The organism is Achromobacter sp. ACM04 (assembly GCF_014851465.1).
Lineage (GTDB): Bacteria > Pseudomonadota > Gammaproteobacteria > Burkholderiales > Burkholderiaceae_B > Achromobacter > Achromobacter aegrifaciens.
The window spans coordinates 1012290-1127632 of sequence record NZ_JACUZS010000001.1; the positions used below are offsets into that span (position 1 = coordinate 1012290).

Sequence of the window (115343 nt, forward strand, 5' to 3'; positions counted from 1 at the left end):
GGATCTGGCCCGGGTACGCAAGGAATCCGCGGTGGCCGAGTACGAACAGTCCATCCAGACCGCCTTCCGCGAGGTCATGGATGGCTTGGCCGCGACCGACACCTTGCGCAGGCAGGAAGATGCGTTGCGTGCGCAAACCGACAGCAGCCAGGTCGCGCTGCGCCTGTCCGAGGCGCGCTACCGCGGCGGCGTGGACAATTATCTGCGCTACCTGGATGCGCAGCGCAGCGACTTCGCCAACCAGATCGCGCTGATAGAAGTACGTACCGAGCGCCAGATCGCCTTGGCCTCGTTGTTTCGCGCGATGGGCGGGGGCTGGCGCGGTGATGCGGTAGCGCAAGAGTAGGGCGGCCGTTTTGCGGTAGCGGGTCCGATGGCCGCTATGAAGCCGGAGCTAGCGTCCTGCTAAAGCAGCGAGTCGACGCGGGGAGGTGAGGGAAGGGCATCACGCGCTCTGGTCCGAAGCCTCGGCCGAGCGCTTGGGTGCCCGCGCCCTGGACAGCTGCACGTTCATGCGCGGCATGGAAGGTTCCAGTCCGGCCTGGTCCAGCCGGCGCCGCAGGCGCAGGTTGAAGGCGCGTTGGACTTCCCATTGCCGCAGCGGCGCGGTCTTGAAGCGGAAACGCAGGACGGCCTGGCCGCTGTCGAAGCTCTCGACGCCTTGCTGTTCTATCGGAGACCATAGAAAGGGATAGATCGCCGGATCGGTGCGCAGCTCCATGGCTACCTCGCGGACCAGCGCCACGGCGTCGTCGATCGGCATGGTGGCCGGCACCGGCCAGCGGAACATGGCGTAGCCGAACTCGCGCGAGTAATTCTTGATGGTCTTGATCTCGCTGAATGGAATCGTGTGCACCACTCCATCCAGGTCCCGCAGGCGCACGGTGCGTATGGTCAAGCCCTCGACAAACCCGAGGTGATTGCCCACGTCCACGTAGTCGTCGATGGAAAGGGAGTTCTCGATGATGATGAACAAGCCTGTAATCAGGTCGGCCACCAGCGATTGCGCGCCGAAGCCGATGGCGAGGCCGATGACGCCGGCGCCGGCCAGCAGCGGCGTGACGTTCATGCCCATGTTGGCCAGCGCGACGATCACGGCAATCACGAAAATGGTGGCGAGCAGGACGTTGCGGATCAGCGGCAGCATGGTCAGCGCGCGGACGTTGGCGCGGTTTTTGCCGCTGGTGCCCAGGGCGTGCTGCAGCGCGGTGTCCGTAAGTATCCATATCAGCCAGGCCACCAGCAAGGTGCCGACGAAGCTCGCCACTTTGGGGCCGATCGCCGATCCGCCGCTCTCCATGAGCCGGATCAGCGACAGGCCCAGCACGCGCAGGCCGATTTCCAGGAACACCAGCAGATTGGCGACCCAGAGCAAGGTGTAGCCGAAGTATCTGAGCTGTCCCAGGTAGGCCGTGCGCCGATTGGCGGCGCGGCTGGAACTCAGGTAGGAGCGGCGGATAATGCCGCTGACGGTCATGCCCGCGATTGCCACCAGCGCGCAGAGCAGGGCGCGGCGTATCACCTGATCGCTGTCGTCGGCGGTGAAGAGGGTGGTGAACAGCGAGATCCCAACCAGGATGAGGAATGGGATGAACCACAGCGGCCCGATCAGCCGCAACAGCTTGTGCAGCCCGTGGCGTTTCACGCGGCGCTCTCTGGGCTGGTTGCGGATCAGGTGCGTGACGGGGCGGCGGAAACGCAGGATGAACAGGGCGCTCAGCGTCGCGGCGGCCACATTGGCCAGCAGGCCGGCGAATTGCGCTATGCCCAGTCCGAACACGCTGGTCACCTCGGGATCGTGCAGCGCGTCGCCCAGCGCGGCCAGGCTGCCTATCAGCCAGAGCGGCAAGGCGGCGCGCCGGTGCAGGATGTCCAGGGCCCGGCTGCGGTGCGGACCGTCCAGCAGGGTCATGGCAATCAGGCAGAGCGAAGAAAACAGCGCGCCGACGAGCAGCACGTAGGCCAGCACCAGGGCCCCGAGCCGGCCCATGGAGTCCGGCGTCAAGACGGAAAGGGAAAGCATGATCACGAAGGCGATAGCCCAAGGCGCCAACTGCCGTGCCGCCAGCCAGAGCAGCTGGCGGGTTTTCGGACGGCCGGGAGCCTTGTCCGCCGGCACCCGACGGCGCTCGAGGCGCCGGCCTATCCAGCGCAGCGCCAGGGCCAGGCCTGCCCAGATCGCCAGGACGATCAGGAAATCGGCTATCAGCGTGGGCCACTCGCGCCATGTGGGCAAGCCGGTGGCGAGTTCGGCGCGCGCCTGCCGGTACAGCATGCCCCAGCGGGTCAAGGCGCCTTCGGGGCCGTCCAGGCGTCTTTCCAGGCTTTCGGCGGTGTCGCGGATGAGGGCGAGAATGCCGTCTTTGTCATTCTCCGCGCCTGGCTTGGTGGCGTCGCGCAGTTGCTTCAGCTGACCCAGGAGGTCTGCGCGCTGTTTGTCGTTTTCCAGCGTCTGGATGACCTGGTCCAGCGACAGGTTCAGCTGTGCGCGGTCGACGGGTTTGCTGGCAGTCGATCCGGTCAGGCTGGGTAGCGCTGCCGATGAGGCCGGGGGGAAACCCAGGATCAACAAGAGAAGTATCAGCGGCAGGTACAGGCGGAAATGGCGCAGGATTGAAACTCGCAAGATCGCCTCTCTGATGATGATACGGATACGTTTTAGAGGAGTCCCGGGCGGGACGCAAGGTTTAGTCTGTCGGTCGGAAGCGGCGTGATCAGCGTCTATGGGCGACGACCTCGCTTGAGCCATCTGATATGCACATTCTTGGTAGTTCGGGATTGGTGTTGCGTTCGACTCCACTCTGGAGATCATCGGGGTCTCCAAATCTGCGTTGCGGTCCCCGCTGTGCTTCTTGTGTTGCGCATGAGATGGCGGCTAACGCAACACTGATTGATTGCAAACTCACAGCTCACCTCGTGGGTGTTGCGTCGAAATGAGCAGCGAGTTCAAGCTCGGACCATGGATGGCCAAATGACCTTCGCTGGGAAGCCGGCCAGTACCGCGTCACAGCAATGCTGCGGCGCTGTTCACAGGGAGCAGGTCAATGCCATGCTGGAGCAGGCGCGGGCTTGCGGCGCGGACGCGGACCCTTGCGGCGTGTTGCACGACGCGCCGGCTTCGTTGCAGTAGGCGCCCGCCCAACGACAAAGACCCGCCCGAGCCGGCGGGCATGGGGGCGAACACCGGGCTTGGGCCGGTATTCGTCTGGATATAATGGGAACAATTCCCATTCCCAGTATATCCCCATGCCCGCTACCCCTAGCGCCAGTCCCGACGCCGGCATCGCGACGTTGTACCGCGACCATCATTCCTGGCTGCACGGCTGGCTGCGGCTGAAGCTGGGCGATGCGCATCGCGCGGCGGATCTGGCGCAGGACACGTTTGTGCGCCTGCTGTCGGCAAACTCCCCCTCTGACACCGTGCTGCGCGAGCCGCGGGCCTACCTGCGCACCATCGCGAACCGCTTGCTGGTGGACCATTGGCGGCGGTTGGAGATCGAGCGCAGTTATCTGGCGGTGTTGCAGACTTATCCGCAGAGCCATTGGCCCTCGGAAGAGTCGCGGCTGTTGATTCTGGAGTCGCTGGAGCAGGTGGCGCAGATGCTGGGCCGGTTGAAGCCGGAGGTGCGCGAGGTGTTTCTGTTGGCGCAGATGGAGGGGCATACGTGCCCGCAGATTGCGCGGCAGGTGGGGAGGTCGGTGGCGACGGTGGAGCGTTATCTGGCGCAGGCGTTGCAGCACTGCTATCGGCTGGTCTATGGGGTTTGATCGGGCGGGCGTGTCGCCAGGCGCGCCAGGCGCGCCAGGCGCGCGTCCGGAGGACGGCGCGGAGGGCGCGGTGGATCGGGCGATGCTGGACGAAGCGATCCGCTGGCGCATCAAGCTGCAATACAACACGGCGGACGCGTCGGCGTGGCAGGCGTTCGATGCCTGGCTGCGGGCGCAGCCCGCGCATGCGTTGGTGTGGGAGCGTTTGCAGGCGCTGGGCGCGCGTTTGCAGGGGCCAGCGGTGGAGATGCCGGGCGAGGCGGCGGCGCGGATTCTGCGGCAGACAGAGGCGGCACAGGCACGGAGGTCGCGCCGCAAGGCCTTGATGTCGCTGGGTGCGCTGGCGGCGGGCGGTTGGGTGGCGTGGCGGGCGGGGGATGTGCCGGCGGTTCGGCAGGCGTTGGCCGACGTGTCTACGTCGCGGGGCGAGCGGCGCCGCGTCACGCTGCCGGATGGCGGGACGCTGGTGCTGAATACGGAGACGGCGGTCGATATCGACTATGGCGGGCCGGTGCGGCGCATTCGTTTGCTGGCGGGCGAGGTGTATGTGATCTCGGGGCATGATCCGCTGTCGCGGCCGCTGTTCGTGGAGACGCGCGACGGGCGGGCGCAGGCGCTAGGCACGCGGTATCGGGTGCGGCAGTGGGACGACGGTAGCGAGGTGGCGGTGGATGAAGGCGCGGTGGCGTTGCTGCCGCGCGATGGCGCGGGCGAGGCGGCGGGCGCGACGCTGCGGGCCCGGGAGTCTGCGCGGATGACGCCGCAAGGTGTGCGGGCGCTGGTGCCGGTGGAGGGGCGCATGATGGATGGCGGGGCCTGGGTCGAGGGGGCCTTGTCGGTGCGCGATATGCCGCTGGACGCCTTCTTGCAGGAGCTGTCGCGCTATCACGGGGCGATCGAGTGTGACCCGGCGGTGGCGCGGTTGCCGGTGTCGGGAGTGTTCCAGTTGGACGATACGCGCAAGGTGCTGGCGCTGCTGCGTCAGATTCTGCCGGTGGAGCCGCAGGCGGGACGCTTGTGGTGGGGCGGGCGGGTGACGCGGGTTCGGGCACGCGCACGGGCGCCGGAACGGGCGCGGGGCTGAACAAACAAAAAAATCTGAGGGGATGGGCGAATTCGTTCGTCATACCGGTTGTAGCAGTGCGCACTGCCCAGCACCGACCGACCCTCATTGGAGTATCCCTTTCGTGAAGACCCATCGTCTCCGGGCCGCGACGCCGTCGTCCGGCGCGCGGGCTTGCTTGCGCGCTTGCCCCCATCCCTTCTTTACCGTGCTGCTGCCGTTGGCGGCGGCCTTGGCCGCCTTGTCGGCGCCGTCGCTCTCCTACGCCCAGGCCGCGCCGGCCACGGCGGCGCAGTCCGAATCGGCCCGCGTGTACGCGATTGCGCCGGGACCGTTGAATGACGCGCTGGCCGCGTTTGCGCGGCAGGCGGGGATTTCGTTGGGGTATTCCTCGTCGCAGTTGACCGGGGCGCACAGCGCGGGCCTGAGTGGCCAGTATGGCGTGGCGGATGGCTTGCGCGCGCTGTTGACGGGCACGGGGTATCGCGCGGTGAATGTGGACGGCGGTATCCGTGTGGAAGCCGAGGCGCCGTCCGCCACCAGCACGCTGGCGCCGGTGCTGGTGACGGGCGCCTATCATGCGCAGACCGAGGGCACGCAGTCTTACGGGTCCAGCATGGCGACCATCGGCAAGACCGAGCAGGCGCTGAAGGACATTCCGCAGTCGGTCACGGTGGTGACGCGCAAGCGGTTGGATGACCAGAACCTGTCGACCATCAGCGAGGTCTTGGAGAACACCACGGGCGTGACAATCAGCGAGGTGGCCGACGGCGGGCGCAATTTCTATTCTCGCGGGTTCAAGATCACAAATATCCAATACGACGGCGTGCCGCTGTCGCGCAGTTTCTATGCGGTGGGCAATAGCTTCACCGGTAGCACGGCGTATCTGGACCGGGTGGAGGTGTTCCGCGGCGCGCAGGGCCTGTTCGAAGGCGCGGGGCAGCCGGGCGGCTCGGTGAACCTGGTGCGCAAGCGCCCTACCGCCGAGACGCAGGTGTTGATGGAGGCGCGCGCGGGCTCGTGGGACCACGTGGGAGGTATGCTGGATGCGGGCGGGGCCTTGAACGCGGATGGCAGCCTGCGGGCGCGGGCGGTGCTGGATCTGGATTCCAAGGGTTCGTTCATCGACGTGGTGAAGGAGCGCAACACCAATCTGTACTTCGCGCTGGATTACGACCTGTCGCCCAGCACGACGGTGGGCGCGGGCGTGCTGGTGTCGCGCCTGCGGTCCACGCCGTTCTTCGGCGGCTTGCCGCGATATAGCGACGGCAGTTCGCTGGGGCTGAAGCGGTCTACCTTTCTGGGCGCGGACTGGAACCAGTGGGACCGGGATGAGACGCAGGTGTTTGCAGACCTGACACATCGCTTCAACAGCGATTGGCGCGTGAACGTGGCGGCCACCTACGTGAAGGAGACGAGCCTGACCTCGGCGCTGGACGCGACGGGCGCGGTGGACCCGGTGACCTTGATGGGGCCGATGCGCAATGCGTGGAATTACGACAAGTCGGCGGAGCACATTGGTTTTGATGCGAATGTGAACGGCCGCTTCACGGTGCTGGGCATGGCGCAGGACCTGACGGTGGGTGTGAGCATGTCGCGGCTGACGTCGAAGGACCGCATCGAGTACGCGTCCAACTATCTGCCGCTGGATGTGTTCCACCCTAATCCGCATGTGCCCAAGCCAGAAAGCTTTCCGGACTCTCAGCGCACGTCGCGCTATGAACCGCATGTGCAGAAAGGCGTCTATGCGCAGCTGCGCAGCAGCCTGACGGAAGACCTGACGCTGGTGTCGGGCGGGCGCTTCAGCTGGTTTGAAAGCCGCTATACCACGCAGGCCGCCACGTGGGACGATGTCAGTACCGCCAAGGCCAGCGCGGAGTTCACGCCCATGGTGGGGCTGGTCTACGCGCTGACGCCGCAGTGGTCGGCCTACGCCAGCTATGCGGATATCTTCGAGCCGCAAACGGCCACTACGCTGGACGGCAGCATTTTGAAGCCCATCGTCGGCGCGAACTACGAAGTGGGCGTGAAGGGCGAGCTGATGGACGGCAAGCTGAACACGTCGTTCGCTCTGTACCGCATCGACCAGAAAAACCGCGCTGTGCAGGACTACGAGGCCGGGCCGGCGTGCAACGGCGGGTATTGTTCGCGCGCGGCGGGCAAGGTGCGCAGCCAGGGCTTCGAGACGGAGATGAGCGGCGAGCTGATGCGGGGCCTGCAAGTGGCGGCGGGCTATACATTCAACAGCAATAAATACCTGAGCGATCCGGACCGCGAGGGCCAGACTTTCAGCGAGGAAACGCCGCGGCACCTGTTGCGTCTGTGGAGCGAATACCGCTTGCCCGGCCAGTTGAACCGCCTGAGCGTGGGCGCGGGCGTGAATTGGCAGAGCGCGCTGACCAACAGCATCTCGAAGGTGCGCCGGCCGTCGTACAGCGTGTGGAACGCGCGGGTCGCGTATGACGTGACGTCGAATTGGACGGCTGCGTTGAACGTGAACAATCTGTTCGACAAGGTGTATTACGAGTATCCGGGCTATGTCGAGAACCGCAACAACTACGGCGCGCCGCGCAACATGATGCTGACGTTGCGCGGGCGGTTCTGATGCTTGCGCGGGCGGGGGGGCGACGCGATATCATGCCCTAGCCTTTCCCCGCCGGTCAGCAAAGCATGCGCCGGATAGCCGATCACGACGGACATCAGGTAATGCAGCGTGCCATCAGCAGCGCAATGTCGGCTGCGATGGACTTTGATACCTACTTGCTGGGTCGTTGATGAGCGACCGCGACAGCGACGGTGCCGTCTGGCAGCCGATACTTCCCATCGCGCAACCATGTCACAGGCTCGCCCGATGGTAATGAACAGATGTATTGCGGCTCTGGTGGGGCCGCATCGCTGCGTTTGATGACCAGGCGACGTTGTACGAGGCAGGTCGATCGATCTGGCAGCTTGACGATGACGTCCGCTAATCGAGCGCTTGAGGCCATAGAGTCTCCCTCCAAGATCGGCGCGCCTGCGTCGGGATTTGAATTGCCTGCAGACGCGTTCTCCCGTGGCGTGTTCATCTTTAGCACCGGCATTTGGAGGAGGAGCATCCGTCGTACAGGGTATGGCTCCGGCGATGAATCGGGCGCACGCGCGCGCAGGCCGCAGGGAGAGAGACAAGGAAAAAAGCGCCCAGGGAGGGGGGCAGTGCCGGCATCCTCCCAACGTGAACGGTCGGACGGATAGCGTGAAATATATTGAGATTTATTTGCAATAGTGTGTCAATTGTTCCGGTTGACGCGCCTATCACTTGCGCGCTTGCCGCGAAGCCGCCAGTCGCCAGTCGCCAGGACCTCGTCGGGCGGACGCCCGAAAACACCGTCTTCCTAGGGTTTGCCCCGCGCGCAAGCCAGGCTTTGGCGTGGAAACATCGCGGCGGCGCTGCGCGAGGCTTGCGGATCTCCACCAGACGCTACATCGTGTAGCGCAGCGTCAGGATAGCGCTGCGCGGCGCGCCATAGAGGTTGTAGAAAATGTCGTAGCCCGGCGTGCGCAGGTACTCCCGGTCGAAAAGATTGTTGATCGAAAGCGCGGCGTCCCATTGCTTGTTGATCTGGTAGCCCAGGCGCGCGGAGACAACCGCGTAGCCGCCCTGGCGCATGGATGAGGTGTAGACATCGCTTTGCGCCTGCAAGCCCATGCCGACGCGCCAGCCGTTCAGCGCGCCGTTGAAATCGCGGGGTTGGAACCGGTATTGCGTCCAGAGTTTGAAAAGGTGCTTGGGCAGAACATCGGCAGCGAAGCGCTGGCCCACGTTGTCGGCGTCGGCGTCACGCAGGAATTTTGCGTTGGTGAAGGTATAGCCGGCGGCTATGTCCCAGCCCGGCAAGGGGCTGCCGCTGATTTCCGCTTCCCAACCCTGGCTTTGCACCAGGCCGGCCGCGCGCGAGCACGAACCGGTGGGCGTGCCGCCGCAACCGATGTGGTCCGGATCGGTAATGGCGCGGTTCTGGTCGCGAATCCGGAACATCGCCAGCGATGCATTCAAGCGGCCATCGAAGAACTCGCCCTTGACGCCGGCTTCGGTTTGCCAACCCTTGCGCGGCTTGAGCGTTTGCCCCGTGTAGTCCTGCTCGCTTTGGGGCACGAAGATGTCCGTATAACTGGCGTAGACCGAGACCTGTTGATTCAGGTCCAGCACAATGCCGCCGAACGGCGTGAATTCGTCCTTCGTATTGGCCGCGCTGTATTCCCAGTCTCCGGTCTGTGGCGACACCGGGCGGCTTTTCTGGCGGTAGTCCGTCCAGCGGCCCCCCAGGATCAGGCTCAGCGGCTCGGCCAGCTTGAATCGCCCCGAGGCGTAGATGCCAGATTGCGTGGTGATGGTGTTGTTGCGATTGATTACCGGCAGCGCGTATTCCTGATCGAAGTCGTGATCGGTCAGCGGTGCGACGTTCTCGATGTAGCTGAAGCGGCTTCCGGTCGTTTCGTCAGAGCGCGCGTAGTTGTAGCCCAGCGTGAGCGTGTGCTCCTGTCCAAACAGGGAGACGGGCCCCGACACGTGGACGTCGCCCTGATCCCACTTGAAGTCGTTCGCGATGCGTCCGACCGACATGCCGGCGGCCAGGCCGGTGTCGATATCGATACGGCTGCCGGTAAACGCCGAATAGCCGCGATAGCGCGTGTCGCGATGCAGATAGGCCGCCTTGAATTCCCAGCCATTGCTCCATCGATGTGTCAGGTCGGTCCCGACGTCATAGGTCGACATGTCCGACATTTTCGACGGGCCGACATACGCGTCGCGATCTGGCACGCTGCCATCCGAGTAAAGGGGCAGGCCGTTGAAGTTGCGGAAGCGGCGATCGTTGTAGGTAGCGGTCACGCCGATCGTTGTGCGCGGCGCGAGGTCGTATTCCAGCACACCGTAAAAGGTGCGCGGTTCCGAACGTCCCCAGTCATAGAATTTGTTTTCGTCCTTGTAGGCGCCGACGAGGCGGCCGCGCAGCGTGCCCGATTCATTGAGCGGACCCCCGCCGTCGGCCTCCAGACGGTACTGGTCCCAGGAGCCGCCGGAGACGGAGGCGGAAAAATGGCTCTCGGCGCGCGGACGCTTGCGCACGTAGTTGATGGCTCCGCCAGGTTCTCCCGTCCCGGTCAGCAGGCCGGTGGGGCCTCGCAGGATCTCGATGCGGTCGTAGATGGCGAGATCCATGTTGGTGCTGGCTGCCTGCTGAGGCAGACCGTCGTATTGCGCGCTGGTGCCGAACCCGCGCGCATTGAATTTCTCGGTGTCTTCATAGTCGGAGGCCGTCAGGCCCGTTACATAGCCCATGGCGTCGGCGATCGTGGTCAGGCCCTGGTCGTCCATTTGCTGCCGGGTCATCACCGACACCGACTGAGGTATTTCACGCAGGGTCTGGGCGCCCTTGGTGATCGTGACCGCGCGCGCGGCATAGGAGCCCGTTTCTTCGGTGGTGGCGTTGCGCCACGCGTCGCCGTCCACGCGCACGGATTCCAGCGTAACGGCGCTGGCGCGCGGTTCGGGCTCGATGACGTAGCCGGCGGGGGTCTGCCTGGCGCTGTAGCCGGTGCCGCGCAGCAGGATGTCGAAGCCGCCGGCAACGGTGTGGCTGCCCTGCAGCCCCTGGGTCGTCAGGCCTTGCAGATTGCGCGTGTCGACCACGATGTCCGCGCCGGACAACTGCGCATAACGGTTCAGCGCCGGGGCCAGCGGACCGGCCGGGACGTCGTATTGGGTGACGGCCATGCCTGTTGCGGCCTGGGCCCGCGCAGCATGCGGATGCAGGGCGACGAGCGCCAGGGCGACGGCCAGCGGCAGGTGGCGGAGCAGGTAGGGCTGGCGGGAAGAAACGGGGTGCGCGGTGATGCGGGGCAGGGCCATATCGGGAATTCCTGTTCGTGATGTCTTTTGGTTTGACGAACGAGAATTCGGAAGTGGAACCTGCTGTCCAAAAAAATTCGCGTGCCTGAGGGTCCGGAACCGCCCGGTTCAGTCTCCCGGCGCCACGTCCACGCGCAGGAAATAGGGAGTGAAGCTGCGCACGCGCAGCGTCGGCAAATTGGCTGTCAGCAGCTGCATGGCGCGATCTGTGTCATCGAGAGGCAGCACCGCCGAAATGCGGATGCTGGCTAGCGCCTGGGCGTCGTACTGAATCAGGCCGCTGCGATGGCGCGCCAGGGTGTCGAGCACCTCGGCGAGCGGACGATCGTGTATGAACAGCCGGTGCTGCTTCCAGCCATCTTCGATCTGGCCGGTGTCGATCTCCGTTACTGGATCCAGGCCGTTTGGACGGATCCGCACGGCCTGGCCGGCTTCAACCACGGTGGCGTCGCGCGATCCGCCGCGGCGTTGCGCGTCGGTCTGGACCGATACGCGCGATTCCAGCACGCTCAATCGCGTTGCGCCGTCCTCGCGGCTGACGACGAACTTCGTGCCCAGGGCGCGCATGGTTCCGTCCCGGGTTTCGACCAGGAAGGGGCGCGTGGCATCTTTGGCGACCTCGACCAGAATCTCGCCCTGGATCAGTTCCAAAGCCCGGAGCCGGGAGTCGTAGCGGAGATTGACGGCAGTGCCGCTGTTGATGCTGATGCGAGTGCCATCGTCCAATACCTGCGTCCTCCATTGGCCGGTGGCGGTCCGCAGGTCGGCCATCAGCCAGGAGGGGGGATAGGCTTGCAACGTCAGCCATGCGGGCGCGGCCAGGACGCAGCCCAGCAGGGCGGCGGCGGCGTATTTCTTGATGCGGCTGCGCTTGCCGCGCGCATTGAGGGCGGCGGCCAGGGCGGCGCTGCCCGGTTCACCCACGCCGCCGACGCGGATCGCGTCTACTTGGCCCAATAGGCCCTCCATGCGTTCCGCGGCCGTGGCATGGAGCGGGTCTGCCGCCTTCCAGGCTTCAAAGGCCTGCCTGGCCGCGCGCCGTTGCGCGGCGTCGTCGCAGGAAAGCTGGACGATCCATTGCGCGGCCTGTGCGGCAACCGAGGCGGGCGAGGGCGCAGCCACGGTTCAGGCAAGCCGTTGATGGCAATGCAACAGCACCTGGACCAGGTACTTCTGCACCATCTTGGTCGAGACCTTCAGTTGCCCGGCGACGTAGGCGTGCGTGTGGCCTTCAAGGTAGTGCAGCAGGAAGGCTGCGCGGGCCTTGGCGGATACGCCTTCCAGCGCTTGGCAGATCTGCTCCAACGCCTGCATGGCGATAAGCAATTGCTCGGGCGAGGGATGCTGAGCCAGTTCCGGAGCCAGCCGTTCGAGCTCGGCCAGGTAAGTTCGTTCGAGCAGCTCGCGGCGCGCCCGGTCGATGAGCAGGCGTTTGGCGGTGGTGGTCAGGTAGGCACGCGGCTCTTGCAGCCCCAGCGGCTGGCCCAGCAGTGCGTCGCGCGAGGCCAGCAAGCGCTCAAACGTGTCGTGAGCGAGATCTGCCGCGTGATGGGTGCAACCCATGCGTCTGCGTAGCCAGCCAAAAAGCCAGGAATGATGATCGCGGTACAGCAAATGAAATTGCTGCTGTACGCCCGAATCAGTGCCCACCACGCTTCCTCGTGCTTTGATGTAAATGAGAATGGTTTTCAACTTTAATACAAAAGCACGGCATCACGCAAGGGCGTAGGGATTGCGGGCGGGGCGAACGCGCGCTCCGTTGGGCGACAGCGCGCTGGCGAGGGGGCCGGACGCGCCGTCCGATGCGGCCTACCAGCGATAGCTGACCGTGCCGTACACCTGACGTTCCTGGCCCAGTAGCACGCGGTGGTGCTGCCGCAGCTGGCTACGTAGCGGCGGTCTTCCCCGCCTCTGCAAGCAATTTCCGCTTTCGACCCGCAGTGGCCACTCGTAGTCTGTCCGCGAACGACTGCTCCGCAGCGGTTGCTGCCGGTGGATTTGCAAGGTTGTGGGGTCGGACTTCGCCATGTTGCGGTCATTCCGACATATGCATCCGGCGAAATCATCTTGAGTAGGTGTGGGCTCAGCATCCTATTGATGCGTGACGGCTGAACGCCCACCATGTTCCCAGAAAATGCCATTGCACAGCGGGCCGTGATGCCGGACTAACGTTCATCTTTTTAAGTCGTGGCGTCATCGATCTCAAGTGCACATCTCTGCCGTTGCCACCGTCCAACCGAGACCTGGCACCTAACCCCAAGGCATGGCCGGTTCGTTCCGCGTCCAGCTTCAGCAGCCGGGCCGCCGCCGCGGTGGCGCCGAACAGCCTATGGGTGGCGGTGTAGGCCCAGCCACGGACCACGGGCGAGACCCGCGTCGCCACGCCCAGCCGGCAGGCCAGGTCCAGGCCGCCGTCACGGCCACGGCCAGGTCCTCGCCGTTGACGCCGCCGATGCGGTCCGCCATCGCCAGCGCGGCCGGCACCACCGATACGCCCGCATGCAGGACCGCGAGGTCGTGCGTGTCGTCGAAGTATGGCGCCGACCGCCGCGGCGCAGCCGGGCGCGGTGGCGCCGGCGATCGCCACGCCGACCGTGTCGAGCAGGTTCCTGCGGGTCGCTTCGACGGCGGATGCCGGCAGGTCCTGGAACGCCAGGCCGGCGACGTGCCGGGCGATGATCTGCGATGAGTCCAGTGGGGCTACCACCAGCTAGTTGTTGCGGTCATAAAGCACCAGACGTCCGGGATCCCGCAACAGCGCCAAACATACCAGGTATGCGCATAATGTGTATTATGTAAAGTAATAGATCTAGCGAGATTGGCCTTCCACGTTCAATCGCAAGTAAATGGGCGTACGCTTGTCCTCCAAGCCATTCCCGCCGTCTACACGTCCACATGTCGATCCGCTCAGCATCCCCCGCGCTGGCCGCGGCGCTCCTGTTCGGCGCGAGCACGCCATTCGCCAAAACCTTGGTCGAAGGCGTCGCACCGTTGCTGCTGGCTGGACTTCTCTATCTGGGCAGCGGGCTGGGTCTCGGCATCCTGCTGGCGCTACGTCACATCGGCCGTGGCCACAGCCCGGGGGATGCGCCTGGCTTGCGCATTCCGCGCGCAGACCTGCCCTGGCTGGCGGGTGCGATTGCGACAGGCGGCGTGCTCGGCCCGGCGCTGCTGATGCTCGGGCTGACCCAGACGAGCGGCGCCTCGGCCTCGCTTTTGCTGAATATCGAAGGGGTGCTCACGGCCATTATCGCGTGGTGCGTGTTCAAGGAAAACGCCGACCGCCAGATCGTGCTCGGCATGGTCGCGATCGTGCTCGGCGGCGTACTGCTGTCTTGGGAGCCGGGCGGCACGGCGCCGTCACCCGGGGCGCTGCTCATAGTTGGGGCCTGTCTCTGCTGGGCCATAGACAACAACCTGACGCGTCGGGTCGCCACCAATGACGCCATGCTGATCGCCGGTCTGAAAGGCTTGTCTGCCGGAGCGGTCAGTACGATCCTGGCGCTGCTTGGTGGCGCCGAACTTCCGCCCGTCACCATGGTGGGGGCCAGTCTTGTCGTGGGATTTCTGGGGTACGGCCTGAGCCTGACGCTATTCGTCCTGGCGCTAAGAACGCTGGGAACCGCCAGGACTGGGGCCTATTTTTCAGTGGCGCCGCTAGTCGGGGTGATCATTTCCTTCATCTTGTGGCCCGAGAATCCGGGCCTTCTATTCTGGCCGGCGGCCGCCCTGATGGCGCTGGGCGTGTGGTTGCACCTGCGCGAACGGCATGCGCACGAACATACCCACGAAGCCATGGAACATAGCCACCGTCACGTGCACGACGAGCACCACCAGCACGCGCATCCCTTTGCCTGGGATGGCGCGGAGCCGCATACGCATCCGCACCGCCATGAAGCGCTGACGCACACGCATCCCCACTATCCGGATATTCATCACCGGCATCGTCATGGGCCAGGGCATGGAATCCGAGCGCGGAAGGCATAGGTTTTCGCCACCGCCCTCCTCGCCTGCGTGCCTTGGCGTCCAAGGCGGATCCCGTCTTGGATTCAACGCGGCCCCAACACCTCGGCCAATTGCGCGCCCTGGGGCATGCCCCTGAATTTCTTGACCGAGCCGTCGCTCTCCCGCACCACGATGCCGGGCGTGCCTCGGAACCCGCTCGACAGCATCAGCATGTGGTTGTCTTCGAGGGTCTGGAGTACAGCGTCGGGAATGCTGTCGGTAGGCTTGATGCCGCCCTGATCAAACTTGTGTTCGTTTTCGATCAGTGCGGCCGTTGGGTCGGGAGCGCCAAGGATAGCCGCGGCCTTTGCCGGACTGTCTGCCCGGATCACGCCCACGAGCAGATGGCGAAGCTGCACCTTTCCGGCGTCCACCCAGGGGCGCGCTGCTTCCCAGAACTGGTGGCAGTAGGGACAGTTTGCATCGGAGAAAGTGTAGATAATGCGGGGCGCGTCGGGTTTGCCGTCCTGTACCCAGGTCGCGGATTCCAGTTGACTCCACGTCTTTTCGCCCAGCGGCTTTTCAACCAGGTCCCGCAGTTTCATTCGGTCGATGGGCTTGCCATTGGCGTCCAGGCGCGTGCCCACGATGGCGTTGCCATCGCTGGTGAGGTAGACGGCGATGGGGCGGTCTTCTGCCGTGCCGGCGAAAGCGCGCAGGCCGCCTTCCACATCGAACTCTCCCACGATGGTGAGGCCTTGCGCTTCCAGTGCCTGGATGGCCGGCGGTCGGGCTCCGGTCTGGGCCTGGCTGTAGCCGGCTGCCAGCACGAGCGGGATGGCTGCGATGGATGAAATACGCATACGCAATGCAAACATGGTCATTCCTTACTTGGGTAAATCTTGGATGCCGTCTCGGGGCATATCGAAACGCCGCGACATCTTGTCCTTGAGGGCTGCCATGGTGATCTCGCCCAGATGCGTATCCACCAGGCGTCCCTGCGCGTCATAGAACAAGGTCGTGGGCAGGCCGCGCGAATTCACCGCCCGCATGGACGCGGACGCGGGGTCGAGCAAGACGTTGCGCAATGCCAGGCCTTCGCTCTGGATGAAGTCATGCGCCTGTTGCGCGCCCTCCCCCTGATTGACCAGGACGATGCTGACGCCCGGGAACTCGGACTGCGCCTGTTCCAGGGCGGGCATCTCACGGCGGCAAGGCGGGCACCAGCTCGCCCAGAGGTTGACGACTAGCGGTTTGCCCTCGTATGACCTCAGCGCGATGGGGTTCCCATCCAGCGTTTGCAACTGCAAGTCCGGCAGACGCGGCGGCTCGAGCAGCAGCGGCAGCAGCGCGCCGCCTGCGAACCAGGCCACGACCCCGGCCAATATGCCCGCGTATATGGGACGGCGCGGCGCCGGCATGGTACGGGTCCGCCACCAGACGAAGGCCAGCGTGGCTGGCACCCCAACCCACCAGTAGTATCCGCCATCGCCGATTGCGATCAGCGCCATGGGAGCTGCGAAGTAGTCTTCCCACCAGAAGGCGATGTATCCCAGGCGCGCCGCCACAATGCCCCAAAACACGCCGTCGAGCAGCACGGCGCCGGCAAGCCGATGAGAAGCGTCCGGCAGGCGTTTGGCCAGCGCGCGCGTCACCAGCCAGGAAAACAGTACAGCCGCGAAGACGCCCATGCTTTGAATGGAGAAGGGACCGATGCCTATCATGGCGTTCCCGCCTTGTTCAGTCGCCCCAGGAAATCGGCGGCGCTGACCTCGCCCACCACGCGGAGGTCTCGGCGCTCCGTGCCGTCGGGTCCCACCAGGATGAGCGTGGGCGGCCCCATGACGCCCCAACGTTTGAGCAGGGCCTGATCCGTTGCGTCGTTGCGTGTCACGTCCGGCCGCAGCACCTGCATGCGCGCCAGCCGCTGCGCCACAGCGGGGTCGCCGAACACATTGCGTTCGATCACGTGGCAACTGATGCACCAGTCGGCGTAGAAGTCGATCAAGGTCCATTGGCCGCGCGCGGCCGCGTCCGCCAGGCGCCTGTCCACGTCCTCGACCGACTTGGCCTCGACGTAGGCTGGCTTGTTGGCGATGGCTGGCACGGCGGCCGACGAGGCAGCGCGCAGGTGCGCCAGCGGTTGCGACAGTGAATCACCGCCCGACGCGGCGCCCACCAGCATGAGAATGGACCACAGGCCTGCGATGGCTCCCAGTGTGCGCAAGGCCCACATCAGGCGCAGCTTTTGCGCGACCGCTTGCGCCCAGGCCAACAGGCCGATGGCGATGGACAGTATCCAGGCCCCCCAGAGCACCAGGCTCAGGGTGGCCGGCAGGAAGCGGTCGAGCATCATCACCGCCATCCCGACCATCACGTAGCCGAACGCTATGCGCACGCGATCCATCCACGCTCCCGGCTTGGGCAGTACGCGGGCGCCGAATATGGCGATCACCAGCAGCGGCAGGCCCATGCCCAGGCCCAGGGCAAACAATGCCAGGCCGCCATACAGCGCGCTGCCGGTCTGGCTGATGTAGAGCAGCGCTCCCGCCAAGGGCGCGGTCATGCATGGCCCGACCAGCAATGCCGACAAGAAGCCCAGCGCCGCAGCGCCGACCACGTTTCCGCCCGCGCGCCCCTGGTTGGCGGATCCGACCCGGTTCAACAAGGCGGACGGCAGGCGCAGTTCGAACATTCCGAACAAGGAACTGGCGAGAATCAGGAACAAGGCCGCGAACGCTCCCAGCAGCCAGGGGGATTGCAGGGTCGCCTGGAGATTCGCGCCTGCCAAGCCGGCTGCCACGCCCACGGCGGCATAGGTGGCGGCCATTGCCAGCACATAGGACAGGGACGTGACAAAAGCGCGCCGCGGACTGGCCTGAGCGCCCACGACCATGCTGGAGATGATGGGGATCATCGGCAAGGTGCAAGGCGTGAAAGCCAGGAGCAGGCCGAAGCCGAAGAACAGCAATGTGCCTGCGATCGGCCCCAGCGTCGCCAGGCGTTGGGCAGCAGCCTGGTCCTCGGCGACGTTGGCTGCGCCGCCGGCGCCCGCCTCCGGCTGACTGGTGGTGGCAGGAGGCTCGGCAGCGCTACCTGCCCCCGCCGCCGTCGCGGGCAAGTTCAATGCCATGGTCTGCGGAGGGTAGCAGATGCCCCCTTCCGCACAGCCTTGCCAATGCAGTGTCAACGGACCTGTGACGGAGGCGGGAAAGCGCAGTCGCAGCGCATCTCCAAGATAGATTTCCGTATCGCCAAAGAACTCGTCATTCTTGGGCGTACCAGGGGGAAGATCCAGGCGGACTTCCTCGCCCTGCCCCGAAACCAGCTTCAATGAGTGGCGATAGACATAGTAGTTCTCGGCAATGTGTCCTTGCGCCGCCAGTTCCGTCCCCTGCTGCTGAACCTGCGCCAGTTTGAATACATCGACAGGATCCAGAAATTCAGCCTCCTCCTGCCAGGAAAACAGGCCTGCACTCCCCCATGCACTGCCGATGGCGAAAAAAAACAGAAACACAACGGCCAGTACTCGTCGATATACAAACAACCTCATTCCTCCGGGGCAATAGTCGGCCTTCCCCAACCGCCCTCATGTTGAGGCGCAGGGGAGCTTATCCAGCCATGATGGAGGAGATCGATTAACCGAAACTAAAGAAGGGAAAGCAGGCGCGGAACGAACGGAAATCAAGGCGCCGGCCATTCTTGGCTGAAAAGTTCTGGCCTAACATATGGGCCCTGGGTTGCAACGAATCGGGATTCAAATGCGGGTATTGCTGGTAGAAGACGATGAACTGATCGGCAAAGGAATCGTGGCTGGCTTGCGCGCGCATGGCATCACGGTGCATCACGTTTGCACTGCCGTTGACGCTGAAGCCGCCCAAACGGAAAACTCCTTCAATGCCTTGGTGCTCGACCTGGGACTTCCGGACCGTGACGGAATGGAATTGCTCTCTGCCGTGCGTAGCATTGAACCGTGTTTGCCCGTGCTGATACTGTCCGCCCGGGATGCCATCGACCACAGGATCGCGGGCCTGCAACAAGGCGCCGACGACTACATGACCAAACCGTTTGACTTGCGCGAACTGGCAGCGCGATTGCATGCGCTGGTCAGGCGCACACAGGGGCGCGCAGCCCAGATCATTGTGGCGGGACCTTTGCGTCTGGAGCCCGAAAGCGGCCTGGCTTGGTTGGGAGGCCAAGCCATTTCGCTATCGCGTCGCGAGGTGGATCTGCTGGCGCATCTGGCCGCGGCCAATGCGAGGTGGATCCCTCCTGATCTACTCAATGAACGCCTGTACGGGCTGGGCGAGGAAGTGAGCAGCAACGCGCTCAACGTTCATATCCACAACCTGCGCCGCAAGCTTGGCGCTGACGTGATTGAAACGTCGCGTGGATTGGGATTCCGGCTGGGTTGGAGGCTCGACGCATGAGTTTGCGTCTTCGTGCAGTCCTGATTGCAGGACTTTCTCTCATGGTCTTATGGGCGGCGGCGGCGGCCTGGATGATGCTGGGCGTGCGCGCCGACCTTGCCCGCACGCTTGATGGTCGCCTGGCCATGTCGGCTCGCATGGTCTCGGGCTTGCTTGCCGGGTCTGTCATAGATCCCAACGCCAAGACTACGGATTTCACGCAAGCCATCCGCGTCAACGGCAGCGAAGGAATCGCTTGCGAGATTCGCGCGCTGCGCGGCGAGGTCCTGGCGCGCACCAGCGGCAGTCCGGCCTCGGATTTCGACAGCCTGCCCGCCGGTTACAGCACGCGCATGGTCGCCGGACACGAGTGGCGGATTTATGTGCTTCGCGATGACAGTTATCAAATAACGACAGCGGATCGCGTCGAGCAAAGGAACACGCTGATCAATGAACTGCTGTTTGCGGCTGGCGTGCCCTTCCTGATCGCGCTTCTTGGCGGGCTGGCTGCCCTGTGGATCGGTATCGGGCAAGGCCTTGCGCCGCTGCAAGCCTTGCGCATGCAGTTGCGGGCCAAGCAAACGGACGATACCACCCCTATCGCTGTCGCAAAGCCGCCCACCGAGCTTCGTCCTGTGCTGGATGCCATGAACGGATTGTTGGGACGCTTATCCCTGGCACTCTCCAGCCAGCGGGCGTTTACCGACGCCGCGGCGCACGAGTTGCGGACACCGCTGACCGTGATCGACACCCACCTGCAAGTGGCCAGGTTGACCGAAGGGGAAGAAGCCGAATCGTCACTCTGCAGTGCCGAGGAAGGCGTGAAGCGCCTGCGGGGTACGCTCGACCAGATGATGATTCTGGCGCGTGCCGAAGCATCGCCCAATTCGGAGAACGGGTGTACGCCCATCCAGGAGGTCATCGCCAGCGTCATCGATGCGACAACTGTCGAAGCGCGGCTGCGCCTGGCGGTATCCGTCGACGGCGCTGATGCTTGCTGCTCCATTCCGCGCGAGATGCTGGAGGCTGCCATCCGCAACCTGGTGGACAATGCGATTCGCTACTCCCCCTATGACATGCCTGTCGAAGTCGTTGCCCGCTTCGATTCTCCAACCCGACAATGCCGCATCGTCGTGGCGGACCGGGGGCCGGGGCTCAGTGCGGATCAAGCAGCCAAGATTGGCCAACGCTTCTGGCGCGGGGACCAAGGCCGAAGCCGCAACGACGGCGCGGGTCTTGGCATCTCGATCGTACATGCCATTGCCAAGCGGTTCGGGGGAGCATTGCATCTCAAGCCCCGGGAAGGTGGCGGTTTGGTCGCGGAACTTGAGTTTCCGTGCTGTCCGTAATTGGAGCGTGTTATGAACTTTGGAGCCACCGTGACCGAACCGACCGCCATTGAAGTTTCAGCCGAAGCCGCATCTCATAAGGGCGAATTTTTCCTGATCGACGCCAGCTTCTTGGGAAACGGCAGGATTCCCGGCATCGAAATCGCCAACGAAGAGAAGCTGATCGATCCGGGGATGAATGTCGTCTCGCGTCCTAATGGAATGCCAGATCAGTATCCGGAGCGTCCCCATCTGGTTCATGTACCGGAGAAAGGCGGAATGCCACGCGATCTGGAGGTGCTTGCTGGCATATGGATTGTGTCGGAGCCCTTGAAGCAACTGTTTGAGCAGTTGGACGCCGAGGCGTTTGCATTTGTGGCGTGCGACTTCAGCCTGGCTGACGGCAGCCCCGCCCCTCAGTATTACCTAGGCAATGTGCTGCGCAGACTCGACGCCCTGGATGAAGCCTCTTCCCGCGTGAGGATCAAGTTCGACCGCAACTATCAGACCGGCGAGGACGAGAAACTTTATAGCCTCGTCGGCCGAGCCAGCCTGGTGTTCAAACAGGATGTGGTGGGAGATGCCCATATCTTCCGCCAGGATCGCATGGGAGCGCCTCCCATCTGCGACCGCGCGATGTTTGATGCATTGAGTGCGGCCAACTTCTCCGGCGTACGGCTGCGCGATGTAGCCGATATCTAGAGGCACGTTTACTTAGGCCCGCGGCGGGCCTGCATGCATAAATAGTTCAATAATTGTTGTATCATTGATCAATGAATGAAGATCAAGCCGTTACTGCCCTGAATGCCCTGGCCCATGCCCAACGCCTGCGCGTGTTTCGTGCGCTTGTCGTCGCGGGGCCCGACGGCCTTACACCCAGTGTCATGGCGGAGGGGCTTGGCGTTGCCCGCAACGCGTTGTCTTTCCACTTGAAGGAGCTTGCGCACGCAGCCCTGGTCAGCGTCGAGCAGCAAGGCCGGAATCTGATCTACCGCGCGGATTTCTCCCAGATGAATGGCTTGCTCGGATACCTTACCGAGCATTGCTGCGCGGGCGCGGCTGGTGAGGGAGCCGAGACCGGCGCCAGCGCGGCATGCAGCCCGCCATCCCGCCTCCTCCAGCGGCATTGATACATGCTCGACGCTCCCGTACGCGTCGTTGGCTCCCTGGGCACGGCTCAGACGCTCGCCTGGGCGTCTTCCTATTACCTGCCGGCGATGCTGGCGGATCCGATGGCCCGCGACCTGGGGGTGTCGGCGCCGGCGGTGTATGCGGCGTTTTCCGCTGCGATGGTGGCTTCGGCCGTGGTCGGTCCCTGGGCGGGACTAGCGATCGACCGCCATGGCGGGCGGGTCGTATTGGCCGGCACGAGCCTGCTGTTTGCGCTGGGGCTGGGCTTGCTGGGCGCCGCCCAGGGCCTCTGGACGATGGTCGCCGCCTGGCTGGTTATCGGCGTGGCGATGGGGGCCGGACTCTACGAGGCAGCCTTCTCCAGCCTGGTGCGGCTGTATGGCCATCACGCCCGCGGCGCCATCACGGGGATCACGCTGATTGCCGGTTTTGCGAGCACGGTGGGATGGCCGCTTTCGGCCTGGATGGAAACCCAATTCGGTTGGCGCGGCGCGTGCCTGGGGTGGGCAGGATTGCACCTGCTGGTCGGCCTGCCGTTGAACGCATGGTTTCCGAAAGCGCCGGGCGCGGGACGAACGCAAGAGCCTGCGGACAATGCGCAGGATGTCCCCTCCTCTGCCCCCCAGCCGCGGCAGCAGAGGTATGCCACTGCCCTCCTCGCCTTCGTGTTTGCGGCGACATGGTTCATCAGCACCGCGATGGCCACGCATTTGCCGCGCATGCTGGAAGCCACGGGCGCCACGCTCGCAGCCGCCGTGGCCGTGGGTGCGCTCATCGGTCCGGCGCAGGTGGCGGGCCGCCTGCTGGAATTCGGTTTCTTGCGGCGGGTTCATCCCTTGTTGTCCGCGCGCCTGGCTGCGCTGGCGCATCCGGCGGGCGTTGCCCTGCTGCTGGGCGGCGGTCCGGTAATGGCGCCGGTGTTCGCCGTCCTGCATGGGGCGGGCAACGGCATCCTGACCATTGCCAAGGGGACCTTGCCGCTGGTGCTGTTCGGCCCCCAGGGCTATGGCGCGCGCCAGGGCTGGCTGATGATGCCGGCGCGGGTGGCGCAGGCGCTAGCGCCATTTCTTTTCGGGGTGGCGCTGGACCGCTGGGGGGTCAACGCGCTGTGGCTGTCCGGGGGCATAGGGCTTGGCGCCTTTGCCGCGCTATTGCTGCTGCGTGCGCGGGCGTCGGCCGATTGAAATCTGAGTGTCGTATGTATAGAGGTATTGCATGAAGTTGATCCAGAAAACCGTTGAGACCCGCATCGGCGCGGAGGTGGTCCGTGTCTGAAACCCTGGCCGATTTGCCCAACATTGATTCGTCGTTGTTCCATCGACCCGGCGAGGCCGGGCTGTTTCCTGCCGTGCGGGCCGCGCACGCGCCGCGGTTCCTGCTGCTGTACGGTTCGTTGCGCGAACGCTCCTATAGCCGCCTGGTGGCCGAGGAAGCCGCGCGCCTGTTGCAGGCGCTGGGCGGCGAGACCCGGCTGTTCAATCCTTCGGGACTGCCGCTGGTCGATGACGCCAGCGATGACCATCCCAAGGTGCGCGAGCTGCATGAGCTGGTCCAATGGGCCGAAGGCATGGTCTGGAGTTCGCCCGAGCGTCACGGCGCAATGACGGGATTGATGAAGACGCAGATCGACTGGATTCCGCTGTCGGTGGGCGCGGTGCGCCCGACCCAGGGCAAGACGCTGGCGGTGATGCAGGTGTCGGGCGGATCGCAGTCCTTCAACGCCGTGAACCAGATGCGGGTGCTGGGGCGCTGGATGCGCATGTTGACCATTCCCAATCAATCGTCGGTGGCCAAGGCCTACCAGGAATTCGACGAGGCGGGACGCATGAAGCCATCGCCCTACTACGATCGCGTGGTCGACGTCGTCGAGGAACTGATGAAGTTCACCCTGCTTACGCGGGATGCCTCGCCCTATTTGGTGGACCGCTATAGCGAGCGCAAGGAGGCGGCCGCCGATCTGTCGCGCCGGATGAAGCAGGCGTCCATCTAGGGGGATTCAAGTCGGGCGCGGGCCTGGGCTTTTAATCCGCGCCTGCGCCACCACAGCCAGATCCCGCTGATGCCCAACGCGCCCAAGCCCAGGCCCAGCAGCGCGACCATGGCTACTCCCGCAATTCCGCCCAGTTCTCCCGTATGCAGCGGATACAGCACGGAGTTGATCCGCGCGCCGGGATCGAGTTCGTTCCAGCGCTGTGCCGCCAATACGTGGCCGTCGCGCGGGTCGAGCCAGACGGTGGATCTGCCGTTTGGATGCGGATCGTCGGGCACGCGCATGCGTATGGCCAAAGGCCGGTCGCTGCGCGGCGTGTACAGCAGGTACCCGATCGCGCCGTCCGGAAATGCCGCTTGTGCGGTTGCGGCCAATTCGTCCAGGGAGCGCGGCGGGATGGCGCCCGCTGGCTGCGCCGGCAGCTTGGGCGCCACGACCGGGGGCTGGCCGCTGGCCAGCGTGATCCAGCCGCCTATCGGACGCCATGCCAGATAGGCGCCGCTGGCCATGCACACCGCCAGCAGCAGCGCGAGGATGGCGCCGCCGTTGCGGTGCACGTCGAACAAGGCGCGCAGCGCGCCCTTGTTGAACACCATGCGCAAGGACGGCGGCCATTTGCGCGGCCACCATGCGATCAGGCCTGACACCGTCAGGACCAGATAGGCCAGCGCGGTCCAGGCCAGCACGGCCTTGCCGGTGCGATCCAGCATCAGGGCGCTGTGCAGCTTGTAGACGATGGCGACCAGGCCCTCGTCTTCTCCCCTTCTGCCCTGCTCCCGGCCGCTGGCCGGATCGAGATAGACCGTGCCGTCCCAGGCGTCGGGCGCCCTCACCCTGACCTGCATGGTTTCGCCGGATTCGCGCGGCGGGCGGAAGGTGTAGGAGGCTTGCGGGCCGAACTCGGCGGCCAGGTTGCGGCGCATGGATTCGAACGATGCGGGCTGGCCGCCGCCTGCGTTGCCGGCCCGGAAGAGCTCCGGATGCAGCAGCTTGTCCAGCGGCCGCGCGGCCACGAGGAAGGCGCCGGACAGCCCGGACAGGATCAGGATCCCGCCCAGGCCCAGCGCCACCCAGCGATGGCAGAACAGCCAGATGCGCCTGGGCATCAGTAGGCCAGGCGCGCCTGCAGGTAGACCATGCGCGGCGCGCCCACCATGCGGCCGCCGTTGGTGTCGACGTTGCGGGTGTAGTAGCGCCGGTCAAACAGGTTGTTCACGCCCACCGCCAGCTCGCTGCCCTTCCATTGGGGCAATTTGTAGCTGAGCTGCGTGTTCCAGACGCTGAAACCCGGCACGCGGCCGTTGGTCGCGGCGGCGTTCTCCTCTTCGGTGTTGGCGGTGTCCGAGTACTGGCCGCTCTGTGCCGTCGTGTAGAGGTTGAAAGTCCAGTTGTTGCGCATGTAGCGTCCGCCCAGCGTGCCGGTCTGGCGCGAGTAGAACGGCACGTCCCGGCCTTCGAATTCGCCGGATTTCTGGATGGCGCGCACGTAGGTGTAGTTGGCGTAGAGATTCAGGCCGGCGAGCGGGCCGGACTTGTCGAAGTCGTAGTCGATGGCGAATTCGACGCCGTTGTGGGTGGTGGCGCCCAGGTTGCGGAACACGGCCGGATTGGTGCCGGGTATCGACAGGATCTGGTTGTCGAACTTCAGGTTGAAGACCGTGAACTCGGTGTGGGTCTGTTCGCCCGAGTAGCGCAGGCCGGCTTCCAGGGTCTTGGCGACTTCCGGGCTGAGCGGATTGGAGGCCGACATCGAGTTCAGCTGCGTGTACTGCACCGCGCCGAACGAGGTGTTGTAGTTGGTATAGAGCGTCAACGCATCGTCGACCAGATAGGCGATGTTCAGCGAAGGCAGGCCGCGGCTGTTGCGCAGGTCGAACGGCGTGTCGTTGGCGGTGCCGCTGGGCTGGCGGTTGGTGCGGATGTGTTCATAGCGCACGCCGGGCGTGACGCGCCATTTGCCGTAGGCGATGCGGTCGTCCAGATAGATGGAGTGCGCTTCGGTCTTGTTGTCGAAGACCTGTGCCGCGCCGATGCGTTGGCCCGTGGCCAGGGATTCCGAATAGCGCCGGTCCTGGCCGGTTTCGTGGATGTAGCGGTAGCCGATGGTCACGTCGTGCGTGGTCGGCCCCCATTCCAGGCGCTGCGTGTAACGCGGCTCTATGCCCAGTACCTGGTTGTTGCGCGGCTGATAATCGTTGCGGCCCGTCGCGGTATTGATGAGCGAACTCTGGCGCGAGCTGTCGTAGTGATAGACCCGGGCCTCGAATTCCTGGGTGTCCGAGATCGAATTGAGGTATCCGATGTCGACCTGATCGCGCTGCCCTTTCCAGTAATCGGTGGGATGGGTGTTCTGGAATGGATCGTCGCGGTACTGCGCCACCGTCAGGCCGCCCGGCGTCATCGATTTGACGTCGTAATGGGCGAACTTGCCGTAGATTTCCGACGTCGGGGTCAGCTCGAAGCGCCATTTCAGCGCCACGTCGTTGTAGCGGTCATGGCTGGCATCGCGCCATTGTTCGCCGTCCATGCCGGAGTACATCAGCGCCACGCCCAGCCCGTTTTCGAACTGCGTGCCCAGGAAGCCGGTGTATTGGGTATTGGTGCCGCCCTGGCTGAAGATGTTGTAGCGGGCGGAGGCCTCGGCGGTGAGTCCGCTGCCAGTCGGAATCGAGCGGGTCTTGAAGTTGATTACGCCGCCCACGTTCTGCGGGCCATAGCGCACCGCTCCGCCGCCGCGCACCACGTCGATGGCTTCGATGTTGCCCAGGCTGGTCGGCGACATCACCAGGTTCGGCTGGCCATAAGGGGCCATGGCCATGGGGATGCCGTCCAGCAGCATGGTGGTGCGAAATGAATTGCGCGGGTTCAGGCCGCGGATGCCGACGTGCAGGCCGACCGAGCTGCCGCTGGCGCTGGTGCTGCCGCTGATCTGCACGCCGGGCACGCGCCGCAGCACGTCGGCCACGCTGGTGGCGCCGCTGTTCTGGATCTCGTCGCGCTTGACCAGCGTGCGGGCGCCGCCAAAGGTCTGCACGCTGTTTTCCAGGCCGGTGCCCAGCCAGTCGCCGCTGACCTGGATCGATTCCAGCGTGTTGGCGTTGCCGGCAGGCACGGCCTTGGCCGCAGGGGCTGGCGCGCGCACCACGTATCCCTGGCCGCCCTGCTCCTCCGCGGCGAGGCCGGTGCCGGCCAGCAGCCTGGCCAGCCCCGATTCCACGCCATAGCTGCCGTCCAGGCCCTGCGTCCTCAGTCCGCGCGTGTCCTCGGGCCGGAAGGAAACGGTGATGCCGCCCGCCTTGGCGAAGGCGGAAAGCGCCTGGTCCAGGGGACCTGCCGGAATGCGATAGTCGTGCGTCGCGGCCGGGGCCGAGCTTTGGGCCGCGGCGGGCGGCGCGGCGGCGAAGGCGGCGGCCAGGCTCAGTGTCAATCCGGCCAAGCGCAGGACGCGGGGTTGGGTTTTGTCTACGACTGCCACTTGGTCACATCCCTACAGGTCATCAATGCGCGGTATGCCGGATGAACGCGGGGAAAAGGGACAAGGGCGTAGCGGCAAAGTTGTAAGCAAGTGAAACCAGGCGGCTTTCAGCGCGTCAGGGTGACCCAGTAGGCGGTACGCGTGACGACGCGCAGATCCAGGGTCTTGGCCACGACGGCAAGTAGCGCGTCGGTGTCTTGCAGGCGGAATACGCCAGATACCCGCAGGCCGCCCACCGCCGGGTCGCAGCGCAATACGCCGCGCCGGTAGCGCGAGACCTCGGCCAGCAAGGCGTCCAGGCGCATGTTGTCGGCTTCGAGGACGCCGCGCGTCCATCCGGGCGCGTCTGACCTGGCCGGTGCGTTCGGCAGAAAGGCATTGGCGGTGAAGCGCACCGACTCGCCGGCATTGAAGATCCGCTCCGGACTGCCATTCCCGAGGGTGACGGCGACGCGATGTTCCAGCACGGTCAGCTCGGTCTGGACGTCGCCATCGTCCAGTTGCCGGACGACAAAACGGGTGCCCAAGGCGCGCAAGCGGCCCTGGGGAGTCTCCACGATAAAGGGCCGCGCCCTGCCCGCCGGGTCGGCGGCCGTGCGCACATAGATTTCGCCGCCGCGCAGGTGCAGCAGGCGCATTTCGTCGGAGTAGCCCACCTCCATGGCCGTATCGGTATTCAGATGGACCTGGCTGCCGTCGGCCAGCCGCAGGTCCTGGTTTTCGCCCACCGCCGTGCGATAGGCGCCTGCCGGCTCCGCATACAGGCGGTAGGTCAGCAAGGCGGCGGGCGCGGCAACCCCCAGGACCGCCAGCGTACGCAGCACGGCGCGCCGGCTGACCTGCGACGGGCGCGTCAAGAGCGGCACGCCCACCGAGGCCGGCACCGTGTCGAACTGCTGCATCAGGCGCTGGGCGCGTTGCCAGGCAAGCTCGCGTTCGGGATGGCCATGGCGCCAGCGTTCGAAGGCGGCGTGATCCGCCGGTCCGGCCTCGCCGGAATGCAGGCGCACGAGCCAGCGGGCGGCTTCCCGTATGACGGAGGCGTCTAGCGGTTTGGATTCGGCGGCGGCCATGGGTCAGGAATCCAGCATGGTCAGGCAGATTTCGAAGCCCTGGGCCATGTAGCGCTTCACCGTGCGGTCGCTCAAGCCGGTGCGGGCGGCGATTTCGACGTAGGTGAGCCCTTCCAGTTGCGACAGGACGAACACCTCGCGCGCCTGGGGCGCCAGATTGCCGAGCATGCGGTCCAACTGTTGCAGCGCTTGCTGCACGCCCAGCAGCATCTCGGGCGAGGCTTCCAATTCGGGCGGCAGCGCGGCCAAGGCCTCGAGCCAGGCGCGTTCCAGCGAGCGGCGGCGCCAGTGATCGTTGAGCAGCCCCCGCGCGATGGTGGTCAGATAGGCCCTGGGCTGGCGCAGCGTGCGGACTTCCTCGGGATGGCGCAGCACGCGCAGAAAGGTGTCGTGCGCGAAGTCCGCGGCCTCATCGCCATGGCCGAGGCGATGCCGCCACCATTGGCAGAGCCAGTCGTAGTGGTTTTCGCAGAGTAGCTGGAGCGGCTGTAGGGGCTTGGACATGCTCGAACGCCCCCGATAGGCAGCGCGATGACACGGAATGGCGGCCTGGCCGGATTCAGCCCGGCGGCCAGCGGGGCTAAATGATACCAAGAACCGTTCGCAGTATCGAATCGCGCGGAGCCCTGTGGGGCGTTCAGAACGGCACCATCACCTTCAACGTGCCGCGATGGCTTTGTATGTGGGACGAAAAATCCCCGTCGTACTGCAACCGGAAGTCCAGGCCGCCAGCGTTGGACACCTGCAGGCCCGCGCCGATGCGGCCGATGACGTCGTCCATGGGCACCGAGGTCTCGAAGGCGCCCGAGCCTGCCGGCGCGCCCTGCAAGCGCGACTTGACCGTGTACTCGTCCTTGGACAGGAACGACACGCCGCCATACATGTATGGGCGCATGGTTGCGCCGTTCTTCAGCGCCACCTTGCCGCCCAGTTCCAGCGTCGGCGACAGGGCCATGACGAATTCGTTGCTGCTTTCCACGTCCAGATGCAAGGCGTCGCGGGATTCGCTGTAGCCGGGCATGTGGGTGTAGGACGCGTCCACGTCCACATAGGGTTTCAGGTAAACGTGTTCCCCGGCGTAGGTGCGCGCGATGCGCAGGCGCAAGGCCGCGCCGTAGACGTCCAGATCCGAGTCGGCCGTGCTTTGCATGCCGGGGATGCGGATGCTGCGGTTGATGTCGTACTGGCCGTAGCCGCCGCCCAGGGCCGCAGACAGGGTCCAGGGTCCGGTTTCGCGCTTGACCACCACGCCGGCATAACCGCTGTCGCCCTTGCCGCTGACCCGTCCGTCGTCGCCGCTCAGATGGCTGTTTTGGTAGGCAACGGACCCGCCCAGGAACCAGCCCGGACTGACCTGGCGCTGGCCGCCGAACTGGTAGGTGACGCCATCGAACGAAAATCCGGAGACCCCGCCGTCGCCGTCCTGGTTGGTATTGATGCCGGACACCTGGCCCCACAGGCAATCCTGCTCGCCGGTCAGCGCGTCGCCGCCCTGGAATGCCGGGCACGACATCATGGCGCCGGTAAAGCGCGCCATGCTGGCCTGCATCTGCGCGGCAGGCGCCACGGTGACGCCGGCCGACAGGTCGGACAGCCGGTTCGAATAGGTGTCGGCGCTTTCGCGGGAGGCCATGTCCAGCGCCGCGAACAAGGACGCCATGGCGGCGTTGCCACCCAGGTTCCAGGCGCCCTGCAGATGATTCGCAACCGAGCGCTGATTGGCGGCCAATTGCATGGACGGCGCGGCGAAGTCGGCCTGCGTTGCGCGCACGCGCACGTTCTTGCCGTCCAGCCTGGCGTCGTAGTCGATCACCGGGCTGTCCTTGGCAACGGGGCTGCCTTGCACATCGCCTTGCAGCGTCGCCACGGTGACTTCGTGATCGGGCAGCAAGGTGATGGGCTGGACATTGACCTGGCCGTTCAGGCGGGTATCGCCCTGCACCACCATGCTCGGCGATTTGAGGTTGGCGAAGTCCACGTCCGCCTGCAGCAGGCCGCCGGCCTGCAGGTTGAAATTCCCCGTAACCGTGAGCGTGTCGAAGGCGCCGGACCTGCCTATGGCGACCAGCCCCGCGTTGTCGATGTTGGCCTGATAAAGCGTGGCGTCGCTCAGGGTGCCGCTGGCGGCGTTCCAGGCGTTGCAGGCGATGCCGCCCGCGCCGCCGCCGCATTCGATGTTGCCCAGCACGGTCCCCGCATTGTTGACGGACAGGCTGGCGCCGGGGGCGCTGGCCAGGAAGCTCACGGTCTTGGCCTGCTGCAGGGCGGCGCCGTCATAGCGTACGGCGCTGCCGCCTGCGCCGGCGATGATCATGCCCGCCGAGCCCACGGTCAGCGTGTTCTGCTTGTCGCCCACGATCCAGACGCCATATGCGCCCGCGCCGGTGCCGCCGCTGACCGAACCGTCGACGGTGACCGCGACCTGGCCCGAACCTTGCGGACCGGCGCTTTGCGCAAAGATGCCGGTGGCGCCGGCGCCGGTGGCGGCGATGCTGCCGCTCTGCGTCAGCGTGACGTTCCCGCCGGATCCCGTGCTGCCCGCGCCTGCCGTGCTGCCGGCGAAGCCGCCGGCGGCATTGCCGCCCAGCCCGCCCCCGCCGCCGATGGATTGGGCGATCACGCCGAAGGCGTAGGCCCCCTGGGTCGTGATGTTGCTGGCGACATTGAGGTTAACCGCGCCGCCGTTGCCGTTGCCACCCGTCTGGCCGCTGCCTGGGGTCCAGCCGCCCGAGTCCAGCTGCAAGCCCTTGCTGGTGTCGCCCGCGATGCCTCCGCCGCCGCCGATGGACTGGGCGATCAGGCCATGGGAGCCCGCGCCGCTGGTGCTGATGTGGCTGCCGGCATTCAAGGTCAGGGTCACGGCGCCGCCGTCGCCGGCCGCGCCGCCGCGCCCGCCCAGCGACACGCCAGACAGGTTGCTGGCGTCGCCCGCGCCGCCCAGCCCGCCGCCGCCGCCGATCGATTGGGCCAGCACGCCATAGGCGCGCGCGCCTTGCGTGGTGGCGGCGATGCCGGTGGCGACGTCGATGGCGCCGCCCGAGCCGGACAAGCCGCCGTTGCCGCCCACTGCGACGCTCATGGAATGGCTGTCCTGCTGCAGCTTGGAGCTGCTGTTGCCCGCGCCGGCCGTGCCGCCGCCTCCGCCGATAGATTGCATCGCCAGCGCCGGGGAGTCGTCGCCCGCGGTCTGGACATTCAGCCAGCTTCCGCCGCCAGAGGTCAGGATGTTGCCGCCGTTGCCGGCCACGCCGCCTGTGCCGCCAAACGAGGCGCCGACGGTGATGGTGCCTTGGGCCTGGTCCGAGCCATCGCCGCCCTGCCCGCCGCCCCCGCCGATCGATTGCAGCAGCACGCCGTAGGCGTTGTAGCCGGTGGTGGCGATGCTGTTGCCATGGTCGTCGTCGAAGAGGAAGCTCAGGACACCGCCATTGCCGCCGGCGCCGCCGCTGCCGCCCACGCCGATGATCGCGTTGGCCTTGATCTTGCTGCCCGAGGCGCTGGACGATCCGCCCACGCCGCCGCCTCCGCCTATGGACTGGGCCACCAGGCCGTCGGCCCAGTCGCCGGCGGTGGCGATCTTGCCCGCGTAGTTCACGGTGACGTTGCCGCCATGGCCGCCCGTGCCGCCGGTGCCGCCCACGTCCACGCCGAATTGATAAGTGCTGTTTTCGTCGTCGAGCCGTTCCTTGTTGTCGCTGTGATTGCCGATGCGGTCCAGGATGGGATAGGACGAGGCGTCGGCGCCCAGCGATCCGCCCAGCCCGCCGCCGCCGCCGATCGATTGCAGCAGCACGCCATCGGCGTCGCCGCCTTCGGTGCGGATGGCGCCTTGCAATGTCGCATTGATGCTGCCGCCAGTGGCGCCGGAACCGCCGGTCGCGCCCAGGCCCACCTGCAGACGGGCTGACGGACGCTCTTCGGCGCTGCCAGCCACATTCAGCGTGCCGCCCTGCGAGGCCCCGCCGCCGCCGCCGATGGACTGCGCCACGATGCCGCGCGAACCCGAGCCCAGCGTGCGGATGGCGAAGTTGGGATTCAGCGTCACGTCCACATTGCCGCCGGTGCCGCCCGAGCCGCCGGTACCGCCCAGGGCCAGGGTCAGCTTGACGTTAGTGGGCCCGCCGTGGGTGTAGGCGTTGCTGCTGCCGACCCCGCCGTTGCCGCCGCCTCCGCCTATGGATTGCGCCAGCACGCCATTGGCGTAGTCGCCATAGGTCACGATGGTGGATGCCGAGGGGACGCGCACGCCAGGCGGGGTCAGCAACGACGGCGGCATGCCGACATAGGCGCCGTTGGCATCGCCCAGGCTCACGCCCACCGCGCCGCCGTTGCCGCCTGCCGAACCGGAACCGCCCAGCGTCATGCCGGCCGACAGCGAGATCGTGGTCGCATCGCCCAGCACGGTGGATAGCACGGACGAATCGCCGCCATTGCCGCCGCCGCCGCCGATGGACTGGGCCATCACGGCGTGGGAGCCGTCGCCCAAGGTGGCGACCGTGGAACCGTTGCTGAGGTTGACCTGGGTGACGCACGCGCCATCCCCCGGCGGGCAGGCGCTGCCGCCCGCCCCGCCGCTGCCGCCCACCGCGGCTTCGAAATTGAACGCCAGGGACGCGCCCTCGCCGGTGGGTACCGCAACCACCAGGTCGCTGGCGCTGGAGCTGCCGCCATTGCCGCCGCCCCCGCCTATGGTCTGCGCCAGGATGCCGAAGGAATCGTTGGGCGCGTAGGTCGAGGGATCGATGTTCGGGCTGGCGTAATCCATGCCCGTGGCGACGTGGGAGCCGCTCAGGTTCACGATGGAGGAATAGCCAGTGCCGCCCGAGCCGCCGCTGCCGCCCAGCACCACCGCTGCGTTGAAGCCGACCGTGACGTCGTAATAGCTGGCGTCGCCGCCGTTGCCGCCGCCTCCGCCTATGGACTGGGCCAGGATGCCGGCCGAGTGGGCGCCGCCAGTGCTGATGTTGAGGTTGCTGTAGCCCACCTTGACCTCGGCGGCATTGCCGCCGGCGCCGCCGCTACCGCCCAATTGCAGCGCCGCGAAGGATGCCACGCTGGCGTTCTTGACGCTGCCGCCCGTGCCGCCGCCGCCGCCGATGCTTTGCGCGATGATGCCGGGTGCGTAGTTGCCGTGGGTGGTGAGGTTCGCGGTCGAGTACGTCAATGTGCCGTCGCAGCCGCCCTGGTTGCTCATGCAGACTGTGCCGCCGTTGCCGCCGCCGCTGGCGCTGCCGCCGATCGCCACCGATACGCCCACCGATGCGGTGAAGGTATCGCCGCCGTTGCCGCCGCCGCCGCCCACGGACTGGGCCAGCACGCCCGCGCCGAATTGGCCCGCGGTCTGGATCGAGCCCAGGTCCTGGATGATGACGTTGCCGCCCGCACCGCCCCCGGCGCCGCCGCCGCCCACGCCCAGCACGCCGATGCTGTCGCCGCCGCTGCCGCCGCCGCCGCCGATGGACTGGGCGACCATGCCGATGGCGGCGTTGCCAGCCGTTGTGATGGAGCCGGTATTGCCGATCACCACCGTGCTGCCCGACGAGCCGGTGGCCCCGGCCGAGCTGCCGCCTACGCTGAGCAGGCCAGTGGCGCTGCCCGAGGCCCCGCCGCCGCCGCCGATGGATTGGCCTATCATGCCGTGCGAGTTGTAGCCCGAGGTGGCGATGGACCCGCTGTTGCTCAGGGTGACCTGGCCGGCCGCCCCGCCGCCCGCGCCGTCCCCGCCCAAGGAAACCAGTTCGGCGGTGTCCGCGCCGCCCGCCCCGCCGCTGCCGGCAATGGACTGGGCCAGCACGCCGTAGGCATGGTCACCGCCGGTCGTGACCGTGCCGGCGGTCGTGACATTGACCGCGCCAGCGTTGCCGCCATTGCCGCCGTTGCCGCCCTGGCCGCCCAACACCGACACGAAGTCGCTGCCCGTGCCGCCGCCGCCGCCGACCGACTGCGCCACGATGCCGGTGGAAAAATTGCCCGTCGTGCTGATAGCGCTGCCGCTGGCGGTGGAAATGTTGACGGCGCTGGCGTTGCCGCCAAACCCGCCGCCCCCGCCCTGCCCGGCCAGCTTGGTGCTGTCGGTGCCGTCGCCGCCCTGCCCGCCCAGGCTTTGACCCGCCAGGCCGGGCAGGTTGTCGCCGCGGGTCGCGACGCTGCCGCCCTGATAGAGATTGATCGCCACGGCGCCGCCCGCGCCGCCATTGCCGCCGGAATGGTCCTTGTCCGGGCCTTTGCCGCCCTTGCCGCCGATGGCGCGGGCGGCGACGCCGGCGCCCTGCACGGTCGCGCCGGCCGCCGAACCGGCCACGTCCAGCAGCACGGAGCCATTCACGTCCACCGTCACCTTCTGGGTCCAGGTGTCGGAGTTGCCGCCGCCATTGCCGCCGTTATCGCTGTTGTCAGTCGACGCGGTGCCGTCGCCGCCTATGCTTTGCGCGTAGATGCCAAAGACCGTGGCGCTGTCGAAGACCTGCCAGTAGCTGTTGGCCTGGCCCTGGTGCGTCACTTGCACGGTGCCGCCGGTGCCGGCATTACCGTTGTTGTAGCCGCCCATGCCGCCCACGGAATTCGCGTAGATGGCAGCTCCGTTGGCATAGGTGCGCAGCCGCGTGGCGCTGCTGCCCAGGTTGATGACGCCGGTGTTGCTGACCGTGACCGTGCTGGCGTTGCCGCCATTGCCGCCCACCTGGTCGCCGTATTCCAGCGTCGGATCGTTCTGGTCGCCGCCGGCCCCGCCCAGGGCCCGCGCGTTGATGCCGTACAGGCCTTGGCGCGGCGTGGGCAGGGAACCGGACATCGTCAGGTTGCCGGAATTGGTCACGGTCACGTTCTGGCCCAGTCCGCCGTGTCCGCCGTTCGAGTCGTTGTTGTCGTTGGCGGGGTCGCCGATGCCGCCGGACGAGACTGCCATGATCAGGCTGTTGAAATTGCTGAGCGCCGTGCCGTTGAGCGCGATGTCGCCCGTGCTGGATACGGTAATGTGGCCGCCGTCTCCTGCCGTGCCTTCGTCCACGCCGTCGCCGCCGCGCGATATGGCCGTGACCACGCCCACCGGGTTCAGCCGGGTCTGGTTCTCGTCGGCGTTGTAGTTGCCCGAGGACGTGACCGACACGTCCGGTCCGTTCTGGCCGTTCTTTTCGTTGTCATGGTCTACGCCGCTGTCGCCCTCGCAGATGGCCTGAGCGCTTGGGTAGTTGCCGGACGGCACGTTCAGGGTGGGGCCGCCTGCGCATGCATAGCCGGCCTGTGCGCCGCCCGCTACGCTCCAGGCACAGGCGCCCAGCGCTGACGCGATGGCCAGCCGCAACGTGTTCTGCCGCAGCAGGGGAAAAGGCAGACTGGGGCTGTGCGCCGGGCGTGATGTGGGCTTCATGGATGAGCGGATTCTTGTGACCCGAGCGCGGTTTACCCGGGTCGGCGGGCGCGCGCTCAGTAGTAACTGGCAAAGTTTCGCCACTAGAATCCGCAGGCAGCGCACCTCGCGCAACTTTTTTTCGACGAATCAGTGCTTTTTTTCGACGAAATCCGCAAAGAAAACCACACTGTTACCGCTTGCGCGGCCACAAATGTAAGTAAAAATTGAATGCGGCGTAGAGCCTTCGGCCGGCCGTGTCAGGGGCGCGCTGGCGTCCGCCTGGCGCCGTCCGAAGATGCCAGCAGCATCTGCCCTTTGGGTGTCAGGACAACCACCGGTTCGACATCCGCGCGGCGCGGAACGTCCACCAGCCCGTTGGCGGTCGCGTCTTCCCAGGCGGACAGGCGCGGACACGAACTGCGCCAGGCGTCCATGGTCTGCGCATAGGTGCGCGGCCGTTCGGCGATCCAGGCCAGGAATTGCAGCAGGTTGCCGAGCTGGGACGTGCCGGCCTGCAACATGGAACTATCGTCATCTGTCTTCATCGCCATGCACTCCCAACCTGGATGTAAAAGGCGTTCTGGTCCTTGCTGTGGGCGATGTCTATCCCCACCGCCAATCCCAGCTTGGCGGCTATCAGATACCGGAAGCCTGTGCCGATGCTGACGACATTGGTGGAATCGGCAAAGGATTTCCAGTTTCCGTAGGCCTTGCCCACGCCGCTGAACCCCAGTATGGACCAGCGCGGGGTGGCGTCCCAGCGCAATTCTGTTTCGAAGGTCAGCGCGTCGCGGTCCTGGTAGCGGCCCCGCGCCACGCCGCGCAGGTCGACGTAAGGCTGGGCGTAGAACGGCACCGTGCCGCGCGTGAACTGGCCGTCGCCCCGCAGGCCCAGGGTCCAGCGCGGGGCCAGCGGCAGCCAGGTGTAGCCGCGCGTGCGGTAGCTTTCGAAGGCCTGGTCGCTGCCCAGCCAGCTGCGCGAAAACTGGGCCTCCAACTCGGCATAGCTGCCCCTGTTGGGATAGAACATATTGTCGCGCGTGTCATAGTCCACCACCACGCCGGCCTTGCCGATGCGGCCCGCCAATTCGGCCTTGGACAGTTCGCCAGCCTGGCTGCCGGTGAACCGGGTGTTCGAGCGGAAATAGGTATAGCGCGGACCGACGTACCAGGGCGTGTCGCCCACCCGGGCCAGGACCTGCTGCATCAGGAAGGTGCCCTTCACCTCGTAGCTGCGTCCGTGGCTGGAGGCGCCGTAGTACTCCAGGTTTGCGCGTCCCTGGGCCAGCGCGCCCAGGTAGCGGTAGCGGTCGGCGTCCCAGCTGCGGAAATGGAACAGCGCGCCGCCGCGCGTGCCGTTTTCGGTGGCCATGGCGCCAATGCCGGTGACATTGGGCGGCGCCTTGCTTTTGCCTTCCGGCTGGCCCTGGGAGGCGGCCTCACCCGCCGGTTCGGAGAAGTACAGCAGCATCACGCCGCCGCCATAGCCCACTGCGGGCTCGGTGATGATCACGGGTACCGGCAGCGCGCCGTTCTGGCGCAACAGGAAATCGCCCATGTCCAGGCCGCCGCCGTTCGCGTCCGCGTCGGCGTCCGCTTGCGCCAACGCCGCGCCCATGAAAGCCGGGCCCGTGCACAGCAGGATCAGGATTTGCCTGGCCAGTCGCGGCCAGGTGACCGGATGGCCCCGGGGTGCCGCGCCGCCCGTGGCGGGCACGGCACCCCTGGAGGCGCTGTCTCGGGCGTGTCTGCATTCCTGGCGCACGGAGTCCTTCCCCGTTGTAGTGCCGCAGTCCGGCGATGTCGGGCGGCTCGCAAGAATGAGACTGGAGCCGCGCGTTCAGTCGTGCACCGCCGATGATGACACGGCGCCGGATCTTGCGCACTACTTCCGCCACCGCTGCCTAGACCGCGAGCCTGCGCATCGTCAGCGCGACGACCGCCGTGGCGACAAGCTGCATGCCGGCCACGACGTACAGGCCTGCGGCCACGCCGCCCGTCCATTCCTTGAGCCAGCCCATCATGAACGGCGTGGCGAAGCCGGCCAGGTTGCCGACCGAATTGATGAAGGCGATGCCGCCCGCCGCGGCGGTGCCGGTCAGGAATGCCGCCGGGATGGCCCAGAAGACGGGGAACGCCCCCAGCACGCCGATGGCGGCGATGCTCAAGGCGCCCATCGCCAGCACGGGGCTGCCGATGTAGGCGCCGGTCAAGGACAGGCCGACCGCGCCGACCAGGGTGGCGCCGGCGCAATGCAAGCGGCGTTCGCGGGTGGAGTCGGAATGGGCGCCGTTGATCACCATCGCGGCCGTGCCCAGGATGAACGGGATGGCCGACAACAGGCCTATGTTCAGCGCGCCTTGCACGCCCAGCTCGCGCACGATGGAAGGCATCCAGAACGCCAGCGTCGCATTGCCGCCGACGATGCAGAAGTACGCCGCGGTGCACAGCCACAAGGCAGGCAGGCGCAGGGCCTGGGCGAAGCTGGCGTGTTTGCCGGGGTCCAGGCGTTCACTGTCCAGCTCGGCGGTCAGCGCGGCCTTTTCCGCCGCGCTGAGCCAGCGCGCCTGCTGGGGGCGGTCCGGCAGATAGGCCAGCACCACCAGTCCGGCGATCACCGAAGGAATGCCTTCCAGCACGAACAGCCATTGCCAGTTGCGCAGCGGCGCCACCCCGTCCATGCCGCTCATGATGAGTCCGGCTATCGGCCCGCCGACGATGCCGGCGATGCCGAACGACGTCATGAACCAGCCATTGATGCGCCCTCGCCTGCCTGCCGGTATCCAGTACGTCAAATAAAGCATGACGCCGGGGAAGAAGCCCGCTTCGAAGGCGCCCAGCAGAAAGCGCAGGACATAGAAGGAGGTGGGCGTGGTCACGAACGCCATCGCCATCGAGGTCAGGCCCCACAGGATCGTGATGCGGGCCAGCGTCTTGCGCGCGCCAATGCGTTGCAGCAGCAGGTTGCTGGGCACTTCGAAGATGAAGTAGCCGATGAAGAAGATGCCCGCCCCCAGGCCGTACACCGCTTCGCTGAAGCGCAGGTCCTGCAGCATCTGCAGCTTGGCGAAGCCCACGTTGACGCGGTCGATCCACGCCAGCAGGAACAGGAAGATCAGGAAGGGAATGAGGCGCCAGGCGACCTTGCGGTGCATCTGGCCAGGATCGGCGGCCGGCGCGGCGTCGTGTGCCGGCGCGGACAGGGGTTGCGGTGAAACAGCATCCATAGCGGGTTCCTCGGTGGAGCGGATCAGGGGAGCGCCCTAGCCCGCCGATACCGGGGCAAGGTTACGCGAGCAGATGTTTTTGTCTGCTATAAATATATTTTGCCATTATGAAAAAATACAATAATCAGGATTAACCCGCGGTGGCCGCCGCGGGGCGAGGTCCGCCGCCGCGTCTTCAGGCCAACAGGTTCTTGGGCAGCGCGGCGATGAAGGACGCGAAGCTGGTGGCGCCCTGCCCGGGGCTCATGTGCTGCGTCATGACCGCGGCCGCGCGCGCCGGGTCCTGCGCCTGGATGGCTTCGAGCAGTTGGCCATGCTGTTCCCATGACGAGGCCAGGCGGCCGAAAGCGGAAAAGGCGTGCAGCCGGTAGGCGCCGGTGCGCGACCGCATGCGCAGGATCTCCTGGCGCAGATAGGGATTGCGGGCGCCCAGGTACAGGGCATCGTGGAAGCGCCGGTTGTGTTCCTGCCAGGCGTCGGTGTCCTCGCGCCGCACCACGGCCGCGGCGCGTTCATGGATGGCCGCCAGCTCGTCGCGTTCGGCGGGCGTCATGCGTTCGCAGGCCAGGCGCGCGCCTATGCCTTCCAGCTCCGCCAGCAGCTCCCACATCGCCAGCAACTGGGCCACGTCCATCTTCGCCACCACCATGCCGCCACGCGGCAGGCTGGCCACCAGCCCTTGCGCCTGCAACTGCAGCAGCGCCTCGCGCACCGGTGTGCGGGAGACGTCGTAGGTCTGCATCAGCATCTGTTCATCGACCGGATCTCCCGGCAGCAGGCTGCCATCGCGGATGGACTCTTCGACTGACAGGCGGATGCGCTCAGCGGCTTTCATGGCGGACTCCGGTGTAGGGGGTAAGAAAATTCACGCTAGGCATAGTATTTTCTTGACTTCTATAAATATATTTATGAGACTAGACTTTTATTTTAACGAGCAAAACGCGGCAGGAGGTAATGAGCATGGAAGACTCGCCCAAGCAGGAATGGCAGGCCTGGGTCGCCCTGGCCTGCAAGACGCATGGCCTGGCGGTACCAGTGGAGACGCAAGCGGCGGTCGCACGCACGCTTTTGCGCCTTGCCGCCGTGCAGGCCGAGATCGACGGCTGCGGGGACGACGATGCCTGATTCTCTGCTGCATCTTTCCGTGGCCGACATGCGTCGAAACTACGCCCAGGCCGCGCCCGGCGCACGCGTGGCATTGGTCTCGACCCAGGCTGCGGCGTTCCAGCGCCGGGCGGCCGACCTGCACTGCGCCACGCGCACCTATCAACCCTCTGCGCTGACCGTGCGTCCGGGCGGCCTGCTTGAAGGCGTGGCCTTGGCGCACAAGGATGCCTTCCAGACCGGCATGCACGCCCCGGGGCGCGGGCGGCCGTTGCGCGACGAAGCCCCAGGGCCGATGGCCACGGCGCTGCGCCGCTTGCAGGAACACGGCGCGTTGAACCTGGGCGCGCTGGCGATGGCCGAGCATGCCTGCGGTGCGACGGCCGAGAACCCCCACGGCGCGCCGCTGGCCAATCCGCTGGACGCCGCCGCCGCGGTGGGCGGATCGTCCAGCGGCTGCGCGGTCGCCGTGGCGGCAGGCCTGGTCCCCGCGACGCTGGGCACCGATACGGCCGGCTCTGTGCGCATGCCGGCCGCGACCTGCGGCCTGGTGGGACTCAAGCCGACTCCGGGGGCGATCCCGGCGGACGGCGTGGCGGCCTTGGCGCCTACCTTGGACACGGTGGGCGTGATGGGCCGCAGCGCGCTGGATGCGGCCTGCGTCTACGCCGCGTTGCTGCCAACGCCGCCAACCGCGTCCGCGTTGCCCGCGGACATGGCGCTGATCGAACGGGAACTATCCAGGCCGCGGCGTTGGAGGCTGGCCTCGACGCTGGCGACTGCCGGAGCGCGCGCCGACGTGGCAGAGACGATGGCGCGATTCGAACGCGGCCTGCCCGATCCGCAACGCATCGGCTTGCGCCCCGCGCCCGACCTGGACCGCTTGAACCGTCTGGCGCAGATCGTGCTTCATGCCGAAGCCGCCGCCACGCTCGCGGGCAGCGTGCGCCGTGATTTGGCCTCGCTGGCGCCGGCCACCCAGGCCATCGCGCTGCCGGGCTGGGCCATGCCGGCGGTCTGGTATCGCCATGCCTTGTCGCAGATCGCGCCACTGCGCGCGGCCTTCCTTGCCTCCTGTCTGGCCGACGCCGATCTATTGCTGACGCCCTGCCTGCCGCAAGGCGTGCCGGACCGCGCCGCGGTCACGACCAGCAGCCCCGATTTCGATCCCCGCGCGCTCGGCGCGCTGCACCGCCATCACGCCTACCTCAACTACCTGGGGCTGCCGGCGCTGGTCCTGCCCGTCGGCATCGATGCGCAAGGCCGCCCTGTCTGCGTGCAAGCGGTCGGCGCGCCCGGCAGCGAAGCCCTGCTGCTGGCCTTCGCGCATCAGTACGCACTGCCCTTTTCCGCCATTCTGCAACGCTAATCCACGGACTCATCATGGCCAGAATCAATGCCTCCCCCACCCTGGCGCGCTTTCGCGTGCTGGACCTCTCGCGCGTGCGCGCAGGCCCGACCTGCGTGCGCATCCTGGCCGACTTCGGCGCGGACGTGATCCGCATCGAACCGCCGGCCGGGATCGATCCCAATGAAGCCATGTTCGCCGCGGACCGTACTGGCGGCGACTTCCAGAACCTGAACCGCAACAAGCGGTCGATGACGCTGAACCTGAAGAAGCCCGAAGGCCTGGCCGTCTTCAAGCAGTTGGTGGCCACGGCCGACGTGGTGGTGGAAAACTGGCGGCCCGACGTCAAGGCGCGCCTTGGGGTGGACTACGACGCCCTGCGCGCCATCAATCCCCGCATCATCCTGGCCAGCATCTCCGGCTTTGGCCAGGACGGTCCCTATGCGGACCGGCCGGGCTTTGACCAGATCATCCAGGGCATGGGCGGGCTCATGTCGGTCACGGGCTTTGCCGGCGGCGGTCCGCTGCGCGCGGGACTCGCGGTCGCAGATTGCGGCACCGGCATCTATGCCGCGGTCGGCGTCCTGCTGGCCCTGCTGGAGCGCGAACACTCCGGCGTGGGCCAATGGGTCCACAGTTCCCTGCTGCACACGCAGATCGCGCTGATGGACTTCCAGGCTGCGCGCTATCTGAACGACGGCGACACGCCGGTGCAGGCAGGCAATGACCATCCGACCAGCAGCCCGATGGGGCTGTTCGAGGCCAGCGACGGCGCATTCAACCTGGGCGCGTCCGGCGAAGGCAACTGGCGCCGCCTGTGCGAGTGCCTGGATGCGCCGCAATGGCTGGAAGACCCGCGCTACGCGTCCGAGAAGTTGCGCGTGGCGAACCGCGGTGCGCTCAATGAATCCCTGGCGCAGCGCTTTAGCCAACAGAGCGTCGCGCACTGGGTCGGCCTGCTGAACCGCGCCGGGGTGCCTGCAGGCCCGGTCTACAGCATTCCGCAGGTATTCGAGGACGAACAGGTGCGCCACCTGGGCGTGGCGCAGCCGGTTGCCGACGATGCGGGACACCAGTATCGGCTGATCTCGCAGCCCGTGGCCTTGACGCGCACGCCCGCCCAGATCAGACGGCCCGCGCCAGGCTGGGGCGAGCACACCCGCGAAATGCTCGCGGAGATGGGCTATGCCGCGGACGACATCGAGCGCCTGTATGAAGAGGGCGTGGTATGAGCGGCGGCCAGATCCAGGTGGATTTCCAGGACGGCATTGCAACCCTGACGGTCTGCCATCCCGAACGGCGCAACGCAATGACGCTGGACATGTGGCTGCAGTTGGCCGCAGCGCTGCGTGAACTCGACGGCGCCGCAGTCCGGGTGCTGGCGCTGACCGGCGCCGGTACCCGGGCCTTCGTGTCCGGGGCCGACATCAGCGAGTTCGACCAGGCCCGCGACGGCGCGGCCGCGGTCGCCCGGTACAACCAGGCGGTGGCGGATGCGCAGCAATTGCTGGCGGACTTCGCCGCGCCCACCGTCGCGCTGATACAAGGCGCCTGCATGGGCGGCGGCATCGGCCTGGCGCTGGCCTGCGACCTGCGCTATGCCAGCGCCAGCGCCCGCTTCCGCATGCCGGCCGCAAGATTGGGGCTGGGCTACTCCTATGCCGACATGCGCAGGCTGGCGGGCGTGGTGGGCGCGGCGTCCGCCTTCGACCTGTTCTATACCGCCCGCATCCTTGACGCCGAGCAGGCCGAACGCCGCGGCCTGGTCCACGAACGGTACGCCGACGACGATTTCGTCCGCCAGTCGCAGGCCCGGGTGCGCGCCATCGCCGCCAATGCGCCCCTCTCCCTGCGCGCGGCAAAGGCGGCCATACTGGCGACCATGAATCCGCCCGCGCCCGCGCAGCTCGATGCGATCGACGCCCTGGTGGCCCGGTGCTTCGCCAGCGAGGACTACGCCGAAGGCCGGCGGGCATTCGCCGAAAAACGCGACCCGGTCTTCCTTGGCCGCTGAGCCGTCTTTGAACCATGAGCAAGATGCCATGAACAATCCACGCATTCCTTTCATGCTTTCCAGCCAGCGCCCGCCCCTGGCGGCGCTGGACGGCCGGGCCATCCTGGTGCACCTGGTCGTCAATGTGGAGCACTGGCCGTTCGATCAGCCCATGCCCCGCACCCTGCTGACCGCGCCGCACGGGCGCGAGACGGTGCCGGACGTGCCCAACTACAGCTGGGCCGAATATGGCCTGCGCTGCGGGCTGCCGCGGATCATCGACGCCATCCGCGGCCGCGGCCTGCCTGCCTCGGCCAGCCTGAACGCCTCCGTCATCGATGCCTACCCCGAGGCGGCCCAGGCGCTGCTGGAGGCCGGCTGGGAATTCATCGGCCACGGCATCCACCAGCGCGCTTTGTCGCAAGAGGACGGCGACGGCCAGGCCCGCACCATCGCCGCGGCGCTGGACCGGATCGAGCGCTTCAGCGGCCGCCGGCCGCGCGGCTGGCTCTCGCCGGGCCTGCGCGAAACGCTGGACACGCCGGATCTCCTGGCCCAGGCCGGCATCGACTACCTGTTCGACTGGTGCCTGGACGATCTGCCCAACTGGATGCGGACCGCCGGCAGGCCCTTGCTGGCCTTGCCGTACGCGCTGGAACTGAACGACTCGGTCATCCACGCCGTGGAAAAGCATGCCACCGGGGAATTCAGCCGGCGCCTGGAGCGGACGCTGGACCTGTATGCCGACGAGGCCCGGACCGCGGGCCGTCCGCGCGTCCTCACGCTGGGACTGCATCCCCATCTGATGGGCGTGCCGCACCGCTACGCCGACCTGCTCACCATGCTGGACCTGCTGCAAAAGCACCCGATGACCGCCTTCGTCACCGGCGCCGCGATGTATGACTGGTACGCCGCCCAGGTTCCCGTCCAGCCCGACGGAGCCGCCGCATGAACGCCATCGATACCCTGGTCGCGCATTTGCTGCGCACCCGTTACGAGGACCTGCCGCCTGCGGCGGTGGAAGCGGCCAAGACCTTCATCCTGGATGCGGTTGGCGTCGGGCTATCCGGCTCGCGCCATCCCCGCATGCCCTCGCTGCGCCAGGCGGCCCAGGCCCTGGGCCAGGGCGCGGAAGCGACCGTCTGGGGCAGCGGCGAGCGGCTGCCGCTGGCCAGCGCGGTCATGCTGAACGCATATCAAGTGTTCAACCAGGAGTTCGACGCGATCCACGACCGGGCCGTGGTGCACGCGTTTGCCTGCATCGTGCCGGCGGCGCTGGGCTATGCCGAACGCGAAGGCGGCGTCGATGGTCCCCGATTGATCACCGCGGTCGCCGCCGGATTGGACTTCGCCATCTATGTCGCGCTGGCCCAGCGCGCGCCCATGCGTTTTTTCCGGCCGGCCATGTGCGGCGGCCTGGGCGCCACGGCCACGCTGTGCAAGCTTGGCGGGTTGGATGAGAGCGCCACGCGCGATGCGCTGGGGCTGGCGTACAGCCATCTCTCCGGCACCATGCAGGCGCATATCGAAGGCTCGCCCGCGGTGGGCCTGCAGGTCGGCCTGAACGCCAGGGCGGCGGTTACGGCCTTCGAGCTGGCGCGCGCGGGCTTTCCCGGTCCGCGCGACATCCTGGAAGGCCCTTATGGCTACTTCGCGCTGTATGACGCCGGCCAGGCCGACTGGGACGCGGTTCGCGCGGACGTGGGCCGGGTGTTCCAGATCACCCGCATGAGCCACAAGCCCTACCCGACCGGCCGGGCCACCCATAGCGGCATCGGCGCCGTGCTGGACCTCATGCGGGCCCATTCGTTGCAGCCCGGGGACGTGGACCGGATCACGGTCCGCGCGTCGTCGCTGATTGTGCGCCTGGTGGGACGGCCGGCCCATCCGGGCATGGATTCCGCCACGGCCCGGCTTTGCATGGGCTATGCCATCGCTACTGCCCTGCTGCGCGGCCGGGTCGGCATACCCGACTTCGATCCCGACGCGCTGGCCGAGGCCAGGACTTTCGAACTGGCTGCCCGTGTCCAGGTGCTGGATGACGGCAATCCGGACCCCAACGCCATGAGCCCCCAGCGCGTGGAATTGCGGCTGAAGGACGGCCGCGAATTCGCGGTCGACATGCCGGCCTTTCCCGGCAGTCCGGAACGCCCCTTGGGCGTGGCGGAACAGGACGCCAAGTTCGAAGCCTGCTGCGCGTCCGTGCAGCCGCCGCTGCCCGCCGGCCAGACATGGGAGCTGGCGCGACGGCTGCGCGGACTGGAGGCCGAACAGGACCTGCGCGGCATCATTCGTCTGCTGACAACCGGGCGTTAGTCCTGACGGCGTGTTCCGGACTGGGCGCGTCAGTACTTGAAGCTCACGCGCGCCCAGACCGTGCGGCCCGGCTCATTGACTGCGGTGTTGGCGGCATAGCCGAAACCCGCATTCCCCGCCAGGTTCAAGTGTTCGCTGTAGGTTTTGTTGAACAGATTGTCCACGCCCAGCGACAGGCGGACCTGCTTGTTGACCGCATAGCCGCCGTTGACGGAGAAAACGCCGAAGCCAGCGCTCGGGCCGAAGTCCTTGCCGACTACGTTGCCCTCATTCAAGGCGTAGCGTTTTTGCGCGGCCACGATGCGCCACAGCGCCCCGGCCGACCAGGTGCCGTCATCGTAGGCGGCGCTGAGCCTGGCCTCCAGCGGCGGCATTTGCGGCAGCGCCCTGCCGTCGCTGCGGTTCTCGCCCCAGGCATACGCGAGCGTCGCGCCCAGTTTCCACGCGGACGCGGGCTTGTATGAGACGCCGAGTTCGCCGCCTGCAATGCGTGCGTCGACATTGCTGGCCTGCGACGCCGGACCCATCATGCCGCCCGAGGTGTAGCTGAACAGGATGAAGTCATTGATGTAACCGGCGTAGCCTGAGAACCAGGCGTCCAGCGCTTCGGTTTTGTACTGGGCGCCGAAATCCAGCTGGGTGGTTTTCTCGGGCTTCACGCCCTGGAAGGCGTTGACGGACCCGGCAGGCCCCTGGTCCGGAGAGAACAGCTCCCAGTAATCGGGGAAGCGCTCGACGTGGCCCAGGCCCACATAGACCGTGGCCGGCAGCGAGGCCAGATCCTGCTCATAGCGCAGGAAGCCGCTGGGCAGCGTGTCCTTGCGGCGCTCATCCGCTGTGGGATTGGGCATGGGCATCATCATCGAGCCCGTGTCCTGGCGGAAGTCCTTGGCCGAAGCCCTGTCGACCCGTGCGCCGCCGATGACACGGCTGTCCGGCGCGACGCGCCAGGTCAGTTCGCCGAACAGTCCGGTGTTGGAAAAGTCGGCGTCCTTGACCCAGCTCTGGCTGCTGTACGGCACGGTATCGGTGCCGCTGCGGGAGCGATGGCGGCTCTGCTGGAAATCCAGGCCGGTGACCAGACTGATATCCGGCGTCAGTTCCCAGGTGCCGGCGTAGCGGCCGCCCCAGGTCGCGCGGTCCACGTCGGCCGCCATGGCCATGGGCATGGCGCTCATGGGGTCCGGCGCGCGCAGCGTGTAGTTATCCATCACGTGGTCGGCGTAGTTGTAGTACAGCTGCGCCTCGACCTTGCTCAGCACGGGTCCCAGGTTGCGCTTCTCGAAGCGCAGGCCGAAGCTCTCGCGCTTGAACTGGGAGCCGTCCATGCCGCGGCCGGCATAGCGCGCTTCGCCATCGCCCGTGCCCGCGGTCAGTTCGTACAGCGTGTCGGCGTCGGGCGTGAAACCCAGGGTCAGGTCGGCGTTCCACTTGTCCCAGCGCGAAGGCACGGTGTTGCCGTCGCCGTCCTTGTAGTCCTGGGAGTGGGAATGGTTGGCGGTGATGCGCGTGTAGACCTTGTCGTTGCCCACGGTCAGGTCGGCGGCCTGGTCGTTGCGGCCGAACGAGCCGCCCGTCAGGCTGCCGTCGAATCGCACGCCGGCTGCGGTGAAACGGGGCGTGTCGCGGTCGAACTTGACCGTCCCGGCCGACGCGCCGGGCCCCCACAGCACGGTCTGCGGTCCCTTGATGACCGTGAGCTGGTCGAAGTTCTCGGGCGAGATATAGGAACTGGGCGCGTCCATGCGCGCAGGGCAGGCGCCCGGCATGGAGGTGCCGTTGGTCAGCAGATTCAGGCGCGAGCCGAACATGCCGCGCAGCACGGGATCGCCGTTGGTGCCGCCGTTGCGAATGGCCGAGAAGCCGGGAATCGTCTTCAGATAGTCGGTCCCGTCGCTGGCCGGCAGCGGCTGGCGCGGAATCTTGGGATCCGTGGTGAAGGTCAAGGGCGCGCTGGGTTCCACGCCCGTGATGACCACGGGATCGGTGGTGTAGACGTCGGGCGTGTCGGCGGCTTGGGGCCAGGCGGGAAATGAGGCGGCCACTGCGGCGGCCAGGCAACTCGCGCGCAGGAATTCTTGGTTTGTGGTCATGTCTGGTGTCTGTCGATCGGGAACGTGCGGTGGCAGGCGCGGACGGGCAGCGCGGCCGCCTCCCTTTAAGAAAGGCGTGGCAGGAGCGCGCTGTCTGCGCATGGGCGTGACGAAGTGGGGGCCCTCCCCGCGCGGCGCAAAAGGACCTTGGCCTGCTGCGTGCGGACGACGCTGGCGCAACCGCTCAGGCCCGCGGGTTGGCGGGCTGCGCGGATGGCGTGTCGTGGAAGTCTGGGGAGAGGGTCAGGCGGATGGCGGCGGCGCGCGCGACCGTTGCGGCAGCCGGGTCAAGGCGCTTGCAACGTGGGGTTCGGCGGCGGGGGGATGGACCGCGGGAGCTGCGGCTGGCAGGAGCCAGGCCAGCAGCACGATTTCGGGCGGCAGCGCGTCGCTCAGCATGGCGCAGCCTGCGCTGCAGCAGTGCGGCAAGGCGCCGCTGTGCTGCTGCGCGCCCTGCTTTTGCCCATCGGCATCCAGCGTCACCACGCGTGGGCCGCTGGCCGTGCAGACGATGGTGGTGACACCGGGCTTGCCCGTTCCGATGCCCGAGGCCGCCAGCGCCGAAGACGCGATCAGCGCCTGGAAGACGAACAGGGCCATCGCGACCAGCGCGACCCAACGTCTACGGGCATAGGCAGATGCATGCATTCGGCGGTTCCTTATCGGCGCAGATGCTATCACGCAAGGCAGAGCAGATCCCGCGCACGGATGGCAACGCGCAGCCAATTCGGATTGCCGTCTGATGTAGATCAGACAATGCCGCCGCTTCGTGCGCGTCGCCGCCAAGCTTGGCGCAGGCAGGTGATCGGGCTACCCTGTAGCCGGCAGCCCGTAGTGGCGACTTGGCTTTTCAACCATAGAAAGTAGAGGATGCGGATGTCCCGTTGGACTTTTTACACAGCCCCTGGCACCTGTGCGCTGGCGACGCATATCGCGCTTCATGAAGCAGGCGCCGACTTCGACCTGGTCAAGCTGGACATGGGCGCTGCGCAGCAACAGAGCCCCGAGTACCTGCGCGTCAACCCCAAGGGCCGCGTGCCGGCGCTGGCGACCGAGCACGGCGTGCTGACCGAGACGCCCGCCCTGCTCGCCTTCGTGGCGCAAAGCTTTCCGGCCGCGCAGCTGGCGCCGGTCGACGATCCTTTCGCCTTCGCGCGCATGCAGGAGCTGGCCAGCTATCTGGCGTCCACCGCGCACGTGGCGCACGCGCACAAGCGCCGCGGCGCGCGCTGGGCCGACGATCCGGCCGCGCATGCCGCCATGCAGGCCAAGGTACCGCAGACCATGACCGCCTGCGCCGCCTACCTGGAATCGCAGATCGCCGGCCCCTGGGCGGCGGGCGAGCGCTACAGCGTGGTCGACGGTTATCTCTACACCATCGGCAGCTGGTTGGAGGGCGACGGCGTCGACCTCGCGCAGTTCCCCAAGCTTGCGGCCTATCTGGCCCGGGTTGCGGCAAGACCGGCCGTGCAGCGCGCACTGGCCGAAGCGCAGGCTTCCTGACGGCAGCGGGCTGGCCGGCGCGCGGCGCCCGGCCAGCAATGCCGCCGATCGTATCGGCTTGATTGGCATCAAAACTGGAACGCTGCAGTCAGTTCCGGCGGACTAGCGCGGTATTGCATCCTTTCCTATCCTTCTTCCGTGCCGTTGCTGTCAGCGCGTTTTAAGCTGACGGGCTGACGGAATGCGCGTCCCGGCTCCTCCGGACGCCGAACATACCGAGAATCGAATGAAGCACACCTACGCAGCATTTCTGGCCGCCTCGCTGCTGGCCTTGGGCAGCCTGCCGGCGCACGCCGCGCCCGTGGATTACCAGATCGACCCGGAACACACGGAAGTCGTGGTGACCTGGGACCACCTGGGTTTCTCCAAGCCCACCGCGCATGCCGGGGCCGTGACGGGCGTGATCCGCTACGACGCCGCGCAGCCCGCAAAGTCGGCCGTCGACCTGCGCGTGCCGGTGGCGCGCCTGACGTCGCACGTACCCAAGCTGGACGAAATGCTGCAAGGCGCCGAGTTCTTCCAGGCGGCCAAGTACCCGGACATCCAGTTCAAGAGCACCTCGGTCACCGACCACGGCAACGGCAATCTCAGCATCAGTGGCGTCCTGCGCATCAAGAACATCGAAAAACCGGTGGTGCTGCAGGCGCGCCAGAACAAGCAAGGCATCCATCCCATGGCGCAGCGTCCGGCCATCGGCTTTGACGCCATGACGGTGGTCAAGCGCAGCGATTTCGGCGTGGACGCGTTTGCGCCCGGCGTGAGCGACGAAGTGCAACTGCGCATCACGGTCGAGGCCGTGGCTGACGCCGCACGTTGATTTTCCGGGCGCTGCGATCGCCGCACGCGCAAGGCCCTGGCTCCTAAGACAGGAACCCGATCCAGCGCCCCGCCACCAGGCAAGCCAGCCATAAAAACAGCGAAGCGCCTGCGCGCACGCGCATGGCGCCCGTCGCACTGCCCTGATCCCGCACCGTCTGCCAGGCCAGGCTGCGCCGTGCAAGCACGGCATTGATCGCACCCGCGGCCAGCAGACCCATCTTGATCCCGAACGCGGGATTCGCCAGGTACTCCAGCGGCTGGACGCTGAAAAGCATGGCGCCCGTCAACGCCGCCAGCGCCAGGCCCGCTGCCGCAGTCCGCGCCAACGCCGGCGCCAGCACAGCCAGCGGTCCGGGCTTGAGCCACCCCAGGAGGCGCAGGTCCAGCGGAACGATGGAGCCTATGAGCAGGCCGATGGCGCCGATATGGGCGGCGTTCACCAGCAGATACAGCGTGCTCCACCGCCGCAGCCAGATCGACGGCGGCAGGGTCTGAAGCTGTTCCAGCGCAAGACGCAGCAGCTCAGGCATGGCCCCGGCCGGTCAGGGCTTTTTGATGCGGCTGGGATAGATGTCGTAGGTCTTGCCGCCTACCTTGATCTGGACGGCTTTCATGCGCTTGGCGTCCGACTCGCGGTCGCGGTTGCCGACGGCGACGATGGCATCGCCCGGTTTGGCCGAACCTTCGACGAATCCGGCGTCCTTGGTCTGGGTGGGATTGCCCAGCTCCACGCGCCAGACGCCGTCGTCGGCGCGTACGTCCAGCCAGGGATGCGGGGGCGCGATCTGCACTTGCTGGACCGTGCCTTGCAACGTCATCTGTTCGGATTCGGCCCACGACCAGCCGTGGTGGGCCATCGCGGCGGGCGCCAGGCCCATCAGTCCGGAAAGCGCCAGCGCTGCCGTGGCCACGCGTATGGATAGCTTCATGTCGCTGCTCCTGAATTGCGGTTTGGCTCCCCTTCCTTTGCGGCGGCCGCTCGTGTGGCGCGCGTCCGGCGCAATCAGCATAGCGCGGGAGGCGTTGCATATCGAGCTTGATTCAATGATGAGAAATTACTTTAAATAAAGAACCTTAAGTATGAAATTAAATTCATATTAATCAATGAATTAGAAAACTATTCTAAGAACTTGGATGATGCTGAATCTATGCTGAATTCGAGAAATAATCGTTTCTCACGGGAAAACCCGGAGAAACTTTCCCGCACGGAATACGGTCGCAAATTGTTCAGGTGATTGTCAGGCACCGTCCCCAAATGGCGCCGTCTCCACGCGCCCGCCGCGCCCAACCGAGAGCATCCGATGACACAGCCCACCCTGCGTTCGCCCGCGAATCCGGCCCTGTTGCTCCAGCCGCGCGCGCCGGCCGGCTTGTCGGTGATGGATGCCACCATGGTGCTGGTGGGCGTGGTGATCGGGATCGGCATTTTCGGCTTTCCGCCGCTGGTGGCGCAGCACGCGAGTTCCGAGGCGATGTACATCGCCTTGTGGTGCGCGGGCGGCCTGGTGATGCTGGTCGGCGCGCTTTGCTACGGCGAGCTGGGCTCGGCCTATCCCGGCGCGGGCGGCGAGTACCTGTATCTGACGCGGGCTTGGGGGCGGCAGGTGGGACTGATGTTCGCCTGGGCGCGCTGCTCCGTCATCCAGACGGGCGCCATCGCCGTGGTCGCCTATATCTATGGCGATTACGCGCAACGGCTCGCGCCCCTTGGTCCGTACGGCCCCGCCCTGCACGCGGCGATATCGGTGGTGGCGCTGACCGCCTTGAACGTGGCGGGCACGCGCTATTCCAAGCGGTTGCAATGGGTGTTCACTGCGCTGACGGTGGCGGCCTTGGCGGCGGTGCTGATCGCCAGCCTGGCCGCCGCGGGAGACAGCCCGCTGCGCAGCGCTGCCGAACCGGGGCCTTTGACCGGCAATACCGCGGGTCTGCTGGGCATGGGCATGGTGTTCGTGCTGCTGACTTATGGCGGCTGGAACGAAGCCGCCTATCTCAGCGGCGAGCTGCGCGACCCGGGCCGCAACATGAGCCGGGTGCTGCTGATCGGCACGCTGCTGGTGACGGGCGCGTACGTGCTGACCAACCTGGCGCTGCTGGAGATCTTCGGCCTGCAGGGGCTGCGCGATACGCCGGCGCTGGGGGCGGATGTGATGCAGCTGGCGGCCGGCCCCTACGCTGCAGCCCTGCTCAGCCTGACGATCTGCGCCACGGCGCTCAGCACCATCAACGGCACCATCATCACCGGCGCGCGGGTGTATTGCGCCCTGGGCCGCGACGTGCCGCGGCTGCGCGCGCTGGCGGCGTGGAACGCGCAAGGCGAGACGCCCGCATCCGCACTGCTGGTCCAGGGCGCGATCACGCTTGCGCTGATCGCGCTGGGCGCCTTCAGCCAGAACAGCGTGCAGACCCTGGTGGCCTATACCGCACCGGTGTTCTGGATCTTCATGCTGCTGGTTGCGGCCTCGGTGTGGCGCCTGCGGCGCATCGATCCGGATCGGCCGCGCCCGTTCCGCGTGCCGCTCTATCCCTTGCCCCCGCTGCTGCTGGCGCTGACCTGCGCCGGCCTGGTGGTTTCCAGCGCCATGTACGCCGGCGCCGGCGCGCTGATCGGGCTGGCGGTGCTGGCGGCGGGCCTGCCGCTGCTGCGCCTGCTGGGGCCCGCGCCGCCGCGGGCCTGACCAAGGTTTCCCCGGGGCGGCGATCCCGTCCGCATGCCTTACCTGCAAGGAGTCCACATCATGCACATCGCGATTCAGTCCTTCAGATCCGCCGCCCGTAGCGCCATGCTGCCCCTGCGCGGCGCTGTGCTCGCGTCGGCGGCCGCGCTGGCCCTGGCATGCGTCCCGCTGCCGTCGCTGGCCGCCGCCGCGCAGCCCTCGGAACAGAAAGAGTACGTGCCGGACGTGGGCCAGGACGGCAAGGACGTCATCTGGGTGCCTACGCCGCAGGCCCTGGTCGATACCATGCTGGACATGGCCAAGGTCACGCCCAAGGACAAATTGATGGACCTGGGCTCGGGCGACGGGCGCACCGTCATCACCGCGGCCCAGCGCGGCCTGACGGCCCAGGGCATCGAGTACAACCCGGACCTGGTCGAACTGTCGCGCCGCAACGCGCAGCGCGCCGGCGTTGCCGACCGCGCCACCTTCGTGACGGCGGACCTGTTCGCCACCGATCTGTCGCAGGCGGACGTGATCACCATGTTCCTGCTGTCGACCATCAACGAAAAACTGCGGCCCAAGCTGCTGGAATTGGCGCCCGGCACCCGCATCGTGTCGAACTCCTTCCGCATGGGCGATTGGGAGCCGGACGCCGAGGAAACCATCCGGCAGGACTGCAGCACCTACTGCACGGCGCTCTTGTGGATCGTGCCCGCCAAGGTGGCGGGCAACTGGGAGGTGGACGGCCAGCCCCTGCAGCTGGAGCAGCGCTACCAGCGCCTGTCGGGCAAGCTGGGCGGCGCGCCGATTTCGGAGGCGCGGCTGAATGGCGCCGAGATCTCCTTTGTCGCCAACGGCGTGCGCTATACCGGGACGGTGAATGGCAAGCAGATGAGCGGCAGCGCCGCCGGCCGGGGGAACTGGTCGGCCAAGCGGGTGTAGGGCCGCGACGCGGACGGGTTATGCCGCGTGGCGCCAGGCCGTCAAGGATGCTTCCACATGCCCGATTTCCTGCGCCGTCATCCCGGCCATGGCGTAGTAGCGCTGGCGTTGCTCCACCACCTCGCGCACGTGCTCAAGGATGCCGCGAGCGACGGCTTCAGACCGCAGGCCGAAGCGCCGGTATTCGCTCAGGCAGTTCTGGAATGAGCTTTCCCGGCCGGCTGCGCCGATGTGCAGGTAGTGCCTGGCGGAGCCTTCCTGCGTAACCACGTCGAACAGGGGCGACAGCCGGTAGGTCTGCGCGCCCTCGTCCTTCAGGAAGCCGACGTTCTTCAAGTGGTCGTCGGTGTTGTGGACGGCGACGTTCAGGATCATGCGCGCGTACAGTTCCTTCAAGTCCCGCACCGGGTTGGACGAAATCCGGCGCGTGACGTCCGCCAGCCGCGCGTAGGAATACGTGGCCTTGCCGCGCGCCTCGTCGAGTTCGCGTTTGCCGATCTGCGCCGAGGGGCTGATCAGGGAGGCGCCGCTGAGGAAATGGCGGCGCGCGACGATGGGAGTCGCGCCCTGCCCGGCCGGCAGCAGCTCGCGGTCGAAGCGGTGCGTCAGCAGCACCGCGCCCAGATGCGTTTCAGCCAGGCGGATCTCGGGCACCGTCAAGCCGATGGCGCGCGCCATCTGCAGATTGGCGTATTCGACGCGCTGGCGGTCGTAGGAATCCCCCCTGCGCGGAAACTTGGCGATCCACATTTCGCCGCGCTCGTCGCGCACGATGGTCTTGGGACGCGCGCCGCCGATGTCCCAGGAGCTGCCCAGGATGTCGCGGTACAGGCCCTTGGGCTTGACGCCCTGATCGATATCGGTGAGCAGGTCCGCAAGCGATTCCACCTGGCTGAGTTCCGGCAGGCGATAGGTCTTGCGCATGTTCGGCGTAAGCCGGCGGGCGCTGAAGAACAACGCCCCCACGCCCATCCCGCGTCCCTTGAGCAGGACTTCGTCCTCGGTCACGCGGGCGCCGGCGTTGTCCACGCGCATGACGTTGCGGCCCCATGCGTCGGGGGCGGCGTCAAAGATCGCGCCCAGCGTTTCGTAGCGGCTTTCGGTGCGGAAGGTGGTGCGCGCGTCCACCAGCGGCAGGTTCAGCGGATCCAGCGCAAAGGCGCGCGGATCGTTCACATAGGACTGCACATAGGTGAACTCGGCGTAGAAGCGGCTTTCATCCGAATCGTCCAGCGTCAGCAGGCCGGCGAGCACGGCCTCGCCGCGGATGTCGACGTAGACATACAGCTCGCTTTCCACCGATTTGTGCTTTCTTGCTTTCACGATTTGCGTGGCGCTACAGCTGGGTAGGATCGGCGCGGTGCGTGTTGGGCGTCTTGCCGCTGCCCCGGCTGGGCCGGCGCACCGCGTCCAGGCGTTTGCCTACGCCGTCCAGGTCGGGATCGCCCAGGGCGTAGACCTGGTCCGCATAGCCGTACTGCAGCAAGGCTTCAATGGCCAGCGCCAGGGACACGCCGCCGTCGCCGCGTTCCAGGCGCGTGATGGTGGCGCGCGACACGCCCATGCGGGCGGCCAGCGTGGATTCGGTTTCGGCGCGGCGCAGCCGGGCGGTGCGGATGTTGGCGCCAAGGCGCGCAAGCGCACTGGCGGCATCGAAGCTGGGTTCGATCTTCTTTTTCATGAGTCAATAATAGTGCTTTGTTTGTTGGTTTGCACTATTAATGAGGCATATTAAGAATTAAGTATGCTCTATTAATGAGGCATTAGTGTGGTTTATGACTCATTAAATGAGCAAAACAGGTCAAACTACAACCGCCTGCTCCAGCCGCAATCCGCCACGCGCCGTGTCCAGCGTGACCTGTGCGCCCAGCGGCAAGGTCAGGTTCGGATCGCCATGGCCGCTGGGCCATCCGGCCAGCACCGGAATGCCGCGCGAGCGGAACTGGTCGAGTATCAGCGGATACAGCAGCCCCTGCGCCTGGGCATCGTCGCCCGGCACGCCGAGGATGCGGGTGAAGTTGCCAACCAGCACGCCTTTGAGGCCGTCGAACTTGCCAGCGGCGGCCAGCTGGCTCAACAAGCGGTCGATGCGGGGCAAGGCTTCGTTGACGTCCTCGATGAAAAGAATTCCGCCGCTGGTGTCGATTTCGCTATCGGACCCGATCAGTGCGCCGATCAGCGCCAGATTGCCCCCGATCAGCCGCCCGGTCGCCGTGCCCCGTATCAGTTCCGTGGCGGTGGCATAGGGCGGCGGCGTGATCCACGCCCCCTGCCCCACCTGGCCGCTGACCATGGACAGCAAATGCGATTCGGTGGGTTCACGCTTGCCGGCCAGCAGGTCCTGCGCCAGCATCGGCCCGTGGAACGTGACGAAGCCGGCGCGGCGCTGCATGGCCAGGTGCAGCGCCGTGATGTCGCTATAACCGATGAACGGCTTGGGGTGGCGGCGCAGCAGATCGAAGTCCAGCTGATCCAGCAGGCGCCACGAACCGAAGCCGCCCTGCAGGCACCAGACGGCGCCGATATCCGGCGCGGCGAAGGCCGCATGCAGGTCGGCCAAGCGGTCGGCGTCCGAACCCGCCAGATAGTCATAGGGGGCGTCCAGCCGCGAACGCGAGGCCGGCATGACCTGCGGCACGTAGCCACGCGCCAGCAACCATTCGGCCGCGTCATCCGCGGCATCCAGCGCGGCGGACGCGGGCGCCACGATGGCGACGCGCGCACCGGGCTTGAGCGCGGGCACCGGCGTTGCTGCGCCGCTGGCAACCGGGGGCGCCGCGGAACCGGGCTTGGCCGATTGCGGCGCGCGGCGCGGCGGCTTGGGCGCCGCGCAGCCGGCCAAGGCCGCGGACAGGCACAGGGCCCCGGTGTTGATCAGAAAACTCCTGCGTCCGGTATTTCGCTGCGGTCGCTGGCCTTGCGGCGCTTGTTCCATGGTCATCCCTGCTGCCGTCAGAAACGTTCGTAGTCCAGGCGGTAGCGCCACTGGCCGAGGGCCAGGCCCGCCATCGGCAGGCGGCCGATGCGGATGCGGCGCAGGGCCTGCAGGCGCAATCCCGCCGCGTCGCACACGTATTCGATGAAGCCGGGCGCAGGCGTCTTCAGGGCGAAGCGCAGATGGGTTTCGTTCTGCCAGCTGACCTTCATGGGCGTGGCGGCGCGGCCGTCATAAGCCATGCCGCGCTGCAGGCGCGCCAGGTCGGCGGCGCTGAGCTGGCCGGACACCTGGGCCACGTACTCCTGCTCCACGTAGCGCCCTTCTTCCACCAGCTTGCGCGCGATCGGGTATTCCTGCGTGTAGACGACCAGGCCGCTGGCTGCGCGTTCCAGCGGCGTGACCAGCTTCAGGCCGTTGAGCATGCGCTTCAGGTAGCGCTGCCCGGAACGGTCGCCGCGCATCAGGTTTTCGGGCAGGATCAGGTCGCGCGCAGAGCCGGGCTCGTCATTGGCGTAGAGGCCGGCGGGCTTGTGCAGCAGGATGGTCACGGGACGCGCGTCTTCCAGGCGCGCGCCTGGCAGCAGGCCCACGGACTGGCCGGGCGCCACCCGATAGCCCGGCTCCTCGATCTGCTTGCCATCCACGGCGACCCAGCCGCCTTCTATGTAGCGTTCTGCGTCGCCGCGCGAGCAGGACAGTTCGGTGGCCAAGCGCTTGGCCAGGCGTACGCTTTCGCTCATCGCACCACCGCCTTGTGCTGGGAAGTCGCGGGGCCGGGCGTGGAGTCAGGCCATGAATCGAGCCGCAGTTCGGACCGTGATTCGGACCGCAGTTTGGACCGGAAAGAATAGCCGCCTTGCAGCGGCGCCAGTGGGTGCATCGTCATGAGGTATTGCCGGGGTGTTGCCAGAAAAGCGGGCCTTGCGCCCGCGACGTGAGGCAGATGTTACGCCCTTCCCCGGCAGGCTGCCGGCCGCGGCCTGGCTGGCAGCCAATGCGGGCGGCGTTCAGACCGGCGGGAATTCGGCGTGTCCCGCGGGCGTTGCCGCCGGTTGCGTTTCCGCGTCCAGCGCGGCGGGCGGCGGCACTTCGTCGATCCAGGCCTTGAGCAGCGTATGGGTCACCGCCAGGATCACCGGGCCGATGAACAGGCCCACGATGCCGAAGGCAAACAGGCCGCCCAGCACGCCCACCAGGATCAGCAGCAAGGACAGGTTGACCCCGCGCTTGATGAGCAGCGGCCGCAGCAGGTTGTCCAGCATCGCCACCAGCACCGACCAGACCAGCAGCACCGCGGCCGCCAGCTTCATGTCGTTCTGGAACAGCCAGACCACGCCGGCCAGCATGGGCAGGAAAGGCCCCAGCTGCGCCAGGCACAGCATCACCATCAGCGCGGTAAGGATGCCGGCAGCCGGCACGCCCGCGATCCACAAGCCGATCCCGCCCAGCCCGGACTGCACCACGGCGGTCACGACGATGCCCAGGGCCACGGCGCGTATCGCCTGCCCGGCAAGCTTGACGGCCGCCAGGCCGCGCTGGCCCGCCAGCCGGTTGAAGAAGCGCCGCACGAAATCGACCGCCACTTCGCCCTTGGTGTAGAGGATGCCGGCCACGACCACGGTGATCAGCATGTGCATCATGAAGGCGCCGACGATGGCGGCATGCCCGAGCAGCCAGGCCGCGGCGCTGGTCAGGTACGGTTCCAGTTTGGCCAGCAGGCCGCCGGCGCCGGCGTCCGACAGGGTCTGCCATTCCTGCGCAATCTTGGGGCCGACCAACGGAATGCCGTGGACCCAGGCGGGCGGCGCCAGCAGCGCGTAGTCGGGCAGGCTCTTGACCGCCGCCATGATCGAGCTGCTGTGCAAGGCCAGCGTCGAGATCACCTCGTAAAGCGGCAGCACGATGACGAACAGCAGGATGACCAGCATCGTCAGGGTGCCCATCCAGCGCCGCCCGCCGCAATAGCGCTGGATCGCCAGCATGACCGGCCACGTCGCCACGACGATCGTGGTTGCCCAGACCAGGCCGGGCAGGAACGGGCGCAGGATGTAGAGGCTGCCTGCCATCAGGCCGGCCAGGATCACGATGACGAGGATGATGCGGGCGAGATCGACCGTCTGGCGTGGAAGAGGATTCAACCGCTGCTCCTGACAGGGCCGGCAGCCCTGGTTTGTGGCGCATCGATGCCGGTTGGGCATATGCCCGGTTGGTACACCTGAATGCGTCTTTGGCGAATTTATCCGAAAATCCGGCGCGTATATATACCGGCCGCCCGCAAGCGGCGCCGCCTGCGGCTAACGCGGGGCGCCCGCGCCGTCGCCCGCGCCCTGCGCGCGGATCAGCGTGTAGGCGATGTAGTACTTGTAGATGTTGCTCACGTACTGCACCGTTTCACGCCCGATGCGCTCGGCTGCCACCCGTTCCACATTGTCGAACCAGACGTTCGGGTCCAGTCCGCGGGCGGCGGCGTCCTTGCGCAATTGGTTGATCCGGCCGGGGCCGGCGTTGTAGGCCGCGAAGGCGAACAGCCCCTTGTTCAGGTCCGTCATGGGCTCTTTCGCGTAGTACTGGTCGATCATGAAACGGATGTATTTGACGCCGCCATGGATGTTGTATTCCTCGCGCCGGATGTCACCTACTTTCAGTTCCTTGCCGGTGGCCGGCATGATCTGCATGACGCCTATCGCCCCGACCGAGCTTTTGGCGCCCTGGTCCAGCCGGGACTCCTGGTAGCCCTGCGCCATCATCAGCAGCCAGTCTATGTTGTATTGGTCCCCGTACTTGCGGAAGAAGTCAGCGAGGCGGTGGAATTTTTCGATTTCCTCCGGATCGGTGGCGGCCTTTACCCACTTCACGGATTTCAGGTACTTGGTCAGCTGCTGGTTGCCGAAAGAGGTGCCGACGCGGTTCTTCTCCATGAAGGGGTTGAGCGCCGCCGCGAGCTTGGGCGAGTTCTTGCGGAAGGCGAAGGCAATATCGCTGCCGCTGTCGACCTCCAGATTTTCGTAGACCCGGATCTGCGGGAAGATCTGTTTCCAGAAATTCGCCAGGTAGCGGTCGGCGACCGTGTACTTGACCAGGTCCGCGCTGGCCATCTCCAGGATGTCGTCGGTCTCGAAAGTGCCCGGCGCGTCACGGATGATGGCGGGCTTCAGGCCCCTGGCCGCCAGATCCGCGTTCAGCTTCTTGATGCTGCCGTAGTAGCTGCTGACGGGGCTGATGAAGAGCTCCTGCCCGGAAAGGTCGTCCAGCGACTTGAGCTCGGGCGCGCCTGGCGCGGCCACGACCAGCTCCCGCACGCCCGACGCCAGCGGCGTGGAAAAGTCCACCAGCTTCTGGCGTTCTTCAGTGACCGTCAGATTGGCGGCGATGATGTCGCCCTTGCCCGCCAGCAGATCGGGAATCAGGCGTTCGCGCGAGGTCGGCAGGAACACCACGTACACGCGGATGTTCTTGGTCTTGAGCTGCCGGTTCAGGTCGTTCTCGAACTCGGTCATCATGTCCGCGATGATGCCGCGCTGCGTGCCGCCTTTGTCCAGGAAGTACAGGGTCTTGTTGTAGGGCACCAGCACCCGGACTTGCCGGCGCTTGACCATGCCGTCGAAGTCCCCGGTCCAGGGCTTCATGTTGTAGGCCAGCGCCAGCGGGTCGCCTTTGGCCTTCGCCGTCTGGGCGTACCCGGGCGATGGAGGCAACCACAGCAACAGCGCGCAAAGCATCGAGGCAATCACGCGAAATGACATAGTTCCTCCGGCAGGCCCGGTTACTGCGGCAAGTCAGGTATGCCGCGCGGCAAGGCGCGTTGCGCGCCGGGCCGTGGCTACAACAATATCGGGCGGCCGGGGTTCATGCAACGGATTCTTTCCGCTGCGGCGTGCAATGCGGACGGCATCCAACGGACCGCTAGGGCTGCGCGGGTTTCGGCGGCGCATGACCGGCGTCCTGCCGCTGGGCCTGCGCCATCAGATGCCGGGTCAGCTCGCCCAGTTGTTCATCCTTCCCTTTCAACTGCGCGAGGCAGTCGGATGAGCGTTGCTCGGCGGCCGCCAGCCGGGATTCCAGCGTCCTTTCGCGATCGCGCGCCGCCGCCAAGGCCGTATCGGCCGCGGCCTGATCGGCTTGCTGGCGCACTTGCATAGCCTGGACTTCGGTGCGCAGGGCTTGCGCCTCTTGTTCCGCCTGGCGGCGCTGATGCTGTTCCTGTTCCAGCCCCTTGCGCGCCTGCGCCGCCTGCTGTTGGCTGGCTGCCTGCGCGTCGTCCAGCCGCGCCTGCAAGCGCTTGACCGTGCCGCGTTCGCTGTCCAGCTCATTGAGCCAGCGGCGTTCGTGGGCGGTATGACGGGTTTCCAGCGTATCGAGCGCTTGCGCATGCTGGGCGCGGATCTTCTCGTTCTCCGCCAGCGCCGCCTGCGTGGCGCTGCGGGCGTCTTCCAGCTGCAGCTGGTTGCGCCTGAGCAGTTCGTCGCGTTGGCGCAGCTGCTGTTCGGCCGACTGCAGCCGGTCTTCGGCGGCCGCCAATTGGGAGGTCGCCACCCTGAGGGCTTCCTGCAGATCCTGTTCGCGGTGCGCTAGCTGGGCTTCGCGTTGCTGCAGCTGTTCGGCGTCCGAGGCCAATTGCTCCCCTTCCCGCGCCAGTTCTTCCCAGCGCCCGCGATAGGCCTGTTCCTGTTGGGCGCGGGCCTCGGACAAGGCGGCTTCCCAGAAGTGCGAGGCGGCCTGCGCCACGGGATCCGGGACGGCAGCCGGCGCTGCAAATGCGCCCGGGTCCTTGATGCGCGCGCCCAAGGCCCGGAACCAGGTTTCCAGATAGGGGCTGACGGTATTCGGCGAGCCCCGGCCGATCTTCTGTCGCACCCGTTCGATAGTGGGCCGCGCGCCCTCCAGCAGCAAGGCGTCGGCGGCGGTCCAGACGTCAGTTTCGGTAATTCCGGTGGCCATGCGCTTGCTCCGTGCCGAATTCGGCATTGCGGGATAATTACCCACGATAATGGAACCTTATCGAGAGTAATTTGATATTTATGTTAGATATCATACAGCATACATAATAATATGTATGAAATGCGATTTTCCCACCCTCTTCAACCATGACACAGCTGAAAACGCAGGCGCCGCTGCCCGTTCTGGACCCGCTCACCCTGGACGCCCAGGCCGATGCCGCCGCCAGCGCGCTGTTGCGCGAAGGCAGTTCGGCCAACACGGTTGCCAGCTACCGCGCCGCCATCCGCTACTGGAGCGCCTGGTTCGAGCTGCGCTATGCGCGCCCCTTTGTCCTGCCCTTGCCGGAAGCCGCCGTGATCCAGTTCGTGGTCGACCATGCCCAGCGCTCCACCGAGCAAGGCCTGAAATGGGAATTGCCGCTGGCGTTGGATCAGGAACTGGTCCGGCTCAAAGCCAAAGGCAGGCTGGGCGCGCCCAGCCTCAACACGCTGCTGCAGCGCATTTCCGTGCTGTCCAAGGCGCACGAACTTCAAGGCCACCCCAACCCCTGCCGCGCGGCCGCGGTGCGCGAGCTGCTTGCCAGGACGCGGCGCGCCTATGCCCGGCGCGGCGTGGCGCCGGCCAAGAAGGTGGCACTGACGCGCGAACCGCTGGAGGCCATGCTGGCCACCTGTGACGATTCCCTGCGTGGCATGCGTGACCGCGCCCTGCTGCTGTTCGCCTGGGCCAGCGGCGGGCGCAGGCGCTCCGAAGTCGTTCATGCCACGATGGAAAACACGCGGCGCACGGCCGAGGGGTTTCTGTACGCGCTGGCGTATTCCAAGACCAACCAGGCGGGCGCCGTGCGCGCCAATGACCAGAAGCCCATCGTCGGCGTGGCTGCCCAGGCGCTTGACGCCTGGCTGCGCGCCAGCGGCATCACGCAAGGTCCGCTGTTCCGGCGCGTGCGGCGCGGCGACGTGCTGGGCGAGCCGCTGGCCGCGGCCGCGGTACGGGACATCGTGCAGGAACGCTGCAAGCTGGCCGGCCTGGAAGGCGAGTTTTCGGCGCACAGCCTGCGCTCGGGATTCGTGACCGAGGCGGGACGGCGCAACGTGCCGCTGGGCGACACCATGGCCATGACCGGACATGCCAGCGTGGCCACCGTCATGGGCTACTTCCGCGCCGGGGCGGCGGCCGAATCGCCCGCGGCCCGGCTGCTGGACGAGCCGGACGCCCCGCGCGGGTAAAATCCCGCGCACTCGCCGCAACCCGAATCCTGCCCGACACGATCTTCATGCGAATCAACCTACGCGGGCTGGTGCTTGCGCTTACCGTATGCAGCGCCCTCGCCGCTACCGCCAACGCCCTGTACGCCAGTTACCGGGTGCAGCGTGAACAGCTCATCGCCAATACGCTGGAATCCAACCGGGTGTACGCCGCCAAGCTGGCGGAGAGCGCGGGCACCTTCCTGGACTCGGCCCTGCAGCAACTGGAGTACAGCGCCCGCCATGTCGCCTGGCGCTTCGATGCGCCGGAAGTCTTGAACGCGGAAGTCGCGCGCCTGCGGGAGCAGACGGACAGCTTCAACACGGTCGCCATCATCCGCGCCGACGGCGTCATGGTGGCGGCCAGCCAGGCCATCCGCAGCTTCCAGGGAACGCGGGTCGACAACGCCGCCAGCCGCATGGCGCTGCAGACGCGCAAGCCCCTGATCAGCAAGCCCTATGTGTCCGTTGCCGGCAACCTGCTGATCAACGTCTCGTATCCCATTCATTCCGAGGGCGGCATCTACCTGGGCTACGTGTCAGGCACGATCTACCTGCGCAACGAAGGCGCGCTGCACAACCTGCTGGGCAAGCATCCCTATCAGGACGGGTCTTATCTGTACGTGGTGGATAACGAGGGGCGGCTGATCTATCACGCCGAGAACGACCGCGTCGGCGAGGACGTCACCAGCAATCCCGCCGTGGCGGCGGTGATGCGCGGGGAGGATGGCGCGCAGCGCCTGATCAACACGCGCGGGGTGGACATGCTGGCCGGCTATGCCCACGTCTCGCGCAGCGGCTGGGGAGTAATCGCGCAGCGCCCCGCGTTGGCCACGCTGGAACCCTTGCACGATCTCATCTGGGCGCTGATCCGCTACGCGGCGCCCTTCGCCCTGCTGTTCCTGTTGGCGATCTGGTGGTGCGCGCGCAAGATTTCGCAGCCGCTGTCGCAACTGGCCACCAATGTCGAGCACCATGACATGGCGGTGGCCATGCAGCGGGTGCGCTCGGTGAAAGCCTGGTACTTCGAGGCGCAGCGCCTCAAGCGCGCGGTGATCCGCAGCTACTCCAGCCTGCAGGACAAGATCGGCAAGCTCAACCAGGCCAGCATTACCGATCCGCTGACCGGGCTGCGCAACCGTCGCGGCACGCGTCAGGCGGTGGATGCGCTGCAGGCGGCCGACACCCCCTTTGCGGTGATCGCGCTGGACATCGACCATTTCAAGCGAGTCAATGACACCTACGGCCACACGGTGGGCGACGAGGCGATACAGGGAATGGCGCAGTTGATGCGCGACTGTTCGCGCCCGACAGACATACTCTGCCGCAATGGCGGCGAGGAATTCCTGATCCTGCTGCCCGGCGCGGGCCCCAGGGAAGCAACGGGCATGGCGGAGCGCCTGCGCAAGACCACGGAGATGCGCCGTGCGAGCGGCTCTCCGGAAATCACGGTGTCAGCCGGCGTGGCGCACTGGACGGCCGGTAGCGCGGACGTGGATCTGGTCTTCCAGGCCGCGGATGCCGCGCTGTACGCGGCCAAGCAGCAGGGGCGAAATCGCGTGGTGACGCACGCGGGCTGACGCCCCTGCCCGCCCGGCGGCTATTTCAGGATTGTGGCAACGCCGCGTCAGGCGTCCTGGTCTTCGGCGGCATCGGCGTCCGCGGCAACGGTCTTGATGTCCGCTTCCTTATTGGTCTCGGGCGCCTTCCAGTCCAGGGGAGGAATCTCGAATTGCCACTTCTTGCCAACGAGTTGATGAGACATGAACGTTCTCCTGTTCAGGACGCATGGCTTTCCCCCGCGCAAAGCGCAATGCATGAGATTCGTGCGTGCCATGGATGCTGTTTCCAATGGATGCCATCGGAGCGCGGGGGGCATGCGCGCAGGCAACGCAAACGAAAATGGCGGCCGCGGCCGCCAGCGACTTACAAATCTTCTGGCACTTGGTTTTGTTATGATTTTGCCGAAAGATGTTGAATTTTAGCATTAAATTGCCTGAAATAGCAAGCGATTCTGGCGTGGACCACAAAGGCCGGCGCCCTGCCCCTGACGCGTCGACGCCCGCAATGGCCAATGACGCAAATGCCCCCGCAACATGACGCGATCGCCACTCCCGCTGCCGGACGGGCCTCCATACACTGGATGCGCCCATTGTCCGGAGACTGATCGTGACCCACGCTCCCATCGAGGGCGGCTGCGATTGCGGCGCGGTCCGCTACCGCCTCGCCAGCCCGCCCATGTTCGTGCATTGCTGCCATTGCACCGTGTGCCAACGGCACGCCGGCACCGCCTTTGCGATGAACGCGGTGATCGAATCCGACCGCGTGCACCAGTTGCGGGGCGAGCTGCGCCGCCATCCCGCAGACAAGGACGCCAATGATGGCGAGACAGTCGTGGTCGTGCGCTGCGCGGCCTGCCTGGGCCTGTTGTGGAGCCATCACCCGGGGTTCGGCGAAACGGTGGCGCTGATCTATGCGGGCACGCTGGACCGCGCCGCCGACTTCCCGCCAGGCGCGCATTGCTTCGTGCGCTCCAAGCACCCGTGGGTGGGCATACCGGACGACGTGCCGGCGGCCGAAGCGTTCTACGACATGGACGCCTGCTGGCCCCAGGCCGCCAGGCAGCGCCTTGACGCCGCGCTGGCCGGCAGCCCGCGCAAGCCCTGGACGCCCAAGGGCTGAATACCCCGCCGCAACAACGCGCGGCGCAACGCCGCAACACCCGTCTGAGCGCCGCGCATCGACCCTGCCCGCAATCCTCGCGCGCTTAGGGATTTCCCCCGTTTTTGCGGAAAAAAAGCCTGTTTGGCGCATATCCCGTGTCCCTGAAAGGTGAACGGAAGTTTGAATTCCTAGACTTCCGCGTTCATTCAAAAGTCAGCTTTTGTTCAGAACGTAGTCAGGCAAAAGCACAACAACGGGAGGACTACAGATGCAATCCAAACGCAGCGCCGCGCGGCGCGAAGTCTGGGCCGCCGGCACGATGATCGTGCTGGGCCTGGGCGCCATCGCGCAGGCATCCACCTACAACATCGGCAGCCTGGCGCGCATGGGGCCAGGGATGTTCCCGGCGATCCTGGGCGTGCTGCTGGTGCTGTTGGGCCTGATCATCGCGCGCATGGCCGCGGCGCCCGCGGCAGCCGATGACGACGCCGAGGACGAGCCTCCGCCCGACTGGCGCGGCTGGGGCTGCATCATCGGCGGACTCATGGCCTTCATCCTGGTGGGCAAATACGGCGGCCTGGTGCCCGCGACCTTCGCGCTGGTCTTCATTTCCGCGATGGGCGACCGCCAGCACACGCCGCGCAGCGCGGCGCTGCTGGCCGCTGGCGTGACCGTGCTGGGCGTGGCCGTTTTCTCCTGGGCGCTGCAACTGCAGTTTCCGCTGTTCCGCTGGGGCTGATCGATGGAAATCTTCAACAACCTGATGCACGGGTTCTCCGTCGCCTTCGCGCTGGACAACCTCATGTGGGCCGTGTTCGGCGTGTTCATGGGCAACCTTATCGGCGTGCTGCCGGGCATGGGCGTGCTGGCCGCGATCTCCATCCTGCTGCCGCTGACCTACACCATGACGCCCACGGCGGCGCTGGTGATGCTGTCAGGCATCTACTACGGTTCGCAGTACGGCGGCGGCATTACCTCCATCATGCTGAACCTGCCTGGCACCGCATCACACGCGGTGGCCTGCCTGGACGGCAATCCGCTGGCGCGCAACGGCAAGGCTGGCTCGGCGCTGTTCATGCTGATGTTCTCGTCGTTCTGCGGCGCGTCGGTCGGCATCCTGGCGATGATTCTGTTCTCGCCCATGCTGGTTGACGTGGCCTTCAAGTTCGGCCCCGCCGAGTACTTCTCCATGATGATGCTGGGCCTGCTGGCCGGCGCCACCTTGGCCAAGGGGTCGGCGATCAAGGGCGTGGCGATGGTGGTGGTGGGCCTGCTGCTGGGCGTGGTGGGCACCGACGTCAACACCGGCACGATGCGTTTTCACTTCGGCATCCTGGAACTGTCCGACGGCCTGCAGATCGTGGCGCTGGCCATGGGTCTCTTCGGCGTGGCGGACTTCCTGAAGAACATCAACCGCATCGGCGGCGATGCCAAGGTGACCACCGCCAAGATCAGCATGAAGTCGATGCGGCCCGAAGCCGGCGACATCAAGCAGTCGCGCGGCGCGCTGGTGCGCGGCACGGCCATCGGCGCGGCCTTCGGCATCCTGCCCGGCACCGGCCCTACCATCGCCTCGTTCATTTCGTATGCGACGGAAAAGAAGGTGGCGCGCGAGCCGCGCCGCTTCGGCCGCGGCGCCATCGAGGGCATCGCCGGACCGGAAGCGGCCACCAGCGCCTCGACCCAGACCAGCTTCATTCCCACCATGAGCCTGGGCATCCCTGGCGATCCGGTGATGGCGTTGATGCTGGGCGCGCTGATCATCCACGGCATCCAGCCGGGACCGCAGATGATGGTGGAGCACGCCGACATGTTCTGGGGGCTGATCGCCAGCTTCTGGGTCGGCAACGTGCTGTTGCTGCTGTTGAACCTGCCGCTTATCGGCATGTGGGTGCGGCTGCTGACGGTGCCGTTCCGCTACCTGTTCCCGGCGGCGCTGTTCTTTGTTTGCGTGGGCGTCTACAGCACCAACAACAATCTGTTCGACGTGGCCATGGTGACCTTGTTCGGCGCGGCGGGCTACGCGCTGATCCGCATGCGCTTCGAACCCGCGCCGCTGTTGCTGGGCTTCGTGCTTGGCCCCATGGTGGAAGAGAACTTCCGCCGCGCCCTGCTGCTGTCGCGCGGCGACCTGACGATCTTCGTCTCGCGGCCCATCAGCCTGGGCTTCGTGGTGGCGTGCGTGGGGTTGATTGCGCTGCTGGTGGTGTCGGCCATGCGCCAACGCAAGCAGCGTGTGGGCCTGGCGCAAGCGGAGTCTTCCGCCTGACGACTGCCGCTGCGTGGCGACGGGCCGGCTCCTGCGGGGCCGGTCCGTATGCGCTTCAGGCGTCGGGCGCGGCCAGCGGGCCGGCGGTGTGGCCGTCGATATGGCCCAGCGTGCGCCCGGGATCCAGACGATCGCGCACGCGCTGCTTCAGTTCCTTGGCCGAGGGGAAGCCGCCATCGCTCTTGCGGTCCCAGATCAGGTCGCCGTTGTAGGTGACCTGGAAGATCCCGCCGGTGCCGGGCTGCAGCACGACCTCGCCCAGATCGATGGAAAAGGTGGACAAGAGTTCCTGGGCCATCCAGCCGGCGCGCAGCAGCCACTGGCACTGCGTGCAGTAATGGATGACGATGCGGGGGCGCAGGGCGGGTGTGTTCATAGCTGGAAGATTCTACGCCGGTTCATGGATAATATCGGGTTTTCCCGGGTCTGCGATGGACCCCGAGCCTGCCATGAAGTCTGCATTATCCCCCCGCGGCCAACGCTGGCTGATCGGCCTCCTGATGGGGCTGGTCACGCTCACGCCCATGGGCATCGACATCTATCTGCCCTCCCTGCCCGTCATGGCGCAGGATTACGGCCAGCCTGTCACCGCGCTGCAAGCCAGCATCACCCTCTTCATCTTCGCCGTCGGCGTGGGCCAGATTCTGATCGGCCCGCTGGCCGACCGCTATGGCCGGCGGCCAGTTGCGCTGGGCGGCGCGCTGGCGTATCTGCTGGGCTCGGCGCTGGGCGCCGCGGCCACGTCGCTGGACGTGTTCTATGCCGCGCGCGTGATCCAGGGGCTGGGCGCGTGCTCGGCCTCGCTGGTGGCCTTTGCCGCGGTGCGCGACTGCTTCAGTCCCGCGGTGGGCGCGCGCGTCTACAGCTATTTGAACGGCGCCTTGTGCACCGTGCCCGCGCTGGCGCCCATGGTGGGCGGCGCGCTGGCCGTGCATGCGGGCTGGCGCAGCACCTTCGTCTTCATGGTGCTGTTCGCCCTGACGCTGGCCGGCTTTCTGGCGATCCGCTTCGAGGAAACGCGCGCCGCGCCTCCCAGACCGCAAGGCCCGCTCTACAGCCTGCGCCGCTATGCGCCGATCGCGGCCAGCGGACGGTTTCTGTATTTCGCGGCGTTCGGCATGGCCGGCATGGCGATGATCCTGGTGTTCGTATCCGCCGCGCCCGTGGTGCTGGTGCAGCAGCTGGGCTATTCCGAACTGGGCTTCTCCGCCTGGTTCGGCGGCAACGCGGCGATCAACATCGGCGCCTTCTTCCTGGCTCCCGCCTTCATCGCGCGCTATGGCCGCCACACCATGGTGCGCGTGGGCATGGCCGCCCTGCTCGCGGCCGCCGCCATGCACCTGGCCGCTTGGCTGTGGCTGCCCTTGTCGGCCTGGATCTTCATGTTGCCGGTGGCGGTGTTGACCGTGGGCTTTTCGCTCGCGCTGGGATCCGGGCTGAGCCTGGCGCTGGAGCCCTTCGCCGAGCGCGCCGGCACCGCGGCCGCGGTGTATGGCTTGTTCCAGATGAGCGGATCGGCCGTCATCGCCACCCTTTTGCTGGACAGCGGCATGGCGCCCCAAGCGGCGATGGCGCTGATCGGCGCGGTCATCGTCGGGCCGCTGCTGTGCCTGTCGCCGGGCATGGCGCGGCGCCTGGCTGCGGGCTGACGCCGAGCCGCGTAAGCCTCTACTATCCAGGGATAGCTCACCCTGGAGACGACATGAATAACGAACAAGCGGCGCAAGAGCCGATCCTGGCGCGCCACGCCGAAGGCGGCGTGGTGACGCTGCGCCTGAACCGCCCGGGCCAGTTCAACGCGCTGTCCGAAGGCATGCTGGCCGCGCTGCAGGCGGAGATCGACGCTTTGTCGCTCGATGCCGGCGTGCGCTGCGTGGTGCTTGAATCCAGCGGCCGGGCGTTCTGCGCCGGCCACGACCTGCGCGAAATGCGCAGCCAGCCCTCGCTGGATTATTACCGCGACCTTTTCAGGAAATGCAGCGCCGTGATGCAAGGTTTGCAGGCATTGCCGGTGCCGGTGATCGCCAAGGTGCACGGCATCGCCACCGCGGCGGGCTGCCAACTGGTGGCCAGCTGCGACCTGGCCGTGGCGGCCGACACGGCGAAGTTCGCGGTGTCGGGCATCAACGTCGGCCTGTTCTGCTCCACGCCCGCTGTCGCCCTCAGTCGTAACGTATCGGCCAAGCGCGCCTTCGAAATGCTGGTGACGGCGCGCTTCATCGATGCCGGCCAGGCCAGGGATTGGGGCCTCATCAACGACGCCGTGCCCGAGGCGCAACTGGATCAGCGCGTGCGCGCACTGGTGGATGACATCCTGGCCAAGAGCCCCACGGCCATCCGCTACGGCAAGCGCATGTTCTACAAGCAGCGACAAATGGCGCTGGCGGATGCCTACGACTATGCGGGCGACGTGATGGCGCGCAACATGATGGAAGCCGACGCCTGCGAAGGCATAGACGCCTTCCTGCAAAAACGTCCGCCGCGCTGGCAGTCCTGATTCGACGCTGCGGGGCCGCGCCGCCCGCGGCTCCGCTAGGCCAAGGCCCAGCCGCCGGCCGCGGCCAGCAGCACCACCCAGACGGGCGACCAGCGCGCATAGACCAGCAGGCCGAACAGCAGCAAGGCCAGGCCGAAATCCACCCGATCGCGGATGGCGCTGGTCCAGACCGGGTCGTACAGGGCCGACAGCAGGATGCCCACGACGCTCGCGTTCACGCCCGCGATCAGGTTGCGCACGCCGGGCCGCCGCCGCAGGCTTTCCCAGAACGGCAGCGCCGCCGCCACCAGCAAGGCGCCCGGCAGGAAGATCGCCGCCAGCAACACCAGTCCGCCGGCCCAGCCCGACAAGGGCCCCGACGACATCGCGCCCAGGAAGGCGGCAAAGGCGAACAGCGGCCCCGGCATGGCCTGCGCCGCGCCATAGCCTGCCAGGAAATCGGCGTTGGAAACCATGCCTCCCGCCACCGAGGCGGATTCCAGCAAGGGCAGCACCACGTGGCCGCCGCCGAACACCAGCGCGCCCGCGCGGTAGAAGCCTGAGAGCTGCTGCGCCAGCGGCATGCCGCTGATCGCCGCCCAGGCCGGCAAGACCGCCAGCAGCAGCACGAACAGCGCCAGGGCCATGTATCCCGCGCGGCGCGACACATTCAACGGCGGCACCGCCAGCGCAGGTCGCGGCGGCACCTGCAGCGCGGCCAGGCCGGCGATGGCGCCCAGCAGGATCGCGCTCAATTGCCCCAGGGTCGTCGGCATGAGGATGGTGATGAGCGCCGCCGCCACCGCCAGTCCCGCCCGTTCGCGGTCAGGACAGAGCGAGCGGCCCATGCCCCAGACCGCTTGCGCAATGATGGCCACCGCCGCGATCTTCAGTCCATGGATGGCGCCCGACGCGGACAGCCAGCCGAACTGCGCCAGCCCCAGCGCGAAGAGGATCAGCGCCACGGCCGTGGGCAGCGTGAACGCCACCCAGGCCGCCAGCATGCCGGCCCATCCGGCGCGTTTCAGGCCTATCGCCATGCCGACCTGGCTGCTGGCCGGCCCCGGCAGGAACTGGCACAGCGCCACCAGGTCGGAATACGCATAGTCGTCCAGCCAGCGCCTGCGCTCCACGAATTCCGTGCGGAAATACGCCAGGTGCGCCACCGGCCCGCCGAAGGACGTCAGCCCGAGGCGCAGGAATACCAGGAAGACTTCCAGACAGGACCCCCGGCCGGGCTGCTCGCGCGTGGCAGTGGCGGGCTTGCTGGCGACGTGTTCGTCTTGGTGGGGAGGCAGCGGCGGCATGGGATTCGGCTTCATCGGCAGGCGGGGCATGAGGGTCCTGCCCCCGCCCCATGCTTATAGCCGGGCGCCGCGGCGGATTCAACCGCCTGAACGGGCCGGGCCATATGGCGGGTTTACCTCGCCCGCGTAGCCGCTACAAACAACTTTACAAATACCCTACAAATATCGGCGGACTGCCCGGCGGCATGCCCCTAGCATCGCGAGTCCTCATCCGGCCGTATCCCCCATGTTCAAGTTCGCGATCCGCATCTTCGTCGTCGCCGCCATCGGTTATGTCGCGGGGTCGCAGCTGGTGGAACGCAGCTTGATGTATCTGCTGGATTCGGTCAGCGCGGATCTGTCGTACCAGGCTGTCCGGGGACAGATGCATGTGCTGCGCACGGAACTCGACAGCATTGCGCCGGCCGCTCGCGCCGAGCGCCTGCGCGACGACATCCAGCCGCTTTACGGCCTGGGCCTGGGTCTGCTGGCCGATGCCGACGTCACGCCCAGCACAGAGGAACAGCGGCAATTGGCCACGCTGGGCATCATCATGCGCGACGATTACAACGTCTATCTCGCGCCCTTGGCGGGCCAGCCCCGGCAGTGGCTGGAAGTCCGCCTGCCGCGCGCGCCGGTGCTGGAGCGATGGGTCACCGTTGGCGTCTGGACTGCGTTGAGCCTGATCGTGGGCATCATCCTGCTGCTGCTGTGGGCCCTGCCCCTGTGGCGCGACCTGGACCGGCTGCGCAACGCCACGCTGCGCATGGGCCAGGGAGACCTGGGCGCGCGGGTGCGGCTGTCGCGCCTGGCCGGCATGCGGCACGTGGGCGAAAGCTTCAACCAGATGGCCGAACGCATTTCGGCGCTGGTCGAAAACCAGCGCAGCCTGACCAACGCGGTCTCCCACGAATTGCGCACGCCGCTGGCGCGACTGTCCTTCGAGGTCGCCATGCTGGGCCAGGACCAGCACCTGCCCAAGCGGCACCAGATACTGCGCGACATGCAGGCCGACATCTGCGAACTGGAAACGCTGGTGGCCGAATTGCTGGTCTATGCGCGGCTGGAACGCCCCACCGACGACACCGTCCGGCTGGAAACCGTGGACACCTGCGACTGGCTGGGCGAAGCGCTGGCGCAGGTGGCGCACCAGGCCGAGGCGCGTGCGATCCAGTGCCATGTGCATCGCGACTACCCGCCGCGCGTGCGGCTGCATCCGCGCTACATGAGCCGGGCCTTGCTGAACCTGGTGCAGAACGCGGTGCGCTACGCCAGCCGCCACGTGGAGGTCAAGCTCACCCAGTGCCCGTCGGGCGGCTTCGAGCTGATCGTGGACGACGACGGCGGCGGCATCGCGCCCGCCGACCGGACACGCGTGTTCGAACCCTTCATCCGCCTGGACGAAAGCCGGGACCGCGGCACCGGCGGCGCCGGCCTGGGCCTGGCCATCGTCTGGCGAGTGGCCGCCAGCCACGGCGGCGGTATCGAAATCCACGACAGCCCCCTGGGCGGCGCACGCTTCGTGTTGCGCTGGCCGGCCTGAGCATGGCCCAGGCGAAAACTCCATTTATGGCACTACCTTCCTGGTCCAAGCCGCGGCATCCTGTCGGCACGAGATTCCGCTCGGCAACACGCATCGAAAAGGTAGGAACATGACCCAGCGTTTGAATTATTTCCAGGTATCCGAGGAACAGTCCAGGAAGTACCTGGAATTCAGCATGTCGCTGAAGAAGACCCCCATCGTGCAGGAGGTCGGCGAACTGGTGGATATCCGCGCGTCGCAAATCAACGGCTGCGGCTTTTGCCTGGACATGCACGTCAAGCAGGCCCGCATCGCCGGCGAGCGCGAACTGCGCCTGCATCACATCGCCATCTGGCGCGAGTCCACGCTGTTCTCGCCGCGCGAGCGCGCCGCGCTGGCCTGGACCGAGGCGGTCACCACCCTGTCGGCGCAGGGCGTATCGGATGCGGTCTATGAGGACGTGCGCGAGCAGCTGTCCGAAAAGGAAATTTCCGACCTGACCCTGCTGGTGGTCGGGATCAACGGCTGGAACCGGCTGAACGTGGCATTGCGCACCGTGCCGGGTTCGGCCGACGCGGCCTACGGCCTGGACAAGGCCGGGCTGAACTAGGACTGCATCAGCTGCAGTATGCGCAGACCCAGTTCACGGGCCTGCGCCTGCGTGGCGATATTGGTGAAGCTGAGCAGCAGCGCCGATTGCCCCTGCGGGGCGGCGTGCCAGCGCGACAATACGCCCGCATACATGCCCTGCTCTTCCATCCGCCCGGCCAACGCCACGTCGCTCTGGCCGTCTTCCAGGCGCGCCACCAGATGCATGCCGCCGGGCTGCGGCTCGATCCGCAGGCGCTGCCCCAGCGCATCATTCAGGCCCGCCACGGTCGCGGCGCGCCGTTCCGCGTACAGCTTGCGCATGCGCTGGATGTGGCGGCCGAAATGGCCTTCGGCCATGAAGGCGCTCAATATGGCCTGGGTCAGGCCAGGCGCAGCGCCCGCCTGCAAGCGCGCGGACTGCGCGAAGCGTCCAGCCTGCGCCTCGGGCACCACCAGATAGGCCAGCCGCAGGCCGGGGAACAACACCTTGCTGAAGGTGCCCGCATACAACACCCGCCCCTGCGTATCCAGGCTCTTCAAGGCCGGCAGCGGACGGCCGACGTAGCGGTATTCGCCGTCGTAATCGTCTTCCACGATCCAGGCCCCGCAGCGTTCGGCCCAGTCCAGCAAGGCCTGCCGGCGCGGCAATGACAAGGACATGCTCAAGGGGCTTTGATGGGCAGGCGTCACCACCGCGCCGCGCGCCCGCCCCGCCCGCTCGATGCCGGCGCCGACCATGATGCCGTCCTGGTCCACCGGCACGGGCACGGGCTTCAAGCGCGCCTGCTCCAGCAGCGCGCGGGTTGGCGGATAGCCTGGATCTTCCATCCAGACCTGGTCGCCGGCTTCGAACAGCGTCTGCAGGATCAGCGCCATCGTGCTGTTGTAGCCGGCGGTGATGAACACCTGCGAGGGCTGGCAATGGATGCCGCGCGCCACCTGCAGATAGGCGGCGGTCGCGCTGCGCAGGGCTGGCAGGCCGCCGCTGGGCGGATAGGCCAGGTCCCCGGCCTGCAGGCCGCGCAGCTGCCGCGCGCCCAGGCGGGCCCAGAGCTTGCGGGGAAATTCATCCAGCGCCGGCAAGCCCATCTGGAACGGCCGCAGGCCCGAGGGTTCGCGCCAGCCCGGGCCGTCGCCGGGCGTCTCGGCAGGAATGGCCACGGCGGGGGGCGGCGCGTGCTGGGGCTGCAGGTCGGGCGCCACCACCGTACCGGCCTGGCCGCACGCCTGGATATAGCCTTCCGATGCCAGCAGTGAATACGCGACCTCCACCGTGCCGCGCGCCACGCCCATCTCCTTGGCCAGCGCCCGCGCCGATGGAATGCGGTCGCCTGGCTTGAGCGTGCCCTGCGCGATGGCGCCGCGAAAGCGCTCGTAGACCTGGCGGTACAGAGGCTCGGCGCCGTCCGGCGGCACGGGCGGGTCCTGGGGCTGCGGGCTGATCATGGCATAGTCCAGAATTCAATTTATGGCCCTTCTAATTATGGCATGCGGCTCCTAACATGACTGCACTTGAACCCTGACACCGCCAGTGCATCCATGACCGACGCCACTATGCAACACCTCGAAAGCCCGCAGGACCTAAGGGCCTGCCTGCCGCTCATGCGCGAGCTCAGGCCCCATCTGAAAAACGAAGCCGATTTCGTCGAACGCGTGAGCCGCATGCGCGCCGACGGCTACCGGCTGCTGGCCGCCATGGACCATGGCCAAGCCGTCGCGCTGGCCGGCTACCGCGTGCAGGAAAACCTGATCTACGGCCGCTTTCTGTACGTGGACGACCTGGTGGTGGCGGACGGCCGCCGCGGCGAACGCTGGGGCGCCCGGCTCCTGCAAGCCCTGGACGCCGCCGCGCGCGGCCACGGCTGCGCTCGCCTGGTGCTCGACACCGGCCTGGGCAACGCCCTGGCCCAACGCTTCTACTTCCGCGCCGGTCTGTTGACCAGCGCCATCCGATTCAGCAAATCCCTGGAAACCTCCGCCTCATGAATATCCTGCGCATCATCTGCAGCCCGCGTGGCCGCGCCTCCGAAAGCTATCGCCTGTCGCAAGCCATCGTCGACCAACTCACCGCCGCCGCGCCCGACGCGGCCGTGGTCGACGTCGACGCGACCGCCCTGCCCCTGGTCGACTCCGACTACGCCGCCACGCTGAGTGCGCGCCAGGACCCCACGGACGGACGCGAGAATCGGGGCGCGCTGGGCCGCTCAACCGAACTGATCCAGTCCCTGCAGGCCGCGACCCACGTCGTCATCGCGACTCCGATGCACAACTTCACCGTGCCGGCATCGTTGAAAACCTGGATCGACCACGTGGTGCGGGTGCGCAGCACCTTCCAGATCACGGCGCGCGGCAAGGAAGGCAGCCTGGAGGACCGTCCGGTATACGTGGCGATCTCGTCCGGCGGCGACTTCGGCTGCGACGGGCAAAGCCAGCCGGACTTTCTCACGCCTTATCTTAGGCACGTGCTGGGCACGATGGGCCTGAAGAACGTGACGTTCTTTTCGGTGCAGGGCACGGCGCGGGGCGCGGACGCGTTGCAGGCGGCCCGCGCGCAGGCGCAATCGGAGATCGTCGCGCATCCGTTCGCGGCGGGTCTGCATCCGGAATTCGCGGCAGCTTGATCGCGCCGGGGCTGGTGCCCGCGCATCATGGCGCGCGCACCAAGCCGCCTCATGCTTAGGAATAGCGCCGGCGCCGAGCCCGCTTACGCAAGAAGTATTAGGCAATCGGGCTGCGTTGACACCCCCAAATAGCCGGCACTACGCTCTTGGCCAGAACCCTCTCGCCTGACCAGACTACGCCGTACTTCCTCATTCGGGCATGGGTGCAGGAGGCGTGCAATGACACTGACCAGTCCTGGTATTTTCCTGGCGGCCGCGCTTGCGCTGTGGGTCCTCGCCGCGCCGCGCGCCGAGGCGGCCTGCAGCGACAAGAAGATCGTGGCGATGGCCAACGACGGCCGCACGGTCAACGCCATTGCCAAAGCCTGCAGCATGCCGACGGCCAAGGTCCGGGGCGTGATCGAGCGCGCCGATGCGAACGACGAAGCGCCGCCGCCCGCGCCCAAGGCCAAGGCCGAACGCGCCGCTGTGCCGGAGCTGCCCAAGAAACTGCCGTCCGGCGCCGGCCTTGCCTCATGCGATTGCCAGGGCATGGTGCCCTATGGCGAACGGGCGCCGGACCTGCGCTGCCAGAGCGGCATGTCGATGGCGACGCCCTGCGCGGGCTATTGCTCGCCCCACGGGGTCGCGCCATGGCGGCGCATATGTAGTTAGCCCTACTGCCTGGCGCTGGGCATGAACCAGCGGTAGTAGGCGTTGCCGCCATCATCGCGCGCCAGCTTGTTCATTTCCCTGCCCCAGGTCTCACGATCCCCCACATAGGCCGCCAGCGACGCCCGGTAGAACGTGTCGAGCCGCGCCCGCTCCAGTTCCATGTCGGCGCGCAGCGCGTCGGACGCGCCGGTCAGCGGCGGTTCGCTGCGCAGGGCCAGCAGCGCGGGCAGGACGCGCGCCACTTCGCGCGGGCGGACCCAGGTTGCGTACTCGATGCCCGGGCGGTCGTCGGTTACGGCCGGGGTATCGCCGGCAAAGCGCGCCAGGCCTTCCCGGTCCGTGACCCAGGTGGACAACAAGGCGGCGGCGGATGGCACGCCCACAGCCTGCAACGCGGCGGCGGTATCGGGCTGGCCGTAGCGCGCCTGGATGCGGGCCGCGTCCAGCGTCAGCGGCTGCATGGAACCCAGCAGCAGCATTTCATGCAGTTCGCTGGTCCAGAGCTGGGCATGTGGAAACACCTCGATGAAGCTGGCGATGAGCGCGCGGGTGTCGTCTTCGTTCTGCGTGGGCAGCGGCAGCCATTGCGCCACGATGCCTTGCGGCGCCAGCCGGCTTGCGGCCAGTTGGTAGAAGTCGCGGGAATACAGATTCACCACGCCCGCGGCGGAAGGCGGCGGCGGCTCCAGCGTGATCAGGTCCCAGCGTTCGGCGCTGGCCTGCAGCTCGCGGCGTCCGTCGCGCAGCCGCTTGTCCAGGCCAGGATCGGTGGCGGCCTGGAACGTACCCTGGAAGTGCGGCGCGGCGCGCAGCACGGCTGGCAGCAGCTCGGCGACCGCCCGCTTTTCCAGCCCGCGGTATTGCGACAAGGCGCCCGCCGTGATGCCGGTGCCATAGCCCACGACCAGCGCGGACTTGGGTTCGCCCGCATGCACGATCAAGGGCAGCAGCGCCTGCAGCCGCATGTAGCGCAGCGAAGGCATGGCGTCGCCCGAATTCGATACGCCCTGGATGTAGAGGCGGTGGAAGCGGTTGCCGTTGCCGGCGCGCTCGACCACGGCCACGGTGCCGCCATGGCTTTCCTCGTAGAACACCAGGCCCGCGTCGCTCGCCCCAGGCAGTAGCCGCGCAAACTGGTCTGCCGGCAGCGTGGCGATCAGCGCCAGCGTGGCGAGGCCCGCGATGCCGGTGGCCCACCCGGTGGCGGCGCGGCCGTCCGCACGCCCGCGCCAGGCGGCAACGGCGCCCACCGCCGCGGCGATGGCCGCCAGCACGCTCAGCGTGCGTACCAGCCCCAGGGCGGGCAACAGCAGGAATCCCGTCAACAAGGTGCCCGCGATGCCGCCCAGCGTGTTGCAGGCGAGCACGGCCCCGGCTTCCCGCCCCACCTGCCGGTCGCCCACCGCGATACGCAGCACGGCGGGAAACGCCGCGCCCAGCAGCAGCGTGGGCGCCAGCACCAGGCTGGCCGCCGCTACCGCGAAGCGCGCGCACATGCCGGCAAAGCCGCTGCCCGTCCATTGGTAGACCGCCGCTTCCGCCTGCGTCTGGGCCACGATCAGCCATTTGCCCAGCAAGGCCACCTCCAGCACCGCGATCAGGCCTGCGCCAGCGATCAGGAAGCCGAACACCGGCCAGGGATTGCGCACGCGATGGGCCCAGCGCGCATAGAGCGCCGCGCCGATGGCCAGCCCGGCCAGATAGGTGGCCAGCACGATGGCGAAGGCGAAGGCGCGTGTGCTCATGAAGGGCACGATCATCTGCGACCAGATCACTTCGTAGCCCAGCGCCACCGCGCCAGCCACCGCGTACAGCGCCACGGCCAGGCGCGCCTCGCCCGACAAGGGCGCCGCAGCGGCCTGCGGATTGTCGGCGGGCGCCGCGCTGTCGCCTGCCCTGCGGGCCAGCATCCAGGCGCCCAGCGCCGCCAGCACGTTGAGCGAGGCCGCGGCCAGCGCCGCACCTTGCACGCCGAAGCGCGGAATCAGGAAGAACGCGGGCAGCAATGCGCCCAGGATCGCGCCGCAGGTATTCGCGGCATACATCGCCCCGCCAGAGCGGCTCACGTCCGCGCCCTGCTGCCGGCTCACGGCGCGCAGCAGCACCGGCAAGGTGCCGCCCATCAAGAATGCGGGGACGGCCAGCAGCAGCCCTACCGCCAGCCAGGCCGCCAGGCTGCTATGGACCTCGACCGCGACAAAGGCGGCGGCGCTGCGCGCCAGCAGCCACGTCACCGCGATGCAGGACAGCGCCACGCCCGCTTCCAGCATGGCGTAGAAGCTTACCGGGCGCCGCAACTGGTCCGCCTTGCGGCCCAGCAGCCAGCCGCCCAGCGCCAGGCCCAGGAAGAATGCGCTGACAGCGCCGGCGATGGCGCTGACCTCCACGCCCACAACCAGCGACAACTGCTTGATCCACAGCACCTGGAACACCAGGGCCGCCGTTCCGGACAGGAACAGCAGCGCGGCCGGCCGGACCGCCGTCAGGGCGCGCCCTTGCGCCGCCTTGTCGTCCACATCATGTCCCTGCATCGCTGCCTCGCTTGCCCCCATGCCCATCATGCTGCTCCTGCTGCGTTGCCGGGCGGCGCGACAGGCGCCGCCCGGTACTGTCCCGGCTTGCGCCGGAACCGGCTACTTCGACTTCTGTTTCTCCATATCTTCGAAGTGTTTCTCCATAGCCTTGTTCACCCGCTCCTGCACCTGGTCCACACTGAAGCTGGCCGGCCGCTGGCTGGGCGGATAGGTAATGAAGGTCTCCAGGAACGCTGACGCCTTCATGGTGGCGATGGCCGTCAGGTAGGAGTTTTTGGCCAGCCAGTCGTTGTACTGATCCGAGGTGATGTCGGCACGCTCATACGGATCCATGCGCAGGTTGAAGATTTTCGGCACGCGCAGGCAGACGAAGGGATCCTGCCAGACGTTGAAGTTCCCCGGCGCGCGCTGTTCGCAAAACACGGCCTTCCAATCGCCCCAACGCATGCCTACCAGCAGGCCGTCGTCGTTGAAGTAGAAGAACTCGTCGCGCGCACTCTTGTCCTGCTTGCCAGTCAAATAGCCCAGCTGGTTGTAGCCGTCCAGATGCACTTTGAACTTGGTGCCGCCGGCCTGCGGCGCCCAGCCGTCCAGCAGCCGTTCCTTCACGTTGGCGTCGCCGGTGGCGGCCAGCAGAGTCGGGAACCAGTCCATGCCGGATACCATGCCGCGCTTGACTTCCCCGGCGGGAATCTTGCCAGGCCAACGGACCATGGCTGGCACGCGGAACGCGCCTTCCCAGTTGGAGTCCTTTTCGCTGCGGAATGGCGTAGTGGCGGCATCCGGCCAGGTGAAGGCGTTGGGTCCGTTGTCGGTGGTGTAGACGACGATGGTGTTGTCGGCGATGCCCATGTCGTCCAGCTTCTTCAAAAGCTTGCCCACGTCCTGGTCATGCTCCCACATGCCATCGGCGTAGTCATTGCCGGGCATGCCGCTCTTGCCCTTGTGTTCGGGCCGGATATGCGTATAGATGTGCATGCGCGTGGTGTTCATCCACACGAAGAACGGCTTGTCTTCCTTGCCGTGCTTGTCGATGTACTCGATAGCGGCGCCAACGGTTTCGTCGTCGATGGTCTCCATGCGCTTGGTGGTCAAGGCGCCCGTGTCCTGTACCTTGCCGTCGGCCGTGGCCTTGATCACGCCGCGCGGAGAAAAGTTCTTCACGTAGGGATCGTTGGGGTCCTTGGGCCAGTACGGGCGTTCGGGCTCTTCTTCGGCATTCAAGTGATACAGGTTGCCAAAGAACTCGTCGAAGCCATGGCGCGTCGGCAAGTATTCGTCGCGGTCGCCAAGATGGTTCTTACCAAACTGCGCGGTGTTGTAGCCCTGCGACTTCAAGGCCTCGGCTATGGTGATGTCGCCCTTCTGCAACCCGACCGTCGCGCCGGGTGCGCCGACCTTGGACAAGCCGGTACGCAGTGGCGATTGACCCGTGATGAAGGACGAGCGGCCTGCCGTGCAGCTGTTCTCGGCGTAGTAATCGGTGAACATCGCGCCTTCCTTGGCGATGCGGTCGATATTGGGCGTCTGATAGCCGACCACGCCGTGCGCATAGGCGCTGATATTCGCCTGCCCGATGTCGTCGCCGAAGATCACCAGGATGTTCGGCTTCTTGCCCGATGGCGCCGCCTGGCCCTGATTGGCCGCAGGCGCCTGGGTCTGCGCCTGCGCGCTTGCCAGTGCCATGAGGCCTGTTGCGGCGAAGAGCGCCGCGCTCAACAGTTTTCTTGCGTTCATCGCTTTCTCCTGACCCTCGCGGGCGGTTCCCAGTCACGTAAACGAATCACTGTGTTTCAAATGCGTATACCCTTCTCCACTCCTTTGCCATGTCTACGATTACCCAACCCTTTTGCTGCGCTTCATCCAGCGCGCGGTCCAGCCTGCCGATCTTGGAATCCCGGTCATAGGCCCATTCGCGCCGGGCGTCGGTGTGATGCACCAGGCCCGCGAAGCGCTTGCCGCTGCCGGCCGCCGTCCACTGCAGCATCTGCAGGTCGCCGTCCGAATTGCCGAAGGCGAATATGGGCTGGCGGCCGATGAACTTGTTGATGGCCACGGGCTTGCCCGGGCCGTCGTCGTTGAAGTCGAGCTTGGGCGTGCGCATCAGCACGGGCTTGCCGTCCTGCATCTGGAACTCGGTGACGAAGGTGGTGCCTATCACCTGTTCGGGCGGAATGCCGTAGACGTCCTGCGCCCAGGCCCGCATGAATTCCACTTCGCCGCCCGACACGATGTAAGTCTTGAAGCCGTTGCCGCGCAGATAGTCCAGCAGCTCCAGCATCGGCGCATAGATCATGCTGGTGTACGGCTGCTTGAAGCGCGGATGGCGGGCGGTCTTGATCCATTGCCGGACCTCCGCGCCGAAGGCCTGCGTCGTCATGTTGGTATGGGTGGCGCCCACGATCTTCAGCAGTCCTTCGGTGCCCGAGGCGGCAAGCGCCTGGCGGTCGCCTTCGATCGCGGCCTTGTAGGGTTGCTCGGTCGACCATTCGGGATGCTGCGGCGCCATGGCCTTGACCCGGTCCAGCGCGAAGATCAGCTGGAAGTACAGAGGTTGCTCGCTCCATAGCGTGCCGTCGTTGTCGAACACCGCGATGCGGTCGGCCGGCGCCACATAGTCCGGGCTGCCCTCCGTCGTGACGGCTTGCACGAATCCAAGAATGGCCTGGCGCGAAGGCCCCTCATTCCAGGAAGGCAGCGGCGTCTGCGCGCGCGCCAGCCCGGCCAGGAACAACAGGAGCAGCAGCGCGAACCAGCGGCGGGCAAGCAAAGGCGTCGTCATGGGAGATCTCCTGGAATTTCGGCGGGCGGCATGCCCGCAAGTCCGCGCGATGTTGCGGCTGGACGGGGATTCAGCGTAGGCAGGTCTTGCGCGCCGCCCTCTCGTACCGGTGCGCGCAAGGCACGGCGCCAACGCGGAAACATCCCGCGCAATCCGCGCCAGCCGCGCGCCGCGTCCGGCTCCCGGCCATAGCAGGCTCGCAGCGCATCGTCGGCGGATTGGCGTAGCGCCGGGTCCAGGCCGGCCGTCCCCTGCGCGATCGTGGCTGCGCCGCAAGCTCGGCGCAGCCATGCGTATAGCGCGTCCATGCGCGGCTGGGGCTGCGCCAGCGAGCGTCGCAAGGTCATTGCCGCATAGGGTTCGGAGGCATGCCATTGTTCGCGCCGCGCCCGCAGTCCGGCCCGCAGGCGGGCCAATGTCCGCCGCAACCAGGGCGCTCCCAGCCACCAGGCCACCGCCGCCAGCGCCACGCCCGCGGCCAGCGCCAGCCATCCTCCCGGGATGCGCACCTGCACTTGCCGGCCCATGTCGCGCAGGTCCTGTTCGACCGAGAATGGCGCCTGGTAGGCGGCGCCCGCCCTCGCCTCGAAGCGTTGCGCGGGCAGGGTTACGCGCTCTTCCTTGTTGGCCGCGACGTTCCACCAGCGGATTTCCACCGCCGGCAGTTCATGGGCGCCGCCGCTTTCGATCACATAGTCCAGGCGGTCGATGCGCTGTCCGCCGAGGAAACCGCCGCGGCTGTCGGACATCTGCGTCAATTCGGGTTCGGACGGGTACAGCTTGAGGCCCTGCACGGCGGCCGCGGCAGGCGGCGGGATCAGCATGGCCTGGGCGCCCTGGGCCTGCACGGTGATGACGCGGCTGACGTGGTCGCCGACGGCGGGAGGCTCGGCCGAATAGCGGATCTGCTGGGTCGCCTGGACCGAGTTTGCCGCCAGGACATGACCGGCTGCCCCGCCTGGCGGTCCGGCGGCGCGCGCCTCGAACGGGCGCGTCTGCGCAACCAGGGGCGCAGTCGCCTGTCCCACCTGCGCGCTGACCCGGATGGCCGGCACGCGCAGGTCGCCCGCCGCCTCGGGACTGACCAGATAGGCGTAGCGCAATCCGCTGTAGGCCACGCCGCCGATGGTGGCGCGGATGATGGTGGCCTGCCCTGACGGCCCCGACACCAGCGCGCCAGGGATGTCCAGGGCTGGCATCTGCGGGGGCTGGGTGAACCAGGTCGACGTCAACACGTCCACCTGCAGGATGGCGGTGGCGCCAGCCATCAGGTCGCCCGATGCCGCCATGCGCGCCTCGGCGTGCAGCTGCGGCCCGCCATCCGCCTGCTGGGCTCGCGCCACGCCGACGCACAGGCCCAGTTGCAGCAACAGCAGCAGGCCCAGGCAACGCAGCAGCGCGGCATGGCGGTGCATCATGGCTGCCTCCCCTGCGCCGGCGCGGCCTTGCGTGCGTCTTCGATCGCGAATTTCTGCTTCAGAAAGCCGGCCGGCGACAGGCTCAGGTTGCGCAGCCAGACCTCGTCGGACGCGGCTTGCGGCGCCTGCGTGCGGATCATCTTGCCCGCGCCCTTGTCGCTGTCCACGCGGGTCTCGTCCGGTTTCTCCGAGTCGTCGTCCTGTTGCTCGCTTTCGGCGGCGGCGATCAATCTGGCGACCAGTTCGCGGTTTTCGCGCGCCTCGGGAAAATCCGGCCGCAGGCGCAGCGCCTGGTCGTACGCCGCCAGCGCGGCGTCGTAGCTGCGCAGACGGACCTGGGTATTGCCCAGATAGAAGTCGCCTTCGGGCGTGTCCAGTTTGGCGAATGCGGCCAGCGCCGCCTGATAGTCGCCGGCGTCATAGGCGGCGCGACCCTTCCAGTAAGGATCGGCATACAAGGCGGCAGCCTCGGCATAGCGCTTGTGTTCATAGGCCCAGCGGCCCTGCTGGTCGGGCGTGAAAAAGGCGTCGGCCAGCGCGCCTGCTTCCGCGCGCGGGGTATGCAGCGTAGCCGTGGCGGCGAGCAGCAGGCAGGCCGTCCAGTTGATGTTCCAGCCGCGCCGCAGCGCCAGCAATGCCAGCAGCGCCAGCGGCCAGCACAGCCAATAGCCGGCGTCCTTCCAGTGCAGCGGCTTGTCCGCGTCCTGTACCTCCTGGAAGTGCCGTTCGGCATGCAGCGTCACCCAGTCCAGGTCGTCGTCGTTCAGGGTCAGGCTGCCCAGCGGCGCGCGGGCGGCTTGCGCCAGCTGTTTCAGCGCATCCTCGTCGAAACTGCCCAGCAAGGGCCGGCCCTGCGCGTCGAGGCGCGGCTGGCCGCGGGCGTCGCGCACCACGCCGCCATCGCGCGTGCCCGCCGCCCACACCAGGATCTGGAAGGAATTGGCCCGCGCCAGGCGCTCGACTTCGGCCAGCTGGCCGGTGTCCGCGCCGTCCGTCACCAGCAGCAGGGTGCCGCCCGCCTCGCCCGCTTGCAGCAGGCTCGCGGCCAGCGAGATCGCGCCCGCTGCATCCTTGCCGGGCGCGGCGATGAGCCCGGTGGACAGGGCCTGCACGAACATGTCGGGCAAGGCGGGGTCGTCGGTCGGCGGCAACACCAGATGCGCCGAACCGGCATAGGCGATCAGGCCCGTCTTCGCGCCTGCGCGCCGTTTCAGCAGATCGCGCAGCTTGCGCTTGGCGGCTTCCAACCGGCTGGGCGGAAGATCCGCCGCGTCCATCGAGGGCGACAGGTCGACCGCCGCGATCAGGGGCGCCAGATTGTCCAGGAAGGCTGGGCGGTCCTGCTGCCACGTCGGCCCGGAAGCGGCGATGCCGCCCAGCGCCAGCAAGGCGGCCAGCAGTTGCGCGGGCCGCGGCCCGCGGCTGCCCTGCGTGCGCACCGTCAGGTGTGGCAGCAGTGCCGGCGCGATGTTGCTGCGCCAGCCGAGCCGGCCGTCCTCGTCGCGCCGCCGCCAAAGCACAAAGGCCGCGGCCGCGACCGCCAGCAGCCACCAGGGGCGCAGGAAATGGAAGGCGCTCAGGTCGATTTCCATCCGCCCTCCTCCATGCGCGCATCCCCTTGCGGCCGGGCGTCGCGCCGCCGGCCGCGCAGCGCCGCGGCCAAGTGCCAGCCAGCCAGCAGCAACAGCGCAAGGCCCAGCGGCACCCAGAAGAAATCCTGCTTGGGCTGGTGGCGCAATTCGCGCACTTCGTGCGGCGTGATGCGATCCAGTTCGGCATAGACCTGCCGCAAGGACGCCTGGTCCTGCGCCGGGAAAAAGCGGCCCCCGGTCTTGGCTGCGATCGCGCGCAAGGCGTCGAAATCGACCTTCTCCTCGCCCCGCGCCTGCGGATCGCCTATGCCCACGGTATGCACGACGATATGGCGCGCGGCCGCCATGGCCGCGGCGCGGTCCGGCGGCACGGCGCTGCCGGTATCGTTGCCGTCCGTCAGCAGGATCAGGACCTGGTCGTGTTCGCCGGCATGCTCGAACTGCTTGATCGCCACGCCGATGGCATCGCCGATGGCGGTATTGGGCCCGGCCATGCGCGTGCTTACCTGGCCGAGCAGCAGCTTGAGCGTGGCATGGTCCTGGGTCAGCGGCGCCTGGGGATAGGCGGCGGTGCCGAACACGATCAGTCCAAGCCGGTCGTCCTTGCGGCGGTCGATGAAATCGGCCACCACGGCCTTGACGCCGCTCAAGCGGTCCTCGCGGCGGCCGTCCGGCGCCACGAAGTCCTCGGTCTCCATGGATTGCGAGATATCGATGGCCAGCAGCAGGTCGCGCACCGGCTGGCGATGCTCCAGCGGCGGCTCGACCCGTTCGGGCCGCGCCAGCGCCAGGACCAGCAGCAGCCACACCAGCGCGTTCAAGGCCAGTTGCCAGCGGTCGCCGCGCACGCCGGGGCGCTGCGGCGTCTGGCCGGTGCTGCGCGCCACCGATTCGAAGAATGGAATGCGTACGGCGCTACGCCGCTGCACATACGGCGGCAGATAGCGGTACGCCAGCCAGCCCAGCGGCAGCAGCGCCAGCAGCCAGGGATATTCAAGCCGCCACATGGTGACGCTCCATCCATTGCCGGCTGGCGGCGAACAAGGTCCGCACGCGGGCGGGGTCGATGGCCCGCAAGGTCTCGGGCGGCGCATACGCCAGCGCGCGCAGCAGCACGGCTGCGTCGGGCGGAAACACGGCCACGCCGGCATCCATGAAGGCGACCCACTCCGCGCCTTGCAGCGCGCCGACCCGGTCGCGGTCCGCTGCCGCCACCGACGACAGGCCGACGCGCTTGAGCAGATCCGGCAAGGCGCGTGCGGCCAGGGGATCCGCCTGTGTTTCGCGCCGCAGCGCTTCCAGCATGCGCAGCCCTGCGCGGCGGTAGCCATTGCGTCGGTGGCGGCGCGCCATCCGCCACGCGGCCCATGTGGCCAGCGCCAGCACCACGGCCAGCACGACCAGCCAGCCCCAGGTCTGCGGCCAGTAGCTGACCGGCTCGGGCAGCGGCAACTGACGCAGCTGTTCGATGGAAGGAGCGGCGTCGGCGTTCATGTCCGGCCCCTGGCTTGCGCACGGCTGGCCTGGCGGCCGAGCTCGCGGCGCAACTGCGCCACGGTGTCGTCCGCCGTATCGATGGACAAGAGCGGCACATGGCTGCGGCGCAGCAGCTCGGCCACGTCGTGCAGGCGTCCTGAAAAGAAGTCCGACAGCGGCTCGCGTACCTGCTTGCGATCCGCGGCGACTTCGACCTGCAGCTCGCCCTGCGTCACCACCAGCCGGCCGCTCAGGGGAATGCGCAACGCCAGCGGGTCATACACCAGCGTTGCGACCACATCGTTATGCGCGGCCAGCGTGCGCAAGAGGCGCAAGGTAGCGTCATCGGCGCCGGCAAAATCGCTGATCAGGCAGACCAGGCAATCGTGCGGCGCGTGCGCCAGCGCCCCTTGCAGCGCTTCGTTGAGCCGTCCGGACGCGTCCACATCGGGTTGGTCCGCGCCCATGGACTGGCTGCGCCCCGCAATGGCGGCGAACAGGGCCTGGATGCGTTCGCGGCTGCGCAGCGGACGCACGTTGTCGATGCCCGCATCGCTGAACACCAGGCCGCCCACGCGGTCCCCCGCCAGATAGGCCATCCAGGCCGACAGCGCCGCGATGCGCGCGGCCACGACAGACTTGAAGCTGCGCACCGAACCGAAATACATGCCCATGCGCTGATCCACCACCACCAGCGCCGGACGGTCGCGCTCCTCGCTGTAGGTGCGCACATAGGGCTTGCCCAACCGCTGCGAGGCGCGCCAGTCCAGCTGGCGCAGATCGTCTCCGGGCAGATAGCGGCGCAGCTCCTCGAAGTCCAGGCCGCGCCCGCGCAGGCGCGAGCCATGCTGGCCGGCCAGAATGCTGCGCACCGGCTGGCGGCTGAAGAACCCCAGGCCGCGCGCGGCAGGTTCCAGCGCCATCAGGTCCTTGATGTGGACCTGGACTTCCGGGGAAGGAGCGGCGGAAGGCATGGCGGGCTCAGACCGGCACGGCGACCGTGTCCAGCAGCTTGTCTATCACCTGGTCCGCCGAGACGCCGTCGGCGACCGCGTCATACGACAGGTGCAGGCGATGCCGCAGCACCGGCCGGGCCACGCTGCGCACATCATCGGGCGAGACATAGTCCTGCCCCGCCAGCCAGGCGTGGGCGCGCGCCACCTTGTCCAACGCGATCGCGCCGCGCGGGCTGGCGCCGACCTGGATCCAGCGCGCCAGGTCGGCGTCATGCCCGCCCGGGTGGCGGGTGGCGTTGACCAGGTCCACCAGGTACTGGTCCAGCGCTTCGGACACGTGCACCCGGTCGACCTCGGCGCGGCAGGCGAACAGGTCCTCCTGGCTCAGCGGCGCGCCGGCGGGTTCCGCGTCCTGGCGCGACTCGCCGCGCAGCATGGCCAGCATCTGCCTTTCGCTGGCGGGGTCGGGGTAGTCCAGCACGATCTTCATGATGAAGCGGTCCATCTGCGCTTCGGGCAAGGGATAGGTGCCCTCCTGCTCTATCGGGTTCTGGGTGGCCAGCACCATGAACAGCCGCGGCATGCGGTGGGTCGTGCCTGCCACGGTGATCTGGCGTTCCTCCATGGCTTCCAGCAACGCGGCCTGCACCTTGGCGGGCGCGCGGTTGATCTCGTCGGCCAGGATCAGGTTGCCGAACAGCGGCCCCTGCTGGAACTGGATGCGGCTGGCGCCCTGCGCGTCCTGCTGCAGCACCTCTGCGCCCGTGATGTCCGAAGGCAGCAGGTCGGGCGTGAACTGGATGCGGCTCATTGCCGCGGCCAGATGCTGCGCCAGCGTCTTGACGGTGCGCGTCTTGGCCAGCCCCGGCAGGCTTTCCAGCAGCAGGTGGCCGTCGGCCAACAGGCCCAGCAGCACCTCGCGGATGACGGCGGCCTGCCCCAGCACCGCGCGCGCCATGGCGCGCTCCAGTTCCAGAATGCTGTCGCGCTTGCTCATCGGCATTTCCTCTCCTGCGTGATGCCGGCTAGCGGCTGGCGATGCCGTTCCTGGCGGTCTGGGCCAGTTTCCATTGCGCGGGCGTCATGACGGTGCGGAATCCCAGGTGCGACATGCCGTTCATCGGATCCGTGCCGCGCCGGGCGCTGGTGCGGTAGCTGATGCAATAGGTGTCGCTGCACAGGAACGAGCCGCCGCGCGTCACGCGCTTGGGCGCGGCCGGCGGCACGATGCCGTCGTCGGGGTCGTAGCTGTCGGCCGGCCCCGCCGGATCCGCGGGCGGCTGGCGGTACTGCGCCTGGATCTTGAAGGCGTCGGCGCGGTACCAGTCGGCGGTCCATTGCCAGACGTTGCCGGCCATGTCGTACAGCCCATAGCCATTGGGCGAGAAGCTGCCCACCGGCATGGTGCCGACCTGTACCTTTTCATCCTTCACCACCGGAAACGGCTGCTGTTGCTGCGTGTCCCAGATATTGGCCATGGCCTTGCCCTGCGGCAGCAACTCCTCGCCCCAGGCATAGGTGGCCTGCTCCAGCCCGCCGCGCGCGGCCATTTCCCATTCGGATTCCGTCGGCAGGCGCTTGCCCGCCCATTTGGCATAGGCCATGGCGTCCTGGTACGACACCTGCACCACCGGGTGGTCGTCCTTGCCGGCGATGGAGCTGCCCGGTCCTTGCGGATGGCGCCAGTTCGCGCCGGGCACATAGCGCCACCAGCGCGAATAGTCGCGCAGCGAGACCTCGCTTTCGGTGCCGACGAACACCATGGCGCCGGGCACCAGCAGGCTGTCGTCCGGGCGCGGCGTGCCAGGCGGCAACTGCACCTTCAAGTCTTCCCACCGCGGCTTCTGCTCGGCCGTCGTGACGTAGCCGGTGGCCTCGACGAAGCGGCGGAACTGCGCGTTGGTCACGTCGTTCACGTCCATCCAGAAGCCGCTGACGGATACCTTGTGCGCCGGCATTTCATTGGGCTGGGCCAGTTTGTGGCTGCTGCCCATCAGGAACTCGCGCCCGGGTACCCAGGCCATGCCCGCCGGGCCGCTCTTGCCGTCGCCCAGCACCACCTTCACCGCTTCGGGCGGCCCGTCCTTGCCCATGACCACATAGGCGGTGCTGGCGCCCGCGCCCAGCACCACGCCGGCCAGCAGCAATGCGCTGGCGTAGCGTGTCTTTCCTGTTGTCTGCTTTGCCATTTCAATCACCCGAAAGCTGATGGTTCAGGCGTGGCGGTGCCGCGCCCGGGGCTGGCAGCCCCTTGAAATCGTGCTGACGTTCAGAACACCAGCGTCGCGGTCGCCATGACCGTATCGTTGCTGTCCAGACGCTTCGTGCTGCTGATCGTGGGTACCCAGCGCAGGCTGAGGGACAAGGAGCGCTTGTCCGCCAGCTTCGTGTCATAGGTCAGGATCGGGCCCAGCGCCCAGTCGCGCCCCTTGAAGCCGTTGAGCCGGTCGGCGGTCGGTCCCGAATCGCTGCCCAGTTGCTGGATGGTGCCCAGGATCAAGCCCGCGCTCACCCCGTTGCTGAAGATCTTGCGGCCCATCACGTCCATGCTGAACAGCGGCGCGTTGCGATAGTCCGTGGCGTTGTTGCGGGTGTAGAACTGGACGCCGGCCACGGTGTCCAGTTGAAAACCGGATTCCGGAAATATCTTGGTGTAGGCCACCTGAGGAATGAAGGTCCAGTTGTTCAGGCTGGGGTTGGCCATGTCGTCGGCGTTGTACTTGCCGGTGGGCGCCCAGATGTTCAGGCTGAGCGCCATGTGCGACGTTTCGGAAAAGTGATAGCCCGCGATGATGGGCGAGAAGTACAGGTCGAACAGGTTCGAGGCGGTATCGCTTTGGTCTATGCTGCGCCCGCCTGGTCCCGTCACGGTGGAATTCACCTTGGTCCAGACGTAGGGCAAGGTGAAGCTGGACGCGAAGTTCCAGCGCCCCGGCCCGGTGTCCCAGGTCTTGAGGACCGTGGCCAGGGTGAACGCGACTTTCGCGTCCAGGCCCAGCGAGGTACGGCCTCCTACCGGCACTTCGCGGCTGCCGCCCACGGTGCCGTCCAGGTAGATCTGCGACAGGTTGACGGCCCAGATAGGCTCGGGAGACACGATGCCGGCGTTGGGCTGCACGTTGGTGCCGGTGATCTGGCGGCCCAGCGCCCCTTCAGTGGCCCAGGCGGCAGACGGCAGGACCAATCCGGCCAGAACCGCCAACAACCCTGCAACTGCCGCAATCGCGCTCCGCATCCCTACACTCCGAAAGACCAGAAAAACGCTGACGGGATCAATTCCCGAAGGTGATGTTCAATCCGGCGAACAGCGTGAACTGAGGCAGGCCCTCCCCCTTGTGCGCAACCGTCCATTGCGGTTCCGCGAACACGTTGAAGATGTTCTTCCCGACGCGCCAGGCCTTGCCCGCGCCCAGCCCCAAGGGAATGTAGTAGTCGTTCTTCTGCAGGTCGAAGGTCCAGGTTGCGGTGGACCTCAAATACCAGCCTTGCGGCAGATTGCGTATCAGGAACGGCTGGAAGGTGGCGGTGTGCACCGTGTCGCGCGCATTCTGGCCGGCGAATGAATGCTGCCATTGCACCAGCGCGCCCAGCAGCCCTTCCTTGCTGGCATGCACCGCCACGCCGGCCAGCCCGGCGGACCATTTGCCCGCTCCCAGCTCGCTGCTGGTCGCGCTGGGCATGGTCAGCATCGGCCCCACGCCCAGGTCCACCGCGCCCTGCTGCAACAGGAAAATGTCGAACACATTGATGTCGCCCAGGCCGGTCTTGTAGCTGCCGTCGGCCTCGGGGCGCGTACTGACTGGGGCCGTGATGCGAAATATCTGCGGCACGCCGACAAGCTCGCCGGGCGCGACAGGGATCGTCGGCCGGATCAGGAAGTCGTTGGTGTGGGCGTTGCTGCCGAACAACTTCGGCGTGTAGTAATTCTGGAAATTCAACGACGCCGCCAGGTTCAGCGGGTTGTTGCTTTTGTTGGCGTCATCCGCCGACTGGGACTGGGCATGCGCAGGCTGCGCAAAGCACAGCGGCGCAGCCACCATCAGCCACGCCGCGATTCCTCTTCCACCGATTTCCTTGAATGCAGACTGCGTACTGCCCATGCGATGTACCCCGGAAAGAGATAACAAAATGCAAAGACGCGCCGTACGGAAATGCTGATTTCGGCAAACCGCGCCGAGATCCAAAGTCGTGAAATCTGTCGCAATCTTCGCACAGAGTTTTACTTTCACCAATACTGGCCATAGCCTGTGATCTATTGCTTTCAAGGCGAAAAACGGATAAGGCGCAACACACAGGCAAAAAAATGGGGATGCCCTTCAGGCATCCCCATCGTGGTGCAGGTGCCGGTCGCGCGATGTCAGCCGGCTTGCGGCGCCTCCGCGCGCATCAGGCTGGCGCGCACCTGGTCGATGCGCAGGCCGTCGCGGCGGGTGACCTCGAAGCGCCAATCGCGCCACTCGATCGCGTCCCCGGCGTCAGGGATCCGGCCGCCGGCGCGCAACAGGCAGCCGGCCAGCGTGGCGTCCGGGTACTCCTCGGCCAGGTCCGGCGCGTCCAGCAGGCGCGCGGCTTCCGCGACGGCCAGGCGGCCTTCCAGCAGCCAGGTTCCGTCCGCCAGTTGCAAGGCTTCGGGCTGGTCTTCCTGATGCTCGGGCAGGTCGCCCGCAACGGCGGTCAGCACGTCCATGGGCGTGATCAGGCCCTCGCACACGCCGTGCTCGTCGACCACGATCAGCATGTGCTCGCGCGAACCGCGCAGCTCGTCCAGCACCTTCAGCACCGGCATGGTTTCCATCACGTAGCGCGGCTCGCGCGCCAGCTCCACCAGGTCGATCGGGCCAGGGTTCTGCAGCAGCGGCAGCAGGTCCTTGAAGTGCAGCACGCCCAGCACATTGGACGGATCGCCCGCGCACAGCGGCAGGCGGGAGTGGCCGCTGCCGAACTTTCGCACGATGGCCTCCGGCGTATCGGCCACGTCCAGCCAGACCATGTCGCCGCGCGCCACCATGATGGAGCGCACGTCCCGCCCGCCGATGGACAGCACACGTTCGATCATGGTGCTTTCCTCGGGCGCGAAAGCCGGTTCGCCGTCCGCGCCGTCGACCAGCGCGGCCACCTCGTCGGCCTGGCCGGCGGACTGCCCGGCGCGGCCGGCGCGCAGCAGGCGCAACACGGCCTGCGCGGTGCGCTGGCGGCGGCCCAGGGCGTGCGTGCCTTTCACGCGATTGCGGCGCGCCAGCTGATTGCACAGCTCGATCAGGATCGAGAAGCCGATCGCGGCATACAGATAGCCCTTGGGCACGTGGAAGCCCAGGCCTTCGGCCACCAGGCTGAAGCCGATCATCAGCAAGAGGCCCAGGCACAGGATCACCACGGTCGGGTGGCGGCCCACGAAAGCCATCAGCGGGCGGCTGGCCAGCATCATCACGGCCATGGCCACGATCACCGCGATCATCATGATGCTGAGGTCCTGCACCATGCCCACGGCGGTAATCACCGAGTCCAGCGAGAACACCGCATCCAGCACCACGATCTGCAGGATCACCTGCCAGAACACGGCATGCTGCGGCTTCTGGCCTTGCTCGTGGCTGGCGCTGCCTTCCACGCGTTCATGCAGCTCCATGGTGCCCTTGAAGAGCAGGAACAGGCCGCCCAGTATCAGGATCAGGTCGCGTCCGGAGATCTCAGCGCCCAGCAGCGTGAACATGGGTTCGGTCAGCGTGACCACCCATGCGATGCTCGCCAACAGGCCCAGGCGCATCACCATCGCCAGCGTCAGGCCGATCAGCCGTGCGCGGTTGCGCTGTTCGGGCGGCAGCTTGTCGGCCAGGATGGCGATGAACACCAGGTTGTCGATACCCAGCACAATTTCAAGCACGACCAGGGTCGCCAGGCCCAGCCAGGCGGTGGGGTCGGACATCCAATCGAAAATCATCGAGATTCCATGCAAATCGGGACCGTGCGCCACGCGGCGCCGGACAGGATCAAGGGGAATGCGCCGCGGATGCGGACACGAGACTCAGTGCGGGCGCGAACGGCCCCAGGGACGGCCGGCGGAGCGCGGCCGCCCAGGCGCGGCGTGGCCGCGGCGGCGAACATGGAATCGGCTTGCGGGCTGCGCGCCCGGGCCGTGGCGGGAAGATGGGGCACCGGGCGCCGGCTTGCTTGCGGCGCCCTGCTAGAGGGTGGGTCTTCAGTCATAGATGGCGGACGGCTCAGGCTGCCGGGGCAGCAAACGGATAGAGCGCCCGCCTTGCTCTCTTTCTTACGGGAAACTGAATACTACATGAATCCGGTCTCTCCCGCATCCGAGGATCCCCAGGCAATGCCATGCTGCGGACTCGCTTCTTTGCGGCATTTTTACTGGTGTTTACCCTAGGTCGACGATATACTGCGGGCACCTTCAACTCACCAGAGATCAATGTGGACAACGACGGATGTAGTCGGAACACGACTGCAAGCGCCGCTTGACGCAGGATCCGCGGAAATAGTCCGCGCCGGTCCTGCCTGAAAGCCAGGACCCGGCTCTTCGGTCCCCGACGCGGGACCGCCAGCCCTCTCCCCTACTGCTTGCCGACGCGATGCGTTGCGCCTTGTTGCGCGCGCCTGCGCATCGGCCACGCGGCGCATGCATGTGGACCTTCCACCGTACTCCCCGCTAAGGAGACGATCATGCGTATCAAGCAATTCCAGCCCTTCCCGGACCGGACCGGCGCGGCCGCGCCCATGGCGGCAGCGCCCAAGACGGCCTCTTCCACTTACCAATTCACCATCGTGAGCCTGGGCGACACGCTCAACGCGCTGCGCAAGCAGCTCTATTTCGAACTGCGCGACCTGGACCTGCGCGTGCAGGCGGTGCGGATCTCGCGCGCCGAATCGGGTCAGTTGGCGTCCACCGTCGTCACGCTGCAATGCCCGCCGCATCTGCGCAATCTGCTGGGCGCGGTCGCCTTGCGGCTGGGCCAGAGCCCGGACGTGCGCCGGGTGCACTGGGAGTGCGAGTCCGGCGCGGCCATCGCCGTGCTGCCCGCCTGACGCCAACGCGGCAGGGAGGCTGTCATGAAAGATCCGTACAAAACCCTGATGATTGCGCGCGTCGTCCTGCTGGCGCTGATCTGGCTGGCCGGACTGCTGTTGGTCCTGGCGTCGGTCTGGCGCCTGCCCTGAGCCCGTCCGCGCCCATCCATAACATGCTGTAGAAGAAGAGAGAGAAGAAGATGAAGAACTTCGAAAACATCCAATTCATCACGCTGGCCAATACCCTGGTCAGCTTGTTGACCGCGTTCGTGCTGGGCTCCGTGGTGGGCTTTGAGCGCCAGTTCCGCCAGCGCACGGCCGGCCTGCGCACCAACGTGCTGGTGGCGGTGGGCGCCGCCATCTTCGTGGACCTGGCGTTTCGCGTGGGCGGCGCCGATGGCGGCTCGCGCGTCATTTCCTACGTGGTCTCGGGCGTGGGGTTCCTGGGCGCCGGCGCCATCATGCGCGAAGGCGGCAGCATCCGCGGCCTGAACACCGCCGCCACGCTGTGGGGCTCCGCCGCCATCGGCGCCTGCGCGGGGGCATCGTTGATCCTGGAAGCGGTCGCCGCCACAGCCTTCGTGCTGGCGGCGAACACCTTGCTGCGCCCGGTCGTCAGCTACGTCAACCGCCAGCCGGTCGACTCGCAGACCACGGAAGTCACGACCGTGATACATGTAATTGCGAACGTGGAGCAGCGGCAGGCGGCCATGACAGTGCTGGAGGACGTGCTCGAAACCGAACAGCTGCCCCTGTCCGAACTGAAGATAGACCAGTTCGGCGAGAACGAAGTCGAAATCGAGGCGGCATTGAGCGAAGCCTCGGTCGACGAGCTGGACCTGGACCGCGTGACCGCCAGCATCGCGGCCTCGCCCGCCGTGCGCACCGCCTTCTGGGCCGCCCGCACGGTATAGCGTTGCGCGGCTCAGGCCGCCTGACGCAATGCCGCCGAGGCTGGATCCCAGCGCCGACCCGGCACGGCGGCAAGCAGCGCCTGCGTGTAGGGATGCGCGGGCTGGCCGAAGACCTGGGCGCAGGCCCCCGCTTCCACCACCCGTCCATTCTGCATCACCGCGATATCGTCGCAGATTTGCGCGGCTACGCGCAGATCGTGCGTGATGAAGAGGACGGACAGGCCCAATTGCTCGCGCAGCCGCGCCAGCAGCGCCAGCACCTGCGCCTGCACCGACACGTCCAGCGCCGATACGGGCTCGTCCGCAATCAGCACGCGCGGCCGCATGGCCAGCGCGCGCGCCAGTCCGATGCGCTGACGCTGCCCGCCCGAGAACTCATGCGGATAGCGCCGCACGGCGTCCGGCGACAAGCCCACCAGTTCAAACAGTTCCTGTGCGCGCGCCAGCGCTTCCCGCCTGGGCGTGCCGTGCACGATCGGGCCGCGCGCCACGATTTCGCCGACGCGCTGGCGCGGATTCAATGAACCATAGGGATCCTGGAACACCATCTGCACCCGCCGCGCATGCTCGCGCCGTGCTGCGCCGCCATGGAGCGCCAGGGGCGCGCCGGCCAGCGTGATGCGGCCTGCGTCCGGCGGCGCCAGGCCCAGCAAGGCGCGCGCCAGCGTGGATTTGCCCGACCCGCTTTCGCCCACGATGCCCAGCGTACCGCCCTCCTTCAGTGCCAGCGTCACGTCGTCCAGCGCCCGCGTTTCGCGCCCCGGGCGGCCGAACCAGCCGCGCTTGCGGTAGGTCTTGGAGACGGCTTGCGCGCTCAGGATGATGGGCGCATCGCCCCGCAGTTCCGGCCGGACCGCGGCCGGCGCCAGCGGCGGCACCGCTGCGATCAAGGCGCGCGTGTAGGGATGCCGCGGATGCTCCAGCACCTGCCGCGCCGCGCCGCTTTCCACCAGCACGCCGCGCTGCATCACCGCGACGCGGTCGGCAATCTCGGCGACCACGCCGAAGTCGTGCGTAATGAACAGCACGGCCGTGCCCTTGCGGCGCTGCAAGTCGTGGATCAGATGCAGGATCTGCGCCTGCGTGGTGACGTCCAGCGCGGTGGTCGGTTCATCGGCGATCAGCAAGGCGGGTTCCAGGGCCAGCGCCATGGCGATCATGGCGCGTTGGCGCTGGCCGCCTGACAATTCATGCGGATAGGCGCCCAGCGCCCGTTGCGGGTCCGGCAGCCGCACGGACTCCAGCAGGTCCAGCGTGCGGCGCCGGATCTCGGCGCGTCCCAGGCGGGTATGGGTGCGGAACACTTCCGCGATCTGGTCGCCGATGGTGCGCAGCGGATTGAGCGCCGTCATCGGTTCCTGGAAGATCATGCCGATGCGCTGGCCGCGCAGCCGGCGCAAGGCCTCGGGCCCCAGCCGCAGCAGATCCTGCCCTTCCCACAGCACCTGGCCGGCGCTGGCGCGCACGTCCTGGGGCAGCAGCCCCAGGACCGCGCCGGCCGTCAGCGATTTGCCGGAGCCGCTTTCACCCACCACACAGACGATTTCGCCCGCGCTGATGTTCAGCGACAAGTCCTGCAGCGCATGCGGCCGGTCGGCGCCGGGCGGCAGGTCCACGGTCAGGTTCTGGATGCGCAGCAGTTCGGTCATGGGTCGTCCACCAGGAAGAAGCTTCGGATCGTAGGCCTGGCCTGCACGGATGAGAACTGCGCATTTCGCATTTGCTCATTCGGTTTGTGACGCAACAAGCCTGGCGGCACCCCGGCGGTTACGCCTCTTTACGTTTTGGGAACGCGGATTGCTCCGCTGTGCGGATCGACCCATCCGGAGCATCCATGCCCTCCTCCCGCTACATCGATGCCACCACGCTGACCGTGTTGACCGTGAACACGCACAAGGGCTTCACCAGCTTCAACCGCCGCTTCATGCTGCACGAACTGCGCGAGGCGCTGAGGATGGCGAGCCCCGACATCGTTTTCCTGCAGGAAGTGCTGGGAGAACACCAGGGGCACGCGGAACGGCACCAGGGCTGGCCCGCCTTGTCCCAGTACGAATTCCTGGCTGACTCGCTGTGGACGGATTTTGCCTACGGCCGCAACGCGGTCTACCCGGCGGGACATCATGGCAATGCGCTGCTGTCGAGGTATCCCATTGAACAGCACGAGAACCATGACGTGACGGTGCATGGACACGAAGGCCGCGGACTATTGCACTGCGTGCTGCGGGTGCCCTCGCTGGACATGCCCGTCCATGCCATATGCGTGCACCTGGGCCTGCTGGAAGGCCACCGGGGCAAGCAGCTGCGTCGCCTGTGCGAGCTGGTGGCGCAAGGCGTGCCCGCTGGCGAACCGCTGCTGATCGCGGGCGACTTCAACGACTGGCGCCTGCGCGCCGACGCGCTGATGCGGGATTGCGGCACACGCGAGGTCTTCACGTCGCGCCTGGGCCGCCCCGCCCGCACGTTTCCGGCGCGCTGGCCCCTGTTGCGGCTGGACCGCATCTACGTGCGCAACGTCCGGGATTGGCAACCAGTGCCGCTGGCCTCGCGGGTCTGGTCGCGCCTGTCCGACCATGTGCCGATCTGCGCGGAGATCTCGCTATGAACCTGCGCTGGCGCGAGAACAACCGCTACACGCTGCTGGAGAATGGCACGGGCTACTTTCCGGCCGTGCTCGATGCGATCGCCGCGGCGCGCGGCGAAGTGCTGGTGGAAACCTTCATCCTGTTCGACGACGCCGTGGGGCAGGAATTCCAGCGCGCCCTGATCGCCGCGGCCCGCCGCGGCGTCAGCGTGGACCTGACGGTGGACGGCTATGGCTCGGACGAGCTGGACGGCGCCTTCGTCGGCGCCATGACCGAAAGCGGCATCCGCGTCCACGTATTCGATCCCCGCCCGCGCTTTCTCGGCGTGCGCACCAATGTGTTCAGGCGCATGCACCGCAAGATCGTGGCGGTGGATCGCCAGATGGCCTTTGTCGGCGGCATCAATTTTTCCGCTGATCACCTGCCGGACTACGGGCCCCAAGCCAAGCAGGACTATGCGGTGCTGGTGGAGGGACCGCTGGCCGCGGACATCGCGGACTACGCGCGCGAGGCGCTCGCGGTGGATGCGTGGACCCGCAAGCGGCGGCGGCCGGCGCGTCTGGATCCCATGCCGGAGGGCGACGGCGGCGGCCGTCTGGTGGTGCGCGACAACATCGAGCACCAGACGGACATCGAACGTTATTACCGTGCCGGCGTGCGCGCCGCGCGCGAAGACGTGCTGATCGCCAACGCCTACTTTTTCCCTGGTTATCAGTTGCTGCACGATCTGGCCAACGCCGCTCGCCGCGGCGTGCGCGTACGGTTGCTGCTGCAAGGCGAACCCGACGTGCTGGTCGCGCGGCTGGCGGCGTCCATGCTGTATGACTATCTGATCGATGCAGGCGTCGAGATCTATGAGTACTGCAAGCGTCCGCTGCACGGCAAGGTGGCCTGCGTGGACCGCGACTGGAGCACCATCGGATCCAGCAACCTGGACCCGCTCAGCCTGGCGCTGAACCTGGAGGCCAACGTGGTGGCGCGCGACGCCGGTTTGAACGCCGCGCTGCGCCGCAGCCTGGACCGGCTCATCGAACAGGATTGCCGGCGCATCGAGCTGCCCGAGGGATCCAGGCGGCGCTTGCGGCGGCTGTGGATCGGCGTGGTGGTATTCCATTTCCTGCGGCGCTTTCCCGCCTGGGCCGGCAGCCTGCCCGCGCACAAGCCCCGCCTGAAGTCGCTGCCCATGGCGGCGCAAGAGGAGTCGGCATGAGAGTGTTCCGCTCCACGCTGACGCGCGCCTGGCGCCACCGCTGGCCGCGAGTCAAGCGTGCCTTGCCTGTGATCGTATTGGCGTTGGTGGCGGCGCTGCTGTACTACTTTGGCCGTTCGATCGACTGGGCCCAGGTCTGGGTCGCCATGCGCAGGATACCGCCGGGGACGATAGCCATCGCCGCTGCGCTGGTCGTGGCGGGCTACCTGGCGTATGGCGCCCTGGACCTGCTGGGCAAGCGCTACACCCGCCATACCCTGCCCTGGGCCAAGGCCCTGGGGGTGGCCATGATGAGCTACGCCCTGAACCTGAGCCTGGGCGTCCTGCTCGGAGGCCTGGGCGCGCGCCTCAGGCTGTACGCCCGGCTGGGCTGCCGCAAGTCGGTGGCGACCCGGGTGGCCCTGTTTTCCGCGGTCTCCAACTGGGTAGGTTACGCGTGGGTTGCTGGCGCGCTGTTCGTCGCGGGCGCCGTGCCCGTGCCGCAGGGGTGGGCCATCGGTTCGAATCTGCTACGCGTGCTGGGTGCGGCGCTGTTGTTGCTGGCGGCCGGCTACGTGGCAGTATGTGCGCGGGCCACGCGGCGGTCCTGGACCTTGATGGGACAACACGCCGTGTTGCCCCGCGCCGGCATGGCGGCGGCGCAGAGCGCGGTTGCGGCATTGTCGTGGGTGATCATGGGCGCCATCATCCACCTGCTGCTGCAGGGCAAGGCCAGTTATCCCGCGGTGCTCGGCATCCTGCTGTGCGCCAGCTTCGCGGCCTTGATCATCCGCGTGCCGGGCGGGCTGGGCACGACAGAAGCCATCTTCGTGGCCACGCTCGCGCCAGGAATCCCGGCCCCCGAGGTGCTGGGCGCGGTATTGGCCTACCGCGCGCTATATGCGTTCGCGCCTTTGTTCCTGGCGCTGGCAGCCTTTGGCGTGATGGAGGTGAAGCTCAGGCGCCGGCGCGCGCACGCGGGGGGCCACGCTCAGCCCGCCGCGGACGGCGGCCGCGGCAACAACACGGGCCAGTCGTTCAAGGTTTAGGCGTGAGCAGGTCCGACAAGGCATTGCCCAATTCCTTCACCGCGCCGGTGACGCCTTCGGCCGCGCCCTCGGCGCCCACCCCGATCGCATGGCTGAAGCCCTGAGCCACCTGGGCGGCAAAGCCGCGCGTGACGGAAAACTTGGGATTGTCCAGGTCGCCCGCCAGGGCAAAGTCGAAGCGCAGCGTGCCGCTCTGGTCCTTCAGCGCCGCTAGCACCGCCTTGCGCGGCAAGGAAAACAGGTCGCCGTTGCCGCCAAAGCGCAAGCCGCGCAGGGCCACGGTACCCGTGGCCTGCAGTTGCCGCTTGGCGATGGCGGTACGCATGTCCAGGTCCATGGCGCCCGCAGCCAAGGACGTGGCGCCGTTGTCCGCAAGGTACGGCGCGGCATGCTGGATGTCCATGTTGCGCACCGCCACCTTGATGTCGGCATCCGTGCTGCCCAGCACCAGCCAACCTTGCGCCCGTACCGTGGCCGCGCCGTTGCGGTTGCCTTCGACATTGCCGGAGAATTCCATCTCGCTGCGCGCGCCGTCGCCGGGGAGGGTCAGCGGACGCAGGCTCGCCTGGACGCCAGAAAACGGGATCCGATGCGCGGGCCGGGAGACCGCCGCGTCCTCGAAATCCAGCCGGCCGTCGCGCAGGATCAGTTGCGCGATGCGGATCGGAGTATTGCGCCGGGATTGGCCGTCATTGCCTGCGCCGGCCCGCAAGGAAGACTGCAGGGCGGGCGCGATGTCCATGTCGCCATTCGCCCTGCGCACCACGGTGAAGTCGAAGCCTTCGATGATGACGGTCTTGAAGACGGTCTCGTGCCGCAGAAAGGCAGACCACTCCGGCTCCAGGATCACGTGCCGCGCGCGGGCGCCGGCCTGCCCCGTGCCGCCCGATATCGTCACGTCCTTCAGGATCACCTGCCGGTAGCCGATATCCACCTGTCCCACCTCGCCGCGCGGCCCCAGCATGTTGGCGATGCGCTGCTCGGCGATGCGCAGGGCGGCGAACGCCAGCACGACGGCCACGGCCGCGATCAGGGTTACGACCGCGAAGGCTTTCCCCCATAGCGATCTGCGGCGTGGCGCGGCTGGGTCGAGGTTCATCGTGGATTCCGGTGTTGCGGCGCAATCCGAGCATGGTCCTGGAAACGCCCCGCCCCATCAATGGGCAAAAAGGATTAGGCGCTCAGCGGCGCTTATGGTCGGACATGAGGCACACCCCCGCCAGTACGCCGATCAGCGCCGCGCCCGCCAGGCTCTTCCAGGCGTTTTCGTGGACGTACTCGTCGGCGGCATGGGAGGCATGCCTGGCGCGGTCCCAGGCCGCCCGTTCCCAGCCCTTGGCGTGTTCGCGGGCAGCCTCCAGTTGGTGCTTGAGGCTGTCGCGCGCCGATTCGATCTCGGATCCGCCGTAGCTAGCCGTGCTGCGCAAGAGCGCCTCGGTGCCGGAGATCAGCTCGCGCATCGTGCGCGTGGCGTTGTCGGCCGGTTGAAACATGTCCCGCAATCCATGGTGCTTGTTCATACGTGCTCCTCGTGAAAAAAACTGTGCCGCGGAAGGCCGCGGTCCGTCAAAGCCTGTCGATTCCCGGCGTCTGCTGGGGATCCAGTCCCGGCATGGGGTTGGGCAGGCTGTCGGGCGGCCAACGGCCGTGCCGGTCGGTCTCATGCCCGCCAGGGTCGGGGTTGGACTGTTCGGCGGGATGCTGCTCCGGACCCGGTTGCTTGGGGTCCGCGGGCCGGGCGGGCCCGGAAGGTTTGGACTTGGTCATGGCATGCTCCTGAACGACGGAATGCGATCGATGCGGCCGCGGCCTCAACCGGCCCACCATTGCTTGATGGTCGCGCGCAAGGCCGCGCCCGCCGCGCCGCCCTCTTCCTTGCGTAGCGCCTGGAAGTACGCGGCCACCTGCCTGGCCGGGATGTGCGGCGGCAAGGGCGGCATCTCGGGGTCGGTCACCATTTCCAGCACGACCGGACGGGTTGCCGCCAGGGCTTGATCCCAGGCGTCTCCCACGGCATCCGGGCTGTCCACCCGTATGCCCTCCAGGCCTAACAGGCGGCCGTACTCCGCATAGGAAAGCTGGGGCAGCCATTGCGAATCCGCGAACCTGGGGTCGCCGCCCATGACGCGCTGCTCCCAGGTGACCAGATTCAGGTCGCCGTTGTTCAGGACCATGACGATCAAGGTCGGGTTGGCCCAGTCCTTCCAGCGGTGGGCGATGGTGATCAGCTCGTTCATGCCCAGCATCTGCATGGCGCCATCTCCGACCAGCGCAATGACGGGCCGATCCGGATGCGCCAGCTTGGCGGCAAGCGCATAAGGCACGCCGCAGCCCATGGTGGCCAGGCCGCCCGATACCGAGCCCATCATCCCTTCGCGCAGCGCGATGTCGCGCGCGTACCAGTTCGCCGCCGAGCCCGAGTCGCAGGTCAGAATGCTGCGCGGCGGCAGCCGTTTCGACAGTTCCAGGAAGGGTCGTTGCGGATTCAGCGGCTTGGCCTGCACCATTGCGCGGGCCTCCACGGTTTCGTGCCAGCGCGCGACCTTGGCCTCGATGCGTTCGCGCCAGCGGCGCGCGGTCTTGGGCTGCAATAAGGGAATCAGCGCCTGCAGGGTCAGCCGGCTGTCGCCGACCAGGCCAAGTTCCACGGGATAGCGCAGGCTGAGCTTGCGGCCGTCCAGATCGATCTGCACCGCCCTCGCCTGTCCCGGCGGCGGCAGGAATTCCGAATACGGGAACGACGTGCCCACCATCAGCAAGGTGTCGCACTCGTTCATCATGTCCCAGCTGGGCTGCGTGCCCAGCAATCCGATGCAGCCCGTGACGTACGGCAGGCTGTCGGGCACCGCCGCCTTGCCCAGCAGCGCCTTGGCCACGCCAGCGCCCAGCAGTTCAGCGGTCTGGCGCACTTCCGCGCCAGCCTGCAGCGCGCCCGCCCCGACCAGCATGGCGACCCGTTCGCCGCGGTTGAGGATGTCGGCGGCATTGCGCAACGCAGCCTCGCCGGGTACGCCGGCATGCGAGGTCAAGCCTATGCCCGTCGGCACGGTGCCATGTTCGCGGGCGGGCTTTTCCACCGCCGGCAAATCCTGCACATCGTTTGGAAAAATGACGCAGGTCACGCTGCGCCGCTCCAGGGCGATGCGCATGGCGCGGTCGATCATGTGGCGCGCCTGTTCGGCGGTCGCGGCCATCTGCACGTAATCGTGCGCCACGTCCTTGAACAGGCTGATCAGGTCGACCTCCTGCTGGTAGTCGCCGCCCAGGGCGCTGCGGGCTTGCTGGCCGACCAGGGCCACGACAGGCTGATGGTCCAGCTTGGCGTCGTACAGGCCGTTCAATAAGTGAATGGCGCCTGGACCGGAGGTCGCCAGGCAGACCCCGGCCTGGCCGGTGAACTTGGCGTGGGCGCAGGCCATGAACGCGGCGGCCTCTTCGTGGCGGGCCTGGACGAACTCCAACGGCTCCTGGGTGCGGCCGAATGCGCCGATCAGGCCATTGATGCCGTCCCCTGGGTAGCCGTAGATCCTCCTGACCCCCCATTGCGACAGCCGTTCCAGCACAAAGTCCGCCACAGTCTTCATTCGATGCTCCCGCGTTTGCCTGCATTCCGACAGAACGCCTGAATCAGCAATTGCCGTTCCCGGCGTTCTAACGCCTGCGACGGTGCCGGCGCGGGCACGGCGCTTGCGGATGAAATCCCTGCGGCGGACGCGCTCGACGATCCGCCTAAAAGGGAGTTGGCATGACAAAGATTCGAACCCTGGTAGTGGCGGGTGAAGCGTTTCCCCTGGCGAAGACGGGCGGCCTGGGGGACGCCATAACGGGCATGGCGCGCGGGCTGTGCGAAGCCGGCGTGCCCGTGACGGTGCTGCTTCCGGCCTACCGCGGCGTGCGCCAGCGGCTGGAGCGCTTGCGGGTAGTGGCGCCGCTGCACAACCTGCCGGGCGGCGAAGCGCAGCTCCTCGCGGGGCATTGCCCGCAGTCGGGGTTGGACTTCCTGCTACTGGAAAACGACGCGCTTTATGACCGGCCTGGCATCTATCTGGACGAAGACAACCGCGAGCACGCCGACAATGCGCTGCGCTACGCGGCGCTGGCCCATGCGGCGGTGCGCGTGGCGGGCGGCCTGCCCGGCATCGCGCGGCCGCAACTGCTGCATGCGCACGACTGGCACGCCGGACTCGTGCCGCTGTTGCTGCGGGAATACGGCCCGGGCGACGTCAAAAGCATCATGACCATCCACAACCTGGCGTTTCAGGGACAGTTCCCGATGGAATGCGCCGCCGCCCTGGGCATCCCTGAACGCTACCGCAACGACGAAGCCGCCGGCGCCTGGGGCCGCTTGAATTTTCTCAAGACCGGCATCCGCTACGCCGACCGCGTCACCACCGTCAGCCATACCTACGCCCGGGAAATCCTGACGCCCGCCTTCGGCTGCGGGCTGGAGGGGCTGCTGCGGCGGCGCGCCGCCGATCTGGTGGCCATCCCCAACGGCATCGACAACATGGTGTGGAATCCGGTGCGCGATCCGCATCTGGGCTCATTGCGGTTTTCGGCGCGCGGCCTGGGCCGCAAGGCTCGCTGCAAGGCGGCCCTGCAGCGCGAGTTCGAGTTGCATGAGGACGCCGAAGCCGTGCTCCTGGCGATGGGCAGCCGGCTGACGGAACAGAAGATGGCGGACGTCGCCGCGCAGGCCTTGCCGCAGGCGCTGGAACGCCACCCGCGCCTGCAGGTCGCGATTCTTGGCCAGGGCGACCGTCGCCTGGAAGAGGCCCTGAAACTGCTGTGCGCGCGCTTTCCCGGGCGCTGCGCCACCCGCATCGGCTATGACGAGGCAGTGGCGCACCGGCTGCACGCGGGCTCCGACATGCTGCTGCACGGCAGCCGCTTCGAGCCGTTCGGCCTGACGCCTCTGTACGCGATGCGCTACGGCTCCATCCCGATAGGCTCGCGCGTGGGCGGCATGGCCGACACGATCGACGATCCCGGGCCGCGCGCGCCGCTCTCGGCAATGGCCGGTTCCAACGGCTTGCTGTTCGACGGCGACGACCCTGCGGCCATGGCCGCGGCCATCGCCCGCGCCCTGAGCTTGCGCGAGGACGCCATGCTCTGGCGCACCATGCAGCGCAACGCCATGAGCGCGGATTTCAGCTGGCGCGCCGCCGTGGCGCCCTACGCCGAGCTCTATCGCGCGCTGGCCGATACCGGCAGGAGGCCCCGCGTGCCAACCGTGGCCGAGGTGGCCGCCCTGCGCGCTGGCCAGCGTTCTGGCGGGCCGTTGCCCGCGCCCGCGGTCTAGGCTCGCCCATAGGAGGAACAGCAGGTGCCCACAGCCCCGCCTATCCATCCCCACGCTCCCCTGCGCCTCTACCACGCCCGTGGCGGCGCAACCGGGGACGTCCGCGCCCGTGGCGGCGAGCTGGGGCCGGCCCTTTATTCACGCCTGCGGCAACGCGGATTCAATGCCTTGCTGATGCCGGCGCCCTGGCTGTCGGGGCCGGAAGGCGCTTCGCCCGCCCCGCTGGATGCCGACAGCGCGCTTTTGGCGGGCAAGCGCGTGGCCATGGCCGACTGGATCGCGCACGCAGCCGGGCAGCTTGCCGAACATGGCCTGGCCCTGTACCTCGATATCGTCATGGACCGCTGCGCCATTGGCGCCGTAGCCGACACGGCGGGCCCCGGCTGGTACCAACCGCCCGCCGAAAACCCCGCGCGCGATCCGCGCATGAGCATCGACGTGCGCGAGGCGCTGCACGTGCGCCCGGGGCCGCCACCGCCCGGCTTTGTGCAGGCCTGGAGCGCGCGGCTGAAGCGCTGGACCGAACGCGGCGCCGCAGGCTACGTCTTTCACGCGCCGCAATGCCTGCCGGCCCAGGATTGGGCGGCATTGGCAGCGGCAGTGGGCGGCCCGGATCGCACCGCGCAATTTTTTGCCTGGGCGCAGGGACTGCCGCCGGAGTCGCTGGCGGCCCTGCGCGGCGCGGGTCTGGACGGCCTGTGCTCGTCCTTGCCCTGGTGGGACTACAAGTCCGGCTGGCTGGCGGAGGAAGACGGCAGGCTGCGCGCCATCGCACCCGTCATCGCTTCGCCGCCGCGCGTGGCCCCGGACAAGCGCGGCGCCTGGGCCGCGGCGCTATCCGCGGATGTCCTCATGTTCGACGACGAGGACGATGCCCGGTTGCCCGACGTAGCCGAGGCCAATCGCTGGTTTGGACAAGCCGGATTGCGCGGCCCGCTGCGTCTGGCCGGCGGGCGCGACGGCCACTGCACCCTGCTGCTGCGCGACTGCGCGGCCGGCACGGCCGTACTGGCGCTCAATCCTTCGGATACGGAGGAGGCAAGCGTGGATTGGGACGCGTTGGCGCCGCTGCTGCCGCCGGCCGATTTCCTGTCCGAAGGCGTGCCGGACGGCCTGGCGCTGCAAGGCAATGCCATTGCGCCCGCGGGTTGCGCCATGTATCTGCTCGAACCCACGCATCCGGTGCGCGAAGCCTCGCGCCACGTGGCGCGCCGCATGGATGGCGCCATCAGCCAGCGCATCGTGGTCGAGCAGGTCAGTCCGACCGTGGATAGTGGCGCCTTCCCCATCAAGAGCATCCCGCATGAGCGGATTCCCGTCAGCGCCGACATCTACATGGACGGCCATGAACTGCTGGCCGCAGAACTGCGCTGGCGGGCGGCGGATGAAAGTTCGTGGCGCGCCGCGCCCTTCACGCGCGGCTTGAACGACCGCTGGGAAGCCTCGTTCCGTCCGCGCCGCATCGGGCCGCACGAGTTCGTGGTGCACGCCTGGCTCGACGCCTGGCAGACTTTCCGCCATGACCTGGAGGTGAAACACCAGGCCGGCGTGGACCTGCGCCTGGAAGTGGAGGAAGGCCTGCTGATGCTGCGCGCAGCGCTGGCGCGCGCCCGCAACGCGTCGCACCCCGGCGCCATGAGGTTGCGCGAGACCCTGCAAAGGTTCGCCAAGGCCACCGAAGGCGAGCTGGCTGCGCCCACACCGCAACAGATCGATGCACTGCTGGACGAAGACCTGGCCGGCACCATGCGCGAACTGGACGACCGCCCTTTCGAATACGTCAGCCCCGCGCCCTATCCGGTCTGGGTGGATCGCAGCCAGGCCTGCCACGCCAGCTGGTATGAGCTGTTTCCGCGCTCGCAATCCATGCAGCCCGGCCAGCACGGCACCTTCGACGATGTGATCGCACGGCTGCCAGATGTGCGCGAGATGGGATTCGACGTGCTGTATCTCCCGCCCATACACCCCATCGGGCAACGCAACCGCAAGGGGCGCAACAACAGCCTGCGCGCCGAGCCCGGCGACGTGGGCAGTCCCTATGCCATCGGTTCGGCCGAAGGCGGGCACGACGCGGTTGAACCGATGCTGGGCGGACTGGACGGGTTCCTTCGGCTGGTGGATGCCGCCCGCGCCCACGGCATGGAAGTGGCGCTGGACTTCGCAATCCAGTGCTCGCCGGACCACCCGTGGCTGGCGCGGCACACGGACTGGTTCTCCTGGCGTCCGGATGGTTCGCTGCGCTATGCGGAAAATCCGCCGAAGAAGTACCAGGACATCGTCAATGTCGCCTTCTACGGCGCCGCCGCGCGCCGCGCGCGCAAGCTGACCCTGTGGCGCGCGCTGCGCGACGTGGTGCTGTTCTGGGTGCAGCATGGCGTGCGCACCTTCCGGGTCGACAACCCGCATACCAAGCCGCTGCCATTCTGGCAGTGGCTGATCGCCGAGGTCCATGCCCAGCATCCCGACGTGATTTTCCTGTCCGAAGCCTTCACACGGCCCAAGATGATGTACCGGCTGGCGAAGATCGGCTTTACCCAGTCCTACACCTACTTCACCTGGCGCAATGACAAGGCGGAACTGGAATCCTACCTGGAGGAAGTCTCCACGCCGCCCGCCGCCGATTTCTTCCGCCCGCACTTCTTCGTCAACACGCCGGACATCAATCCCTACTTCCTGCAGTCCTCGGGCCGCCCGGGCTTTCTGATACGCGCCGCGCTGGCGGCGCTGGGATCCGGCCTGTGGGGCATGTACAGCGGCTTCGAGCTGTGCGAGTCGGCGGCCTTGCCGGGCAAGGAGGAATACCTGGACTCCGAAAAGTACGAATTGCGCCAGCGCGACTGGTTTGCGCCGGGCAACATCCGCGCGGAGATCACCCGCCTGAACCAGATCCGGCGGACCAACCCGGCGCTGCAGAGCCATCGGGGCCTGACCTTGGTGCATAGCGGCAACGACCGCGTGCTGGCGTTCTGCAAGTCCACGCCTGGCCGCGGCAATTTCATCCTCGCGGCCATCAGCCTGGATCCTTTCCAGCAGCAGGCGGCGCGCATCGAGGCGCCCTTCTGGCTGTTCGGCGAGGCCGACACGGGCCGGCTGATCGCCGAGGACCTGCTGGCCGAGCGCAGCGAGCCATGGCAGGGGCAGATCCGCGAACTGACCCTGCATCCCGATCAACCCTATCGCGTGTGGCGCTTGTCGCTGCATGGATGACCCCGCACGCCCATTGCCATGATCAGTGAAACCCAACCTCTCCAGGACGATGGCCTTTGGTACAAGGATGCGGTCGTCTATCAGCTGCACGTCAAGTCATTCTTCGACTCGAATGGCGACGGCGTGGGCGATCTGCCAGGCCTGATCTCCAAGCTGGATTACATCTCCAGCCTGGGGGTCAACACGATCTGGCTGCTGCCCTTCTATCCCTCGCCGCGCCGCGACGACGGCTATGACATCGCCGACTACCGCGGGGTGCACGCGGACTACGGCACCGTGGCCGACGTGAGGAAGCTGATCCGCGCGGCCCACGCCCGCGGCCTGCGCGTCATCACCGAGCTGGTGGTCAACCATACCTCGGACCAGCATCCCTGGTTCCGCCGCGCGCGCGCGGCCAAACCCGGATCGGCCGCGCGCAACTTCTACGTCTGGTCGGACAACGACAAGGCCTACGCCGGCACGCGCGTCATCTTCTGCGATACCGAGAAATCCAATTGGACCTGGGACCCTGAGGCCGGCGCCTACTTCTGGCACCGCTTCTATTCGCACCAGCCCGACCTGAACTACGACAATCCGCAGGTGCTCAAGGAAGTGCTGGCCGTGATGCGCTATTGGCTGGACATGGGCGTGGACGGCCTGCGCCTGGACGCGGTGCCGTACCTGGTCGAGCGCGAAGGCACCAACAACGAAAACCTGCCCGAGACGCACGAGGTGCTCAAGCGCATCCGGGCCGTGATCGACGCCGAGTATCCCAACCGCTTGCTGCTGGCCGAGGCCAACCAGTGGCCGGAGGATGCGCAGGAATACTTCGGCGCGGGCGACGAATGCCATATGTCCTTCCATTTCCCGCTGATGCCGCGCATGTACATGGCGATCGCGCAGGAGGACCGTTTCCCGATTATCGACATCATGCGCCAGACGCCGGACATTCCCGCGTCCTGCCAATGGGCGATCTTCCTGCGCAACCATGATGAACTGACGCTGGAAATGGTCACCAGCCGCGAACGCGACTATCTCTGGAACGTGTACGCGGCGGACCCGCGCGCCCGCATCAACCTGGGCATCCGGCGCCGTCTGGCGCCGCTGCTGGAGCGCGACCGGCGCAGGGTCGAGCTGATGAACAGCCTGCTCCTGTCCATGCCGGGCACGCCCGTCCTGTACTACGGCGACGAGCTCGGCATGGGCGACAACGTGCACCTGGGCGACCGCGACGGCGTGCGCACGCCGATGCAGTGGTCGCCCGACCGCAATGGCGGCTTTTCGCGCGCCGACCCCGAACAGCTGCCGCTGCCGGTCCTCATGGGCCCCTTGTACGGCTATGAAGCGGTGAACGTGGAGGCGCAGCAGCGCGATCCGCATTCCCTCCTGAACTGGACCCGACGCCTGTTGGCGCAGCGCCGGCAAAGCCATGCATTCGGGCGCGGCACGCTGCGCTTCATCTTCGCAGGCAACCGGAAGATCCTGGCTTATCTGCGCCAATGGCAGGACACCACCATCCTGTGCGTGGCCAACCTGTCCAACGCCGCCCAGCCCGTGGAACTGCAGCTGCAGGAATTCAATGGCCGCGTGCCAGTCGAAATGCTGGGCGGTACGCCCTTCCCGGCCGTGGGTGAACTGCCGTATCTGCTGACCCTGCCGCCCTACGCGTTTTACTGGCTGGACCTGAGCAACGAAGCCGCGCCGCCAGACTGGCATGCGAGCGCTCCCGCGCAGATGCCGGAACTCACCACGCTGGTGCTGCGCGCCCACGGCGGCGCCGCGCTGACCGACGTCTCCCGCGCTACGCTGGAGCGCGAGGTCCTGCCCCAGTACCTGGCGCGCCAGCGCTGGTATCCGGCCAAACAGCCGCCCGCCCGCGCACGCCTGGCGTACGCCACGCCGTTCACGGCGGCCGATGGCGAGTATTACTGGGCCGAGGTCGAGCCCGAGGACGGCGTCACGGGCCTGCGCGCGCAAGCGCCCTTCGTGCTGGTGTGGGACGAGACGGCAGCGGTGCATTATGCGATCGCGAGGGTGCGGCGCGGGGCCGAGGTCGGCATTCTGGCGGACGCCTTTCTGCAGCCCGGCTTCGTGCGCGGCATCGTCCAGGCCATGCAAGAGGGCCGCGAGCTCGACGGCCGCAGCGGCGGCAAGCCTGGCGACAAGCCGGGCGTGATCCGCTTCCTGCCCGAAGCTGGCCTGGCCGCCCTGGAGGTCGCCGGGGACGGCGAACTGCAGTGGCTGACGGGCGAGCAATCCAACAGCTCGGTCGTCGTCGATGGCAAGCTGATACTGAAGCTGATCCGCGCCGTCCAGCCCGGCGGATCGCCCGAGTTGGAAATGACCCGCTATCTGACGCGCGCCGGCTACGCCAACATGCCGGCGCTGCTGGGCGAGGTCCAACGTGAGGATGCCGACGGCGTGGTCCATACGCTGGCGGTGGCGCACCGCTACGTCGCCAACGAAGGCGACGCCTGGAACTGGACGCTGGATCTGCTCAAGCGCACGCTGGACAACGCGCTGCTGGTGAACCAGAGCCCGGACGAATTCGCCCAGGACCTGCAGGGCTACGCCGCAATGGCCGCCACCATGGGCGAACGTCTGGCGCAGATGCACAACCTGCTGTCGCAGGCCACCGACGACCCCGCGTTCCAGCCGCGCGCCGCCAGCCAGGCGGACGCCGATGCGCGCACGCGCCGCGTCCAGGACCTGCTCGAACGCGCGGAAAAGGACTTGCGCGCGCAGCTCGGTGAACTGGAAGCCCCTTCGCGCGCCTGCGCGGAATGGTATTTCGAGCACCGCGCCCGGCTGGCGGCGCGCGTGGCGGCGATGGCGCAGGCCGAGACCGGCGTCCTTTGCCTGCGCGTGCACGGCGACTTCCATCTTGGGCAGGTGCTGGTGGCGCAGGCGGACGCCTATCTGATCGACTTCGAAGGCGAACCGGTCAGCAGCGTGGACGCGCGCCGCGCCCTCGCCTCGCCCTACAAGGATGTGGCGGGCATGCTGCGTTCGTTCGACTATGCCGCCGCCTCGATCGCCCGCACCGACATCATCGGCGGCGCGCCGACCGACGCCAATGCCGGCGCGGGCGAAACGCCGGGCGCGCCTGTCGCGCCAGCAGAACTGCGCGACCTGCTATTGGCGCGCTTTCGCCAGACCGCCAGCCAGGCCTTCCTGCAAGGCTACCGCGATGCGCGCGCCTCGGCGCTTATCCCGCCTGCGGATGAAGACGCGCTGCTGGCCCTGGCCCAACTGGAGAAGGCTGCCTATGAAGTGAGCTATGAAGCCGCGCATCGCCCAGACTGGATTTCGATACCGCTGTGCGCCCTGGCGGAACTGGCGCGCAGCCTGCTGCTGTCGGCCGCGGTGGACGAAGAGGATGCACGATCATGAGCCAGGACATGCCCGCAGGCGGCAGCATCAGCCCCATAGCGCCCGTCGAACTGGCCGCCTTGGCCAGCGGCCTGCACAGCGACCCCTATGCCTTCCTGGGGCCGCACGACGGCGAAGTGCGGGTGTATGCCCCGGGCGCGCGGGCCGTGGCGGCGCTGGACGGCGACGGCGCGCGCATCCCCTTGCGCGAACAGGGCCAGGGACTGTTTCTTGGACGCGTTCCTTACGCCCGCCCCGGCGACGGCGCCTCGTACCGTCTGGCGATCCAATGGCCCGACGCCGAACAGATCACCGCCGACCCCTATGCCTTCGGCACCCTGCTGGAAGACGGCACGCTGGAAGAGCTGGCGCAAGGCGCATGGCGCAGCGTGGGAACGTCCCTGGGCGCGCGCCTGATGGAAGTCGACGGCGTGGCCGGCCTGCGCTGCGCGGTATGGGCGCCGAACGCGCAACGCGTGGCGGTGGTGGGCGATTTCAACGCCTGGGACAGCCGCCGGCACGGCATGCGGCTGCGGCACCGCGCCGGCGTCTGGGAGATCTTCATCCCGGACGTGCAGGCCGGCGAACGCTACAAGTTCGCAATCACCGACCGCGCCGGCAACCTACGGCTCAAGGCCGATCCGCTGGCGCGACGCAGCGAAGCGCCGCCTGCCACCGCCTCGGTGGTGGAAGACGGCGCCGACTATCCGTGGCAAGACCGGGCCTGGATGGCGCAGCGGCGCACGCGCCAGTCCACGGACGCGCCGCTGTCCATCTACGAAGTGCACGCCGGGTCCTGGCTGCCTGACGAACCGGAATCGCACGCCTGCATCTGGGACCGGCTGGCCGACAAGCTGCCGGCCTATGCCCGCGCCATGGGGTTCAGCCATGTGGAGCTGCTGCCCGTCATGGAGCATCCTTTCGGCGGGTCCTGGGGTTATCAGCCGCTGGGCATGTTCGCGCCCGCGGCCCGCTATGGTCCGCCCGCCGCATTCGCCCGTTTCGTCGACCGCTGCCACCACGCAGGCATCGGCGTCATCCTGGACTGGGTGCCGGCGCACTTCCCGGACGATGCGCACGGCCTGGCCCGCTTTGACGGCACGGCGCTCTACGAGTACGAGGATCCGCGCGAAGGCTATCACCCGGACTGGCACACCATGGTCTACAACCTGGGCCGCACGGAGGTGCAGGCCTTCATGATCGCCAGCGCGCTGCATTGGCTGCAGCGCTTCCATGTCGACGGCCTGAGGGTGGACGCGGTCGCGTCCATGCTCTATCGCGACTACAGCCGCCAGCCCGGCCAATGGATCCCCAACCGCTACGGCGGCCGGGAAAACCTGGAGGCGGTGCAGTTCCTGCAGGCGCTCAACGGCACCGTGCGCCAAGAAGTGCCGGACGCCATCATGGTCGCCGAGGAATCGACGGCCTGGCCCGGCGTCACCGCGCCGATCGCCGACGGCGGGCTGGGCTTTCACTACAAATGGAACATGGGCTGGATGCACGACACCTTGCGCTACCTGTCCGAGGACCCCGTGCACCGCAAGCATCACCACCACGACATCACCTTCAGCATGGTGTATGCGTACAGCGAGCGCTTCATCCTGCCTCTATCGCACGACGAAGTGGTGCACGGCAAAGGATCGCTGCTGGCCAAGATGCCGGGCGACGCGGCCGCCAGGCTCGCCAACCTGCGCGCCTACCTCGGCTTCATGTGGGCTCATCCCGGCAAGAAGCTGCTCTTCATGGGCGGGGAAATGGCCCAGCCACGGGAATGGAACCACGACGTACCTCTGGATTGGGACCTGCTGGACCGTCCCGGCCATCTGGGCATACAGCGGCTGGTTGCAGACTTGAATGGCCTGTACCGCGGGGTGCCGGCGCTGCATGCGCTGGATGCCGACCCGGCGGGCTTCGCCTGGACGATCCTGGACGACCGCGACAACAGCGTGGTCGCATTCATCCGCAGCGACGGCGTCCATCACGTGCTCGCGGTCGCCAATTTCACGCCGGTGGCGCGGCACGACTACCGCATCGGCGTGCCGCGGGCTGGCCGCTGGGCGGAAAAGCTGAATACCGACGCCACGCACTATGGCGGATCCGGCCAGGGCAACCAGGGCGGCGCCAGCACCGGCGTCAGCGCGTCCCATGGCCAGCCCCAGGCCTTGTCCCTGACTTTGCCGCCGCTGTCCACCCTCTTCCTGCTCTACGAAGGCTGAACCCATATGGATCCCTCCCAATTCACGCGCATCGCCGGGGGCCAGCCCCATCCGCTGGGCGCGGTCAGCGATGGCCTGGGCGTGAACTTCGCCGTGTTCTCGGCCAACGCCACGCGCATCGAGCTGTGCCTGTTCGATCCCAAGGGCCGCAAGGAACTGCGCCGCTTCGACCTGCCCGAATGCACCGACGAGATCTGGCACGGCTACCTGCCGGACGCGCATCCCGGACTGGTGTACGGCTATCGCGCCCACGGCCCGCACGATCCGCGCAATGGGCACCGTTTCAATCCCCATAAGCTGTTGCTCGATCCCTACGCGCGGCAGTTGACCGGACCGCTGCATTGGAGCGACGCGCTGTTCGGCTATCGCATGAAGCATGCGCGCGCCGACCTCAGCATCGACCGGCGCGACAGCGCGCCCGCCATGCCCAAGGCCATCGTGGCCGAAGAAACGCCTTTCACCTGGGGCAACAGCCGGCCGCCGGCCACGGCGTGGAACGATACGGTGATCTACGAGGTGCACGTGCGCGGCGCCTCCATGCTGCGCGAAGATCTGCGCCAGCCCCTGCGCGGCACCTGCTCCGCGCTGGCCGACCCGCGTTTCATCGAACACCTGCAGCGGCTGGGCGTCACCGCCGTGGAGTTGCTGCCGGTGCATGCGTTCCTGCAGGACCGCTTCCTGACCGAACGCGGCCTGCGCAACTACTGGGGCTACAGCACGTTGTCGTACTTTGCGCCGGAGCCCTCCTACCTGCAGCACAATCCGAACGAACTGCGCCAGGCCATACGCCGGCTGCATGCCGCCGGCATCGAAGTGATTCTGGACGTGGTCTACAACCACACTTGCGAGGGCAGCGAATTGGGACCCACGCTGTCCTGGCGCGGACTGGACAACGCCAGCTACTACCGCCTGGTGCCGGGCGACGAACGCTATTACATCAACGACACCGGCTGCGGCAACACGGTCAACCTGTCACATCCGCGCGTCCTGCAAATGGTCACGGATTCGCTGCGCTATTGGGCGCAATCCTATGGCGTCGACGGCTTCCGCTTCGACCTGGGCGTGACCCTGGGACGCGAAGGCACCGGCTATGACCCGGGTTCGGGCTTTTTCGACGCCGTGCTGCAGGA

Annotated in this window: 94 protein-coding genes (2 of these 94 cut by a window edge); 44 read left to right on the top strand and 50 right to left on the bottom strand. The window is 67.2% G+C overall.

All coding sequences use genetic code 11. The features are described from left to right. A protein-coding gene (locus tag IB259_RS04775) for an efflux transporter outer membrane subunit (protein WP_304503460.1) crosses the window boundary here: on the top strand, positions 1–346 show its 3' portion. Its footprint begins 1100 nt before the window's first position; the window shows 346 of its 1446 coding nt (coding positions 1101–1446); its start codon lies beyond the left edge, outside the window; it ends in the stop codon at positions 344–346. A gap of 99 nt (positions 347–445) precedes the next feature. On the opposite strand, the gene IB259_RS04780 is transcribed toward IB259_RS04775, so the two are convergent. Next, a complete protein-coding gene (locus IB259_RS04780; protein WP_192327839.1) occupies positions 446–2626 on the bottom strand; it encodes a mechanosensitive ion channel family protein in 2181 nt (726 codons plus the stop codon). Positions 2627–2971: 345 nt separating this feature from the next. Between IB259_RS04780 and IB259_RS04785 the strand changes: the two genes are divergently transcribed. The 4 genes from IB259_RS04785 (at position 2972) to IB259_RS04800 (ending at position 7436) form a co-directional block, all read left to right on the top strand. Then, positions 2972–3130: a hypothetical protein gene (locus tag IB259_RS04785; protein ID WP_166738321.1), complete on the top strand. Its 159-nt coding sequence runs from the start codon at positions 2972–2974 to the stop codon at positions 3128–3130. 116 nt (positions 3131–3246) lie between these two features. Beyond that, positions 3247–3768, top strand: a complete 522-nt coding sequence (locus IB259_RS04790) for a sigma-70 family RNA polymerase sigma factor (protein WP_125471308.1) — start codon at positions 3247–3249, stop codon at positions 3766–3768. An 82-nt stretch (positions 3769–3850) separates the two neighbouring features. Then, entirely contained in the window at positions 3851–4852 is a 1002-nt protein-coding gene (locus IB259_RS31160; protein ID WP_304503461.1) for a FecR domain-containing protein, read from the top strand. 103 nt (positions 4853–4955) lie between these two features. After that, the gene (locus tag IB259_RS04800; protein ID WP_370528686.1) at positions 4956–7436 is read left to right on the top strand and encodes a TonB-dependent siderophore receptor; all 2481 of its coding nucleotides are present in this window, start codon (positions 4956–4958) and stop codon (positions 7434–7436) included. A gap of 852 nt (positions 7437–8288) precedes the next feature. Here IB259_RS04800 and IB259_RS04805 read toward each other — a convergent pair. From IB259_RS04805 to IB259_RS31200, 4 genes are all read right to left on the bottom strand, one after another. After that, the gene (locus tag IB259_RS04805; RefSeq protein WP_175164026.1) at positions 8289–10718 is read right to left on the bottom strand and encodes a TonB-dependent receptor; all 2430 of its coding nucleotides are present in this window, start codon (positions 10716–10718) and stop codon (positions 8289–8291) included. 108 nt (positions 10719–10826) lie between these two features. After that, positions 10827–11840 (bottom strand): FecR domain-containing protein, encoded by a 1014-nt coding sequence (locus IB259_RS04810; protein WP_192327844.1) that lies wholly within the window; start codon positions 11838–11840, stop codon positions 10827–10829. 3 nt (positions 11841–11843) lie between these two features. Then, positions 11844–12371 (bottom strand): sigma-70 family RNA polymerase sigma factor, encoded by a 528-nt coding sequence (locus IB259_RS04815; RefSeq protein ID WP_054451260.1) that lies wholly within the window; start codon positions 12369–12371, stop codon positions 11844–11846. A gap of 430 nt (positions 12372–12801) precedes the next feature. After that, entirely contained in the window at positions 12802–13425 is a 624-nt protein-coding gene (locus tag IB259_RS31200) for an MmgE/PrpD family protein (RefSeq protein ID WP_175164030.1), read from the bottom strand. A gap of 188 nt (positions 13426–13613) precedes the next feature. Here IB259_RS31200 and IB259_RS04825 point away from each other — a divergent pair, with 188 nt between their 5' ends. Then, positions 13614–14705: a DMT family transporter gene (locus IB259_RS04825; RefSeq protein ID WP_192327849.1), complete on the top strand. Its 1092-nt coding sequence runs from the start codon at positions 13614–13616 to the stop codon at positions 14703–14705. Between the two features lie 62 nt (positions 14706–14767). Here IB259_RS04825 and dsbG read toward each other — a convergent pair whose 3' ends face one another. Genes dsbG through dsbD form a run of 3 tightly spaced genes read right to left on the bottom strand, consistent with a single transcriptional unit; the run spans position 14768 to position 18216 of the window. Further along, a complete protein-coding gene (dsbG, locus tag IB259_RS04830) occupies positions 14768–15541 on the bottom strand; it encodes a thiol:disulfide interchange protein DsbG (protein WP_192327852.1) in 774 nt (257 codons plus the stop codon). Positions 15542–15550: 9 nt separating this feature from the next. After that, a complete protein-coding gene (locus IB259_RS04835) occupies positions 15551–16387 on the bottom strand; it encodes a TlpA disulfide reductase family protein (protein WP_175180942.1) in 837 nt (278 codons plus the stop codon). Further along, positions 16384–18216, bottom strand: coding sequence for a protein-disulfide reductase DsbD (gene dsbD, locus IB259_RS04840; protein ID WP_192327855.1), 1833 nt, complete (start codon positions 18214–18216; stop codon positions 16384–16386). Before dsbD ends, IB259_RS04835 begins: the two co-directional genes overlap by 4 nt. A gap of 208 nt (positions 18217–18424) precedes the next feature. Between dsbD and IB259_RS04845 the strand changes: the two genes are divergently transcribed. The 6 genes from IB259_RS04845 to arsH all read left to right on the top strand — a co-directional run bounded on the left by IB259_RS04845 (position 18425) and on the right by arsH (position 23521). Next, positions 18425–19093: a response regulator gene (locus IB259_RS04845; protein ID WP_054454421.1), complete on the top strand. Its 669-nt coding sequence runs from the start codon at positions 18425–18427 to the stop codon at positions 19091–19093. After that, positions 19090–20421, top strand: coding sequence for an ATP-binding protein (locus tag IB259_RS04850; RefSeq protein WP_192327858.1), 1332 nt, complete (start codon positions 19090–19092; stop codon positions 20419–20421). Before IB259_RS04845 ends, IB259_RS04850 begins: the two co-directional genes overlap by 4 nt. Positions 20422–20433: 12 nt before the next feature. Further along, complete coding sequence (locus IB259_RS04855; protein WP_192327861.1) at positions 20434–21102, top strand: imm11 family protein; 669 nt, start codon at positions 20434–20436, stop codon at positions 21100–21102. Positions 21103–21173: 71 nt separating this feature from the next. Next, positions 21174–21530 carry a helix-turn-helix transcriptional regulator gene (locus tag IB259_RS04860; protein WP_054454415.1) on the top strand — a complete coding sequence of 119 codons (357 nt, stop codon included), beginning with the start codon at positions 21174–21176 and terminating at the stop codon, positions 21528–21530. A gap of 3 nt (positions 21531–21533) precedes the next feature. Next, positions 21534–22715, top strand: a complete 1182-nt coding sequence (locus tag IB259_RS04865) for an MFS transporter (protein WP_192327864.1) — start codon at positions 21534–21536, stop codon at positions 22713–22715. A gap of 83 nt (positions 22716–22798) precedes the next feature. Next, positions 22799–23521, top strand: a complete 723-nt coding sequence (arsH, locus tag IB259_RS04870) for an arsenical resistance protein ArsH (protein ID WP_175164046.1) — start codon at positions 22799–22801, stop codon at positions 23519–23521. Here the strand turns inward: arsH and IB259_RS04875 are convergent. The 9 genes from IB259_RS04875 to IB259_RS04915 form a co-directional block, all read right to left on the bottom strand. Further along, complete coding sequence (locus IB259_RS04875; RefSeq protein ID WP_192327867.1) at positions 23518–24627, bottom strand: PepSY domain-containing protein; 1110 nt, start codon at positions 24625–24627, stop codon at positions 23518–23520. The genes arsH and IB259_RS04875 overlap by 4 nt on opposite strands. Beyond that, positions 24627–26957: a TonB-dependent receptor gene (locus tag IB259_RS04880; protein ID WP_225588730.1), complete on the bottom strand. Its 2331-nt coding sequence runs from the start codon at positions 26955–26957 to the stop codon at positions 24627–24629. Before IB259_RS04880 ends, IB259_RS04875 begins: the two co-directional genes overlap by 1 nt. 146 nt (positions 26958–27103) lie before the next feature. Next, positions 27104–28069, bottom strand: coding sequence for a FecR domain-containing protein (locus IB259_RS04885; protein ID WP_175213387.1), 966 nt, complete (start codon positions 28067–28069; stop codon positions 27104–27106). A gap of 3 nt (positions 28070–28072) precedes the next feature. Next, positions 28073–28573, bottom strand: a complete 501-nt coding sequence (locus tag IB259_RS04890) for a sigma-70 family RNA polymerase sigma factor (protein ID WP_054454404.1) — start codon at positions 28571–28573, stop codon at positions 28073–28075. Positions 28574–28706: 133 nt separating this feature from the next. Further along, positions 28707–35435 carry an autotransporter outer membrane beta-barrel domain-containing protein gene (locus IB259_RS04895; protein ID WP_192327870.1) on the bottom strand — a complete coding sequence of 2243 codons (6729 nt, stop codon included), beginning with the start codon at positions 35433–35435 and terminating at the stop codon, positions 28707–28709. A 239-nt stretch (positions 35436–35674) separates the two neighbouring features. Further along, positions 35675–35962, bottom strand: a complete 288-nt coding sequence (locus IB259_RS04900) for a hypothetical protein (RefSeq protein ID WP_225588731.1) — start codon at positions 35960–35962, stop codon at positions 35675–35677. Then, positions 35959–37035, bottom strand: a complete 1077-nt coding sequence (locus IB259_RS04905; RefSeq protein WP_119452040.1) for a BamA/TamA family outer membrane protein — start codon at positions 37033–37035, stop codon at positions 35959–35961. Before IB259_RS04905 ends, IB259_RS04900 begins: the two co-directional genes overlap by 4 nt. Before the next feature lie 286 nt (positions 37036–37321). Then, on the bottom strand, positions 37322–38644 hold the full coding sequence (locus tag IB259_RS04910; protein ID WP_192327873.1) for an MFS transporter: 1323 nt from the start codon (positions 38642–38644) through the stop codon (positions 37322–37324). Between the two features lie 175 nt (positions 38645–38819). Next, entirely contained in the window at positions 38820–39479 is a 660-nt protein-coding gene (locus tag IB259_RS04915) for a GntR family transcriptional regulator (protein WP_054454398.1), read from the bottom strand. Positions 39480–39598: 119 nt separating this feature from the next. Here IB259_RS04915 and IB259_RS04920 point away from each other — a divergent pair, with 119 nt between their 5' ends. The 6 genes from IB259_RS04920 to IB259_RS04945 are packed head-to-tail and all read left to right on the top strand — an operon-like array spanning position 39599 to position 45405. Beyond that, a complete protein-coding gene (locus tag IB259_RS04920) occupies positions 39599–39769 on the top strand; it encodes a hypothetical protein (RefSeq protein ID WP_156337376.1) in 171 nt (56 codons plus the stop codon). Continuing rightward, complete coding sequence (locus IB259_RS04925; protein WP_192327876.1) at positions 39762–41117, top strand: amidase; 1356 nt, start codon at positions 39762–39764, stop codon at positions 41115–41117. Before IB259_RS04920 ends, IB259_RS04925 begins: the two co-directional genes overlap by 8 nt. A 14-nt stretch (positions 41118–41131) precedes the next feature. Beyond that, positions 41132–42328 carry a CaiB/BaiF CoA-transferase family protein gene (locus IB259_RS04930; protein ID WP_192327879.1) on the top strand — a complete coding sequence of 399 codons (1197 nt, stop codon included), beginning with the start codon at positions 41132–41134 and terminating at the stop codon, positions 42326–42328. Beyond that, on the top strand, positions 42325–43110 hold the full coding sequence (locus IB259_RS04935; protein ID WP_119452026.1) for an enoyl-CoA hydratase: 786 nt from the start codon (positions 42325–42327) through the stop codon (positions 43108–43110). Before IB259_RS04930 ends, IB259_RS04935 begins: the two co-directional genes overlap by 4 nt. 28 nt (positions 43111–43138) lie before the next feature. Beyond that, positions 43139–44041 carry a polysaccharide deacetylase family protein gene (locus tag IB259_RS04940; protein WP_054454388.1) on the top strand — a complete coding sequence of 301 codons (903 nt, stop codon included), beginning with the start codon at positions 43139–43141 and terminating at the stop codon, positions 44039–44041. Then, positions 44038–45405, top strand: a complete 1368-nt coding sequence (locus tag IB259_RS04945) for an MmgE/PrpD family protein (RefSeq protein WP_192327882.1) — start codon at positions 44038–44040, stop codon at positions 45403–45405. Before IB259_RS04940 ends, IB259_RS04945 begins: the two co-directional genes overlap by 4 nt. 29 nt (positions 45406–45434) lie before the next feature. Here IB259_RS04945 and IB259_RS04950 read toward each other — a convergent pair whose 3' ends face one another. Continuing rightward, positions 45435–47498 (bottom strand): TonB-dependent copper receptor, encoded by a 2064-nt coding sequence (locus IB259_RS04950; RefSeq protein ID WP_192327884.1) that lies wholly within the window; start codon positions 47496–47498, stop codon positions 45435–45437. 243 nt (positions 47499–47741) lie between these two features. Next, positions 47742–48146, bottom strand: a complete 405-nt coding sequence (locus tag IB259_RS04955) for a DUF2946 family protein (protein ID WP_054454382.1) — start codon at positions 48144–48146, stop codon at positions 47742–47744. A 228-nt stretch (positions 48147–48374) separates the two neighbouring features. Here IB259_RS04955 and IB259_RS04960 point away from each other — a divergent pair, with 228 nt between their 5' ends. Both IB259_RS04960 and IB259_RS04965 read left to right on the top strand, forming a co-directional pair. Further along, complete coding sequence (locus IB259_RS04960) at positions 48375–49001, top strand: glutathione S-transferase family protein (RefSeq protein WP_054454865.1); 627 nt, start codon at positions 48375–48377, stop codon at positions 48999–49001. A gap of 226 nt (positions 49002–49227) precedes the next feature. Next, a complete protein-coding gene (locus IB259_RS04965) occupies positions 49228–49818 on the top strand; it encodes a YceI family protein (RefSeq protein ID WP_054454380.1) in 591 nt (196 codons plus the stop codon). A gap of 43 nt (positions 49819–49861) precedes the next feature. Here IB259_RS04965 and IB259_RS04970 read toward each other — a convergent pair whose 3' ends face one another. Together IB259_RS04970 and IB259_RS04975 are read right to left on the bottom strand one after the other, a co-directional pair. Then, complete coding sequence (locus tag IB259_RS04970) at positions 49862–50350, bottom strand: DUF6644 family protein (protein ID WP_175164377.1); 489 nt, start codon at positions 50348–50350, stop codon at positions 49862–49864. Between the two features lie 12 nt (positions 50351–50362). Then, positions 50363–50749, bottom strand: coding sequence for a DUF6152 family protein (locus IB259_RS04975; protein WP_054454374.1), 387 nt, complete (start codon positions 50747–50749; stop codon positions 50363–50365). A 450-nt stretch (positions 50750–51199) separates the two neighbouring features. Between IB259_RS04975 and IB259_RS04980 the strand changes: the two genes are divergently transcribed. Together IB259_RS04980 and IB259_RS04985 are read left to right on the top strand one after the other, a co-directional pair. Continuing rightward, the gene (locus IB259_RS04980; RefSeq protein ID WP_054454863.1) at positions 51200–52498 is read left to right on the top strand and encodes an APC family permease; all 1299 of its coding nucleotides are present in this window, start codon (positions 51200–51202) and stop codon (positions 52496–52498) included. A 60-nt stretch (positions 52499–52558) separates the two neighbouring features. Next, positions 52559–53422, top strand: coding sequence for a cyclopropane-fatty-acyl-phospholipid synthase family protein (locus IB259_RS04985; protein WP_225596777.1), 864 nt, complete (start codon positions 52559–52561; stop codon positions 53420–53422). 18 nt (positions 53423–53440) lie between these two features. Here IB259_RS04985 and IB259_RS04990 read toward each other — a convergent pair whose 3' ends face one another. The 7 genes from IB259_RS04990 to IB259_RS05020 form a co-directional block, all read right to left on the bottom strand. Then, complete coding sequence (locus IB259_RS04990; RefSeq protein WP_370528687.1) at positions 53441–54745, bottom strand: type II toxin-antitoxin system HipA family toxin; 1305 nt, start codon at positions 54743–54745, stop codon at positions 53441–53443. A 13-nt stretch (positions 54746–54758) separates the two neighbouring features. Next, complete coding sequence (locus IB259_RS04995; protein WP_175180953.1) at positions 54759–55103, bottom strand: helix-turn-helix transcriptional regulator; 345 nt, start codon at positions 55101–55103, stop codon at positions 54759–54761. A gap of 120 nt (positions 55104–55223) precedes the next feature. Next, on the bottom strand, positions 55224–56165 hold the full coding sequence (locus IB259_RS05000) for an LD-carboxypeptidase (protein ID WP_175213759.1): 942 nt from the start codon (positions 56163–56165) through the stop codon (positions 55224–55226). Between the two features lie 209 nt (positions 56166–56374). Continuing rightward, positions 56375–57100: an RNA pseudouridine synthase gene (locus tag IB259_RS05005; RefSeq protein ID WP_192327887.1), complete on the bottom strand. Its 726-nt coding sequence runs from the start codon at positions 57098–57100 to the stop codon at positions 56375–56377. 267 nt (positions 57101–57367) lie between these two features. Continuing rightward, the gene (gene ydiK, locus IB259_RS05010; protein ID WP_054454367.1) at positions 57368–58498 is read right to left on the bottom strand and encodes an AI-2E family transporter YdiK; all 1131 of its coding nucleotides are present in this window, start codon (positions 58496–58498) and stop codon (positions 57368–57370) included. A 156-nt stretch (positions 58499–58654) separates the two neighbouring features. Beyond that, positions 58655–60103 carry a transporter substrate-binding domain-containing protein gene (locus IB259_RS05015; RefSeq protein ID WP_119452036.1) on the bottom strand — a complete coding sequence of 483 codons (1449 nt, stop codon included), beginning with the start codon at positions 60101–60103 and terminating at the stop codon, positions 58655–58657. Between the two features lie 160 nt (positions 60104–60263). Then, the gene (locus IB259_RS05020) at positions 60264–61298 is read right to left on the bottom strand and encodes a DNA-binding protein (RefSeq protein ID WP_192327890.1); all 1035 of its coding nucleotides are present in this window, start codon (positions 61296–61298) and stop codon (positions 60264–60266) included. 146 nt (positions 61299–61444) lie between these two features. Between IB259_RS05020 and IB259_RS05025 the strand changes: the two genes are divergently transcribed. Continuing rightward, complete coding sequence (locus IB259_RS05025; RefSeq protein ID WP_192327893.1) at positions 61445–62527, top strand: site-specific integrase; 1083 nt, start codon at positions 61445–61447, stop codon at positions 62525–62527. A gap of 47 nt (positions 62528–62574) precedes the next feature. Continuing rightward, positions 62575–64125: a sensor domain-containing diguanylate cyclase gene (locus IB259_RS05030; RefSeq protein ID WP_054454355.1), complete on the top strand. Its 1551-nt coding sequence runs from the start codon at positions 62575–62577 to the stop codon at positions 64123–64125. A 47-nt stretch (positions 64126–64172) separates the two neighbouring features. Here the strand turns inward: IB259_RS05030 and IB259_RS05035 are convergent, their stop codons facing one another. Further along, positions 64173–64310: a hypothetical protein gene (locus IB259_RS05035; RefSeq protein WP_166738303.1), complete on the bottom strand. Its 138-nt coding sequence runs from the start codon at positions 64308–64310 to the stop codon at positions 64173–64175. Between the two features lie 404 nt (positions 64311–64714). On the opposite strand from IB259_RS05035, the gene IB259_RS05040 reads away from it, so the two are divergent. The 3 genes from IB259_RS05040 (at position 64715) to IB259_RS05050 (ending at position 67478) form a co-directional block, all read left to right on the top strand. Next, positions 64715–65227, top strand: coding sequence for a GFA family protein (locus IB259_RS05040; protein WP_370528688.1), 513 nt, complete (start codon positions 64715–64717; stop codon positions 65225–65227). Between the two features lie 250 nt (positions 65228–65477). Further along, positions 65478–65948 (top strand): tripartite tricarboxylate transporter TctB family protein, encoded by a 471-nt coding sequence (locus tag IB259_RS05045; protein WP_054454349.1) that lies wholly within the window; start codon positions 65478–65480, stop codon positions 65946–65948. Between the two features lie 3 nt (positions 65949–65951). After that, positions 65952–67478, top strand: coding sequence for a tripartite tricarboxylate transporter permease (locus IB259_RS05050; protein ID WP_054454346.1), 1527 nt, complete (start codon positions 65952–65954; stop codon positions 67476–67478). A 55-nt stretch (positions 67479–67533) separates the two neighbouring features. Here the strand turns inward: IB259_RS05050 and IB259_RS05055 are convergent, their stop codons facing one another. Next, positions 67534–67854, bottom strand: a complete 321-nt coding sequence (locus IB259_RS05055; RefSeq protein ID WP_054454343.1) for a SelT/SelW/SelH family protein — start codon at positions 67852–67854, stop codon at positions 67534–67536. A 73-nt stretch (positions 67855–67927) separates the two neighbouring features. Between IB259_RS05055 and IB259_RS05060 the strand changes: the two genes are divergently transcribed. Further along, a complete protein-coding gene (locus IB259_RS05060) occupies positions 67928–69127 on the top strand; it encodes a multidrug effflux MFS transporter (RefSeq protein WP_175180960.1) in 1200 nt (399 codons plus the stop codon). Positions 69128–69180: 53 nt separating this feature from the next. Then, complete coding sequence (locus tag IB259_RS05065; RefSeq protein WP_192327896.1) at positions 69181–69975, top strand: enoyl-CoA hydratase; 795 nt, start codon at positions 69181–69183, stop codon at positions 69973–69975. Between the two features lie 35 nt (positions 69976–70010). Here the strand turns inward: IB259_RS05065 and chrA are convergent, their stop codons facing one another. Further along, positions 70011–71261: a chromate efflux transporter gene (gene chrA / locus IB259_RS05070; RefSeq protein ID WP_175213760.1), complete on the bottom strand. Its 1251-nt coding sequence runs from the start codon at positions 71259–71261 to the stop codon at positions 70011–70013. A 226-nt stretch (positions 71262–71487) separates the two neighbouring features. On the opposite strand from chrA, the gene IB259_RS05075 reads away from it, so the two are divergent. After that, entirely contained in the window at positions 71488–72783 is a 1296-nt protein-coding gene (locus IB259_RS05075; protein ID WP_119449221.1) for an ATP-binding protein, read from the top strand. Positions 72784–72892: 109 nt separating this feature from the next. Further along, entirely contained in the window at positions 72893–73372 is a 480-nt protein-coding gene (locus tag IB259_RS05080) for a carboxymuconolactone decarboxylase family protein (RefSeq protein ID WP_054454335.1), read from the top strand. Here IB259_RS05080 and IB259_RS05085 read toward each other — a convergent pair. Beyond that, positions 73369–74799 carry a PLP-dependent aminotransferase family protein gene (locus tag IB259_RS05085; RefSeq protein WP_192327899.1) on the bottom strand — a complete coding sequence of 477 codons (1431 nt, stop codon included), beginning with the start codon at positions 74797–74799 and terminating at the stop codon, positions 73369–73371. The two genes, IB259_RS05080 and IB259_RS05085, sit on opposite strands and share 4 nt — an antisense overlap. 93 nt (positions 74800–74892) lie before the next feature. On the opposite strand from IB259_RS05085, the gene IB259_RS05090 reads away from it, so the two are divergent. The 3 genes from IB259_RS05090 to IB259_RS05100 all read left to right on the top strand — a co-directional run bounded on the left by IB259_RS05090 (position 74893) and on the right by IB259_RS05100 (position 76628). Beyond that, positions 74893–75339 (top strand): GNAT family N-acetyltransferase, encoded by a 447-nt coding sequence (locus IB259_RS05090; protein ID WP_054454331.1) that lies wholly within the window; start codon positions 74893–74895, stop codon positions 75337–75339. After that, positions 75336–75974 (top strand): FMN-dependent NADH-azoreductase, encoded by a 639-nt coding sequence (locus tag IB259_RS05095; protein WP_192327902.1) that lies wholly within the window; start codon positions 75336–75338, stop codon positions 75972–75974. Before IB259_RS05090 ends, IB259_RS05095 begins: the two co-directional genes overlap by 4 nt. A 219-nt stretch (positions 75975–76193) precedes the next feature. Next, a complete protein-coding gene (locus IB259_RS05100; RefSeq protein ID WP_119449217.1) occupies positions 76194–76628 on the top strand; it encodes a hypothetical protein in 435 nt (144 codons plus the stop codon). 2 nt (positions 76629–76630) lie between these two features. On the opposite strand, the gene IB259_RS05105 is transcribed toward IB259_RS05100, so the two are convergent. From IB259_RS05105 to IB259_RS05165, 13 genes are all read right to left on the bottom strand, one after another. Next, positions 76631–79186, bottom strand: a complete 2556-nt coding sequence (locus IB259_RS05105; protein ID WP_192328877.1) for a fused MFS/spermidine synthase — start codon at positions 79184–79186, stop codon at positions 76631–76633. A 75-nt stretch (positions 79187–79261) separates the two neighbouring features. Beyond that, positions 79262–80899 carry an arylsulfatase gene (locus IB259_RS05110; protein WP_175180961.1) on the bottom strand — a complete coding sequence of 546 codons (1638 nt, stop codon included), beginning with the start codon at positions 80897–80899 and terminating at the stop codon, positions 79262–79264. Positions 80900–80945: 46 nt separating this feature from the next. Next, a complete protein-coding gene (locus IB259_RS05115) occupies positions 80946–81944 on the bottom strand; it encodes an HAD family phosphatase (protein WP_192327905.1) in 999 nt (332 codons plus the stop codon). Further along, positions 81941–83362: a BatD family protein gene (locus IB259_RS05120; RefSeq protein ID WP_192327908.1), complete on the bottom strand. Its 1422-nt coding sequence runs from the start codon at positions 83360–83362 to the stop codon at positions 81941–81943. The genes IB259_RS05115 and IB259_RS05120 overlap by 4 nt, the downstream gene beginning before the upstream one ends. Further along, positions 83359–84954, bottom strand: coding sequence for a VWA domain-containing protein (locus tag IB259_RS05125; protein ID WP_192327911.1), 1596 nt, complete (start codon positions 84952–84954; stop codon positions 83359–83361). Before IB259_RS05125 ends, IB259_RS05120 begins: the two co-directional genes overlap by 4 nt. Beyond that, a complete protein-coding gene (locus IB259_RS05130) occupies positions 84939–85961 on the bottom strand; it encodes a VWA domain-containing protein (protein ID WP_192327914.1) in 1023 nt (340 codons plus the stop codon). The genes IB259_RS05125 and IB259_RS05130 overlap by 16 nt, the downstream gene beginning before the upstream one ends. Next, complete coding sequence (locus IB259_RS05135; protein ID WP_054454312.1) at positions 85948–86448, bottom strand: DUF4381 domain-containing protein; 501 nt, start codon at positions 86446–86448, stop codon at positions 85948–85950. The genes IB259_RS05130 and IB259_RS05135 overlap by 14 nt, the downstream gene beginning before the upstream one ends. Then, positions 86445–87404, bottom strand: coding sequence for a DUF58 domain-containing protein (locus tag IB259_RS05140; protein ID WP_192327917.1), 960 nt, complete (start codon positions 87402–87404; stop codon positions 86445–86447). Before IB259_RS05140 ends, IB259_RS05135 begins: the two co-directional genes overlap by 4 nt. Positions 87405–87411: 7 nt before the next feature. Further along, complete coding sequence (locus IB259_RS05145) at positions 87412–88383, bottom strand: MoxR family ATPase (protein ID WP_192327920.1); 972 nt, start codon at positions 88381–88383, stop codon at positions 87412–87414. 28 nt (positions 88384–88411) lie between these two features. Beyond that, a complete protein-coding gene (locus IB259_RS05150) occupies positions 88412–89575 on the bottom strand; it encodes a formylglycine-generating enzyme family protein (RefSeq protein WP_054454307.1) in 1164 nt (387 codons plus the stop codon). 80 nt (positions 89576–89655) lie between these two features. Next, positions 89656–90621, bottom strand: a complete 966-nt coding sequence (locus tag IB259_RS05155; protein WP_119449209.1) for a transporter — start codon at positions 90619–90621, stop codon at positions 89656–89658. A 37-nt stretch (positions 90622–90658) separates the two neighbouring features. After that, positions 90659–91486, bottom strand: a complete 828-nt coding sequence (locus IB259_RS05160) for a hypothetical protein (RefSeq protein WP_225588733.1) — start codon at positions 91484–91486, stop codon at positions 90659–90661. 257 nt (positions 91487–91743) lie between these two features. Next, the gene (locus tag IB259_RS05165) at positions 91744–93321 is read right to left on the bottom strand and encodes a TerC family protein (RefSeq protein WP_119449207.1); all 1578 of its coding nucleotides are present in this window, start codon (positions 93319–93321) and stop codon (positions 91744–91746) included. 737 nt (positions 93322–94058) lie between these two features. Between IB259_RS05165 and IB259_RS05170 the strand changes: the two genes are divergently transcribed. Continuing rightward, positions 94059–94421: a hypothetical protein gene (locus tag IB259_RS05170; protein ID WP_192327923.1), complete on the top strand. Its 363-nt coding sequence runs from the start codon at positions 94059–94061 to the stop codon at positions 94419–94421. Positions 94422–94603: 182 nt separating this feature from the next. Further along, complete coding sequence (locus IB259_RS05175; RefSeq protein ID WP_119449206.1) at positions 94604–95317, top strand: MgtC/SapB family protein; 714 nt, start codon at positions 94604–94606, stop codon at positions 95315–95317. 11 nt (positions 95318–95328) lie between these two features. On the opposite strand, the gene IB259_RS05180 is transcribed toward IB259_RS05175, so the two are convergent. After that, positions 95329–96966, bottom strand: a complete 1638-nt coding sequence (locus tag IB259_RS05180; RefSeq protein ID WP_192327925.1) for an ABC transporter ATP-binding protein — start codon at positions 96964–96966, stop codon at positions 95329–95331. Positions 96967–97151: 185 nt separating this feature from the next. On the opposite strand from IB259_RS05180, the gene IB259_RS05185 reads away from it, so the two are divergent. Genes IB259_RS05185 through IB259_RS05195 form a run of 3 tightly spaced genes read left to right on the top strand, consistent with a single transcriptional unit; the run spans position 97152 to position 100137 of the window. Beyond that, entirely contained in the window at positions 97152–97919 is a 768-nt protein-coding gene (locus IB259_RS05185) for an endonuclease/exonuclease/phosphatase family protein (protein WP_054454294.1), read from the top strand. Beyond that, positions 97916–99109, top strand: a complete 1194-nt coding sequence (gene clsB, locus IB259_RS05190) for a cardiolipin synthase ClsB (protein WP_054454292.1) — start codon at positions 97916–97918, stop codon at positions 99107–99109. Before IB259_RS05185 ends, clsB begins: the two co-directional genes overlap by 4 nt. Beyond that, positions 99106–100137 carry a lysylphosphatidylglycerol synthase domain-containing protein gene (locus IB259_RS05195; RefSeq protein ID WP_054454290.1) on the top strand — a complete coding sequence of 344 codons (1032 nt, stop codon included), beginning with the start codon at positions 99106–99108 and terminating at the stop codon, positions 100135–100137. The genes clsB and IB259_RS05195 overlap by 4 nt, the downstream gene beginning before the upstream one ends. On the opposite strand, the gene IB259_RS05200 is transcribed toward IB259_RS05195, so the two are convergent. The 4 genes from IB259_RS05200 to IB259_RS05215 all read right to left on the bottom strand — a co-directional run bounded on the left by IB259_RS05200 (position 100127) and on the right by IB259_RS05215 (position 103721). Next, complete coding sequence (locus tag IB259_RS05200) at positions 100127–101236, bottom strand: DUF748 domain-containing protein (protein WP_125472080.1); 1110 nt, start codon at positions 101234–101236, stop codon at positions 100127–100129. The genes IB259_RS05195 and IB259_RS05200 overlap by 11 nt on opposite strands. Before the next feature lie 82 nt (positions 101237–101318). Next, positions 101319–101657, bottom strand: a complete 339-nt coding sequence (locus IB259_RS05205; RefSeq protein WP_054454286.1) for a YqjD family protein — start codon at positions 101655–101657, stop codon at positions 101319–101321. 46 nt (positions 101658–101703) lie between these two features. Further along, a complete protein-coding gene (locus IB259_RS05210) occupies positions 101704–101904 on the bottom strand; it encodes a hypothetical protein (protein WP_054454284.1) in 201 nt (66 codons plus the stop codon). Between the two features lie 44 nt (positions 101905–101948). Then, complete coding sequence (locus IB259_RS05215; RefSeq protein ID WP_175160545.1) at positions 101949–103721, bottom strand: thiamine pyrophosphate-requiring protein; 1773 nt, start codon at positions 103719–103721, stop codon at positions 101949–101951. A gap of 161 nt (positions 103722–103882) precedes the next feature. Between IB259_RS05215 and glgA the strand changes: the two genes are divergently transcribed. The 5 genes from glgA to glgX form a co-directional block, all read left to right on the top strand. Beyond that, positions 103883–105439: a glycogen synthase GlgA gene (gene glgA, locus IB259_RS05220; protein WP_192327927.1), complete on the top strand. Its 1557-nt coding sequence runs from the start codon at positions 103883–103885 to the stop codon at positions 105437–105439. A gap of 174 nt (positions 105440–105613) precedes the next feature. Then, the gene (locus tag IB259_RS05225; protein WP_225596819.1) at positions 105614–108646 is read left to right on the top strand and encodes an alpha-1,4-glucan--maltose-1-phosphate maltosyltransferase; all 3033 of its coding nucleotides are present in this window, start codon (positions 105614–105616) and stop codon (positions 108644–108646) included. A gap of 18 nt (positions 108647–108664) precedes the next feature. After that, entirely contained in the window at positions 108665–112018 is a 3354-nt protein-coding gene (gene treS / locus IB259_RS05230) for a maltose alpha-D-glucosyltransferase (RefSeq protein ID WP_175160540.1), read from the top strand. Beyond that, positions 112015–114213: a 1,4-alpha-glucan branching protein GlgB gene (gene glgB, locus IB259_RS05235; protein ID WP_175160538.1), complete on the top strand. Its 2199-nt coding sequence runs from the start codon at positions 112015–112017 to the stop codon at positions 114211–114213. Before treS ends, glgB begins: the two co-directional genes overlap by 4 nt. Before the next feature lie 6 nt (positions 114214–114219). Further along, positions 114220–115343, top strand: the 5' portion of a protein-coding gene (glgX, locus tag IB259_RS05240; RefSeq protein ID WP_192327931.1) for a glycogen debranching protein GlgX. 985 nt of this gene lie beyond the right edge of the window; only the first 1124 of its 2109 coding nucleotides appear in the window; its start codon is at positions 114220–114222; the stop codon falls past the right edge of the window.

What these genes read in the sequence shown, in the direction of transcription:
- IB259_RS05115 (WP_192327905.1), bottom strand. Translation starts at nt 81,944, where the DNA reads ATGACGACGCCTTTGCTTGCCCGCCGCTGGTTCGCGCTGCTGCTCCTG.
- IB259_RS05165 (WP_119449207.1), bottom strand. Translation starts at nt 93,321, where the DNA reads ATGATTTTCGATTGGATGTCCGACCCCACCGCCTGGCTGGGCCTGGCG.
- IB259_RS05130 (WP_192327914.1), bottom strand. Translation starts at nt 85,961, where the DNA reads ATGTGGCGGCTTGAATATCCCTGGCTGCTGGCGCTGCTGCCGCTGGGC.
- IB259_RS04845 (WP_054454421.1), top strand. Translation starts at nt 18,425, where the DNA reads ATGCGGGTATTGCTGGTAGAAGACGATGAACTGATCGGCAAAGGAATC.
- IB259_RS05125 (WP_192327911.1), bottom strand. Translation starts at nt 84,954, where the DNA reads ATGGAAATCGACCTGAGCGCCTTCCATTTCCTGCGCCCCTGGTGGCTG.
- IB259_RS04805 (WP_175164026.1), bottom strand. Translation starts at nt 10,718, where the DNA reads ATGGCCCTGCCCCGCATCACCGCGCACCCCGTTTCTTCCCGCCAGCCC.
- IB259_RS04860 (WP_054454415.1), top strand. Translation starts at nt 21,174, where the DNA reads ATGAATGAAGATCAAGCCGTTACTGCCCTGAATGCCCTGGCCCATGCC.
- IB259_RS04965 (WP_054454380.1), top strand. Translation starts at nt 49,228, where the DNA reads ATGAAGCACACCTACGCAGCATTTCTGGCCGCCTCGCTGCTGGCCTTG.
- clsB (WP_054454292.1), top strand. Translation starts at nt 97,916, where the DNA reads ATGAACCTGCGCTGGCGCGAGAACAACCGCTACACGCTGCTGGAGAAT.
- IB259_RS04905 (WP_119452040.1), bottom strand. Translation starts at nt 37,035, where the DNA reads ATGGGCGCGGCGTTGGCGCAAGCGGACGCCGACGCGGACGCGAACGGC.
- IB259_RS05225 (WP_225596819.1), top strand. Translation starts at nt 105,614, where the DNA reads ATGCCGGCGCCCTGGCTGTCGGGGCCGGAAGGCGCTTCGCCCGCCCCG.
- IB259_RS05175 (WP_119449206.1), top strand. Translation starts at nt 94,604, where the DNA reads ATGAAGAACTTCGAAAACATCCAATTCATCACGCTGGCCAATACCCTG.
- IB259_RS04960 (WP_054454865.1), top strand. Translation starts at nt 48,375, where the DNA reads ATGTCCCGTTGGACTTTTTACACAGCCCCTGGCACCTGTGCGCTGGCG.
- IB259_RS04885 (WP_175213387.1), bottom strand. Translation starts at nt 28,069, where the DNA reads ATGGCCGCCGCCGAATCCAAACCGCTAGACGCCTCCGTCATACGGGAA.
- glgA (WP_192327927.1), top strand. Translation starts at nt 103,883, where the DNA reads ATGACAAAGATTCGAACCCTGGTAGTGGCGGGTGAAGCGTTTCCCCTG.
- IB259_RS05160 (WP_225588733.1), bottom strand. Translation starts at nt 91,486, where the DNA reads ATGGGCAGTACGCAGTCTGCATTCAAGGAAATCGGTGGAAGAGGAATC.
- dsbG (WP_192327852.1), bottom strand. Translation starts at nt 15,541, where the DNA reads ATGTTTGCATTGCGTATGCGTATTTCATCCATCGCAGCCATCCCGCTC.
- IB259_RS04850 (WP_192327858.1), top strand. Translation starts at nt 19,090, where the DNA reads ATGAGTTTGCGTCTTCGTGCAGTCCTGATTGCAGGACTTTCTCTCATG.
- IB259_RS05135 (WP_054454312.1), bottom strand. Translation starts at nt 86,448, where the DNA reads ATGAACGCCGACGCCGCTCCTTCCATCGAACAGCTGCGTCAGTTGCCG.
- IB259_RS05095 (WP_192327902.1), top strand. Translation starts at nt 75,336, where the DNA reads ATGAATATCCTGCGCATCATCTGCAGCCCGCGTGGCCGCGCCTCCGAA.
- IB259_RS05180 (WP_192327925.1), bottom strand. Translation starts at nt 96,966, where the DNA reads ATGACCGAACTGCTGCGCATCCAGAACCTGACCGTGGACCTGCCGCCC.
- IB259_RS05185 (WP_054454294.1), top strand. Translation starts at nt 97,152, where the DNA reads ATGCCCTCCTCCCGCTACATCGATGCCACCACGCTGACCGTGTTGACC.
- IB259_RS05145 (WP_192327920.1), bottom strand. Translation starts at nt 88,383, where the DNA reads ATGAGCAAGCGCGACAGCATTCTGGAACTGGAGCGCGCCATGGCGCGC.
- IB259_RS04785 (WP_166738321.1), top strand. Translation starts at nt 2,972, where the DNA reads ATGACCTTCGCTGGGAAGCCGGCCAGTACCGCGTCACAGCAATGCTGC.
- IB259_RS05015 (WP_119452036.1), bottom strand. Translation starts at nt 60,103, where the DNA reads ATGTCATTTCGCGTGATTGCCTCGATGCTTTGCGCGCTGTTGCTGTGG.
- IB259_RS05210 (WP_054454284.1), bottom strand. Translation starts at nt 101,904, where the DNA reads ATGACCAAGTCCAAACCTTCCGGGCCCGCCCGGCCCGCGGACCCCAAG.
- glgB (WP_175160538.1), top strand. Translation starts at nt 112,015, where the DNA reads ATGAGCCAGGACATGCCCGCAGGCGGCAGCATCAGCCCCATAGCGCCC.
- IB259_RS04975 (WP_054454374.1), bottom strand. Translation starts at nt 50,749, where the DNA reads ATGAAGCTATCCATACGCGTGGCCACGGCAGCGCTGGCGCTTTCCGGA.
- IB259_RS04945 (WP_192327882.1), top strand. Translation starts at nt 44,038, where the DNA reads ATGAACGCCATCGATACCCTGGTCGCGCATTTGCTGCGCACCCGTTAC.
- IB259_RS05020 (WP_192327890.1), bottom strand. Translation starts at nt 61,298, where the DNA reads ATGGCCACCGGAATTACCGAAACTGACGTCTGGACCGCCGCCGACGCC.
- IB259_RS04930 (WP_192327879.1), top strand. Translation starts at nt 41,132, where the DNA reads ATGGCCAGAATCAATGCCTCCCCCACCCTGGCGCGCTTTCGCGTGCTG.
- IB259_RS05205 (WP_054454286.1), bottom strand. Translation starts at nt 101,657, where the DNA reads ATGAACAAGCACCATGGATTGCGGGACATGTTTCAACCGGCCGACAAC.
- IB259_RS04900 (WP_225588731.1), bottom strand. Translation starts at nt 35,962, where the DNA reads ATGAAGACAGATGACGATAGTTCCATGTTGCAGGCCGGCACGTCCCAG.
- IB259_RS05075 (WP_119449221.1), top strand. Translation starts at nt 71,488, where the DNA reads ATGTTCAAGTTCGCGATCCGCATCTTCGTCGTCGCCGCCATCGGTTAT.
- IB259_RS05150 (WP_054454307.1), bottom strand. Translation starts at nt 89,575, where the DNA reads ATGGCAAAGCAGACAACAGGAAAGACACGCTACGCCAGCGCATTGCTG.
- IB259_RS05080 (WP_054454335.1), top strand. Translation starts at nt 72,893, where the DNA reads ATGACCCAGCGTTTGAATTATTTCCAGGTATCCGAGGAACAGTCCAGG.
- IB259_RS05090 (WP_054454331.1), top strand. Translation starts at nt 74,893, where the DNA reads ATGACCGACGCCACTATGCAACACCTCGAAAGCCCGCAGGACCTAAGG.
- IB259_RS05140 (WP_192327917.1), bottom strand. Translation starts at nt 87,404, where the DNA reads ATGCCTTCCGCCGCTCCTTCCCCGGAAGTCCAGGTCCACATCAAGGAC.
- IB259_RS05065 (WP_192327896.1), top strand. Translation starts at nt 69,181, where the DNA reads ATGAATAACGAACAAGCGGCGCAAGAGCCGATCCTGGCGCGCCACGCC.
- IB259_RS04835 (WP_175180942.1), bottom strand. Translation starts at nt 16,387, where the DNA reads ATGATAGGCATCGGTCCCTTCTCCATTCAAAGCATGGGCGTCTTCGCG.
- chrA (WP_175213760.1), bottom strand. Translation starts at nt 71,261, where the DNA reads ATGCCGCCGCTGCCTCCCCACCAAGACGAACACGTCGCCAGCAAGCCC.
- IB259_RS05050 (WP_054454346.1), top strand. Translation starts at nt 65,952, where the DNA reads ATGGAAATCTTCAACAACCTGATGCACGGGTTCTCCGTCGCCTTCGCG.
- IB259_RS04790 (WP_125471308.1), top strand. Translation starts at nt 3,247, where the DNA reads ATGCCCGCTACCCCTAGCGCCAGTCCCGACGCCGGCATCGCGACGTTG.
- IB259_RS05105 (WP_192328877.1), bottom strand. Translation starts at nt 79,186, where the DNA reads ATGGGCATGGGGGCAAGCGAGGCAGCGATGCAGGGACATGATGTGGAC.
- IB259_RS04910 (WP_192327873.1), bottom strand. Translation starts at nt 38,644, where the DNA reads ATGGATGCTGTTTCACCGCAACCCCTGTCCGCGCCGGCACACGACGCC.
- IB259_RS04825 (WP_192327849.1), top strand. Translation starts at nt 13,614, where the DNA reads ATGTCGATCCGCTCAGCATCCCCCGCGCTGGCCGCGGCGCTCCTGTTC.
- IB259_RS05195 (WP_054454290.1), top strand. Translation starts at nt 99,106, where the DNA reads ATGAGAGTGTTCCGCTCCACGCTGACGCGCGCCTGGCGCCACCGCTGG.
- IB259_RS05120 (WP_192327908.1), bottom strand. Translation starts at nt 83,362, where the DNA reads ATGATGCACCGCCATGCCGCGCTGCTGCGTTGCCTGGGCCTGCTGCTG.
- IB259_RS05045 (WP_054454349.1), top strand. Translation starts at nt 65,478, where the DNA reads ATGCAATCCAAACGCAGCGCCGCGCGGCGCGAAGTCTGGGCCGCCGGC.
- IB259_RS04920 (WP_156337376.1), top strand. Translation starts at nt 39,599, where the DNA reads ATGAGCATGGAAGACTCGCCCAAGCAGGAATGGCAGGCCTGGGTCGCC.
- treS (WP_175160540.1), top strand. Translation starts at nt 108,665, where the DNA reads ATGATCAGTGAAACCCAACCTCTCCAGGACGATGGCCTTTGGTACAAG.
- IB259_RS05025 (WP_192327893.1), top strand. Translation starts at nt 61,445, where the DNA reads ATGACACAGCTGAAAACGCAGGCGCCGCTGCCCGTTCTGGACCCGCTC.
- IB259_RS05155 (WP_119449209.1), bottom strand. Translation starts at nt 90,621, where the DNA reads ATGCGGAGCGCGATTGCGGCAGTTGCAGGGTTGTTGGCGGTTCTGGCC.
- IB259_RS05035 (WP_166738303.1), bottom strand. Translation starts at nt 64,310, where the DNA reads ATGTCTCATCAACTCGTTGGCAAGAAGTGGCAATTCGAGATTCCTCCC.
- IB259_RS05005 (WP_192327887.1), bottom strand. Translation starts at nt 57,100, where the DNA reads ATGAGCGAAAGCGTACGCCTGGCCAAGCGCTTGGCCACCGAACTGTCC.
- IB259_RS05055 (WP_054454343.1), bottom strand. Translation starts at nt 67,854, where the DNA reads ATGAACACACCCGCCCTGCGCCCCCGCATCGTCATCCATTACTGCACG.
- IB259_RS04985 (WP_225596777.1), top strand. Translation starts at nt 52,559, where the DNA reads ATGCACATCGCGATTCAGTCCTTCAGATCCGCCGCCCGTAGCGCCATG.
- IB259_RS05060 (WP_175180960.1), top strand. Translation starts at nt 67,928, where the DNA reads ATGAAGTCTGCATTATCCCCCCGCGGCCAACGCTGGCTGATCGGCCTC.
- IB259_RS04995 (WP_175180953.1), bottom strand. Translation starts at nt 55,103, where the DNA reads ATGAAAAAGAAGATCGAACCCAGCTTCGATGCCGCCAGTGCGCTTGCG.
- IB259_RS05215 (WP_175160545.1), bottom strand. Translation starts at nt 103,721, where the DNA reads ATGAAGACTGTGGCGGACTTTGTGCTGGAACGGCTGTCGCAATGGGGG.
- IB259_RS04855 (WP_192327861.1), top strand. Translation starts at nt 20,434, where the DNA reads ATGAACTTTGGAGCCACCGTGACCGAACCGACCGCCATTGAAGTTTCA.
- IB259_RS05085 (WP_192327899.1), bottom strand. Translation starts at nt 74,799, where the DNA reads ATGATCAGCCCGCAGCCCCAGGACCCGCCCGTGCCGCCGGACGGCGCC.
- IB259_RS04980 (WP_054454863.1), top strand. Translation starts at nt 51,200, where the DNA reads ATGGATGCCACCATGGTGCTGGTGGGCGTGGTGATCGGGATCGGCATT.
- IB259_RS04915 (WP_054454398.1), bottom strand. Translation starts at nt 39,479, where the DNA reads ATGAAAGCCGCTGAGCGCATCCGCCTGTCAGTCGAAGAGTCCATCCGC.
- IB259_RS31160 (WP_304503461.1), top strand. Translation starts at nt 3,851, where the DNA reads ATGCTGGACGAAGCGATCCGCTGGCGCATCAAGCTGCAATACAACACG.
- IB259_RS04890 (WP_054454404.1), bottom strand. Translation starts at nt 28,573, where the DNA reads ATGTCCAAGCCCCTACAGCCGCTCCAGCTACTCTGCGAAAACCACTAC.
- IB259_RS04950 (WP_192327884.1), bottom strand. Translation starts at nt 47,498, where the DNA reads ATGACCACAAACCAAGAATTCCTGCGCGCGAGTTGCCTGGCCGCCGCA.
- IB259_RS04955 (WP_054454382.1), bottom strand. Translation starts at nt 48,146, where the DNA reads ATGCATGCATCTGCCTATGCCCGTAGACGTTGGGTCGCGCTGGTCGCG.
- dsbD (WP_192327855.1), bottom strand. Translation starts at nt 18,216, where the DNA reads ATGAGGTTGTTTGTATATCGACGAGTACTGGCCGTTGTGTTTCTGTTT.
- IB259_RS04875 (WP_192327867.1), bottom strand. Translation starts at nt 24,627, where the DNA reads ATGCCCAGGCGCATCTGGCTGTTCTGCCATCGCTGGGTGGCGCTGGGC.
- IB259_RS04865 (WP_192327864.1), top strand. Translation starts at nt 21,534, where the DNA reads ATGCTCGACGCTCCCGTACGCGTCGTTGGCTCCCTGGGCACGGCTCAG.
- IB259_RS04925 (WP_192327876.1), top strand. Translation starts at nt 39,762, where the DNA reads ATGCCTGATTCTCTGCTGCATCTTTCCGTGGCCGACATGCGTCGAAAC.
- IB259_RS04940 (WP_054454388.1), top strand. Translation starts at nt 43,139, where the DNA reads ATGAACAATCCACGCATTCCTTTCATGCTTTCCAGCCAGCGCCCGCCC.
- IB259_RS04970 (WP_175164377.1), bottom strand. Translation starts at nt 50,350, where the DNA reads ATGCCTGAGCTGCTGCGTCTTGCGCTGGAACAGCTTCAGACCCTGCCG.
- IB259_RS05100 (WP_119449217.1), top strand. Translation starts at nt 76,194, where the DNA reads ATGACACTGACCAGTCCTGGTATTTTCCTGGCGGCCGCGCTTGCGCTG.
- IB259_RS05200 (WP_125472080.1), bottom strand. Translation starts at nt 101,236, where the DNA reads ATGAACCTCGACCCAGCCGCGCCACGCCGCAGATCGCTATGGGGGAAA.
- IB259_RS05030 (WP_054454355.1), top strand. Translation starts at nt 62,575, where the DNA reads ATGCGAATCAACCTACGCGGGCTGGTGCTTGCGCTTACCGTATGCAGC.
- IB259_RS04935 (WP_119452026.1), top strand. Translation starts at nt 42,325, where the DNA reads ATGAGCGGCGGCCAGATCCAGGTGGATTTCCAGGACGGCATTGCAACC.
- IB259_RS05110 (WP_175180961.1), bottom strand. Translation starts at nt 80,899, where the DNA reads ATGAACGCAAGAAAACTGTTGAGCGCGGCGCTCTTCGCCGCAACAGGC.
- IB259_RS05170 (WP_192327923.1), top strand. Translation starts at nt 94,059, where the DNA reads ATGCGTATCAAGCAATTCCAGCCCTTCCCGGACCGGACCGGCGCGGCC.
- IB259_RS04895 (WP_192327870.1), bottom strand. Translation starts at nt 35,435, where the DNA reads ATGAAGCCCACATCACGCCCGGCGCACAGCCCCAGTCTGCCTTTTCCC.